Annotated in this window: 105 protein-coding genes and 1 pseudogene (2 of these 106 running past the window's edge); 62 read left to right on the plus strand and 44 right to left on the minus strand. The window is 74.4% G+C overall.

The genetic code is table 11. The annotated features are described in order from the left end of the window. The 3 genes from LDL48_RS03560 to LDL48_RS44390 form a co-directional block, all read right to left on the minus strand. On the minus strand, nucleotides 1-288 hold the start of the coding sequence (locus tag LDL48_RS03560) for a carbohydrate-binding module family 20 domain-containing protein (protein WP_225253517.1). The gene continues 1473 nt to the left of window position 1, outside the view; 288 of the gene's 1761 nt are visible here — the first part of the coding sequence; the start codon lies at nucleotides 286-288; its stop codon lies off the left edge, out of view. Nucleotides 289-512: 224 nt separating this feature from the next. After that, entirely contained in the window at nucleotides 513-920 is a 408-nt protein-coding gene (locus LDL48_RS44385; protein ID WP_225253518.1) for a GNAT family N-acetyltransferase, read from the minus strand. Continuing rightward, nucleotides 917-1366: a hypothetical protein gene (locus LDL48_RS44390; RefSeq protein ID WP_225253519.1), complete on the minus strand. Its 450-nt coding sequence runs from the start codon at nucleotides 1364-1366 to the stop codon at nucleotides 917-919. The genes LDL48_RS44385 and LDL48_RS44390 overlap by 4 nt, the downstream gene beginning before the upstream one ends. A gap of 73 nt (nucleotides 1367-1439) precedes the next feature. Between LDL48_RS44390 and LDL48_RS03575 the strand changes: the two genes are divergently transcribed. Together LDL48_RS03575 and LDL48_RS03580 are read left to right on the plus strand one after the other, a co-directional pair. Next, nucleotides 1440-1853 carry a VOC family protein gene (locus tag LDL48_RS03575; RefSeq protein WP_225253520.1) on the plus strand — a complete coding sequence of 138 codons (414 nt, stop codon included), beginning with the start codon at nucleotides 1440-1442 and terminating at the stop codon, nucleotides 1851-1853. An 8-nt stretch (nucleotides 1854-1861) separates the two neighbouring features. After that, entirely contained in the window at nucleotides 1862-2362 is a 501-nt protein-coding gene (locus LDL48_RS03580) for a class I SAM-dependent methyltransferase (protein WP_225253521.1), read from the plus strand. On the opposite strand, the gene LDL48_RS03585 is transcribed toward LDL48_RS03580, so the two are convergent. Next, nucleotides 2359-3243, minus strand: a complete 885-nt coding sequence (locus LDL48_RS03585; protein WP_225253522.1) for an IS5 family transposase — start codon at nucleotides 3241-3243, stop codon at nucleotides 2359-2361. The two genes, LDL48_RS03580 and LDL48_RS03585, sit on opposite strands and share 4 nt — an antisense overlap. A 690-nt stretch (nucleotides 3244-3933) precedes the next feature. Between LDL48_RS03585 and LDL48_RS03590 the strand changes: the two genes are divergently transcribed. Continuing rightward, nucleotides 3934-4866, plus strand: a complete 933-nt coding sequence (locus tag LDL48_RS03590; RefSeq protein ID WP_225253523.1) for a hypothetical protein — start codon at nucleotides 3934-3936, stop codon at nucleotides 4864-4866. Between the two features lie 119 nt (nucleotides 4867-4985). Here the strand turns inward: LDL48_RS03590 and recQ are convergent, their stop codons facing one another. Both recQ and LDL48_RS03600 read right to left on the minus strand, forming a co-directional pair. After that, nucleotides 4986-6821 (minus strand): DNA helicase RecQ, encoded by a 1836-nt coding sequence (gene recQ / locus LDL48_RS03595; protein WP_225253524.1) that lies wholly within the window; start codon nucleotides 6819-6821, stop codon nucleotides 4986-4988. Further along, nucleotides 6818-7099: a hypothetical protein gene (locus LDL48_RS03600; protein WP_225253525.1), complete on the minus strand. Its 282-nt coding sequence runs from the start codon at nucleotides 7097-7099 to the stop codon at nucleotides 6818-6820. The genes recQ and LDL48_RS03600 overlap by 4 nt, the downstream gene beginning before the upstream one ends. Nucleotides 7100-7114: 15 nt before the next feature. On the opposite strand from LDL48_RS03600, the gene LDL48_RS03605 reads away from it, so the two are divergent. Beyond that, nucleotides 7115-7471 (plus strand): hypothetical protein, encoded by a 357-nt coding sequence (locus LDL48_RS03605; protein ID WP_225253526.1) that lies wholly within the window; start codon nucleotides 7115-7117, stop codon nucleotides 7469-7471. A 62-nt stretch (nucleotides 7472-7533) separates the two neighbouring features. On the opposite strand, the gene LDL48_RS03610 is transcribed toward LDL48_RS03605, so the two are convergent. Further along, nucleotides 7534-8184 (minus strand): GTP cyclohydrolase II, encoded by a 651-nt coding sequence (locus tag LDL48_RS03610; protein ID WP_225253527.1) that lies wholly within the window; start codon nucleotides 8182-8184, stop codon nucleotides 7534-7536. Nucleotides 8185-8323: 139 nt separating this feature from the next. On the opposite strand from LDL48_RS03610, the gene LDL48_RS03615 reads away from it, so the two are divergent. Continuing rightward, a complete protein-coding gene (locus LDL48_RS03615) occupies nucleotides 8324-9016 on the plus strand; it encodes a RibD family protein (RefSeq protein ID WP_225253528.1) in 693 nt (230 codons plus the stop codon). Nucleotides 9017-9020: 4 nt separating this feature from the next. On the opposite strand, the gene LDL48_RS03620 is transcribed toward LDL48_RS03615, so the two are convergent. Genes LDL48_RS03620 through LDL48_RS03640 form a run of 5 tightly spaced genes read right to left on the minus strand, consistent with a single transcriptional unit; the run spans nucleotide 9021 to nucleotide 13382 of the window. Continuing rightward, nucleotides 9021-10163 (minus strand): lysylphosphatidylglycerol synthase transmembrane domain-containing protein, encoded by a 1143-nt coding sequence (locus LDL48_RS03620; RefSeq protein ID WP_372472031.1) that lies wholly within the window; start codon nucleotides 10161-10163, stop codon nucleotides 9021-9023. Continuing rightward, nucleotides 10135-10959: a class I SAM-dependent methyltransferase gene (locus LDL48_RS03625; RefSeq protein ID WP_225253530.1), complete on the minus strand. Its 825-nt coding sequence runs from the start codon at nucleotides 10957-10959 to the stop codon at nucleotides 10135-10137. The genes LDL48_RS03620 and LDL48_RS03625 overlap by 29 nt, the downstream gene beginning before the upstream one ends. Further along, nucleotides 10956-12002, minus strand: coding sequence for a glycosyltransferase family 4 protein (locus tag LDL48_RS03630; RefSeq protein WP_225253531.1), 1047 nt, complete (start codon nucleotides 12000-12002; stop codon nucleotides 10956-10958). Before LDL48_RS03630 ends, LDL48_RS03625 begins: the two co-directional genes overlap by 4 nt. Beyond that, complete coding sequence (locus LDL48_RS03635; RefSeq protein WP_225253532.1) at nucleotides 11999-12397, minus strand: 6-pyruvoyl trahydropterin synthase family protein; 399 nt, start codon at nucleotides 12395-12397, stop codon at nucleotides 11999-12001. Before LDL48_RS03635 ends, LDL48_RS03630 begins: the two co-directional genes overlap by 4 nt. Nucleotides 12398-12401: 4 nt before the next feature. Next, entirely contained in the window at nucleotides 12402-13382 is a 981-nt protein-coding gene (locus LDL48_RS03640) for a zinc-dependent alcohol dehydrogenase (protein ID WP_225253533.1), read from the minus strand. 115 nt (nucleotides 13383-13497) lie between these two features. Between LDL48_RS03640 and LDL48_RS03645 the strand changes: the two genes are divergently transcribed. Then, nucleotides 13498-14292 (plus strand): CDP-alcohol phosphatidyltransferase family protein, encoded by a 795-nt coding sequence (locus LDL48_RS03645; RefSeq protein WP_225253534.1) that lies wholly within the window; start codon nucleotides 13498-13500, stop codon nucleotides 14290-14292. A gap of 17 nt (nucleotides 14293-14309) precedes the next feature. On the opposite strand, the gene LDL48_RS03650 is transcribed toward LDL48_RS03645, so the two are convergent. Then, complete coding sequence (locus LDL48_RS03650) at nucleotides 14310-15194, minus strand: ABC transporter substrate-binding protein (protein WP_225253535.1); 885 nt, start codon at nucleotides 15192-15194, stop codon at nucleotides 14310-14312. Nucleotides 15195-15350: 156 nt separating this feature from the next. On the opposite strand from LDL48_RS03650, the gene LDL48_RS03655 reads away from it, so the two are divergent. Continuing rightward, nucleotides 15351-15983 (plus strand): HAAS signaling domain-containing protein, encoded by a 633-nt coding sequence (locus LDL48_RS03655; protein ID WP_225253536.1) that lies wholly within the window; start codon nucleotides 15351-15353, stop codon nucleotides 15981-15983. A 305-nt stretch (nucleotides 15984-16288) separates the two neighbouring features. Further along, nucleotides 16289-17410: a M48 family metallopeptidase gene (locus LDL48_RS03660; protein WP_225253537.1), complete on the plus strand. Its 1122-nt coding sequence runs from the start codon at nucleotides 16289-16291 to the stop codon at nucleotides 17408-17410. 239 nt (nucleotides 17411-17649) lie between these two features. Here the strand turns inward: LDL48_RS03660 and LDL48_RS03665 are convergent, their stop codons facing one another. After that, nucleotides 17650-18426, minus strand: coding sequence for an alpha/beta hydrolase (locus tag LDL48_RS03665; RefSeq protein WP_225253538.1), 777 nt, complete (start codon nucleotides 18424-18426; stop codon nucleotides 17650-17652). Between the two features lie 111 nt (nucleotides 18427-18537). Here LDL48_RS03665 and LDL48_RS03670 point away from each other — a divergent pair, with 111 nt between their 5' ends. Continuing rightward, nucleotides 18538-18819 (plus strand): hypothetical protein, encoded by a 282-nt coding sequence (locus LDL48_RS03670; protein ID WP_225253539.1) that lies wholly within the window; start codon nucleotides 18538-18540, stop codon nucleotides 18817-18819. A gap of 120 nt (nucleotides 18820-18939) precedes the next feature. Next, nucleotides 18940-20364, plus strand: coding sequence for a hypothetical protein (locus tag LDL48_RS03675; protein ID WP_225253540.1), 1425 nt, complete (start codon nucleotides 18940-18942; stop codon nucleotides 20362-20364). A gap of 108 nt (nucleotides 20365-20472) precedes the next feature. On the opposite strand, the gene LDL48_RS03680 is transcribed toward LDL48_RS03675, so the two are convergent. Further along, on the minus strand, nucleotides 20473-21012 hold the full coding sequence (locus LDL48_RS03680; protein ID WP_225253541.1) for a peptidoglycan-binding domain-containing protein: 540 nt from the start codon (nucleotides 21010-21012) through the stop codon (nucleotides 20473-20475). Nucleotides 21013-21099: 87 nt separating this feature from the next. On the opposite strand from LDL48_RS03680, the gene htpG reads away from it, so the two are divergent. Beyond that, nucleotides 21100-22932 carry a molecular chaperone HtpG gene (htpG, locus tag LDL48_RS03685; RefSeq protein WP_225253542.1) on the plus strand — a complete coding sequence of 611 codons (1833 nt, stop codon included), beginning with the start codon at nucleotides 21100-21102 and terminating at the stop codon, nucleotides 22930-22932. 61 nt (nucleotides 22933-22993) lie between these two features. Here the strand turns inward: htpG and LDL48_RS03690 are convergent, their stop codons facing one another. Next, nucleotides 22994-23860: a PfkB family carbohydrate kinase gene (locus LDL48_RS03690; RefSeq protein WP_308016432.1), complete on the minus strand. Its 867-nt coding sequence runs from the start codon at nucleotides 23858-23860 to the stop codon at nucleotides 22994-22996. Between the two features lie 32 nt (nucleotides 23861-23892). Continuing rightward, nucleotides 23893-24048: a hypothetical protein gene (locus LDL48_RS03695; RefSeq protein WP_225253544.1), complete on the minus strand. Its 156-nt coding sequence runs from the start codon at nucleotides 24046-24048 to the stop codon at nucleotides 23893-23895. A 183-nt stretch (nucleotides 24049-24231) separates the two neighbouring features. On the opposite strand from LDL48_RS03695, the gene LDL48_RS03700 reads away from it, so the two are divergent. Next, entirely contained in the window at nucleotides 24232-25749 is a 1518-nt protein-coding gene (locus LDL48_RS03700; RefSeq protein ID WP_225253545.1) for a DHA2 family efflux MFS transporter permease subunit, read from the plus strand. Continuing rightward, nucleotides 25746-26354: an acyl-CoA-like ligand-binding transcription factor gene (locus LDL48_RS03705; RefSeq protein ID WP_225253546.1), complete on the plus strand. Its 609-nt coding sequence runs from the start codon at nucleotides 25746-25748 to the stop codon at nucleotides 26352-26354. Before LDL48_RS03700 ends, LDL48_RS03705 begins: the two co-directional genes overlap by 4 nt. A 34-nt stretch (nucleotides 26355-26388) precedes the next feature. Here LDL48_RS03705 and LDL48_RS03710 read toward each other — a convergent pair whose 3' ends face one another. After that, the gene (locus LDL48_RS03710) at nucleotides 26389-27018 is read right to left on the minus strand and encodes an FMN-dependent NADH-azoreductase (RefSeq protein ID WP_225253547.1); all 630 of its coding nucleotides are present in this window, start codon (nucleotides 27016-27018) and stop codon (nucleotides 26389-26391) included. A gap of 96 nt (nucleotides 27019-27114) precedes the next feature. Here LDL48_RS03710 and LDL48_RS03715 point away from each other — a divergent pair, with 96 nt between their 5' ends. Both LDL48_RS03715 and LDL48_RS03720 read left to right on the plus strand, forming a co-directional pair. After that, nucleotides 27115-27558 carry a MarR family winged helix-turn-helix transcriptional regulator gene (locus LDL48_RS03715; protein ID WP_225253548.1) on the plus strand — a complete coding sequence of 148 codons (444 nt, stop codon included), beginning with the start codon at nucleotides 27115-27117 and terminating at the stop codon, nucleotides 27556-27558. A gap of 125 nt (nucleotides 27559-27683) precedes the next feature. Next, nucleotides 27684-28682, plus strand: a complete 999-nt coding sequence (locus tag LDL48_RS03720; RefSeq protein ID WP_225253549.1) for an alpha/beta hydrolase family protein — start codon at nucleotides 27684-27686, stop codon at nucleotides 28680-28682. Here LDL48_RS03720 and LDL48_RS03725 read toward each other — a convergent pair. After that, nucleotides 28679-29689 carry a LacI family DNA-binding transcriptional regulator gene (locus LDL48_RS03725; protein WP_372472037.1) on the minus strand — a complete coding sequence of 337 codons (1011 nt, stop codon included), beginning with the start codon at nucleotides 29687-29689 and terminating at the stop codon, nucleotides 28679-28681. The two genes, LDL48_RS03720 and LDL48_RS03725, sit on opposite strands and share 4 nt — an antisense overlap. A 682-nt stretch (nucleotides 29690-30371) precedes the next feature. Between LDL48_RS03725 and LDL48_RS03730 the strand changes: the two genes are divergently transcribed. After that, nucleotides 30372-32153, plus strand: a complete 1782-nt coding sequence (locus LDL48_RS03730; RefSeq protein ID WP_225253551.1) for a LamG-like jellyroll fold domain-containing protein — start codon at nucleotides 30372-30374, stop codon at nucleotides 32151-32153. A 49-nt stretch (nucleotides 32154-32202) separates the two neighbouring features. On the opposite strand, the gene LDL48_RS03735 is transcribed toward LDL48_RS03730, so the two are convergent. Next, a complete protein-coding gene (locus LDL48_RS03735) occupies nucleotides 32203-33654 on the minus strand; it encodes a DHA2 family efflux MFS transporter permease subunit (RefSeq protein ID WP_225253552.1) in 1452 nt (483 codons plus the stop codon). A gap of 73 nt (nucleotides 33655-33727) precedes the next feature. Here LDL48_RS03735 and LDL48_RS03740 point away from each other — a divergent pair, with 73 nt between their 5' ends. Continuing rightward, nucleotides 33728-34294 (plus strand): TetR/AcrR family transcriptional regulator, encoded by a 567-nt coding sequence (locus LDL48_RS03740; protein WP_225253553.1) that lies wholly within the window; start codon nucleotides 33728-33730, stop codon nucleotides 34292-34294. Here LDL48_RS03740 and folP read toward each other — a convergent pair. Next, the gene (gene folP / locus LDL48_RS03745; protein ID WP_225253554.1) at nucleotides 34291-35142 is read right to left on the minus strand and encodes a dihydropteroate synthase; all 852 of its coding nucleotides are present in this window, start codon (nucleotides 35140-35142) and stop codon (nucleotides 34291-34293) included. The genes LDL48_RS03740 and folP overlap by 4 nt on opposite strands. Nucleotides 35143-35243: 101 nt before the next feature. On the opposite strand from folP, the gene LDL48_RS03750 reads away from it, so the two are divergent. Both LDL48_RS03750 and LDL48_RS03755 read left to right on the plus strand, forming a co-directional pair. Then, nucleotides 35244-36863 carry an ABC transporter transmembrane domain-containing protein gene (locus LDL48_RS03750; protein ID WP_225253763.1) on the plus strand — a complete coding sequence of 540 codons (1620 nt, stop codon included), beginning with the start codon at nucleotides 35244-35246 and terminating at the stop codon, nucleotides 36861-36863. Next, nucleotides 36860-38566 carry an ABC transporter ATP-binding protein gene (locus LDL48_RS03755; protein ID WP_225253555.1) on the plus strand — a complete coding sequence of 569 codons (1707 nt, stop codon included), beginning with the start codon at nucleotides 36860-36862 and terminating at the stop codon, nucleotides 38564-38566. The genes LDL48_RS03750 and LDL48_RS03755 overlap by 4 nt, the downstream gene beginning before the upstream one ends. Here LDL48_RS03755 and LDL48_RS03760 read toward each other — a convergent pair whose 3' ends face one another. Then, a complete protein-coding gene (locus LDL48_RS03760) occupies nucleotides 38567-39577 on the minus strand; it encodes an aldo/keto reductase (RefSeq protein ID WP_225253556.1) in 1011 nt (336 codons plus the stop codon). 34 nt (nucleotides 39578-39611) lie between these two features. Beyond that, entirely contained in the window at nucleotides 39612-40844 is a 1233-nt protein-coding gene (locus tag LDL48_RS03765) for a sulfite oxidase (RefSeq protein WP_225253557.1), read from the minus strand. Between the two features lie 177 nt (nucleotides 40845-41021). Between LDL48_RS03765 and LDL48_RS03770 the strand changes: the two genes are divergently transcribed. The 5 genes from LDL48_RS03770 to LDL48_RS03790 all read left to right on the plus strand — a co-directional run bounded on the left by LDL48_RS03770 (nucleotide 41022) and on the right by LDL48_RS03790 (nucleotide 44920). Further along, nucleotides 41022-41930, plus strand: coding sequence for a hypothetical protein (locus LDL48_RS03770; protein ID WP_225253558.1), 909 nt, complete (start codon nucleotides 41022-41024; stop codon nucleotides 41928-41930). Continuing rightward, nucleotides 41927-42346: a phage holin family protein gene (locus tag LDL48_RS03775; protein WP_225253559.1), complete on the plus strand. Its 420-nt coding sequence runs from the start codon at nucleotides 41927-41929 to the stop codon at nucleotides 42344-42346. The genes LDL48_RS03770 and LDL48_RS03775 overlap by 4 nt, the downstream gene beginning before the upstream one ends. After that, on the plus strand, nucleotides 42322-42993 hold the full coding sequence (locus tag LDL48_RS03780) for a DUF3618 domain-containing protein (RefSeq protein WP_225253560.1): 672 nt from the start codon (nucleotides 42322-42324) through the stop codon (nucleotides 42991-42993). Before LDL48_RS03775 ends, LDL48_RS03780 begins: the two co-directional genes overlap by 25 nt. A gap of 73 nt (nucleotides 42994-43066) precedes the next feature. Then, nucleotides 43067-44017 carry a TIGR03557 family F420-dependent LLM class oxidoreductase gene (locus LDL48_RS03785; protein ID WP_225253561.1) on the plus strand — a complete coding sequence of 317 codons (951 nt, stop codon included), beginning with the start codon at nucleotides 43067-43069 and terminating at the stop codon, nucleotides 44015-44017. A 42-nt stretch (nucleotides 44018-44059) separates the two neighbouring features. Further along, nucleotides 44060-44920, plus strand: a complete 861-nt coding sequence (locus LDL48_RS03790; RefSeq protein WP_225253562.1) for a glycosyltransferase family 2 protein — start codon at nucleotides 44060-44062, stop codon at nucleotides 44918-44920. 23 nt (nucleotides 44921-44943) lie between these two features. Here LDL48_RS03790 and LDL48_RS03795 read toward each other — a convergent pair whose 3' ends face one another. Continuing rightward, entirely contained in the window at nucleotides 44944-46350 is a 1407-nt protein-coding gene (locus tag LDL48_RS03795; RefSeq protein WP_225253563.1) for an aldehyde dehydrogenase family protein, read from the minus strand. A 172-nt stretch (nucleotides 46351-46522) separates the two neighbouring features. On the opposite strand from LDL48_RS03795, the gene LDL48_RS03800 reads away from it, so the two are divergent. The 12 genes from LDL48_RS03800 to LDL48_RS03855 all read left to right on the plus strand — a co-directional run bounded on the left by LDL48_RS03800 (nucleotide 46523) and on the right by LDL48_RS03855 (nucleotide 58528). Further along, on the plus strand, nucleotides 46523-48157 hold the full coding sequence (locus LDL48_RS03800) for a carbamoyltransferase family protein (protein WP_225253564.1): 1635 nt from the start codon (nucleotides 46523-46525) through the stop codon (nucleotides 48155-48157). Further along, on the plus strand, nucleotides 48157-49302 hold the full coding sequence (locus tag LDL48_RS03805; RefSeq protein ID WP_225253565.1) for a glycosyltransferase family 2 protein: 1146 nt from the start codon (nucleotides 48157-48159) through the stop codon (nucleotides 49300-49302). The genes LDL48_RS03800 and LDL48_RS03805 overlap by 1 nt, the downstream gene beginning before the upstream one ends. Beyond that, entirely contained in the window at nucleotides 49299-50864 is a 1566-nt protein-coding gene (locus LDL48_RS03810; RefSeq protein WP_225253566.1) for an HAD-IIIA family hydrolase, read from the plus strand. The genes LDL48_RS03805 and LDL48_RS03810 overlap by 4 nt, the downstream gene beginning before the upstream one ends. After that, the gene (locus LDL48_RS03815; protein ID WP_225253567.1) at nucleotides 50861-51799 is read left to right on the plus strand and encodes a glycosyltransferase; all 939 of its coding nucleotides are present in this window, start codon (nucleotides 50861-50863) and stop codon (nucleotides 51797-51799) included. The genes LDL48_RS03810 and LDL48_RS03815 overlap by 4 nt, the downstream gene beginning before the upstream one ends. Next, a complete protein-coding gene (locus LDL48_RS03820; protein ID WP_225253568.1) occupies nucleotides 51784-52998 on the plus strand; it encodes a glycosyltransferase in 1215 nt (404 codons plus the stop codon). Before LDL48_RS03815 ends, LDL48_RS03820 begins: the two co-directional genes overlap by 16 nt. Further along, entirely contained in the window at nucleotides 52998-53663 is a 666-nt protein-coding gene (locus tag LDL48_RS03825) for a D-sedoheptulose-7-phosphate isomerase (RefSeq protein WP_225253569.1), read from the plus strand. The genes LDL48_RS03820 and LDL48_RS03825 overlap by 1 nt, the downstream gene beginning before the upstream one ends. Next, entirely contained in the window at nucleotides 53660-55072 is a 1413-nt protein-coding gene (locus LDL48_RS03830) for a PfkB family carbohydrate kinase (RefSeq protein ID WP_225253570.1), read from the plus strand. The genes LDL48_RS03825 and LDL48_RS03830 overlap by 4 nt, the downstream gene beginning before the upstream one ends. After that, a complete protein-coding gene (locus LDL48_RS03835; protein WP_225253571.1) occupies nucleotides 55069-55761 on the plus strand; it encodes an SDR family oxidoreductase in 693 nt (230 codons plus the stop codon). Before LDL48_RS03830 ends, LDL48_RS03835 begins: the two co-directional genes overlap by 4 nt. Further along, nucleotides 55758-56669: a glycosyltransferase family 9 protein gene (locus LDL48_RS03840; protein ID WP_225253572.1), complete on the plus strand. Its 912-nt coding sequence runs from the start codon at nucleotides 55758-55760 to the stop codon at nucleotides 56667-56669. The genes LDL48_RS03835 and LDL48_RS03840 overlap by 4 nt, the downstream gene beginning before the upstream one ends. Beyond that, nucleotides 56653-57633 (plus strand): DNA topoisomerase IB, encoded by a 981-nt coding sequence (locus LDL48_RS03845; protein ID WP_225253573.1) that lies wholly within the window; start codon nucleotides 56653-56655, stop codon nucleotides 57631-57633. The genes LDL48_RS03840 and LDL48_RS03845 overlap by 17 nt, the downstream gene beginning before the upstream one ends. Nucleotides 57634-57662: 29 nt before the next feature. Further along, nucleotides 57663-58073 (plus strand): ChaB family protein, encoded by a 411-nt coding sequence (locus LDL48_RS03850; protein WP_225253574.1) that lies wholly within the window; start codon nucleotides 57663-57665, stop codon nucleotides 58071-58073. A 62-nt stretch (nucleotides 58074-58135) separates the two neighbouring features. Next, nucleotides 58136-58528 carry a PPOX class F420-dependent oxidoreductase gene (locus LDL48_RS03855; protein WP_225253575.1) on the plus strand — a complete coding sequence of 131 codons (393 nt, stop codon included), beginning with the start codon at nucleotides 58136-58138 and terminating at the stop codon, nucleotides 58526-58528. Here LDL48_RS03855 and cydC read toward each other — a convergent pair. Genes cydC through LDL48_RS03870 form a run of 3 tightly spaced genes read right to left on the minus strand, consistent with a single transcriptional unit; the run spans nucleotide 58435 to nucleotide 64205 of the window. Further along, on the minus strand, nucleotides 58435-61845 hold the full coding sequence (gene cydC, locus LDL48_RS03860) for a thiol reductant ABC exporter subunit CydC (RefSeq protein ID WP_225253576.1): 3411 nt from the start codon (nucleotides 61843-61845) through the stop codon (nucleotides 58435-58437). The two genes, LDL48_RS03855 and cydC, sit on opposite strands and share 94 nt — an antisense overlap. After that, the gene (gene cydB / locus LDL48_RS03865) at nucleotides 61842-62816 is read right to left on the minus strand and encodes a cytochrome d ubiquinol oxidase subunit II (RefSeq protein WP_225253764.1); all 975 of its coding nucleotides are present in this window, start codon (nucleotides 62814-62816) and stop codon (nucleotides 61842-61844) included. Before cydB ends, cydC begins: the two co-directional genes overlap by 4 nt. Nucleotides 62817-62831: 15 nt before the next feature. Next, nucleotides 62832-64205, minus strand: a complete 1374-nt coding sequence (locus LDL48_RS03870) for a cytochrome ubiquinol oxidase subunit I (RefSeq protein ID WP_225253577.1) — start codon at nucleotides 64203-64205, stop codon at nucleotides 62832-62834. A gap of 71 nt (nucleotides 64206-64276) precedes the next feature. On the opposite strand from LDL48_RS03870, the gene LDL48_RS03875 reads away from it, so the two are divergent. The 3 genes from LDL48_RS03875 (at nucleotide 64277) to LDL48_RS03885 (ending at nucleotide 66624) form a co-directional block, all read left to right on the plus strand. Continuing rightward, nucleotides 64277-64648, plus strand: a complete 372-nt coding sequence (locus LDL48_RS03875) for a BlaI/MecI/CopY family transcriptional regulator (protein ID WP_225253578.1) — start codon at nucleotides 64277-64279, stop codon at nucleotides 64646-64648. After that, nucleotides 64645-65523: a M56 family metallopeptidase gene (locus LDL48_RS03880; protein ID WP_225253579.1), complete on the plus strand. Its 879-nt coding sequence runs from the start codon at nucleotides 64645-64647 to the stop codon at nucleotides 65521-65523. Before LDL48_RS03875 ends, LDL48_RS03880 begins: the two co-directional genes overlap by 4 nt. Nucleotides 65524-65649: 126 nt before the next feature. Then, the gene (locus tag LDL48_RS03885; RefSeq protein ID WP_225253580.1) at nucleotides 65650-66624 is read left to right on the plus strand and encodes a C40 family peptidase; all 975 of its coding nucleotides are present in this window, start codon (nucleotides 65650-65652) and stop codon (nucleotides 66622-66624) included. Here LDL48_RS03885 and LDL48_RS03890 read toward each other — a convergent pair. Continuing rightward, on the minus strand, nucleotides 66606-67055 hold the full coding sequence (locus tag LDL48_RS03890) for a MarR family winged helix-turn-helix transcriptional regulator (protein ID WP_225253581.1): 450 nt from the start codon (nucleotides 67053-67055) through the stop codon (nucleotides 66606-66608). The genes LDL48_RS03885 and LDL48_RS03890 overlap by 19 nt on opposite strands. Nucleotides 67056-67117: 62 nt before the next feature. On the opposite strand from LDL48_RS03890, the gene LDL48_RS03895 reads away from it, so the two are divergent. From LDL48_RS03895 to LDL48_RS03905, 3 genes are all read left to right on the plus strand, one after another. Further along, nucleotides 67118-68197, plus strand: a complete 1080-nt coding sequence (locus LDL48_RS03895; protein WP_225253765.1) for an epoxide hydrolase family protein — start codon at nucleotides 67118-67120, stop codon at nucleotides 68195-68197. A gap of 27 nt (nucleotides 68198-68224) precedes the next feature. Beyond that, nucleotides 68225-69007: an SDR family NAD(P)-dependent oxidoreductase gene (locus LDL48_RS03900; RefSeq protein WP_225253582.1), complete on the plus strand. Its 783-nt coding sequence runs from the start codon at nucleotides 68225-68227 to the stop codon at nucleotides 69005-69007. A gap of 124 nt (nucleotides 69008-69131) precedes the next feature. Continuing rightward, nucleotides 69132-70331: a YibE/F family protein gene (locus tag LDL48_RS03905; protein WP_225253583.1), complete on the plus strand. Its 1200-nt coding sequence runs from the start codon at nucleotides 69132-69134 to the stop codon at nucleotides 70329-70331. Nucleotides 70332-70445: 114 nt separating this feature from the next. Here the strand turns inward: LDL48_RS03905 and LDL48_RS03910 are convergent, their stop codons facing one another. Further along, a complete protein-coding gene (locus LDL48_RS03910) occupies nucleotides 70446-71585 on the minus strand; it encodes a LolA family protein (RefSeq protein WP_225253584.1) in 1140 nt (379 codons plus the stop codon). A 103-nt stretch (nucleotides 71586-71688) separates the two neighbouring features. Here LDL48_RS03910 and LDL48_RS03915 point away from each other — a divergent pair, with 103 nt between their 5' ends. The 3 genes from LDL48_RS03915 to LDL48_RS03925 all read left to right on the plus strand — a co-directional run bounded on the left by LDL48_RS03915 (nucleotide 71689) and on the right by LDL48_RS03925 (nucleotide 74552). Continuing rightward, nucleotides 71689-72357: a response regulator transcription factor gene (locus LDL48_RS03915; RefSeq protein WP_225253585.1), complete on the plus strand. Its 669-nt coding sequence runs from the start codon at nucleotides 71689-71691 to the stop codon at nucleotides 72355-72357. Further along, entirely contained in the window at nucleotides 72357-73706 is a 1350-nt protein-coding gene (locus tag LDL48_RS03920; protein WP_225253586.1) for a sensor histidine kinase, read from the plus strand. Before LDL48_RS03915 ends, LDL48_RS03920 begins: the two co-directional genes overlap by 1 nt. 66 nt (nucleotides 73707-73772) lie before the next feature. Then, nucleotides 73773-74552 (plus strand): YcnI family copper-binding membrane protein, encoded by a 780-nt coding sequence (locus LDL48_RS03925; protein ID WP_225253587.1) that lies wholly within the window; start codon nucleotides 73773-73775, stop codon nucleotides 74550-74552. Nucleotides 74553-74576: 24 nt separating this feature from the next. On the opposite strand, the gene LDL48_RS03930 is transcribed toward LDL48_RS03925, so the two are convergent. Then, entirely contained in the window at nucleotides 74577-74846 is a 270-nt protein-coding gene (locus LDL48_RS03930; protein WP_225253588.1) for a DUF2277 domain-containing protein, read from the minus strand. A 36-nt stretch (nucleotides 74847-74882) separates the two neighbouring features. After that, on the minus strand, nucleotides 74883-75623 hold the full coding sequence (locus LDL48_RS03935) for an SDR family oxidoreductase (RefSeq protein ID WP_225253589.1): 741 nt from the start codon (nucleotides 75621-75623) through the stop codon (nucleotides 74883-74885). Nucleotides 75624-75785: 162 nt separating this feature from the next. On the opposite strand from LDL48_RS03935, the gene LDL48_RS03940 reads away from it, so the two are divergent. After that, nucleotides 75786-76199, plus strand: a complete 414-nt coding sequence (locus tag LDL48_RS03940; protein WP_225253590.1) for a hypothetical protein — start codon at nucleotides 75786-75788, stop codon at nucleotides 76197-76199. 10 nt (nucleotides 76200-76209) lie between these two features. Next, entirely contained in the window at nucleotides 76210-76611 is a 402-nt protein-coding gene (locus tag LDL48_RS03945) for a DnaJ family domain-containing protein (protein ID WP_225253591.1), read from the plus strand. 92 nt (nucleotides 76612-76703) lie between these two features. Here the strand turns inward: LDL48_RS03945 and LDL48_RS03950 are convergent, their stop codons facing one another. From LDL48_RS03950 to LDL48_RS03970, 5 genes are all read right to left on the minus strand, one after another. Further along, entirely contained in the window at nucleotides 76704-77396 is a 693-nt protein-coding gene (locus LDL48_RS03950; protein ID WP_225253592.1) for a hypothetical protein, read from the minus strand. A gap of 210 nt (nucleotides 77397-77606) precedes the next feature. Then, nucleotides 77607-78839 (minus strand): polysaccharide biosynthesis protein, encoded by a 1233-nt coding sequence (locus LDL48_RS03955; protein WP_225253593.1) that lies wholly within the window; start codon nucleotides 78837-78839, stop codon nucleotides 77607-77609. Nucleotides 78840-78988: 149 nt separating this feature from the next. Beyond that, nucleotides 78989-80014, minus strand: coding sequence for an NAD-dependent epimerase/dehydratase family protein (locus tag LDL48_RS03960; RefSeq protein WP_225253594.1), 1026 nt, complete (start codon nucleotides 80012-80014; stop codon nucleotides 78989-78991). Next, nucleotides 80011-80796, minus strand: coding sequence for a glycosyltransferase family 2 protein (locus LDL48_RS03965; RefSeq protein ID WP_225253595.1), 786 nt, complete (start codon nucleotides 80794-80796; stop codon nucleotides 80011-80013). The genes LDL48_RS03960 and LDL48_RS03965 overlap by 4 nt, the downstream gene beginning before the upstream one ends. After that, nucleotides 80793-81998 carry a nucleotide sugar dehydrogenase gene (locus LDL48_RS03970; RefSeq protein ID WP_225253596.1) on the minus strand — a complete coding sequence of 402 codons (1206 nt, stop codon included), beginning with the start codon at nucleotides 81996-81998 and terminating at the stop codon, nucleotides 80793-80795. The genes LDL48_RS03965 and LDL48_RS03970 overlap by 4 nt, the downstream gene beginning before the upstream one ends. A gap of 99 nt (nucleotides 81999-82097) precedes the next feature. On the opposite strand from LDL48_RS03970, the gene LDL48_RS03975 reads away from it, so the two are divergent. The 3 genes and pseudogenes from LDL48_RS03975 to LDL48_RS03985 form a co-directional block, all read left to right on the plus strand. After that, on the plus strand, nucleotides 82098-82856 hold the full coding sequence (locus tag LDL48_RS03975) for an FkbM family methyltransferase (protein WP_225253597.1): 759 nt from the start codon (nucleotides 82098-82100) through the stop codon (nucleotides 82854-82856). Next, on the plus strand, nucleotides 82853-84667 hold the full coding sequence (locus LDL48_RS03980) for a hypothetical protein (RefSeq protein ID WP_225253598.1): 1815 nt from the start codon (nucleotides 82853-82855) through the stop codon (nucleotides 84665-84667). Before LDL48_RS03975 ends, LDL48_RS03980 begins: the two co-directional genes overlap by 4 nt. Before the next feature lie 3 nt (nucleotides 84668-84670). Then, nucleotides 84671-86329, plus strand: a pseudogene (locus tag LDL48_RS03985) (MmpA family trehalose lipid delivery protein); the annotation flags it as partial. A 181-nt stretch (nucleotides 86330-86510) separates the two neighbouring features. Here the strand turns inward: LDL48_RS03985 and LDL48_RS03990 are convergent. Beyond that, a complete protein-coding gene (locus LDL48_RS03990; protein WP_225253600.1) occupies nucleotides 86511-87692 on the minus strand; it encodes a glycosyltransferase family 4 protein in 1182 nt (393 codons plus the stop codon). 101 nt (nucleotides 87693-87793) lie between these two features. On the opposite strand from LDL48_RS03990, the gene LDL48_RS03995 reads away from it, so the two are divergent. The 7 genes from LDL48_RS03995 (at nucleotide 87794) to LDL48_RS04025 (ending at nucleotide 99245) form a co-directional block, all read left to right on the plus strand. After that, complete coding sequence (locus LDL48_RS03995; protein ID WP_225253601.1) at nucleotides 87794-89464, plus strand: substrate-binding domain-containing protein; 1671 nt, start codon at nucleotides 87794-87796, stop codon at nucleotides 89462-89464. Continuing rightward, nucleotides 89461-94389, plus strand: a complete 4929-nt coding sequence (locus LDL48_RS04000) for an alpha-(1->3)-arabinofuranosyltransferase domain-containing protein (RefSeq protein ID WP_225253602.1) — start codon at nucleotides 89461-89463, stop codon at nucleotides 94387-94389. Before LDL48_RS03995 ends, LDL48_RS04000 begins: the two co-directional genes overlap by 4 nt. A 59-nt stretch (nucleotides 94390-94448) precedes the next feature. Further along, the gene (gene pgfA / locus LDL48_RS04005; protein ID WP_225253603.1) at nucleotides 94449-95513 is read left to right on the plus strand and encodes a cell envelope lipid trafficking protein PgfA; all 1065 of its coding nucleotides are present in this window, start codon (nucleotides 94449-94451) and stop codon (nucleotides 95511-95513) included. A gap of 25 nt (nucleotides 95514-95538) precedes the next feature. Next, entirely contained in the window at nucleotides 95539-96753 is a 1215-nt protein-coding gene (locus LDL48_RS04010; protein WP_225253766.1) for an acyl-CoA dehydrogenase family protein, read from the plus strand. Nucleotides 96754-97004: 251 nt separating this feature from the next. Further along, nucleotides 97005-97679, plus strand: a complete 675-nt coding sequence (locus LDL48_RS04015; protein WP_225253604.1) for a matrixin family metalloprotease — start codon at nucleotides 97005-97007, stop codon at nucleotides 97677-97679. Between the two features lie 12 nt (nucleotides 97680-97691). Then, a complete protein-coding gene (locus LDL48_RS04020) occupies nucleotides 97692-98252 on the plus strand; it encodes a hypothetical protein (protein ID WP_225253605.1) in 561 nt (186 codons plus the stop codon). A gap of 279 nt (nucleotides 98253-98531) precedes the next feature. After that, the gene (locus LDL48_RS04025) at nucleotides 98532-99245 is read left to right on the plus strand and encodes an SDR family NAD(P)-dependent oxidoreductase (RefSeq protein WP_225253606.1); all 714 of its coding nucleotides are present in this window, start codon (nucleotides 98532-98534) and stop codon (nucleotides 99243-99245) included. A gap of 6 nt (nucleotides 99246-99251) precedes the next feature. Here the strand turns inward: LDL48_RS04025 and LDL48_RS04030 are convergent, their stop codons facing one another. Next, nucleotides 99252-100121 (minus strand): helix-turn-helix domain-containing protein, encoded by an 870-nt coding sequence (locus tag LDL48_RS04030; RefSeq protein WP_225253607.1) that lies wholly within the window; start codon nucleotides 100119-100121, stop codon nucleotides 99252-99254. A gap of 143 nt (nucleotides 100122-100264) precedes the next feature. On the opposite strand from LDL48_RS04030, the gene LDL48_RS04035 reads away from it, so the two are divergent. The 4 genes from LDL48_RS04035 to LDL48_RS04050 are packed head-to-tail and all read left to right on the plus strand — an operon-like array spanning nucleotide 100265 to nucleotide 104721. Next, nucleotides 100265-100528, plus strand: a complete 264-nt coding sequence (locus LDL48_RS04035) for a P-loop NTPase family protein (RefSeq protein WP_225253608.1) — start codon at nucleotides 100265-100267, stop codon at nucleotides 100526-100528. Beyond that, the gene (locus LDL48_RS04040) at nucleotides 100525-102837 is read left to right on the plus strand and encodes an FtsX-like permease family protein (RefSeq protein WP_225253609.1); all 2313 of its coding nucleotides are present in this window, start codon (nucleotides 100525-100527) and stop codon (nucleotides 102835-102837) included. Before LDL48_RS04035 ends, LDL48_RS04040 begins: the two co-directional genes overlap by 4 nt. Continuing rightward, nucleotides 102830-104062 (plus strand): sensor histidine kinase, encoded by a 1233-nt coding sequence (locus LDL48_RS04045; protein WP_225253610.1) that lies wholly within the window; start codon nucleotides 102830-102832, stop codon nucleotides 104060-104062. The genes LDL48_RS04040 and LDL48_RS04045 overlap by 8 nt, the downstream gene beginning before the upstream one ends. Further along, a complete protein-coding gene (locus tag LDL48_RS04050; RefSeq protein ID WP_225253611.1) occupies nucleotides 104059-104721 on the plus strand; it encodes a response regulator in 663 nt (220 codons plus the stop codon). Before LDL48_RS04045 ends, LDL48_RS04050 begins: the two co-directional genes overlap by 4 nt. Before the next feature lie 8 nt (nucleotides 104722-104729). Here LDL48_RS04050 and LDL48_RS04055 read toward each other — a convergent pair whose 3' ends face one another. Further along, complete coding sequence (locus LDL48_RS04055; protein ID WP_225253612.1) at nucleotides 104730-105239, minus strand: NUDIX hydrolase; 510 nt, start codon at nucleotides 105237-105239, stop codon at nucleotides 104730-104732. A 121-nt stretch (nucleotides 105240-105360) separates the two neighbouring features. Here LDL48_RS04055 and LDL48_RS04060 point away from each other — a divergent pair, with 121 nt between their 5' ends. Next, entirely contained in the window at nucleotides 105361-106611 is a 1251-nt protein-coding gene (locus LDL48_RS04060; RefSeq protein WP_225253613.1) for an MFS transporter, read from the plus strand. A 76-nt stretch (nucleotides 106612-106687) separates the two neighbouring features. On the opposite strand, the gene LDL48_RS04065 is transcribed toward LDL48_RS04060, so the two are convergent. The 5 genes in view from LDL48_RS04065 to LDL48_RS04085 are tightly spaced (at most 5 nt apart) and all read right to left on the minus strand, a layout consistent with a single transcriptional unit that may run on beyond the window. Continuing rightward, on the minus strand, nucleotides 106688-108397 hold the full coding sequence (locus LDL48_RS04065; RefSeq protein ID WP_225253767.1) for an ABC transporter permease subunit: 1710 nt from the start codon (nucleotides 108395-108397) through the stop codon (nucleotides 106688-106690). 5 nt (nucleotides 108398-108402) lie between these two features. Then, nucleotides 108403-109896 (minus strand): ABC transporter substrate-binding protein, encoded by a 1494-nt coding sequence (locus LDL48_RS04070; protein ID WP_225253614.1) that lies wholly within the window; start codon nucleotides 109894-109896, stop codon nucleotides 108403-108405. Beyond that, complete coding sequence (locus tag LDL48_RS04075) at nucleotides 109893-111164, minus strand: MFS transporter (RefSeq protein ID WP_225253615.1); 1272 nt, start codon at nucleotides 111162-111164, stop codon at nucleotides 109893-109895. The genes LDL48_RS04070 and LDL48_RS04075 overlap by 4 nt, the downstream gene beginning before the upstream one ends. Further along, nucleotides 111161-111961 (minus strand): ABC transporter ATP-binding protein, encoded by an 801-nt coding sequence (locus LDL48_RS04080; protein WP_225253616.1) that lies wholly within the window; start codon nucleotides 111959-111961, stop codon nucleotides 111161-111163. The genes LDL48_RS04075 and LDL48_RS04080 overlap by 4 nt, the downstream gene beginning before the upstream one ends. Next, nucleotides 111958-112722 carry the 3' portion of an ABC transporter ATP-binding protein gene (locus LDL48_RS04085; RefSeq protein ID WP_225253617.1) on the minus strand. It continues 6 nt past the right edge of the window, so 765 of the gene's 771 nt are visible here — the last part of the coding sequence; its start codon lies off the right edge, out of view; its stop codon occupies nucleotides 111958-111960. Before LDL48_RS04085 ends, LDL48_RS04080 begins: the two co-directional genes overlap by 4 nt.

Consider the following 112722-nt stretch of genomic DNA (forward strand, 5'->3'; position numbering starts at 1 on the left):
GCGGCTGGTCAACTGGTAGCTGACCGGCTGGTAGTCCTGCCACCACGGGTGACCCCGGCCGGGCAGGACGACGTGCTCCTGCGGCGGGGACACCTGCACGCCGCCGAAGCCCTTCGGGCCGAGCACCGTGGTGCACTCGTTCGCGACCGACGCCCACGGCCACTGGAAGAGGTGGACGATGACGTCGCGGCTGCCCGGGCCGGCGGGGGAGGCCTCGGCCGGGACGTTGCCGAGCGAGAGCAGTGCTGCGGTGGTCGTCGCGGCGGCGACAATCCGGCGGATGCGCATGCGAGCCTCCACGGGGGACGGATGAAACTCCTTGCGGAAATTACCATCCGGTTTCAGCCCGGTAAAGCGGTAGGCGTCGATGTGCGGCGGGGTGGAGGGTGCCAACTTTGACGATCGAATCATCGGTCGCAAGAACTTGCGATCGCAGTCTCGCCCCGCGGTAGGGCTTTCTGAATCTGCCGGTTGGGCCGGCCGTCCGTCTGCGGGGGCGTCGGCCTTGCTGATCAGGCCGTTCGGTGCAGCTCGGTCCAGCCGTCGACCACGTCGGCGCCGGCTGCCTTGAACAGCGCGTCGGACGCGGCGTCCGTGGAATCCGCGACGGCCGTCACCGCCGGCACACCTCGGGCCGCCAGCGGTGCCACCGCCGCCGCCAGCAGCGCGCGGCCGATGCCCCGCCGCCGGTGGGCCGGCAGCACCCCGATCGCGCCCAGATGCGGCCGGGGCCGGGGGCCGAGCCACACCCGGGCCATGCCGACCGCCCGCTCCCCGTCGAACGCGACCCGGTAGGTGAGCGGATCGAAGTACGGCGAGTCCACTGTCTCCCGCCGGAACCACTCCAGGTCGACCTCGCGGCCCCGCAGGTCGGCGTCGATGCGGGCCAGCCGATCCAGCCCGACCCGGTCCGCCGTCACGATCCGCAGGTCCCCTCCGCCGATCCGCGGTCCGGGTCGTGCGTTCCGGGGTCGCGTCCGCCGGTCCGCCGGTCCGGTCCGCCGATCCGTCGCGATGGCGCCGGGGCCACCGGGATCGCGTACTCCCGCCACCGCCCGGTCTCCACGAACCCCAGCCCGGCCAGCGCGGGGGCGTCCCGCGTTCCGATGCTGACCGTGCACGCACCGTCCACCGCCCGGGCGAGCGGTCCGTGCGTGCCGGTGCGGCACTTGCGGAACTGCAGCCGTTGCCGTCCGTCCCGGTCGTGCCACCGGTGGGCCACGCCGACGATCCGGTCGCCGTCCCAGGCGACCAGGTGCGAGCCGCCGTGGTAGTGCTCGCCCGCCCGTACCTCGTCCTCGGACTGACCGGTCCAGGCGGCGAGCGCCGCGTACTCCCCGGCGAAGCCGGCGACCCGGACGACCACACCCGGAACTTAGCAACTTCCGGGTGACCCGTCCTCCCGGAAAATGTCCCCGGCCAGGTCTAACGTGCCTGTCATGACGTCACGACTCAACCCGTACCTGGCCTTCAACGGCAACGCCCGCGAGGCCATGGAGTTCTACCGGTCGGCGCTCGGCGGAGAGCTCACGGTCAACACGTTCGGCGACTTCGGCGCGCCCGGGCCAGACCTCGCCGACAAGGTCATGCACTCCCAGCTGGAGACCGAGGCCGGCCTGACCCTGATGGGCGCCGACAGTGCACCCGACACGGACTACCAGCCCGGCAGCGCCATCTCGGTGAGCCTGACCGGCGACGCGGGCGACGGCCTGCACGAGGCGTGGGAAAAGCTGACCGTGGGTGGCAACATCACGGTTCCCCTGGAGAAGCAGATGTGGGGCGACGAGTTCGGCCAGTTCATCGACCGTTTCGGCATCCCCTGGATGATCAACATCGCCCAGCCGCAGGACTGACCTTGCCCGTGCCGGAACGCATCCGGTGGGGCGTGGACCTGCTCGATCCCGGCCCGGCGGAGACGCTCCTGGAGGTCGGATGTGGGCCGGGCGTGGCCGCTGAGCTGGTCTGCGCCCGCCTCACCACCGGCCGTCTGCTCGCCGTGGACCGGTCACCGGCGGCGGTCGCACGCACCTCCCGCCGCAACGCCGGGCACATCACGGCCGGCCGCCTCACCGTGCGGCAGGCGTCGCTCCCAGACCTCGAAGTCCCGGACGAGACGATCGACGCGGCGTACTCGATCAACGTCAACATCTTCTGGACCGACCCGGACGGTCCCGCGGTAGCCGGCCTGTTCCGGGCGCTGCGGCCCGGCGGCCGACTACTCGTGCTGTACGGCGCGGACGCGCCGACCACCGGCAGCCGCGTAACCGGCCCGATCGCGGCGGCGATGTCGGCGGCCGGGCTCGTCGACGTCGCGGTGACCGAGGGCGCGGGCGGGAGCGGTGTGACCGGCCGTCGCCGCTAGCATCTGTCGCGCAGATCATGGCCATCGGGAACGGCGCGTAGCCAGTCCAGCATTTCAACCAGGTCGAGAGTGGCTTGGAAATTCATGTCGGGTTTGTCGAAACTGGTGGCCAGGCCGCGCCAGTGTTTGCGCTGGTTGAAGCCCGCGTTCGATCTGGTTGCGGCGGCGGTAGCCGGCCGGGTCGAGCGCCGGTGGCCGGCCACCGCGTGAACCGGGGCGTTTTCGGTTGGCGATCTGGTCGTGGGGTTCCGGGATCGTCGCGCGGATCCGCTTACCGCGCAGGCCTGGCGGTTCGCTCGAGACGAGTACGCCTTGTCACCGGTCACCGACGTAGGCCGGGTACGGGGCCGCCCGGTTCCGCTGGGCCGGGCGACGCGGAGGTGCTCGAGCAGCGGGATCATTTGTCGGGTGTCGGCGGCTTGGCCAGGCGTGATGAGTGTGGCCAACGATCGGCCGCGGCCGTCGGCGAGGGTGTGATCTTGGTGGTCAGTCCGCGGCGGGACCGGCCGATACTTTCCCGTGCCTGCGTTTCGGCGACGGTCAGCCCCTTTTAGCGGCTCCGGCGGCGTGCTGGTGGGTGCGCACGATGGTGGCGTCGACCTGAGCGTCCAGTCGATGTCGGCGTCGAGTTCCGCCAGCGCGATGACCTGGGCTTTCAGTCGAGCCCAGGTGCCGTCGGCCGCCCACCGGGTGAACCGTTGATGAGCGGGTTTCCATGGCCCGTAGCGTTCGGGCAGGTCACGCCACGGCGAGCCGGTACGTTTTACCCAGCAGATCGCGTTGATGACCTGCCGGTGATCACGCCACTGACCGCCACGCACGGGCTGCGCCGGGCGGCCTTCCCAGCACTCGACGGTCCCGCCAGTGATCCAATTCTGCATCGGAACCGCCCGGCGGCACTCCCGGCCCGAGGAGTGGAACGAGACCTCCAGGTTGCCGCCCAGGCTGTCCCGCCCGCCCTCGCCTCCATCCACCGATATGCCGCGTTTGGGGCACTCCCCTGCCCTCAGTGGAACAGCAATGTAGTTATCAGCCGCTCATAACGACGTTGTTGTACCACTGGAGCGCTCCACTGGAGCAATCCCGTCAGTCCCCGGGCGCAGCGCTGACCCGGCGTTTTCCGACTGCGGGAATTTCGCGGCTTTTCACCTTCGCCGTGGATGCAGATCTCGAATGTTGGCGCCCTTCTGAGGGCCGCCCGGCTCCAGTCCCGACGCGGCCCCCGCAACTGGCCGGTTTCGGCACCCCGTGCGAGCCGAACCGGCCGCCGGGACCGTCGCGCCACTGCCCGCCGCGATGACCCTCAGCGACCTCGTAGCGGCGCCGTGACGACGCTGCGTGCGGCGATGCCGGGCGGACCGGTGAGGCGCTGTTCCGGTGCGCCGTTCAAGATCTGACAGCTCGGCGGGTCAATTCCGAACTCGGCGGGCGGTGACGCGGTGGAGGAGCAGGGAGCCGCCGGTTCGATTGGTCCTGGATGGACACATCCGGTCCACCGTGCACCCGCCGTTGACCTCTCCGAGTGGGTGACGCCCCGCGCGCCGATGGCTGCGGATGGTGACAATGGTCGGATGGCGATGACCAAGCGGGACCTGCCCTACCCGTATGACCAGGACTTCCGGGAGATTGTGACCCGGGTGAAGGGTAAACGGGAGCAGACGCGTGAGCGCCTGGCCAACTCGTTGAAGGTGGCGTCCTACCTCAAGGCGGGTACCACTCTCATCGAGCGGAACCTCGGCAGCCAGGAGCCGGCCGCGGACTCGGCCGCCGGTGAGCGGGCCGGGGTGTCGCGCCCAGGTGACGAACGGGCGTTGGGGGAGCGGAAGCCGTACTGGTCCGGGATCCGTTTCCTGACCGAGCGCGCACTGATCCGGGAGACGGAGATGATCGCGCCGCCGTTCCTGCGGCTGAAGGGGGACGGGCCCTACCGGTCCACCTGGGCCTCCCACGACGACTACATCACCGACCTGCTGGCGTTCGTCTTCCACGCGATGAACTACGACCCGCAGTACGGGGCGGCGCGCGAGACCCGGGGCGACTGGCTGACCGACGACGGCAGCTTCGCGGACGCGGTCGACCGGGCCACCTACCACGAGTTGGAGGCGATCTGCCGGATGCCGCTGTTCCGGCTCCAGCTGATCATGGCGGCGACGGCGCACCGCAACGACGGGATCCATGATGCGATCGCCAACAACTATGCGGGTGCGCTGGAGCCGTGGAAACGGATCTACGAGTCCACGTTCAAGGTGTGGGGGTTCCGGCTGCGGACCGGCGTGACCATGGACCAGCTGGCCGACATGCTCGCCGCGGTCACCGAGGGCTTCGCGGTCCGGCACCTGGGCGATCCACAGGCGGACGTGGTCGCCGGGGGACCTCCGGGCAATCTGGTCGGCATGGCGGTGCTCGGCCTGCTGAACAGCTACCTGGAACCGGTCGACCGGCCGCGCGGACCGTCACTCCGGGAGACCTTCGACGCGATCGCCGAACGGTCCCGCCACCACTGATCAGCCACCCGGCGAGGCGGACCACCCGGCGCAGCCCGCCCGACCCGAGCCGGCCGGCGCAATCCACCCGACCGACCGAGCCTGCCCCGAAAGAAGACTTCGCCGAACGTTCTGGCTGCTCACTCCCCGGCCAGGGCGTCCAGCACCTGCTGCCCGAACTTGGCCAGCTTGTTCTGCCCGACCCCGCTCACCGTGCCCAACTGCTCCAGCGTCGTCGGCTGCAGCGTCGCGATGGCGCGCAGCGTCGCGTCGTGGAAGATGACGTACGCGGGCAGCTTCTGCTCCTTGGCCACCGACGCCCGCCAGGCGCGCAGCCGTTCGAACACCGGCTCGGCGCCGGGGGGCAGTTCGGCGGCCGGCGCGGCGGAGCGGGTGGCGCGGGCCGGGCGTACCCGTTCGGGTTCGCGCCGCATCATCACCGGCCGGTTGCCGCGCAGTACGTCGGCGCTGCCGTCGGTGAGGACCAGCGTGCCGTAGTCGCCCTCGACCGCCAACAGGCCCGCGGCCAGCAACTGCCGCACCACGCCGCGCCACTCCGCCTCGCGCAGCTCGGTGCCGATGCCGAAGACGCTGAGCTGGTCGTGCCGGAACTGGGTGACCTTGTCGGTGGTCTTGCCGAGCAGGATGTCGATGGACTGGCCGGCACCGAACTTCTGCCCGCGTTCCCGCTGCAGCCGCAGCACCGTGGAGAGCAGCTTCTGCGCGGCGACCGTGCCGTCCCAGGACTCCGGCGGGTTGAGGCAGGTGTCGCAGTTGCCGCAGCCGCCGGTCGTGGCGGCGGACTGGCCGAAGTAGGCGAGCAGCTGCTCGCGCCGGCACGCGACGGTCTCGCACAGCGCCAGCATGGCGTCGAGGTGGGCGGAGGCGTTGCGCCGGAACGTGGTGTCGCCGTCGGAACTCTCGATCATCTTGCGTTGCTGCACCACGTCCTGCAGCCCGTAGGCCAGCCAGGCGGTGGACGGCAGGCCGTCGCGGCCGGCGCGCCCGGTCTCCTGGTAGTAGCCCTCGACCGACTTGGGCAGGTCGAGGTGGGCGACGAAGCGGACGTCCGGCTTGTCGATGCCCATCCCGAACGCGATCGTGGCGACCATGACGAGGCCGTCCTCGCGCAGGAACCGGGACTGGTTCGCGGCACGGGTGCCCGCGTCCAGGCCGGCGTGGTAGGGCAGGGCGGCGATCCCCTGGTCGCTGAGGAACTCGGCGGTCTTCTCCACCGAGGCGCGGGACAGGCAGTAGACGATGCCGGCGTCGCCCGCGTGCTCGGAGCGCAGCAGTTCGAGCAGCTGGCGGCGGGGTTCGTTCTTGGCGACGATGCGGTACTGGATGTTGGGCCGGTCGAAGCTCGCGGTGAAGTGGCGGGCCGTGGTGAGCTGCAGCCGGGTGGCGATCTCCTCGCGGGTCGCGCTGGTGGCGGTCGCGGTGAGCGCGATGCGCGGTACGTCCGGCCAGCGTTCGTGCAGCACCGACAGGCCGAGGTAGTCGGGGCGGAAGTCGTGGCCCCACTGCGACACACAGTGCGCCTCGTCGATGGCGAACAGGGCGATCCGCCCCCGCTCCAGCAACCGCTGGGTGCCGGGTGTGCTGAGGCCCTCGGGTGCCACGTACAGCAGGTCGAGGTCGCCGGACACGAAGGCCGCCTCGGTCGCCCGGCGCTGGTCGAAGTCCTGCGTGGAGTTCAGGAAGCCGGCCCGTACGCCGAGCGTGCGCAGCGCGTCCACCTGGTCCTGCATGAGCGCGATGAGCGGGGAGATCACCACGCCGACGCCGTCCCGGACCAGCGACGGAATCTGGTAGCACAGCGACTTGCCGCCGCCGGTGGGCATCAGCACCAGGGCGTCGCCGCCCTCGACGACGTGCTCGATGATGTCCTGCTGCTGCCCGCGGAAGTCGGGGTAGCCGAAGATCTGGTTGAGCACGTCCTTCGCGGTGGCGAAGCGGGAACCGGCGGAAGTCACCCCGCGATACTAGAGACCCGCACCGACATCCTGCCGCGCCCTGTGGACAACCCCCCCACCTCGGGCGTGCGGGCCTCGCACGCCGAGACGTCGGCGGCGGCCATCGCGCGCAGGGCGGCCATCCGGCCCGGCTCGGCCAGCCGCTGCGACAGCCGGGCGAACGCGTACGGAGCCTCGGCGGCGGCCCGGATCGCGGTCGCGCCGGTGTACGAGCTGGTCACCAGCGTGGCCGGGCCGGCGTCCAGGTGGCGCAGCACCCGGCCGATGCGGTCCGGCACGGCTAGATTCGGCTCATGAGGCAGGCGTACGCGCATGAAGCCGTTCTGGTCCTCGCCCCGGACGGCGACGAGCGGGCGCCGGGCGGGGCCGTCACCGCGGCGCTGTGCGGGCCCGGGGAGCATCCGCCGCCGTGCCCGCTGGCCGCGCACCACACCGCGGCCGACCGGCAGGGCGACGAACTGCGTATTCGGATCTTGTTCGCCACCGCGCCGAACCGGGCCGACGAGGTGCGCCGGCGGATCGACGACGCGCTGGCCCGGGGCGCCTTCACCGGCCCGGGCGGACAGGTCACCCAATGGCGCACCGTCCGCTCCGGCTGCGTCCGGCTCGCCGAGGCCGAGCGCCCACACGCCCGCCGCCTGCTGCGCTGAGCGAAGACGACCCGCCACCCAAGACGGCAGGCCACCCAAGGCGGCGACGCGCGCCGCCGGCGCTACTCGGCCAGTGGCAGCTCGATGGTGTGCGCCGTGTGGGTGGCCTTGGTGGCCAGATACCGCACGTTGGCCGCGGACAGGTGCACCCCGGTCGGGATGCGCTCGGCGATGGTCACCCCGGCCCGGTCGAGTTGCTGCGCCTTGTCCGGGTTGTTGCTGAGCAGCCGCACCCGTTCCACGCCCAGGGCCAGCAGCATCTGCGCCGCCGCGGTGTAGTCCCGTTCGTCCTCGCCCCGCCCGAGCGCCACGTTCGCCTCGTAGGTGTCCAGCCCGGCGTCCTGCAGCGCGTACGCGTCCAGCTTGGCGTACAGGCCGATGCCGCGGCCCTCCTGGCGCAGGTACAGCAGCAGGCCACCGGCGTCCGCGATGCGTTCCGCCGCCTCGCGCAACTGCGGGCCGCAGTCACACCGCTGGCTGCCGAACACGTCGCCGGTCAGGCATTCGCTGTGCGGGCGCACCAGGGGAGCCCGGCCGCCCGCCGCGGCCCGGGTCAGGGCCCGCTGCCAGTCGCCCAGTCCGAGCGCCAGGTGCTCCTTGCCGTCGACCAGACCGTCGAACGTGAAGACCCGGGCCGTGGTGGCGTACCCGTCGGCGAAGCGCATCGGCACCGTCACCTGCGTGCGTACCTTTGCCTTCGGTGTGTTGCTCATCCGGCCCTCCTCGCGCTCGTGCCCCTCGGCGTCACCTACCGGTGACCCCGGCAATGTGGCAGTAACGCAACTCCCGATTATCTTTGACAGATCATGTTCGACCAGGGTGACTTCTGTCGCTCGGCGGGAGGCTTCATCGATGGTTGAGCGTCCGTACGTGCTGCTCAGTTGTGGTATGTCCATCGACGGATACGTGGACGATACGGCCGAAGAAAGGCTGCTGCTGTCCACCGCCGCCGACTTCGACCGGGTCGACGCCGTCCGCGCCGGGTGCGACGCGATCCTGGTGGGCGCCGCGACGGTACGCCAGGACAACCCCCGCCTGCTGGTCCGCTCGGACGCCCGCCGGGCCGAGCGGGTGGCCCGCGGTGCCTCACCCACCCCGGTCAAGGTGACCGTGACCGGCCGGTGCGAGCTGGACCCGGACGCCCACTTCTTCACGCTGGGCGACGTCGACAAGCTGGTCTACTGCGCCACCTCGTACCTGGACGCCGCCCGGGACCGGGTCGGCGGCCTGGCCACCGTGGTGGACGGCGGCGAGCCGGTGGACCTGCACCGGGTGACCGCCGACCTGTACCGGCGCGGCGTCTGCCGGCTGATGGTCGAGGGCGGCGGCAGCATGCACACCCAGTTCCTGGCCGAAGGGCTCGCCGACGAACTCCAGCTGGTGGTGGCGCCGTTCTTCGTCGGCGACTCGCGGGCGCCCCGGTTCGTCTCCGACGGCAACTTCCCGTGGAACCGCAAGCACCGGGCCACGCTGGCCGAGGTGCGGCAGATCGACGACGTGGTGCTGCTGCGCTACGCGCTGTCCGACCGGTTCGGCGCCGCCTGAGCCCTCAGGCACCGGACGGGACGAGCACGCGGCCCGGCAGGACGGGCTCGGGCGCCGCCGGCGGGAGGAGGACCACCACGACCTTTCCGGCCGCCGACGCCGGTGCCACCGGCTGCGGCACGGCTCGCTGGGTGGTCCGCTGGGCGGCCCGGGCCAGCAGCACGACGGCACCGGGCAGCGCGGCCACGAACGCCAGCAGGCCGTACACCACCGCGATGGTCAGGCCCTGGGTCGCGCTGAGCCCGGCCGCGGCGAACGCCCACGCCATCGCGCCCTCGCGCGGACCCCAGCCGCCGATGTTGAGCGGCACCGCCATGGCCAGCAGCGCCAGCAGCATCAGCGGGGCGAGGCGCAGCAGGGACGCGTCCGACCCGGCGGCCCGCGCGGCCACCAGGAACGTGGCCAGGTGCCCGGCCAGCACCACCGACGACGCCAGCACCACGCCGGGCCAGCTGCGCTTGGCGAGCAGCCCGGTGCGGATCTCGGTGAGCCCGGTGCGGGCCGCCCGGGCGACCCGCGAGGTGCCGTGCCGGAACCGGCGGCAGGCCAGCAGGACCACCACGCCGGCGCCCGCGACGGTCAGGGCCGCGAGAGCCGCGCCCGGTCCGTGCTCGCGCAGCCGCGACAACACCGGCGAGGGTACGGTGACCAGCACCGCGATCCCCACCGTGACCGCCACGATCTGGCCCGCGGTGCGCTCCAGCACCACGGCGCGGACGCCGCGGCCGACGTCACCGGTGTCCCGGCCGTGCTGCACCGCCCGGTCCACGTCGCCCAGCACCCCGCCGGGCAGGGCCGCGTTCAGGAACAACGCCTTGTAGTAGTCCGCGACCGCGGCCGGCAACGGCAGCCGCAGCCCCATGCCCCGGGCCACCAGGCACCAGCGCCAGGCACTGAACACGGTGGTGGCCACGCCGATCCCGAATGCCGTCGCCAGTGTGGCGCCGTCGATGACGCGCAGCCCCTCCACGAAGGCACCGGTTCCGAGTCGCCACGCCAGGAACGCGATGATCGCCGCGCCCCCGCTCACTCGTACCCATGCCCACACCGATCGCGTCACGTTGCCTATCCCCTCGGTAGCCCTCAGGGTCCTGTACGCCGCATCGGGGCCCAAGGGTTCAATCGAACCGGGCAAGAAGATCCACATGTGCGACCGTGGCGCGCAGCCGGCCGGCGTCCGCGGCCGCGATCCGGTCCCGCGCATAGTCGCCGATGCCCAGGTCAGGGCGCTCCTCGGCGGCCGCGGACAGCCAGCCGCGGAGCCATTCGCCGATCAGCTCGACATTGTCGGATCCCAGACGCCACGGGGTGGGCGCGACGGTCACCGTGGCGCCCCGGGCGGCGAACGCCGCGGCGGCCGCGTCACCGGCGTCCGGGCCGAGCAGGCGCCGCTCGCCGACCCGCCGCCGCTGATGGTCGTTGAACGCGGCGGCCACCTCGCCGTCGCGCGGATCGGCCGGCTCGAACGTCACCTGGCCGGCCACCGACAGCGTGAACAGGGCGGCGCACCGGGCCTTCGCGCACGCGTCGGCCAGCGCGTCGATCTCCTCCGCGGTGAACAGGTCGAGCAGCGCGGAGCAGGTGACCAGCGAGGTGCCGGCCAGATCCGCGGCGGTCAGCGCGGTCACGTCACCCTGCCGCGTCTCCACGGTCACCTCACCGGCCGCCGCGCCCGAGTCGGCCGGATGGTCCGCGCGGCGCGGCAGGTGGGCGGCGGCGTGGGCGAGCAGCGCCGGGTCGTGGTCGTGCAGGATCCAGTGCTGCGGGCCGGGCAGTCGCGGCGCCAGCCACCGGCCCAGCGAGCCGGTGCCGCAGCCCAGGTCACGGATCACCAGCGGCGGCCGCAGGTCGGCGCGCAGCGTGTCCACCAGGGCGGTGGCGCGGGCGGCGGCGTCGGCCGGCTCGCGCAGCGCCAGCCACGTCGAGCTGAACTCTCCGGTCATGTGGTACCTCTCTGCAGCACGTCGCCGATCAGTCGGGCGGTGGCGTCCCAGCCGGACAGGGTGTCGCGGCGGGCCCGGGCCGCGGCGCGCCGGCGCCGGCGCAGCGCCGGGTCGGTCAGCCAGCGGCGCAGCGCCGCGGCCAGCGCGTCCGGGTCGCCGGGCGGGACCAGTTCCCCCGGCACGGTGCCGTCCGGCGCGGCGCCGAGCGCCTCCGGCACGCCGTCCACCCGGGTGCCCAGCACCGGGACACCGCGGGCCAGGGCCTCGGTGACCACCATGCCGTACGTCTCCGCCCGGGACGGCAGCACCAGCAGATCCGCCCCGGCGTAGCTGGCGTCCAGCTCGGCACAGGTGCGCGGACCGGTGAACTCGACGCCGGGCGGCACCGGCGCGGGCAGGAAGCCGGCCCGGTCGGTGGCACCGACACAGACGCAGCTCCAGTCCAGGTCGCCGAGGCCGGACAGCGCGCGGATCAGCACATCGTGACCCTTCCGGGGGGTCACCGCGGCCACGCAGAGCAGCCGGTTGCCCGCCTCGCTCGGCGTGGCCGGCGGGGCCGGATCGACCCCGGGCGGCGCCACGGCGATCCGCTCGACCGGCAGGTCGTGCAGGGCGGCGACGCGGCGGGCGGCGGCCCGGCTGGTCGCCACCACGCCCGCGGCCGCGTGCAGCACCCGCCGTTCCCGCGCGGCCAGCTCGGCCGCCTCGGCCGGCGCCAGGCCGGTCTCGTCGCCCAACGGCAGATGCACGAGGACGATCAGGCGCAGCCGTCCGGCCTCCGGTTCCAGGATCTCCGGTACGCCGCCCGCCACCAGCCCGTCCAGCAGCACGGTGGCGCCGTCGGCGAGCCCGGCCAGGGCGCCGGTGAGGGCGTCCCGCGCCGCCGTGCCGGGCCGCGGCCAGTCGCCGGGCACCGCGATCTCGTGCACGTCGGCGGTGCGCGTCAGCCGGTCACACACCGCCCGGTCGTAGGTGTTACCGCCGCTGGGTGCCGCCGGGTCGTCCACCCCGCCGGGCAGGACGACGTGGACGGCAGCGGTCACAGCGACCGCTCGTAGCCGGCCCAGGCGATGTGCGACTCGTGCAGCGTGACGGACAGGCCGGTGAGGCCGCGGGCGCCGTCGCCGAGCGCGCCGGCCGCGATCCGGTCCGCCAGCCGGTCCGCGATGACCTTGGCGAGGAACTCGGTGGACGTGTTCACCCCGGTGAAGGCCGGTTCGTCGTCGAGGTTGCGGTAGCTCAGCGCGCCGCACACGTCGTGCAGTTCCTCGCCGGCCCGGCCGATGTCCACCACGATGTTGTCCGCGTCCAGCTCCGGCCGGCGGAAGGTGGCGTCCACCACGAACGTGGCACCGTGCAGTTTCTGCGCCGGTCCGAACACGTCCCCGGAGAAACTGTGGGCGATCATGATGTGGTCCCGGACGGTGACGCTGAACAAGAAATCACACTCCTGAGTTGTCGTAGGTGACCAGGTGACACAGGGCCGGCAGGGAGCCGTCGGCCAGGCGCGGAAGCACCTCCGGCAGTTCCGCGAACGCGCACCCGCCGGTGATCAGCGCGTCGAACGCCGGGTCGGCCAGCAGGTCCAGCGCCAGCGCCAGCCGGTCGGCGTAGGTGCGCCGGCGGCCCGGCGGGATGCCGCCCACCTGACTGCTCTTCACGGTCAGCCGCCGGGAGTGGAAGAACTCGCCGAGTGGCACGCTGACCTGGCGGTCGCCGTACCAGCTCAGCTCGACGACCGTACCCTCGCTGGTGAGAAGTTCCAGCGAGCGGGTGAGCCCTTCCGGGGTCGCGCTGGCGTGGATCACCAGGTCGCAGTCCCCGGCCGCGTCGGCGGGCAGCGCGAACCCGACCCCGAGTGCCTCGGCCACCGCGGCCCGCGCCGGATCGGCGTCCACCAGCTGCACCCGGGCACCGGGCAGGCGGGCCAGCACGCCGGCCACCGAGCAGCCCACCATGCCGCCGCCGACCACGGCGATCCGGTCGCCGATCTGCGGGGCCGCGTCCCAGACCGCGTTCACCGCGGTCTCCACCGTGCCGGCCAGCACCGCCCGGGCGGCGGGCACCGAGTCCGGCACCACGGTGACCGCGTCCGCCGGGACCACGTACCGGGTCTGGTGCGGGAACAGGCTGAACACGGTGCGCCCGGTCAGTGCCGGCGGGCCCTGTTCGACCACGCCCACGTTGAGGTAGCCGTACTTCACCGGGGCCGGGAAGTCGCCGTCCTGGAACGGCGCCCGCATGAGTTGGTGCTGGCTCTCCGGCACGCCGCCGCGGAACACCAGCGTCTCGGTGCCGCGGCTCACCCCGGAGTACAGGGTGCGCACCGTCACGTCGCCGTCGCCGGGTTCGGATAGACGAACCGGGCGTATCTCGCCGCGGCCCGGGTACGCAATCCAGAACGCCGATGCGTCTGGGGCCATGGATGAACTCCTCGACCGTCTGAACCGAACGCGCCGACCAAGCGTGTTCATGGGGGACAGCGGCAACCATACGCGGGAACCGATCTTGCCATCTGGAGGCATGGTGACAATCAGCATGGGTACGGTCACAGCGGCGCCGAGCCGTGGACCCGTGATCGGCCTGGCCGTCCAGTTCCTCCTGCTGGCGGCGTTGGCCGGGACCGTGGGCCTGACCGTGGCCGGCTGGCTGGCCGGTGCCGCGTACGGCGTCGTGCTCTGCGGCCTGCTCGCCCGCGGCCTGCATCGTGCCCGAATGGACCGGCTCGGCCCGGCCAATCTGGTCACCTTCGCCCGCGCGCTGATGGTCGGCGGGGTGACCGCGATGGTGGTGTCCGGCTACCAGCGGCCCACCGATCTGGTCGTGCTGGTCACCCTGGTCGGCGTGGCGCTGGCCCTGGACGGGGTGGACGGTCAGGTGGCCCGGCGCACCGGTTCGTCCTCGCCGCTGGGCGCCCGCTTCGACATGGAGGTCGACTCGATCCTCGTCCTGGTGCTGAGCATCTGCGTGGCCGCGCAGTTCGGCTGGTGGACGATCGCGGTCGGCGGTTTCCGGTACGCGTTCGCCGCCGCCGCGTGGGCGCTGCCCTGGCTGACCGCACCGACCGCACCGCGCTTCTCCCGCAAGGTGGTCGCCGCCACCCAGGGCGTGGTGCTGGTCGTGGCCACCGCGCAGATCCTCCCGCACCCGGTGGCGCTGGTCGCGATGGCCGCCGTGGTGGCGTCGCTGACCTGGTCGTTCGGGCTGGACATCGGGTGGCTGTGGCGGGCCGAGCAGACCCGCCGCCGGTCGGTGGACCGGGTGGTGGTGCCGCGCCGGCGGGCCGTCGCACCGGACCGGCCGCTGCACGCCAGCCCGGCACAGGCCGGGTGACCGATTTCGGGGCGGTCTCACGCGACGCGGGCGACGGCTCCGGGCGGTGCGGCCGGTACCGCGTCCGGGTGCAGGATCGCGGCGATCGCCGCCACGCCGTCGACCAGGCGCGGACCGGGCCGCACGATCAGGCCGTCGCCGTCGATCGCCCACACCGCCGCGCCGGGGAACCGGGGCGCTATCCGGGCGGCCTGCTCCGCGGCGCCGTCCAGGTGGAATCCGCACGGGGTGACCAGCACCACGTCGGGCGCCGCGCCGGTCAGCTCCGCCCAGGACGTCTCGACGCTGCGCGCGCCGGGCCGGGCCGCCACCGCGGTCCCGCCGGCCGCCTCCACCAGGTCGGGTACCCAGTGCCCGGCGGTGAACGGCGGGTCCACCCACTCCACCACTGCCACCCGTGGCCGGGGCCGCCCGGCCACTGCCGCGGCGATCCGGTCCAGCCGGTCTCGCAGCGCCGTGACCAGCGCGGCGGCCCGGTCCGGCACGCCCGCGGCCGCGCCCACCGCCCGGGCGGTGTCGAGCACCTCCGCCAAGGTGTACGGGTCCAGCGTCAGGACGTCCGCCCGGCAGCCCAGGTGGTCCAGCGCGTCCGAGACCTGATCCGAGGGCAGCGCGCAGACCCGGCACAGGTCCTGGGTGAGGATCAGGTCCGGGGCCAGCCCGGCGAGCGCGCCCGCGTGCAGCGTGTACAGGTCGGCGCCCGCGGCGAGCTGCGCCTTGACGTACCCGTCGATCTCGCCCGGCGTCAGGTCGCGGGTGTCCCGGCCGCCCACCACGATCGTCTTCTCGGTCCGGGCCGACGGCGGTTCGTCACACTCGAACGTCACGCCGACCAGGTCGTCGCCCAGCCCGAGCGCGTAGACGATCTCGGTGGCGGAGGGCAGCAGGGACACGATGCGCATGTCCCCATCCTGCCGGTGCGGGTAGCGGTTGCGGCGGCGGCGGGGCTCGGCCGAAAGGCGGAGCGCCGGTGGTCGATCCCGGTCCGCGGGCGGATGTGTGCACCCGGCGCGGGCCGCCATCCTGGCCGCACTGCCACGGACCCAGCTGGAGAAACCATGACCGCTGCACCACACCGGGACACCGCGCCGGTGGCCCACGGAGACGTCGTCGTGCTGGACTACCTGGCCGCGCTCTGGGCCGAGAGCGACGAGCTGACGCCGGAACTGCGCGACGAACTGATGACGACGGTGGCGGACTACATCGCGATGCGGCGTACCTCCCGGTCGGACCCGCTCTCCGACCCGGAACAGATCGTCGGGCGCCTGGGCCCGCCCGAGGCGCTCGTCGCCGCGGTACGCCGTGGCCGGATGCCGATGCACCTGCGCCTGCCCCAGCCGCCCCGGCACCTGCCGGCGCCCGCGCCGCCGCCCGCCGCTCCGTCGACCGGCGACGTCACCGCGGTGGTCCTGCTCCTGGCCGGTACGTTCGTGCTGCCGGTGATCAGCCCGCTGGCCGGCCTGGTCATCGTGTCGTCCTCGGCCCGCTGGACCGCCGCGCAGAAGGCGGCTGCGTGGGTGCTCACCGTCGGTGGCGTGGTGGCCGCGTTCTTCACGCTGGTGCTGGTGGCCGCGGCCGTCGGGGCGGACGGCCTGGCGATCTTCGTGGCGTACGTGTCGATGGTGGGCGGCTCCCTGCTGGCCGGACTGTCCCTGTTGCCGGGCCTGACCGGCCGCCGCACCGACCGCTGACCACCGGCGACCGCGCCGGACGGCCGGCTCTTTCACTGGCCGGCTTTCACTGGCCGGCTTTCACTGGCCGGCTTTCACTGGCCCGCTCTCACTGGCCCGCTCTCACTGGCCGGCTCTCACCCGAGCGGCTCTCACCCGGGCGGCGCGGATGAGGCGGCCCGGATGGGGCGGCTCGGCCGAAAGTCGGACCCGGGCGGCCGGAACTCGGGCGGTCAGCCGATGCGCCCGCCCCGTCCGACCGGCGACGCTCGCACTTCGAAAAGATCACCCGAACACCGATCGAGCCCCGGAGGGGAACCAGCACGATGACGATCGACGACGAGAACCGGCCGGCGCGCCAGCGCCTCACGCTGACCGACATCAGCTCGCGTGCCTGGGAGCATCCCGCGGACCGGGGCGCCCTCACCGCGCTGCGCGAGCTGCGCGGTTTCGACGACGTGGTGCGCGGCTTCTTCGGCATGTGGAACGAGCGGGGGTTCCGCCTGTCGTACCTGGCCGGCTCCATCCGGGTGGACCACCGGCAGTACCCGCGGGTCTACCAGCGTTACGCCGAGGCGGCCACCGCCCTGGACGTGGCGGAACTGCCCGAGCTGTACATCAGCCAGGACCCGGTCATCCACGGCCGGGCGATCGGCATGGACAAGCCGTTCATCGTGATCAGCACGGGCGCGGTGGAGAAACTGGAGGACGACGAGCTGCGGACGCTGCTCGGCCACGAACTGGGCCACGTCCGCAGCGGGCACGCCGTGTACAAGACGATGATGATGATCCTGACCCGCTGGGCCACCAACGTCAGCTGGCTGCCGATCGGCGCGATCGCGTTGCGGGCGATCATCGCGGCGATGTACGAGTGGTGGCGCAAGGCGGAGCTGTCCGCGGACCGGGCCGGGCTGCTCGCCGGCCAGGACCCGGCCGCCGCCCTGCGGCTGCTGATGAAGATGGCCGGCGGGGGAGACCTGAGCCAGATCGACACCGCCGCGTTCCTGGAACAGGCCGCCGAGTACGAGGGCGGCGGCGACCTGCGGGACAGCATCCACAAGATCGGCATGACCGCGTGGAGCAGCCACCCGGTGCCGGTCGCGCGGGCCGCGGAGCTGCGGCGGTGGGTCGACTCGGGGGAGTACGCCCGGATCCTCGGCGGCGACTACCCGCGCCGTGACGACGACGGCAGCGCCTCGGTGACCGGCGACGTGAAGGCCGCGGCGGCGCACTACCGGGAGTCGTACCAGAACTCCCCGGACCCGCTGGTCTCGCTGGCCCGCCGGGTCACCGGCGGCGCCGCGGACCTGGGCGACTGGGCCGGCACCCAGGCCGGCCGGGCGGCGGCCTGGGCCGGAACGGCGGCGGGTGCGGCGGCCGACGCGGCCCGCCGGGCCCGGCGCGACCCGAACGGCAACGGCGACGACGGGGGTACGCCGACGAGCTGACCGCGCGCCCACCATCGAGTCCAGCCCCGGCTCGATCGGCACCTCGGCACCTCGGCACGGCGCCGGGACGCCGGTCTGGCCGTGGCCTCGGCGTCGCGTTGCCGGTCTGACCGTGCCTTGGCGTCGCGTTGCCGGTCTGACCGTGCCTCGGTGTCGCGTTGCCGGTCTGACCGCTTTCCTCGGCGCCGTGCCGCCGAACCCGGCCCGCCGGTTCCGTTGACCGCCCGGGCCCTCGGCGGTCAGCGGGCGAGTTCGCGGGCGAGGAAGTCGAACGCCGCCGGGATGCACCGCGACCAGTAACCGAAGTTGTGCCGGCCCGCGCCGAACGAGCCCGCCACCGGCGGCACGGCGCGGGCCAGCGCACGCACGTCGTCGTGCATCCCGTCCTGCTCCCCGCACCACAACCCGATCGGCAGCCGGCGCAACGTCGCCGCCGCGGCGAACACGTCGTCGCCCGGCGAGACCGCGGGGGAGAAGGCCGCCACCGCCCGCAACCAGCCCGGAAACGCGGCGGCCAGCAGCAGCGAACCGTATCCGCCCATGGACCAGCCCCAGGCCACCGTCCGGGACACGTCGAAGCCCCGCTGCCGGCACCACGCCGGAACGTCCTCGCGGACCATGCGTTGCGGGTCGTCGGCGCCGGACGGCCGCCAGGACAGCCGGTCGCCGGTCGCCCCGGCCAGCACGAACGGCGGTGCGCCCCGGCGTACCGCATCGGTCAGGAAGCGGCCCAGCCCGACCCCCGCGAAGTCGCGCGCGGTCTTGGACCCGCCGTGCAGGACGAGGCAGACCGGCAGGCCGCGGCCGTCACCGTGCCCCTCGGGTACGGCGGTGTAGAAGTCGACCACCCGGCCCCGGGCCGCCGACTGTCGCTGCTCGAGCCGTTCGTCGCCCGGCGGTGCGTCCGGCTGCACGGGTTCCGGGCCGCCGTACGCCCGCCGGTAGCCACCCGCCGCCGACGCCGCCACCGCGACCGTCGCCGCCCCACCGATCAGGATCGTCCGTCGTCTCATCATGACGGCCAACGATCGGCGCCCCGGTCCCGACATGCAGCCCGACTAACAATTACGGGACGTCATATCGCCGGAGCCCTAGATACTCTGTGTTACGTGACGTAGGGTCGCGAGGTGAACTTGAGCGAGGTCATGGTGGCGGCGACCGTCACGTTGGGTGTTGTTGGTACTTCTTACGCTGCGTTCAATACCGATGCCCTGACGGACCGGGCGCAGACCGTCGCCGGCGTCGCCACCTGCCGCGCCGTCGACCAGGCCGTCCTCGCGTACGTGGCGGCGCACGACGCGCCGCCGAAGCGGATCGCCGACCTCCGGCCGTACCTTCGCGGTGACATCTCGGGTTACCGCCTCGTCCAGGGTCGGGCGGCCGGACCGGGCTGCCCAGCGGCCGGCTGACCGGCGCGGCGACACGGACACGCGTTCGTTCGCGCGGTTTTTCGGCAAACGGCCACTTCTTGGCACGACGATGCCCGATTATCCCCAGAACGGGACAAATCGTCGAGGTGAGAAGAGTCCATGGGCCGGTTCACGAAACGCGACAAGCAATACCTGGGTGGCATGGGTTCGCTACTGGCCGTCGGGGTCTGGATGATCAGCCTCGGCGGCGGAGACGACCCCGTCGCCGTGATCGGCCCACCGGCGCGGGAGGCCCAGGCCGCCACGTCCCTGGGCGGGCAGCCGGTCGCCACGGCGCCCCCGAATCCGGAGCCGCCCGCCGGTACGCCGCTGCCGCCTCCGCAGGTCACACCGCTGAGCACCACATCAGGCGACCACCCGGCACCGACCCGCACCCCCAGGCCCGGCGCACTGGACGCGAACGGCGTGCCGCTGCCCGCCGCCGGTCCCGGGGTCGTCGTGGTCGTCCCGGCCGGGGCCGGCCCGTCGGGCATGTACACCGTCAGCCCCCGGCCCGCGGTGACCCGGCCGCCGGCGACCAGGCCCGGAGCGCCCCGCCCCGCGCCGCCCGCGCCCGGCGTCACCCGGCCCACGGCGGAACCGGCGGACACCTCGGAGCCGGTGGTCACACCGACCGTCCCGGAGCCGACGCCGACGTTCCCGGAGCCCACGCCGACCGTTCCGGAGCCCACGCCGACTGATCCGGAGCCGTCGCTGCCGGAGCCCACTCAGGCCGTCCCGGAGCCGACGCCGTCGCCGACGTTCCCGGAGCCGACGCCGACGTTCCCGGAGCCCACGCCGACCGTTCCGGAACCGACGCCCACCGCTCCGGATCCGACCCCGGTCGGCGGGGGCGGTTCGGACACCGACCCGGGGCAGGCACCCATCACGCCCGAGGCGCCCCCGGTGCCGACCCCGCCGGTCGCCCTGCCTCCGGCCACGTCCGAGCCGGAGCCGACCATCGGCGGCGGGCTCGGCATCCCGGACATCGATCCGAGTTCCCTCATCGGCGGGCTGGACGGGCTGCCCACCCTCCTCCCGCCTCCGTGGAACGGCGGCCCGCCGTCCGCGGACCCGGAGCCGCCGGCCAGCCCGGCGCCAACGGCCGGTCCGGCGCCAACGGCCGGTCCGGCGCCAACGGCCGGCCCGGCGCCAACGGCCGGCCCGGAGATTCCGGGTACGCCGTCCGGTCCGGCGATGTTCGGCGGCATGTCCCGGCCGAGCGGTGTGAGCGACGCGGCGTCCCGGCCGAGCGGCGCGGGCGGCGCAGCGTCCCGGCCGAGCGTCGTGAGCGGCGCTGCGGACGCCACCGACCAGGGGCCGCATCCCGACCGGGACGGCAGCCGGAGCCACGACCGGGACCGCCCCGATCGTGGCGACTGGGCCAGTGCCGCCCGGACCGACTGGGCCAGTGCTGACCGAGCCGACCGGGACCGCGCCGATCGTGGCGACCGGGGCCACGCCGACCGGGGCCACCCCGACCGGGGCCACCCCGACCGGGGCCGTGGCGATCGAGGCCGTGGCGACTGGGGCCGTGGCGACTGAAATCGGAGTGACCACCTCCGCGGTCGCCCGGGCGGCGGCCGCGGATAGGCGGTTCACCGGCTTCCCGTTCAATGACCTGCGAGGCGACCCCGCCAAAAGGGGCTCCGCTCAGTGCGAGATCATGCCGCTGATCAGCGCCTGCCAGGTCATCGGCCCGACGATGCCGTCGACCGCCATCGACGGCGTACCCGCGCGTACCGCCTCCTGGAAAGCCCGCACCGCGCGCTCGGTGACCGGGCCGAAGATGCCGTCCACCTGCGGCCCCTGGTTCGGATCGCCGGACTGGTTCCGGCTCTGGAACTCCTCCTGGACCGCGCGTACGGCCTCGCCCTCGTCGTTGCGGCGGACCGTGACGATCAGGGCGGCCCAGGTCTGCGGGCCGACGATCCCGTCCACGGCCAGGTTCCGCTGCTGCTGGAACGCCCGGACGGCGGCCTCGGTCAGCGGGCCGAACTCGCCGTCCACGGCGACGCTGTGCCCGCGCTCGCGGAGCAGGTACTGGAGGCTGGGTACCGGGTGTCCCTTGTCGTTGCGCCGTACCAACGGCCATGGCTGCAACATGTCGATCATCTCCCTCGGGAAGTGCGGCGACTGCCGCACCTCCACCGTGACCCCGGTCCGCCGTGCGGCGCCGCAATCGGTCGCCATGACGACAGGGGGTAGGCACGACGTCGGCGGAACATGGGGTCATACCATCGCGGAGGCATTGTCCAGTGGTACGGAAGGCAGGGTGCGATGAGCGCGGAGACGTTGGAGTTTCAGGCCGAGGCGCGGCAGTTGCTGCAGCTGATGGTCCATTCGATCTATTCCAACAAGGACATCTTCCTGCGTGAACTCATCTCGAACTCCTCGGACGCCCTGGACAAGCTGCGCCTGGCGGCGCTCGCCGACGGCCTCGAGGCGGACACCTCGGATCTGCACATCGATCTGGAGGTCGACAAGGAGGCCCGGACGCTGACCGTGCGGGACAACGGCATCGGCATGACCCGGGACGAGGTGGTCGAGCTGATCGGCACGATCGCCAAGTCGGGCACCGCCGAGTTGCTCCGGCAGGTGCGCGAGAGTAACGACGCCAAGGAGCTGATCGGGCAGTTCGGCGTCGGGTTCTACTCGACGTTCATGGTGGCGGACCGGGTGACGTTGGTGAGCCGGAAGGCCGGCACCGACCACGGCACCCGGTGGGAGTCGGCGGGCGAGGGCTCGTACACGATCGACACCGAGGCCGACGCCCCGGTGGGCACCGCGGTGACCGTCCACCTGCGACCGGCGGACGAGGAGGACGCGCTCTACGACTACACCGACGAGTGGAAGATCAAGAGCATCGTCAAGCGGTACTCCGACTTCATCTCGTTCCCGATCCGGATGGGCGAGGAGACGCTCAACTCGATGAAGGCGCTCTGGGCCCGCCCCCGCGCCGAGGTCTCCGACGACGAGTACAAGGAGTTCTACCGCCACATCAGTCACGACTGGACCGACCCGCTGGAGATCATCAATCTCAAGGCCGAGGGTACGTTCGAGTACGAGGCGCTGCTGTTCATTCCGTCCCGCGCCCCGCACGACCTGTTCCAGCGCGACGGCCGCGCGGGCCTGCAGCTGTACGTGAAGCGGGTGTTCATCGCCGACGACAGCCGTGAGCTGATGCCCGACTACCTGCGGTTCGTCAAGGGCGTGGTGGACGCGGCCGACCTGTCGCTGAACATCTCCCGGGAGATCCTGCAGCAGGACCGGCACATCCAGATGATCCGGCGGCGGCTGGTCAAGAAGGTGCTGTCCACGATCAGGGACATGATGACCGCGGCGCCGGAGAAGTACGCCACGTTCTGGCGTGAGTTCGGCCGCGCGGTCAAGGAGGGTCTGCTCGGCGACTCCGACAACCAGAAGGCCATCCTGGACATCGCCACGTTCGCCTCCACTGCCGGCACCGAGCCGACCACGCTGGCCGGCTATGTGGAGCGGATGAAGGAGGGGCAGGAGGAGATCTACTACCTGACCGGCGAGAGCCGGGCGCAGGTGGAGAACTCCCCGCACATGGAGGCCTTCACCGCGCAGGGGTACGAGGTGCTGCTGCTCACCGACCCGGTCGACGAGATCTGGGTGGAGGCGGTCCCGGAGTACGACGGCCGGAAGCTGCAGTCCATCGCCCGGGGCTCGGTGGACCTGCCGAAGAACGACGACGAGGAGAAGCCGACCGAGGGCTTCGACCCGCTGCTCGGGTTCCTCAAGTCGGCGTTGGCGGAGCAGGTCAAGGAGGTCCGGCTGTCGCACCGCCTGACCACGTCACCGGCGTGCCTGGTCGGCGACACCGACGACATGACGCCGACGCTGGAGAAGATGTACCGGGCGATGGGCCAGGAGGTGCCCCGGGTCAAGCGGATCCTGGAGCTGAACCCGACGCATCCTCTGGTCACCGGCCTGCGCACGGCACACGAACAGCACGCCGACGACCCGGCCCTGACCGAGACCGCCGAACTGCTGTACGGCACCGCGCTCCTGGCCGAGGGCGGCGACCTGGACAACCCGGCCCGCTTCGCCAAGCTCCTGGCCGACCGTCTCTCCCGCACCCTCTAACCGGTCCCCGTCGACCGTGGAGTTGTGGTGTGCCGGCGAATCGGGCATCACAACTCCACGATCAGCTCCCCGTGCGGCGCGGGGGTAGGGCGGTCAGCCAGTGGCGGGGGCCGGGGTGGGTCACGCGGACGCCGGCCACGTCGATCGCGAAGCGGAGGGCGGCGGGGAGGTCGGTGAGGTCCGGGTCGCGGGCCACCGCCACGGCGAGTGCGCCGTGGAAGGCGTCCCCGGCGCCGGCCGTGTCGACGGCCCGGACCGGCGGTACCGGTACCGCACCGGTGTGCCGGCCGGACCACCACAGCACCGGCTCGGGTCCGCGGGTGACGGCCACGTGCCGCGCACCGAGGGCCCGGAGCACGGACACGGTGGCCGCCGGGCCCGGTGCGCCGGCGTCGGGATGCCGGAACGCGGCGCTGCACGCCACCACGTCCGCGTGCGGGACGATCCGCTCGAACACCGGACGCCAGCTGCCCGCGTCGACGACCAGCCGGCGGGCGGCGCGCGCCGCGGCCTCGGCGGGCGCCGGGTGGTGGCCGTCCACCAGGACGGCGTCGGCCTCCGCCGCCAGGGCGGCCAGGCCGGCGGGTACGCCGGCGTCCGTGTCCGCGGCGTTGCGGCTGACGATGGTTCGCTGGCCGGTGGCCGCCAGCACGGTGACGGCCGAGACCGGCGGCGGGTCCGGTGCCCCGGGCGTCAGATCCGTCAGCGTGACGCCGCAGGTGGCGAGGTCGGCCCGGATCAGGTCGCCGAGGGGGTGGGCGCCGACCGCCGAGATCAGCGTGACGTCGGCGCCGAGCGCGGCGGCGGTGACCGCGGCGTTGGTGGCCGGCCCGCCCGCCGCGTAGTCCGCGGATCGGGCCTGAGCCTTCTCGTCGACGCCGGGGAGGCGATCCACCCGGTACACCAGGTCGACGGTGGCGAGGCCCACGCACACCACCCGCGGCCCGGTCACGGCGACGGCTAGGACGCGAGTTCGGAGAAGAAGACCCCGATGTTGCGGAACATGTCGGCGATGCCGTCCCCGACGCCCTCCGCGATGTCCGCGGCCGGGCCCGGGTTGGTGCCGATGTAGAAGATGACCAGGGCGAGCACGACCCAGCCGAGAACCTTCTTCATGCCGTGGTGCCCCCTTCGCGCCCCGTCGAGCTCGTTCCGACTGATCGTGACACGGCGCCGCACGGATTCCGTGGATATCGATGCGCGCGCCGCCGGACTCAACCGAACGTCATCGGTCATCGCCCGCTCATGCCGTACCGCACATCTTGAAAGCTTCTTGCTTTTGACAGTTACTCTCATTTCATGGCTGCTTCCACTTCGCGATGGTGGGCGCTCGGCGCGCTCGCCCTCAGCACGCTCACCGTCGGACTCGACGGCACGATCCTCAGCGTCGCGCTGCCCACCCTCGCCGGGGATCTGGACGCCGGCACCAGCGACCTGCAGTGGTTCACCAACGCCTATCTGCTGGTGCTGGCGGCTTTCCTGCTGCCGGGCGGCATGCTGGGCGACCGGTTCGGGCGCAAGCGGATGCTGCTCGGCGCGCTGGTGCTGTTCGGCGTCGCGTCCGCGGCCTGCGCCTACGCCACCTCGACCGGGCAGCTGATCGCGGCCCGTGCCGCCCTCGGGCTGGGCGCCGCCGTCCTCATGCCGCTCGGCGCCGCCGTGCTGACCGTGCTGTTCAGCCCGGCGGAACGCCCGCGGGCGCTCACCATCTGGGTCACCGCGAGTGCGCTCGGCGTTCCGCTGGGGCCGTTGGTGGGCGGCTGGTTGCTGGACAACTTCTGGTGGGGCGCGGTGTTCCTGATCAACGTGCCGCTGGTCGTGGTGGCCGTGGTCGCGGTGGTGCTGTGGCTGCCCGAGTCGCACGGCGACACCACCCGCCGGTTCGACCTGCCCGGCGTGGCGCTGTCCGCGGTCGGTCTGGTCACGTTCACCTACGGCATCGTCGACGCCGGTGACCGGGGCTGGACCGACGTACGCCCGCTGGTGCTCGTGGCCGCCGGCCCGCTCATCCTGGCCGTGTTCGTGGCGTGGCAACGGCGCACCCGGATGCCCCTGGTGGACCTGCACCTGTTCCGGTCCGCGGCATTCACCGGCGGCACGCTCGCCGCCACCGCCGCCAGCTTCGCGATGTTCGGCCTGCTGTTCACGCTGCCGCAGTACTTCCAGGCGGTGCAGGGCGCGGACGCGCTCGGCACCGGGCTGCGGCTGCTGCCGGTCATCGGCGGCCTGATGGTCGGTGCCCGGCTGGCCGGGAGGCTGGTGCCCCGGCTCGGCTCCCGGGCGGTGCTGACCGGCGGCTTCGCGGTCCTGGCCGCCGGCCTGGTCGCGGGCGCGGCCACTGCGGCGGATTCCGGGTACGGCTACGTCGCCGCCTGGATCACGGTGGCCGGTGCCGGCCTGGGCCTGACCCTGCCGCCGTCCATGGACGCGGCACTCGGCGCCCTGTCGGCGGAACGCAGCGGCGTCGGCTCCGGCCTCATCCAGGCGTTGCGCCAGGTCGGCAGCGCGATCGGGGTGGCCGTACTCGGCACCGTGCTGAACGTCGGCTACCGCGACCGGGTCGACGTGCAGGCGCTGCCCGGCGCCGACGCCGACGCCGTGCGGGACAGCGCGGCCGGCGGCATCGCGGTCGCGGACCGGCTCGGCGCGCCCGGCCTGCTCGACTCGGTGCGGACCGCGTTCACCCACGGCATGGACGTGTCCCTGCTGGCCGCGGCGGGGGTGGCGGTCCTGGGCGGACTGCTCACCGTGCTGCTGGTGCCGGCCCGGCCGCCCGCCGTGTCCGGCCCGGCGGCCCTGGCAGAATCGGCGGTATGACCACCCTGCCCACCGGATTGCGCGAGCGAAAGAAGGCCCGGACCCGGGCCGCCATCCGCGAGCACGCCATGCGGTTGTTCGACGAGCAGGGGTACGCGGCCACCACAGTCGACCAGATCGCCGAGGCGGCGGACATCTCGCCGAGTACGTTCTTCCGGTACTTCCCGACCAAGGAAGACGTCGTGCTCGCCGACGACTACGACCCGCTGGTGATCGAGGCGGTGCGGGCGCAACCCGCGGACCTGCCGCCGATCGAGGCCATCCGGTCCGCCCTCCGCGACGTGTTCCGCAAGGTCTCGCCGCAGGAGTGGGAACGGGAACGGGCCCGCCAGCGGGTCTACCTGGCCGTCCCCGAGCTGCGGGCGCGGGCGATGCAGCAGTACGCCGACTCGGTCGACCTGGTGGCCGGCGTGGTCGCCGAACGCGCCGGCCTGCCGCCCGACGACTTCGGCGCGCGGGTGCTGGCCGGCGCGGTGATCGGAGCCGCGCTGGCGGCGTTGCCGGACGGGATCGCCTCGATGCTCGACCCGATGGACCTGAAGCGCCTGGACCGCGCGCTGGAACTGCTCGGCGACGGCCTGCCGCTCGGCCCGGGCCGGGGCTGAGCGGGCCGGTCAGGAAGCGGAGCGCTCCGGCGCGTCACTCGAACCGCTTGCCCAGCTCGCGCGCGCGGTCGTGGGCGTACCGCCGGGCGGTGTCCGCGTCCGCGGTCGCCAGGTTCGGCCGGAGGTGCACCTCGCTGACGTCGGCGACCCCGGCCCATCGCAGCCACTCCCGGAGGTAGGGCGCCTGGAAGTCGGCGCCGAACGCGTGCCCGCGCCCGTCGCCGTACACCGCACTGGTGTAGATGACCGCGGCCTTCTTGCCGCGCAGCAGGCCGGTGTAGCCCGCCACCGGGTCGAAGCCGAACACCAGCCCGGGCTGGCTCACCACATCGATGAACTGCTTCAGGATGTACGGCACGCCGGCGTTCCACATCGGCACGCTGAACAGGTAGCGGTCGGCGGCGTCGAACCGGCGGAACGTGGCGATCGCGTCGGCCCACGCCTCGGCGGCCGCGCCCCGGGGTTCCTGGCCGGCGAAGACCGCCATCTTGGCCGCCGCGGCGTCGGGCCCGAACGGGGGCAGCGTGCCGTCCCACAGGTCGAACGTCCGCACCTCGGCGTGCGGGTGGGCGTCCCGGTAGGCGTCCAGGAACGTCGCCGCGACGGCGCGGGACTCGGACGCCTCGCCCCGGGGTGAGGCGGAGATGTGCAGCAGGGTGCTCATGGCGGTCTCCCGATCTGGATCTCGATGAAAGTGCGTGCGCACGCACATTCCTACGCCGATGCGTGCGCGCGCACAAGAGTTGGCTACCCTGCGGTGATGAGCGACACCGACACCGCGGCCTGGGCCGGGCTGCTCCGGGTGCACGCGGCGTTGGTGCCGGTGCTCGACCGGGAACTGCAGACCGCCTGCGGGTTGCCGCTGACCTGGTACGACGTCCTGCTGGAGCTGAACTCCGCACCGGACCGCCGGCTCAGCATGGGTGAGCTGGGCGCGGCCGCCGTGGTGAGCCGCTCGCGGGTGAGCCGGGTGGTGGACCAGCTCGCCGCCGACGGACTGGTGACCCGCGAAGGCAACCCGGACGACCGGCGCTCGGCGTACGCGGCCATCACCGACGCCGGCCGGGCCCGGCTGCGCGCCGCCGCCCCGGTCTACCTCGCCGGCATCGAACGGCACTTCACCTCGCGGATGAGCGCCGCCGAGACCCGCACCGTGGCGGCCGCGCTGGAGAAGGTGCTGGCGGCGCAGAGGAACCGCGCCTGAGGCCGCGGCGGCGGCCCGATCCGTACCGGTCTGGTGGGCATTTCCCCAGCGTGAGCGGCCGACGTGTGATCTTTCGCTCGGGCGGTTCGCAGGGTGCGCACAGCAAACCCCCGGACAATGGTCGAATGCGAAGACGTACGGTGCTGCTCGGGCTGGTGGCCGCCGCGGCGGGTGGCGGCGGGCTGGTGGCGTGCACGGACGAGGCCACGCCGAGCCCCGGTCCGTCGGCGAGCCCCGGACAGTCCGCGGTGCCGATCCTCGGGTCCACGGCGTCGTCGTCGCTGGCGCCGCGGGACGTGACGCGGTACGCGCCGGCGGCCGGGACCGCGCCCGCGCAGGCGTACGCGGTGGGACGGCGCGACTTCACGTTCGACCGCGGCGCGGACCGGCCGCTGCCCACCCGGGTGTGGTACCCGGCGACCGGCGAGGTGCCGAGCACCCCCAGCCCGGTGGACGGGGCCGCACCGGTCGCCGGCCGCTTCCCGCTGGTGCTGTTCAGCCACGGCCTCACCTCCGCACCGGACGACTTCGCCGCGCTGCTGTCCCGGTGGGCGCAGGCCGGTTTCGTGGTGGCCGCGGTGAAGTACCCCCGCACCTCGTACGGCGCCCAGCCGTTCGACCAGGGCGACATCGTCAACCAGCCGCTGGACGCGCGGCTGGTGCTGGACCGGATGCTGGCGCTCGGCGCCGATCCGCTGGCCGCGATCATCGACCCGGCCCGGGTCGGCGCGGCCGGTCACTCCGGCGGCGGGATCACCACGGCCGGGCTGTTCAGCGCGCACCGCGACGAGCGGCTCAAGGCGGGCGTGCTGATCGCGGCCACGGACTTCCTGGGTACGCCGTTCGCCGGACCGCCGGCCGGGATGCTGTTCGTGCACGGCAGCGACGACAACACGGTGACGTACGAGGCCGGGCACACCGTGTTCGAGGCGGTGCCGTGGTCCCGGGCGATGCTGACCATCGAGGGCGGCGGCCACGTCATCACGGACGCCGACTTCGAGACGATCACCGGCACCACGACCGAGTTCCTGCGGTGGAGCCTGTACGGCGACGCCGGCGCCAAGGGGCGGGTCCCGTCCGCGGCCACCACGGCCGGTATCGGGAAGCTGGAGAACCAGCTCTAGGCGAGGGCGGCGGTGCTGTCCCGCACCACCAGCTCGGTGGCCAGCTCGACGCGCGGCATCTCGATCGCCTCGCCACGGGCCATCCGCAGCGCGGTCCGGGCGGCCAGCGCCCCCATCTCCACCAGCGGCTGCCGGACCGTGGTGAGCGGCGGCGACGACCAGCGCGACTCCGGCAGGTCGTCGAAGCCCACCACGCTCAGATCGTCGGGCACCCGCATGCCGCGCCGGCGGGCCGCCTCGTACGCACCGAGGGCCATGGTGTCGCTGGAGGCGAAGATCGCGGTCGGCGGGTCCGGCAGGTCGAGCAGCGTGCTGCACCCGGCGTACCCGGACTCGTGCAGGAAGTCGCCCTGCACCACCAGGCGCTCGTCCACGGCGACGCCGGCCGCGTCCAGCGCGGCGCGGTAGCCGTCCAGCCGGGCCCGGCTGCAGAGCAGTTCCTTCGGCCCGGAGATGAGCCCGATCCGGCGGTGCCCGAGAGACACCAGGTGCTCGGTGGCGCTGCGGCCGCCGGCCCAGTTGGTCGCGCCGATGGTGGGCACGTCGGCCACCGCGCCGCCGGCCGGGTCGACCACCACCACCGGGATGCTGAGCCGCTGCAGCTCGGTGTGCACCGGCCCGGTCACGTCGGAGGTCACGAAGATGACGCCGTCCGAGGCGCGGGCCCGCAGGTTCTGCAGCCACTGCCGGGTCGAGGTGGTGCGGCGGTGCACGGCCGAGACCACGGTGCCGACCCCGGAGGCGTGCGTGACGTCCTCCACGCCGCGGATCAGCTCGACCGCCCACGGGCTGTCCAGGTCGTTGAAGACGAGGTCGATCAGGGCCGCCCGGCCGGGCCGCTGACGGGATGCCCGGCGCCGGTAACCGTGCTGGCTGAGCAGCTCCTCGACCCGCTCGCGGGTCTGCGGAGACACGTCCGTCCGGCCGTTGAGCACGCGCGACACCGTGGGCACGGACACGCCGGCCTCTCGGGCGATCGCGGCGATGGTCACGCGCCTGCCGTCCACGGTCACGGGTCCTCCCCTCCCGATCCGAGCTTGCGCCACGTAACTTTCGGTGGCAATTCCCGGAAGTATTCCATAGCCGATCAACCCTGAGCGTTGGGCCGTCCGGACGAACTCTCCCGCGCAAACGTGAATAGTTCTAGCATCTTCCGATATCGATCGCCCTCGGTGCCACGCCGAGCCGGATCGTCACAGGCTGGTGTTCCGTTCGGTGGATTCGGATCTCGTCAGCCGAGGTTCCCGTTCGCCGGGTGGGGCCGGTTTCCGGGCGGTGCGCCACCTGCTCGGCGGTGACCGAATGGGCGTACCCGATATGGGCGGTTGGCGGATTTTTCGGTCGTCCCACGGGCGCGGATCGCGCCGGCTTCGTCGTTCTCGGCGAGGGCTTGCCGTCCTGGCGGGCCACGCGCTCGCGTCCGGCCTGTCCCTCGATCCGGGGGTTTCGGCCGGGGCGTACCGGTTCGGCGCTCCCGCCCCGCCCCGCCGCCCCGGTCCGGCGCTCCGCCGCGTGTAGTCGCCTGACCTGTAAGGACGGCCCGCCGCACCCGCCCGGTCGTGGCCCATTCGGGCGGAATCGCCACCCGATCGCCGGACCGGTGCGCGCCAACCCCGCGAATCGGGCAAGTTACCGTGCCTCGTGCTCAAGACTCGAACTGGTACAAAGTCGGTCGTACGCCGTCTTCTGGTGGGTGGTACGGCCGCTGCCGTGGTCGCCGCCGGGGGAGCGGCGCTGGCCGGAGTGGTGTCCGCCGATCCGCTCGTCGCGCCGTCGTTCAACGGCCCGGTGTACGCGGTCGCCTACCGCGGCGACACCGTCTACCTGGGCGGCAACTTCACCGCCGCGGTGGTCAACGGCAAGACCGTGGCACGGCAGCGGCTCGCCGCGGTGAACGCGCGCACCGGCGCCCTGCTGCCCTGGGCCCCGGCCGCGGACGCCAACGTGCGGGCGCTGGCGGTGGACGCCGGCGTGGTCTACGCGGCCGGCGACTTCACCGCGGTGTCCGGGGTCAAGCGTGACTCGCTCGCCGGGCTGGACGCCGGTTCCGGTGCGCTCACCCCGCTCAAGCATGCGATCTCCGGGCAGCCCAACGCGCTGGCGGTCGGCAACGGCCGGCTCTACCTGGGGGGCAGGATCACCGCGGTGGGCGGCGCGGCCCGGGCCAACCTGGCCGCGTTCACGTTGCCCGGCGGCGCGCTGAACGCCTGGGCGCCGACCACCGACGACGCGGTCAACGCGCTGGCGGTGTCCGGGTCCCGGGTGTACCTCGGCGGCAGCTTCCACCGCACCAACAACATCAGCTCCACGCTGCGGCTCACCGCGGTGGACGGCGTGACCGGCGTGCTGGACCGGTCGTTCCTGCCCAAGCCGGTGTCGCAGGTGTTCGCGGTGACCGTGGACGCGAGCGGGGTCTACGCCGCGCTCGGCGGTCAGGGCGGCCGGGCGATCGCGTACACCACGGCCGGGGCGACCCGCTGGACCCGGGTGTTCGACGGCGACGCCCAGGCGATCGTCACGCTGGACGGCATCACCTACGTCGGCGGACACTTCGACAACGCCTGCACCACCACGAACAACGGTGCCCAGGGTGCCTGTACGGACGGCTCGGTGCCGCGGGTCAAGCTGGCCGCGGTGGACGGCCAGGGCAGCCTGCTGAACTGGGCACCGCAGGCCAACGGCGTGGTCGGAGTGCGCGCGCTGGCGGCCAGCCCGGCGCTCAGCACGGTCAGCGCGGTCGGCGACTTCACCACCATCGGCGGGGTCTCCCGCAAGCGGTACGCGGCGTTCGCGGTCAACCAGCCCGAGGCGACGGCGCCCACGCCGGCCTCGGACGATGTGGCGTCCTACAACTTCGACACCACGATCGCCGACGGTACGTTCGACGACGGCTCGGGCAACGGGCACCTGCTGCGCGCGGTCACCCGCAACGGCGGCGAGGTGCGGATGACGGCGCACGGCACCGGTCAGGCCGTGGCGTTCCCGGAGAACTGCGTCGGCGCCGCCTGCCCGCGCCTGGTGCTGCAGGCCGCGGACACCGCCGACCTCAACCCGGGCACCCGGCCGATCCGCTTCGGCGCCGGCATCCGGATGGCGCCGGAGGAGGCCGGGGACGGCGAGAACGTGGTGCAGAAGGGCTATTCCACCACCGGCGGCCAGTACAAGCTGCAGGTGGACGGGCTGTCCGGCAGGCCCAGCTGCGCGATGAGCGACCGGTCCTCGACGACCGTCTACCTGGCCCGCAGCCCGGAATCGCTGACCGACCGGCAGTGGCACGCGGTGGAGTGCCGTCGTTCCGGGACGGTCCTGTCCATCCTGGTCGACGGGCAGCTCAAGCGCAGCGTCGCCGTTCCCGCGACCCTGTCGGTCGTCACCGCCCAGCCGTTGAGCATCGGCGGCAAGGGCGTCGGCGCGGACAACGACCAGTTCCACGGCGCGGTCGACGACGTCTGGATCCGGATCGGCGACTGAGATGCCACCGGGGGCCGGGCCCGCAGGCCCGGCCCCCGGCCCCCGAGGGTCAGCGGGGTGCCACCGGCCGTTGCGGTAGGGCCAGGGCGACCAGCGCGCCGACCGCGATGACGGCGGCGCCGACCATGACCGCCGGCACCAGGCCGTCCACGAAGGACTGGGCTGCCAAGGAGGACTGGGCTGCCAAGGAGGACTGGGCGGTGCGGTAGTCGCCGTACGAGCTGAAGACGGAGGCCAGGACGGCGACGCCGACCGCGACGCCGAGCTCCCGGATGGTGTTGTTGGCGCCGGACGCCACGCCGCGGTCCTCCGGCCGGACGCTGCCCAGGGACATCGTGCTGATCGGCGCGAAGGTCAGGCCCATCCCGATGCCGGCCAGGGCGAACGCCACCACCAGGTCGGAGTAGGCCACGCCGGTGGTGCTGGCCGCCGCGATCCAGAACACGCCGGCCGCCAGAAACACCTGTCCGGCAACGATCAGCGTACGCAGGCCCACCCGGTCGGCGAACAGTCCGGCCAGCGGCGCGATCACCATCGGCGCCATGGTCCACGGCAGCGTGCGGATTCCGGCGTCGAGCGGGCTCAGGCCCTGCACCACCTGGAAGAACTGGGCCAGCAGGAACACCGCGCCGAAGGCGCCCGCGGAGAACGTCAGGGTCACCAGGTTCACCAGGCTGAAGGCGCGGGACCGGAACAGCCGCAGCGGCAGCATCGGGGTGGGGTTGCGGTGCTGCCAGGCCAGGAACGCGCCGAGCAGCAGCGTGCCGGCGGTCAGCATGGACAGCACCCGGCTGGACGTCCAGCCGTGGTCCGGGCCGTCCACCACGCCCCAGACCAGCAGGAGCATGCCGGCCGCGCTCAGTAGCAGGCCGAGCGGGTCGAGCCGGGGCGCGCCGCCGCGGGACTCGCCGAGCACGGTGCCGGCCAGGATCACCGCGAGGACGCCGACCGGCACGTTCAGCCAGAAGATCCAGGACCAGTCCAGGCCCTCCACGACGGCGCCGCCGACCACCGGGCCGACCGCCACGCCGAGGCCGCTGATGCCGCCCCACACCCCGACGGCCGCGTTGCGCAACCGGTCCGGCACGGCGGCGGCCAGCAGGGTGAGCGACAGCGGCGCCACCGCGGCGCCGGCCAGGCCCTGCACGGCGCGCGCGGCGGTGAGCATCCACGCCTCGGCCGCCATGGCCGCGGCGGCCGAGGCGGCCGTGAAGACCACGATGCCGGCGATGAAGACGGCGCGGCGGCCCAGCCGGTCGCCGATCGCCGCGGCGGTCAGCAGGAACGCCGCGAACGGCAGCGTGTAGGCGTTGACGAACCACTGCAGGTCGCTGATCGAGGCGCCGAGGTCGGCCCGGATGGCCGGGAGCGCCGTGGTCACCACCAGGTTGTCCAGCGTGACCATGAACATCGGGATGCCCACCGCGGCCAGCACCGCAGCCAGCGGGCGGGTCTTCGGCCGGTCCGCCGGGGCGGCGCGTTCGGGTGCGAGCGCGGTCATGCGAACTCCTAGTTGTTATTCACTGATAACTAAGCTCAGCCCGACGTTAGTTATCAACTGATAACCTGTCAATGTGACGAGGACCCGGCTGACCGCGGAGGAGCGGCACCAGCAGCTGGTCGCCGCCGCGGTGACGGCCTTCAGCGCCGGTGGGTACGCGGGCACCACGACCGACCGGGTGGCCCGGCTGGCCGGGGTGTCCCAGCCCTACGTGATCCGCCTGTTCGGCACCAAGCAGCAGCTGTTCATCGCCGCGCTGGACCACGCGCGGGACCGGATCGAGCAGCAGTTCCGGGACGCCGCCGCGGTCCAGCCGGACCTGCCCAGCCTGGGCGAGGCGTACGACCGGCTGCTCGCCGAGCGGGAGCTGATCACCGTGCTGCTGCACGGCTTCGCGGCCGGCGCCGACCCGGCCATCGGGCCGGTGGTACGCGACTGCTTCGGCCGGCTGTACCAGGTGATCCGCGAGCTGACCGGGGTGGAACCGGAGCGGGCCCGGGAGTTCCTGGCGACCGGCATGCTGCTCACCGTGCTGGGCGCGATGCGGGTGATCGGCCCGGACGCGGTCCCGCCGGCGCCGTGGACCACGGAGCTACTCGACGGCCTCACCCTGCTCGAGCAGAGCCGCGACGACGGCTAGCGATTGTGCCGGGCGACGACCGGCGGGCGCAGGCCGAGCATCGCCTCGGTCATCCGGACCGCGTCCACCACCGCCCGCACGTCGTGCACCCGGACGATCCGGGCGCCGCGCAGCACGCAGAAGACCACCGCGGCGAGCGTGCCGGCCAGCCGCTCGGGCTGCGGCGCGTCCAGCGTCTCGCCGATGAAGTCCTTGTTGCTGACCGCGGCCAGCATCGGATAGCCGATCCGGGCGATCTCGTCGAGCCGCCGGGTCAGCTCCAGCGAGTGGTACGTGTTCTTGTTCAGGTCGTGTCCCGGATCGACGATGATCTGGTCCGGGCGCACCCCCCGGGACAGCGCCAGCTGCACCCGCTGCTGCAGGAAGTCCGCCACCTCGCTGGTCACGTCCGCGTAGGTGGGCCGGGGGTACGGGGTGCGCGGCGCGGCCAGGCTGTGCGTGATCACCAGCATCGCGTCCGACCCGGCGATCGCGTCCGCCATCGCCGGGTCGCGCAGTCCCGACGTGTCGTTGACCACCCCGGCACCGGCCGCGACCGCCGCGCGGGCCACCGCCGGCCGGTACGTGTCCACCGAGACCACGGCCAGGTCGCGCGCCGCGTGCACCACCGGGAGCACCCGGTCCAGTTCCTCCGCCACGGAGACCTCCGGGCCGGGCGCGAACGGCACCCCGCCGACGTCGATCCAGTCCGCGCCCGCGTCGGCCGCCGCCCGTACCGCCTCGACGGCCCGCTCCAGCGCGAACGTCCGCCCGCGGTCGTGGAACGAGTCGGGCGTCCGGTTCACGATGGCCATCACCGCGACCCGCCGCGCGAAGTCGAAGGTCCGGCCACCGATGACGCGTTGCATGGCGCCGACGCTAACAGCCGGCGCGCGGGTGCTCCGGCACATCGGCCATGATGGAGCCTGTGGACGTACGGGGGCCCGCGCACTTCCTGTGGTGGCTGGTGATGCGCCAGAAACGGCGGTTCGCCCTGGCCGGGCTGTACGGGTCGACCTGGATGGTCAGCCTCGCGCTCACGCCGTACCTGCTCTCCCAGGCGGTCGACCGCGGCCTGCAGCCGCAGCAGGCCGGGCCGCTGATCGCCTGGAGCGCGGCGGTGTTCGCCATGGGCCTGACCAACGCCACGCTCGGCATCCTGCGGCACCGGACCATGACCAAGCTGCGCCTGGACGCCGGCATGCGCACCGCGGACCTGGTCACCACGCACGCCGCCCGGCTGGGTGCGGCGCTGCCCCGCCGGGTCACCGCCGGCGAGGTGGTCACCATCGGCATCGGCGACGTCTGGGTGATCGCCCGGGCGATGACGGCGGCCGGGCCCGGCATCGGCGCCGTGGTGGCGTACATCGTGGTGGCGGTCCTGTTGTTCCGCACCTCCCCGCTGCTCGCCGTGGTGGTGCTGGCCGGGGTCCCGGTGATCGCGCTGCTCGTCGGGCCGATGCTGGGCCGGCTGCAGGCGACCGGCGGCGACTACCGGGAACAGGAGGGCGCGCTCGCCGCCCGGCTCGTCGACATCCTCGGCGGGCTGCGCGTCCTCAACGGACTGGGCGGCAAGGACACGCACGCGGCCCGGTTCCGGCGGGACTCCGCGGAGCTGCGCGAGTCCGGTTACCGGGTGGGCACGGTGACCAGCTGGATCGGGGCGCTCGGCAGCGGTCTGCCGGCGGTGTTCCTGGCCGTGGTGGTGTGGCTGGCGGCCCGGCTCGCGGTCACCGGCGACATCTCGGCCGGCGACCTGGTGGCGGTGTACGGGTACGTCGCGGTCCTGGCCATCCCGGTGCTGATCTTCATCGAGGTGGGCACCGGCCTGGCCCGTGGCATGGTCGCCGCCCGCCGGGTGATCACGTTCCTGCGACTGCCCGAGGACCCGGTCGAGGGCGCCGCGCCGCCGGACCGCCCGGCCGCGCTGCACGACCCGGTGTCCGGGGTGACCGTGGCGCCGGGCCGGTTCACCGCGCTGGCCGGGGCGCGCACCGCCGAGGCCGCCGCGGTCCTCGACCGGCTGGGCCGCTACGGCGACACCCCGGCGACCTGGGGCGGCCGGCGGCTGGACGGCATGGCCCGGCCCGCCGTGCGGGACCGGGTGCTGGTCGCCGACCACGACGCCGACCTGTTCGCCGGCCCGCTGCGGGAGGTGGTCGCGGGCGCCGCCGCGCCGGACGAGGGGGCGGTCCGGCGGGCCGTGCACATCGCGGTCGCCCACGACGTGGCCGGCGGTGACCTGGACCGGCCGGTGGAGTGGGGCGGGCGCAACCTGTCCGGCGGGCAGCGGCAGCGGCTCCGGCTGGCCCGGGCCGTGCTGGCCGACCCGGAGATGCTGCTCGCGGTCGAGCCGACGTCCGCGGTGGACGCGCACACCGAGGCCGCGATCGCGGAACGGCTGGCCGCCGCGCGGGCCGGGCGGGGCACCCTGATCGCCACCACCTCCCCGGTGCTGCTGGACCGCGCCGACGTCGTGCACTACCTGGTGGACGAACGGGTCGCGGCCACCGGTACCCACCGCGAGCTGCTCGTGGCCCATCCCGGTTACCGCGCCCTGGTCACCCGGATGGCCGGAGACGAGGCATGACCGCGCTACCGGTGGCGGACACCCGGCAGGTCCGGCGGGCGGCGCTGCGGCTGATCGCCGCCGACCGCCGGACCGTGGCGGCACTGCTGCTGCTCAACTCGCTGGCCGCGGTGGCCGGCCTGGGCGGGCCGTGGCTGCTCGGCCGGATCATCGACACGGTGACCGGCGGGGGCGGCGTGGACCAGGTCGACCGGCTGGCGCTCGGCGTGCTGCTCTGCGCGCTGGCCCAGACGCTGCTGACCCGGTACGCGCTGGCGGTCGGATACCGCTTCGGCGAGCGGACCGCCGCCCGGATCCGCGAGCAGTTCCTGGACCGGGCGCTGGACCTGCCGGCCGCGGTGGTCGAGCGGGTGCCGTCCGGCGACCTCACGGCGCGCGGGACGACCGACGTGAGCGCGGTCGCGACCACGCTGCGCGATGTGCTGCCGGAGGTCTTCATCGCGGCCGTGCAGGTGGTCTTCCTGGTGGGGGCGGTGGTGGCGATCGACCCGCTGCTCGGCGGCTGCGGGCTGCTCGGGCTCTCCGGCATCGGGTTCGTCACCCGGTGGTACCTGGGGCGGGCCCGGGACGCGTACCTGGCCGAGGGGGCGGCCAGCTCCGCGCTCGCCGAGGAGATCGCCGCGACCACGTCCGGTGCCCGTACCGTCGAGGCCCTGCGGTTGCGCGAGCGCCGCCTCGCCGCCGGGCGCGCCGCGATGGACCGGACCCGGGCCAGCCGGCTCGCCACCCTGCGGTTGCGCAGCTTCTTCTTCCCGCCGGTGGAGGCGTCGTACAACGTGCCGGTCGTGGTGGTGCTGCTGCTCGGCGGCGCGCTCTACTTCCGCGGCGAGCTGACCCTGGGCGCGGTCAGCGCCGCGGTGCTGTACCTGCGGCAACTGGTCGGGTCGCTGGACGCCATCCTGATCTGGATCGAGCAGTTGCAGAGCAGCGGCGCCTCGTTCGCCCGGGTGGAAGGACTGGCGGCGGTGCCGGGGGAGGGCACGGTCGCCGCCCGGCCGCCGGCCGACGACCGGATCGAGGTCCGCGATGTCCGGTACGCGTACGACGAGGGCCGCGACGTGCTGCACGGCGTCGACCTCACCGTGCGGCCGGGGGAGCGGCTCGCCGTCGTGGGCCTGTCCGGGGCCGGCAAGTCGACACTGGGCCGGCTGCTGGCCGGGGTGGACCGGCCGCGCACCGGCAGCGTGACGGTCGGCGGCGTGCCGGTCGCCGACCTGCCGCCCGACCTGCTGCGCCGGCAGGTCGTCCTGGTCACCCAGGAACACCACGTCTTCCGCGAGTCACTGCGGGAGAACCTGATGATCCCGGCCTCGGACGACCGGCTCCGCAAGGCCCTGGCCACGGTCGGCGCGGACTGGGCCGACGACCTGGACGCCGACCTGGCCGGCCGGCAGCTCGACGGCGCGCAGGCCCAGCAGCTCGCGCTCGCCCGCGTGGTGCTGGCCGACCCGCACACCGTGATCCTGGACGAGGCGACCGCGCTGCTCGACCCGACGACGGCCCGGACCGCGGAGCGCGCGCTGGGCGCGGTGCTGCACGACCGGACCGTCATCGCCGTCGCCCATCGGCTGCAGACCGCCCACGACGCGGACCGGGTCGCGGTGATGGACGACGGCCGGATCATCGAACTCGGCACCCACGACGACCTGCTCGCCGCGGACGGCCCGTACGCCGCCCTGTGGCGCCGGTGGCACGGCGGCTGATCAGGCGCCGGCCGCGTTCAGCCGGTCGAGCTGCTCGCCGGTGAGCTTCACGTCCAGCGCCGGCAGCACATTCTCGAACTGCTCCGGGGTACGCGGGCCGATCAGCGGCACCACCACCGGGTCGGCGGCGTGCAGGTGCCAGGCGAGCACCAGCTGGTTCGGGGTGATGCCGAGTTCCGCCGCGGTCGAGGTCACCGCCGCGAGCCGGGCGTCGGCGTCCGGCCCCGCGTACGACTCCATCATCCAGTGCGCGGCGCGCTTCTCCGCGCTGTCGTACACGCCCTTGAGGATCGGCGAGTACGCCACCAGCGTGAGGTCGTCGTGCTCGCGCAGGTAGTCGAGCTGCTCGGCGTCCACGATCGAGGTGTGGTCCAGCCCGGCCTTCGGGCGCAGGTAGGTGTGCTGCTGCTGGACCGCCACCGGTGCCGCCCAGCCGTTTCGGGCGCACAGCTGCCGGATCCGTTCCAGCCGCCAGGTACGCACGTTGGACCAGCCGAGGTACCGGACCTTGCCGGCGCGGACGAACGAGTCCAGTGCCTCCAGCGTCTCCTCCAGCGGCGTGCTCCGGTCGTCGACGTGCACGTAGTACAGGTCGACGTGGTCGGTGCCCAGGCGGCGGAGGCTGCCGTCGAGCGCCGCCCGGAGCGTGCCGGCACCGGCGCCGGCGAACGTGCGCCGGGCCAGGTCCCAGTCGGGGGAGCCGTCGCCCTGCCACAGCCGCGGCGACGGCTGCGGCAGGGCGCTGCCCTTGGTGGCGAGGAAGACGTCGTCGCGCCGGTGGCTCCCCCGCAGCCACCGGCCCAGCAACTCCTCGCTCTCGCCGCCGCGGCTGCCCGGCGACGCCCACCACTCGTAACAGTCGGCGGTGTCGATGAACGAGCCGCCGATCTCGACGTACCGGTCGAGAATCCGGATCGACTCCGCCTCGGGTGTCTCGTTGCCCATCTGCATCGCGCCGAGAGCCAGCCGGCTCACCTGCCGGCCGGTCCGGCCCAGTTCCACTGTCTGCATGCCCGGAACGCTAGGACCCGGAGCGCGCTCCAGGTCAAGCCTCGACGACCACCGGGTGGCGGACCACCGCGTCGAACAGGTAGCCGAGCGTGTTGTGCACGGCGGTGTCCGGCTGGGTGTGCCCGCGGACGTCGGTGGCCCGGGCCAGCAGTTCGTGGCGGCCCGGTGCGGCCGGGCGCCAGTCGATCTCCCAGCGCTGCCATCCCGCGTCCGGGCCGACCGGCCGGGCCCGGCGCCAGTGCCGGCCGCCGTCCGTGCTGACCTCCACCCGGCGGATCGGCCCGTGCGCCGACCAGGACCGGCCGGTGAGCGTCCGGGTCCGGCCGGCCGGCAGGGCGGCGTTCGGGTCCAGCTCGAACGCGCTCTTCACCACCTGCCGGTCGAACGGCGCGCCGTCGGCCGGGAAGCCCTCGCCGAACAGCCGGTAGAACTGGGTGTTCCAGGGTGTGAACAGCGGCGTGTCGGAGACCTCGATCCGGCCCACCCACTTGATCGACGCGATGCCGATCCAGCCCGGGACGATCAGCCGCACCGGGAAGCCGTGGTCGGCCGGCAACGGTTCGCCGTTCATCTCGTACGCCAGCAGCACGTCGTCGAGCGCCTTGCGCACCGGCAACGGGCGGCGCACCGGGCCGAGATCGACCCCGCCGCTGACGAAGGTGTCGTCCAGCCCGACCGGGAGCACGTCGACCGCCCGTGCGGACAGTCCGGCGCGGCGCAGCACGGTGGACAGCCGGACGCCGCGCCACCGGGCGACGCCGATCGCGCCGAGGCCCCACGGCGTACCCGAGACGGTCTGGCCCTGCTGGGTGGTGAAGAAGCCGCGGCCGTTGCCGGCACACTCGACCGCCTCGGTGACCGCCACGGCGGGCAACCGGCGCAGGTCGCCGAGGGAGAATTCGGCCGGGCCGCCGCGCAGGCCGGTGCCGGTCACGGTGAGCCGCCAGGCGTCCGGATCGAGGATCGGCGTCCGGGTGTGGTTGCGGACGAAGAACCGGTCCACCGGCACCAGGTGGCCCTGCTGCCGCATCGCCGACCAGCGCATCTCGGCGTTCGTGCCGTGCACGGTGAACAGGTCGGCCGGCAGCGGCTTGACGATCGGGCCGGCCGGTCCGGCGGCGGCCCGGCCCGGCGCGCCGATCGTCGAGACGGCGCTGCCCGCGCCGAGGGCGGCGGTCAGACGTATCAGGTCGCGGCGGGTGAACCCGGCGGCCCGGCCGGTGAGCCATTGCCGCAGGCGGTGGTGGTCGTATCGTGCCTCATCCATGAAGGCATGTTAAGTCGATCGATCGAATAGGAGAAGAGCGGGGCTGGATACCCCCGGAAAGCCGTTGTATGCAGGGAAGATCTACATAATTGTCCGAGGGCAATCGCGCATGGCCGGGGGCATAGCGGGTAGCTGAGGGGTGAGGGCACACCGACGAACCCCCAATGGAGGAACACCATGAGTGACGTGTCTTCCGGCGCCCGCGCACCGGACGCAACCCCCGGCGTCGACGTGCCGGCCGCCTCGATCGACCCGGCGTACCCGGCCGCGTCGACCTACCCGGCGACGACTTCGACATCGGAGTATGCCACCGGCACCACGTACCCGGCCACCACCGAGACGTACCCGGCCACGACGTCGAGCGGCGAGGACCAGTCGAAGGCCAAGCAGGTCGCCGGACAGGCCAAGGAGGTCGCCGGGCAGACCGGCCAGGCCGCCGGCCAGGCGGCGGGCCAGGTCAAGGACACCGCGGTCGAGCAGGCGCAGCGCGTCGGCTCCGAGGCCAAGACCCAGGTCCGCAACGTGGCCGGCGAGGTCCGCAGCAAGGTCCAGGAGCAGGCCCGTTCGCAGAACGACAAGCTCGTGGGCAGCATCCGGCAGATGGCCGACCACCTCGAGGAGATGCGCGGCGACCGGCAGGACTCGCCCGCCGCGGCGGTCGTGTCGCGGGTCGCCGACGGCGGCCGGCAGATGGCCGACTACCTCGACCAGCACGGCCCGGAAGGCGTACTGCGCGAGGTCCAGGACTTCGCCCGGCGCCGCCCCGGCGCATTCCTCGCCACCGCACTGGCCGCCGGATTCGTGGTCGCCCGGCTGGGCAAGGGCGTGGCCAAGGCAGATGACGCCGGCGCCACCGGCTCCGCCAAGCCGGCCAGTGACTCGTTCGTGTCGAACACGCCGGACAACGGCTACGCCACCGGTTACTCGACCGGCACCGGCTACACCGACCCGGCCACGACCGGCACCGGCTACACCACCACGTCCACCGAGTACGCCTCCACCGGCACCGGCACGCCCGTCGCCGTGGAGGAGGACTACCTGCTGGACCCGCCGACCGGCCGTGAGTACCCGGGCGGCACCCGATGACCACGCCGTACCCGGCTCAGAACCGGACCGACGAGGTCGCCGAGACCTCGGTCGGTGAACTGATCGGCAACATCAGCAACGACCTGTCGCAGCTGTTCCGCCAGGAGGTCGAACTGGCCAAGGTGGAGCTGAAGGACGAGGCCGCCAAGGCCGGCAAGGCCGCCGGCATGCTCGGCGGCGCCGGCTTCGCCGGACACCTCACCGTGGTGCTGCTGAGCTTCGCGCTGGTCTTCGCGCTGGGCAACGTCATGGACCTCGGCTGGGCCGCGCTGATCGTGGCGGTCATCTGGGGTGCCATCGCCGCCGTCCTGTTCGTCAACGGTCGCAAGAAGCTCAAGACCGTCGACCCGACGCCCCACCGCACCGTCGACACGCTCAAGGAGGACGCGAAATGGCTGAAGAACCCGACCGGCTGAGGCAGGACATCGAGCGCACGCGCGCCTCGCTGACGCGCGACGTCGACCTGCTGGCCGAGAAGACGAGCCCGAAGCAGGTAGCCAAGCGCCGCTGGACCGCGGCGAAGGAGAAGGTCATGGGCAGTTCGGAACACGCACGACACGCCACCGCCGACACCGCCTCGTCGGTCCGCGACACCGCCTCGTCGGCCGTCGGCACGGTGCAGGACAAGGCGTCCTCCGCCGCCGGCACCGTGCAGGACAAGGCGTCGGCGCTGGGCGACAAGGCCGGCTCCGCCGCACACAGCGTGGCCGACACGGTCCGCAGCACGCCGCAGACGGTCAGCCAGCAGACCCAGGGCAACCCCCTCGCCGCCGGCATCATCGCGTTCGGCGTCGGCATGCTCGCCGCCACCCTGATCCCGGTGACCGACGCGGAACGCCGCGCCGGGCAGCAGATCAAGGACAACGCCGGCGACCTGACCGACAAGGTCAAGGACGTGGCGAGCGAGATGAAGGACGACATGTCCGGCACCGTCCAGCAGGCCGTCAGCCAGGTCAAGGAGACGGCGCAGGACGCCGCACAGACGACCAAGCAGCAGGCCCAGTCGTCCGCGCAGGACGCCAAGGACCAGACGAAGCAGGCGGCGCAGAGCGCCACCAGCTGACGCAACGCAACCTGACGTGGGGGCCGGCCGGCCCCCACGTTTGCGTTGTGGGCCCGCGGGAACGCCAACCACCATGCGCATCGGATACAAGTTGTCGGCCGAGGGATTCGGCCCCAAGGAACTCATCCGCCAGGCCGTCCGGGCGGAACAGGCCGGATTCGACTTCGTCGAGATCAGCGACCACTACCACCCGTGGCTGGACGTGCAGGGCCACTCGCCGTTCGCCTGGACCGTGCTCGGCGCGATCGCCGCGAAGACCGACCGGATCGGGCTCGCCACCGGCGTCACCTGCCCCAGCGTCCGGTACCACCCGGCGATCATCGCGCAGGCCGCGGCCACCCTGGCGATCATGTCGGACAACCGGTTCACGCTCGGCATCGGCGCCGGCGAACGCCTCAACGAACACGTGGTGGGCCAGGGCTTCCCCAGCGTGCACGGGCGCCACGAACGGCTGCGCGAGGCACTGGAGATCATCAACCTGCTCTGGCAGGGTGGCTACCAGTCGTACCAGGGCAAACACCTGCAGCTCGAGGACGCCCGCGTGTTCGACCTGCCGGACCGGCTCCCGGTGATCGCGGTCGCCGCCGGCGGCCGGCAGGCGGCGGAACTCGCCGCCGAACTCGGCACCGGCCTGTTCGCCACCGAACCCCGCGCCGACCTCGTCGAGACGTTCACCGGAGCGGGCGGCTCCGGCCCCCGGTACGCCGAGGTGCCGATGGCCTGGGCCGCCACCGAGGAGGCCGGCGTCCAGGAGGCGCTGAAGACCACCCGCTGGGCGGTGACCGGCTGGAAGGTGATGAGCGAACTGCCCAACCCGGCCAACTTCGAGGCCGCCTCCGCCACGGTCACCGCGGACGACATCCGTAAGCAGTTCGCCGTCGGACCCGACCCGGAGCCGTACGCCGAGGCCGTCCAGAAGTACGTCGACGCCGGTTTCGACCACATCGTGCTGCAGAACGCCGGACCCGACCCGGACGGCTTCCTCGACTTCTTCGCCAAGGAACTGAAGGACAAGCTCACCTGACGTGAGCTTTTCAACACGGGCCATCGGGGTAAGCGCTGCGCCATGACCACTTCGGACATGGCGCCGCGCGAAACCGACGAAGTCACCGTCGTCGTCGCCACCCGCAACCGCCGGGACCGGCTGCTCGAGACGCTGCCCCGGCACGCGGCCCCGGTGATCCTGGTGGACAACGGTTCCGACGACGGCAGCCCGGACCTGATCGAGGCCACGTTCCCGCAGGTCGACGTGGTGCGGCTAGGACAGAACCGGGGCGCGGCGGCCCGCAATACCGGCGTCGACCGGGCCCGCACCCCGTACGTCGCGTTCGCCGACGACGACTCGTACTGGGCGCCCGGCTCGCTGGCGCACGCCGCCAAGCTGATGCGTACCCATGACCGGGTCGTGCTGCTCACCGCGCAGGTCCTGGTCGGACCGGAGGCGCGGCCCGACCCGATCTCCACGGCGATGGCGGCCGCGCCGCTGGGCGTGCCGGAGGACGCGCCCGGCCCGTCCGTGCTGGGCTTCCTGGCCTGCGCCGCGGTGGTCCGGCGGGACGCCTTCCTCGCCGCCGGGGGTTTCCCGCCCAGACTGCACGTGTACGGCGAGGAGGCGCTGCTCGCCATGGACCTCGCGGCCGCCGGTGGGCTGCTCACCTACGCGCCCGAACTGACCGTGCGGCACCTGCCCCTGCCGTCCGGCCGGGACGACCGGGCCCGGCGCCGGATCGAGGCCCGCAACCGGGTGCTGACCGCGTTGCTGCGCCGGCCCGCGGGGGTGGTGGCCGGGACGGTGGCCGCCGCCTGGCGCGCGGATCGGGGCGGGGTGTGGGATGCGGCCCGGATGCTGCCGTGGGCGCTACGCGAACGGCGCCGCCTGCCGGACGAGGTGGAACGGGCCCTGGTCACGCTGTCGTCGGCCGGTTAGATCCGACATCGCGCTGGTGCGGGTCACCAGCCGGCGGGTGGGGCTTCGATGTGGACCGCCTTGGTGACGGTCAGCTCGTCCAGGAGTTCGGGGCCGTAACCGAAGCCTTGACCGCTCGAGCGGCGGGGATGGGCGGCCCCGCCGGGCGCGCCGCCGAAGACCGCGTTGACCTTCACGGTGCCGACCGGCAGTTCGCGCCAGGCCTGCTGGGCGTGGCTCATCGACCGGGTCAGCACCGTCGCGGCCAGGCCGTACGGGGATTCTGCCGCCCGGGACAGCGCCTCGGCGAACGAGTCCACCACCTGCACCGGCGCCACCGGGCCGAACGTCTCCTCGCGCAGCACCGCCATGTCCGCGGTGCAGTCTGCCAGCACGGTGGGCGGGTAGTACGCGCCCGGGCCGGCCGGTGTCTCGCCGCCGTGCAGCACCCGGGCGCCGGCCGCCACCGCCGCGGTGACCTGGGCGTGCACCGAGTCGCGCAGCCGCCGGTCGACCAGCGGCCCGATCCGCGGCTGCCATGCTTCGGCCTCGGTGACCAGCGCGTCCAGGAACGCGGGGGCGACGTCGCGGTGCACGTACACCCGCTCCACCGCCACGCAGATCTGGCCGGAGTTGACGAACGCGCCGAGCGCCACCTGCCCGGCCGCCCACGCCGGGTCCACCCCGGCGTCGACGATCACCGGGTCGCTGCCGCCGTTCTCCAGCAGCGCCTTCGCGCCGGTCCGGGCGCAGGCCGCCGCGATGGACCGGCCGGTGGCCGTGGAACCGACCTGGGCGACCACGTCCACCTCGGCGGACGCGAGCGCCGCGCCGGTGCTGCCGTCGCCGCTGAGCAGCGAGAAGACCCCGTCCGGGAAGTGTGGCGCGAGCAGCCGGGCGAGTTCGGCACCGGTGGCGGGAGTACGTTCGCTCGGTTTGTGGACGACGGTGTTGCCGGTGACCAGGGCGGCGCCGAGCAGACCCGCGGACACCGCCACCGGGTCGTTCCACGGGGTGATCACCGCGACCACGCCGCGGGGACCGTACGCCATCAGGTCGATCGCCTCGTCGTTGCCGGCCAGCGTGCGGCCGCGGTGGGTGGGACCCAGTTCGGCGTACTGCCGGAGGGTGCCGACGCCGGCCGCGACCGACTCCCGGGCGCCGTCCACCGGCTTGCCCATCTCCGCCGACATCACCTCGGCCAGCCGGTCCACGGCGGACTCGACCGCGTTCGCCGCGGCGTGCAGCGCCGCCGCCCGGGCCGCGGGAGCGGTACGCGCCCAGCCCGGTGCGGCGTCCCGCGCGGCCTTGACCGCGGCGGTCACGTCCGCCTCCGCGGCGATCGCGATCCGGGTGACGGGTTCGCCGGTCACTGGGCTCGACACGGTCAGGTGCCGGGAGGTGGCCCCCGGACCCCAGGTTCCACCGATCAGGTGCTCCGCCTCATGCATGGCGGGAGCATCCCCCGGTGCATCGAATACAAACGTTCTCCGGGGCAACGATCTGATCCCGGACCGGGGGTATCAGTGCAGTTCGCACCGTCCGCCGAGAAGCCGGGGATCTTTTTTCCAGAAGTCGATGATCATGCGAGTAACCGGGAAATCCACGGGTATCCGGCCCGCCATGCGAGTTCTGGGTATCAATGCGATCTTCCACGATCCGTCCGCGGCGCTGGTCGTCGACGGTCGGGTTGTCGCGGCTGCCGAGGAGGAGCGGTTCAGCCGTCGCAAGCATGGCAAGCGACCGGTTCCGTTCTCCGCCTGGGAGCTGCCCGAACTGTCCGCCGCCTGGTGTCTCGAGTACGCCGGCCTGCGCCCGGGTGACCTCGACGCGGTCGCGTACTCCTTCGATCCGGGCCTGACCCGCGACGCCGCCGGCCTCGGTCTCGACGACCCGTGGGACCACCTCCGGGTGGACTACGCCCGGCGGGCGCCGCAGTTCCTCGCCGCGGCTCTGCCCGGCCTGGATCCCGAGCGGGTGCGGTTCGTGCCGCACCACGTCGCGCACGCCGCCTCGGCCGGTCTGTCGGTGCCCGAGGACAGCGCCGTGCTGGTGCTGGACGGGCGCGGCGAGGTCGCCAGCCACCTCGCCGGCGTCTACCGCGACGGCCGGCTGAGCACGCTCGCCGGCCAGGAACTGCCGCACTCGCTCGGGCTGCTGTACGAGGACCTCACCCGGCATCTCGGGTTCCTGCACTCCAGCGACGAGTACAAGGTGATGGCGCTCGCCTCGTACGGCAAGCCGAAGTTCCTGCACCTGCTGCGGGAACTGGTGCACGCCAACGACGACGGCGGCTTCACCGTCGAGCGGGTCGACTGGTCCGCGCTGGCCAAGGCGCGCACCGCGGACGGCGAGATGACCGAGGCGCACGCCGACCTGGCGTCCAGCGTGCAGGTGCGGCTGGAGGAGGTGCTGCTGGACCTGGCCCGGTGGACGTACCAGGCGGCCGGCGGGCCGAAGACGCTCACCATGGCCGGAGGCACCGCGCTCAACTGCGTGGCGAACGCCCGGATCGCCGCCGAGGGGCCCTTCGAACGGGTCTGGGTGCAGCCCGCCGCCGGCGACTCGGGCACCGCGCTCGGCGCCGCCCTGGCGGTCGCCGGCCGGGCCGAACCGTTCACCACGGCCGCGCTCGGCCGCGGGTGGAGCGACGAGGAACTGGAGGCGGAACTGCGGCGGGCGGCGCTGCCGTACACCCGGCCCGACTCGATCGCCCACGAGGCCGCCCGGGTGCTGGCCGGCAACGGCATCGTCGCCTGGTACCAGGGCCGTAGCGAGTACGGCCCGCGCGCGCTCGGGCACCGGTCGCTGCTGGCGCACCCGGGTGACCGGGACACCCAGACCCGGATGAACAACGTCAAGGGACGGGAGCAGTTCCGGCCGATCGCGCCCATGGTGCGTGCCGAACGGTTCGCGGACATCTTCTCCGGCGTCTACCCGAGCCCGTACATGCTCTTCGTGCACGAGGTGCGGCCGGAGTGGAAGGACCGGATCCCGGGGGTGACCCATGTGGACGGTACGGCCCGGGTGCAGACCGTGCACACCGAGACGGAACCGCTGGTGGCGGAGATGCTCGCCGAGTTCGAACGGCTCACCGGACTGCCCGTGGTGGTCAACACGTCGCTGAACACGGCCGGCCGGCCGATGGTGGACACGCCGCGCGAGGCGATGGAACTGTTCGGATCGGCACCGGTGGACCTGCTGGCCATCGGCCCGTTCGCGGTGCACCGGACCGGCACCTTCGGCGGCGGCCGGTGATGGCCGGTGTCACCGTCGTCGTCCCCACGCTCGGTAGGCCCAGCCTGGGCGTCCTGCTGACCGCGCTGGCGACGGCCGAACCGGCGCCACTGACCGTGGAGTATCTGGTCGTCGACGACCGGGCCGACCGAGCGGCCGGGCTGGTGCTGCCGCCCGGGTTCGACGCCAAGGTGCTGACCGGCCGGGCCGCCGGCCCGGCCGCCGCCCGGAACCTGGGCTGGCACGCCGCCCGGCACGAGTGGGTGGCGTTCCTCGACGACGACGTGGTGCCCGATCCGGACTGGCTGGTCCGGCTGGCCGCCGACCTGACCGGTGCGCCGGCGCACGTCGGCGGCGTGCAGGGCAACCTGCGGGTGCCGCTGCCCGCGGACCGGCGGCCGACCGACTGGGAACGGGTCACCGCGGCCCTGACGGACGGGGAGTGGATCACCGCGGACATGGCCTACCGGCGGGCCGCGCTGGACCGTACCGGCGGCTTCGACGAGCGGCTGCCCCGCGCCTTCCGGGAGGACGCCGAGCTGGCGCACCGGGTCCGGCGGGCCGGCTGGGCGCTGACCCGCGGCACCCGCACGGTGACCCACCCGGTGCGGCCGGAGGGCCGCTGGGTGAGCGTACGGACCCAGCGCGGCAACGCCGACGACGCGCTGCTGCGGCACCTGTACGGCCGGCGCTGGCGCGACACGCTGGGCATTCCGCCGGGGCGCCGGCACCGGCACGCGGCACTCACCGCGGCGGCGGTGGCGGCCACCGGATGCGCGGCGCTCGCCGTGGCGACCGGCCGGCACCGCCGGGCTGCCGGGACCGGGGGCCGCGGCTGGTGGACGGCCGCGGCGGCCGGGACGGCGGCGGTGTGGGCGGCGGGCACGGCGGAGTTCGCCGCGGCCCGGATCGCACCCGGGCCGCGGGACCGGCACGAGGTCGTCACCATGCTCGCCACCAGCGCGGTCATTCCACCGGTCGCCACCGCCCACTGGCTGCGCGGCTGGGTCCGCTGGCGCGGCGCCCGGCCGATGTTCGAGCCGCTGGACGCCACCTACCGGGTGCCCGGCCGCCCGGCCCACGCCGACCGCCCGCTCCGCGGTGCCGGGCCGGATCGGGACGACCGCCCGACCGGTGCCGGGCCGGCCCCGGAGGCGCGGCGGTGACGGGTCTCTACGACGCGGTCCTGTTCGACCGCGACGGCACGCTGATCGTGGACGTGCCGTACAACGGTGACCCGGACCGGGTGCGGCCGATGCCGGGTGCGCGGGCCGCGCTGGACCGGCTGCGCGCCGCGGGCCTGCGCCTGGGCGTGGTGACCAACCAGTCCGGCCTGGCCCGGGGCCGGTTCACCGCCGGGCAACTGGCCGCGGTCAACGCCCGGGTGGAGGACCTGCTCGGGCCGTTCGACACCTGGCAGATCTGCCCGCACGACGACACCGCCGGATGCCGCTGCCGCAAGCCGGCGCCGGGTCTGGTGCACGCCGCCGCGGCGGCGCTCGGCACCACGCCGGAGCGGTGCGTGATGGTCGGCGACATCGGCCGGGACGTGGCCGCCGCCGGTGCCGCCGGTGCCGCCGGCATTCTGGTGCCCACCGCGGTCACGCTGCCCGCCGAGGTCGCCGCGGCGCCGGCCGGGGCCGCCGACCTGACCGCCGCGGCCGACCTGATCCTGCACCGGGACGCGCTGGTGACCGCGGCGCCGCGGCCCCGGCCGGCCGGCACGGTGCTGGTGGTGCGCTCCGACTCGGCCGGCGACGTGCTGCTCACCGGGCCGGCGATCCGGGCCGTGGCGGCCGGCGCCGAGCGGGTGGTGCTGCTCTGCGGGCCGCGCGGCCGGGCCGCCGCCGAACTGCTGCCCGGCGTCGACGAGCTGATCGTCTGGCGGCTGCCCTGGATCGACCCGGAACCCGGCCCGGTCGACCCGGCGGACCTCCGCGCGCTCACCGCCCGGCTGGCCGCGGCCGGTGCCGACGAGGCCGTGGTGTTCACCTCGTTCCACCAGTCGGCGCTGCCGCTGGCGTTGCTGCTGCGTACCGCCGGGGTGGGCCGGATCACCGCGATCAGCGACGACTATCCGGGTTCGCTGCTGGACGTGCGGCACCGGGTGCCGACCGGCCTGCCGGAGGCCGAACGGGCCCGCTCGGTCGCCGCCGCCGCCGGGTTTCCGCTGCCGGCCGGCGACGACGGCGCCCTGCGGGTCAACGTGCCCGCGCCGGTCCGCGGTGACCACCTGGTGGTGCACCCGGGTGCCTCGGTGCCGGCCCGGTCCTGCCCGCCGGCGACCATGCGGGACATCGTCGCGGCGCTGGCCGCCGCCGGGCACCGGGTCCGGGTCACCGGCGGCCCGGACGAGCGGGCGCTGGCCGCCTACGTGGCCGGCCCGGACGCCGAGGACGTCGGCCCCACCACGATGGCCGAGCTGGCCGCGATCCTGGCCGGCGCGTCCGCCGCGGTGGTCGCCAACACCGGTCCCGCACACCTGGCCGCGGCCGTCGGCACGCCGGTGGTCAGCCTGTTCGCCCCCACCGTCCCGTTCGGGCAGTGGGGACCGTACCGCGTGCCGCACGTCCGGCTGGGCGACGCCGCGGCCGCCTGCCGCGACACCCGGGCGACCCGCTGCCCGGTGGCCGGTCATCCCTGTCTGTCCCGGATCGGGCCCGCCGACGTGCTGGACGCCGTCGCGCTGCTCGGCGCCGGCTCTCCCGTGATCGAGGTGGCTGCGTGAACATCCTGCTCTGGCACGTACACGGCTCCTGGACGACGTCGTTCGTCCGGGGCAAACACCGCTATCTGATCCCGGTCAACGCCGAGCGCGACGCCTGGGGACGCGGCCGCGCCCGTACCTTCGACTGGCCGCCGTCGGCCGAGGAGGTGGACGTCGCCGCGCTCACCGACGACGACGTGGACGTCGTGGTGCTGCAGCGGCCGGAGGAACGGGACCGGGTCGCGCACCTGTCCGCGCCGCGGATCTACGTCGAGCACAACACCCCCAAGGGCGACGTGCCGAACTCCCGCCACCCGATGGCCGACCGGGACGACCTGGTGATCGCGCACGTCACGCACTTCAACGAGTTGTTCTGGGACACCGGCGGCACCCGGACCACGGTGATCGAGCACGGCATCGTGGAACCGGCCGCGCGGTGGACCGGCGAGCTGGACCGGCTCGCCGTGGTGACCAACGAGCCGGTACGCCGGGGCCGGGTCACCGGAACCGACCTGTTCGGCCGGTTCGCGGCGGTGGCCCCCCTGGACGTCTTCGGGATGGGCGTGGCCGCGCTGGACGCGGAACCCGGGATCACCGCGTACGACGACCCGCCGCAGGCCGAGATGCACGCCGCGGTGGCGCGGCGGCGGGCGTACCTGCATCTGTGCCGCTGGACGTCGCTGGGGCTGAGCCTGATCGAGGCCATGCAGATGGGCATGCCGGTGATCGCGCTGGCGACCACGGAGGCGATCGCCGCCGTACCGACGGACGCGGGGGTGCTCTCCACCCGCGTCGACACGCTCACCGACGCCGCCCGGTGGCTGATCGAGGAGCCCGACCACGCCCGCCGCCTCGGCGACCGGGCCCGCCAGGTCGCCCTGGCCCGCTTCGGTCTGGACCGCTTCCTCGCGGACTGGGACCGCCTGTTGGAGGAGGAGACATGCGCATCGCGATGATTTCCGAGCACGCCAGTCCGCTGGCCGCGCTCGGCGGTGCGGACGCCGGCGGCCAGAACGCCCACGTCGCCGAACTGTCCGCCGCGCTCGCGGCGCAGGGCCACGAGGTGCGCGTCTACACCCGCCGGGACCACGCCGACCTGCCCACCGTGGTGCCGCTCGGCGGCTACCACGTGGTGCACGTGCCGGCCGGTCCGCCGGTGACGCTGCCCAAGGACGAGCTGCTGCCGTACATGGGCGCGTTCGGCGAGTGGATGGCCGCGGACTGGCGCGACGGCTGGCGGCCGGACGTGGCGCACGCCCACTTCTGGATGAGTGGCCTGGCCACGGTCACCGCGTCCCGGGCCTGCCCGGTGCCGGTGCTGCTCACCTACCACGCGCTCGGCTCGGTGAAGCGGCGCCACCAGGGTGCCGCGGATCCCAGCCCGCGGCGGCGGATCCCGTACGAACGGCAGCTCGGCGCCGTCGTGGACCGGGTCGTGGTGCAGTGCCAGGACGAGATCCGGGAGCTGCTCGCGCTGGGCGTGCCGCGTACCTCGATGGCGCTGGTGCCCTCCGGCGTGAACACCGAGCGGTTCCGGCCGGACGGCCCGGCGGTGCCCGGTACCGGGCGGCCGCGCATCCTCTCGGTCGGCCGGCTGGTCGAGCGCAAGGGCTTCGAGGACCTGATCCGGGCCATGCCGGCGGTGCCCGGTGCGGAGTGCGTCATCGTCGGCGGCCAGCCCGACGACGAGCCGTACGCCCGGCGGCTGCACGACCTCGCCGAGCGCTGCGGCGTGGGGGACCGGGTGCACCTGGCCGGTGCGGTGCCGGCGGCGGACATGCCGCGCTGGTACCGCTCCGCCGACGTGCTCGCCGCCGCACCCTGGTACGAGCCGTTCGGCCTCACCCCGCTGGAGGCCATGGCCTGCGGCGTGCCGGTGGTCGGCACGGCGGTCGGCGGGCTGGTCGACACCGTCGTCGACGGCGTCACCGGTGACCTGGTGCCGCCGCGCGACCCCCGGACCCTGGGCAGGACGCTGCGCCGGCTGCTCACCGACGACGTGCGGCGCTACTCCTACGCCGCCGCCGCGGCCGACCGGGCCGGGCATTCGTACTCGTGGCGCCGGGTCGCCACCCAACTGGCCGCGGTGTACGCGGCCGTCGCCGGCCTGACCCGGGCCGCCGAGACCGACGACGCACGAGAGGTGGTGGCCTGATGACCGAACGGGCACTCTCCCCCCTGGACTCGCACCTGGCCGGCCTGGCCGCCGCGCTGATCCCGTTCCGCGCCTCCGCCGGCATCCTGGCCCGCTGGGGCGGTCAACTCGCCTGGCACCTGGGCCAGGGCGGACGCCTGCTGGTCGCGGGCAACGGCGGCAGCGCGGCCGAGGCACAGCACCTCGCCGCGGAACTGGTCGGCCGGCTGCGCGACGAGCGGATGCCGCTGTCCGCGGTCGCGCTCACCGCGGACACCTCGGCGGTGACCGCGATCAGCAACGACTACGGGTACGACGAGGTCTTCGCCCGCCAGGTCCGTGCGCACGGCCGCCCGGACGACATCCTGCTGGTCCTGTCCACCAGCGGCCGCAGCGCCAACCTGCTGCAGGCGGTGCACGCCGCCCGGGAGGCCGGCCTGCGGACCTGGGCCATGGTCGGGCCGGGTGCCAGCCCGGTCGGCGACGCCTGCGACGAGGCGTTGCGCTGCCCGTCCGAGGACAGCCAGGTGGTCCAGGAACTGCACCTGATCTCGGTGCACGTGATGTGCGAGTACGTCGACCGCACCCTGCCGGCCGTCCTGGGAAAAGCACCGGCGGTGCCGGACACACCGCGCGCCCTGATGAACGGCCACTCCCGGCTGAACGGAGCGGGGGTGCCGTCATGAGCCGCCCACTGCTGGTCGTGGTCGGCGACTCGCTGCTGGACCGCGACGTGGAGGGCGCGGTCCGGCGGATCGCCCCGGACGCGCCGGCCCCGGTGCTCGACGAGGAGACCGCGACCGACCGGCCCGGCGGTGCCGGCCTGGCCGCGCTGCTCGCGGCCGGCCGCGGCTACGACGTCGCGCTGGTCACCGCGCTCGCCGACGACGCAGGCGGCGCCCGGCTCAGCGAACTGCTGACCGCGGCCGGCGTCGCGGTGTATCCGTTGCCGCTGCCCGGCGCCACCCCGGAGAAGATCCGGCTGCGCGCCCAGGGGCAGGTGTTGCTGCGCCTGGACCGCGGCGGCACCGAGCCGCAGGCACCGGGCGACGCGCCGGAGGCCGCGCTGGAGGTGCTGCGGGCGGCGTCCGCGATCCTGGTCAGCGACTACGGCCGCGGCGTGGCCCGGCACCCGCGGCTGCGCGCGGCGATCGAGCAGGCCAAGGCGCCGGTGGTGTGGGACCCGCACCCGAACGGGCCGGCCCCGGTGCCCGGCGTGCGACTGGTCACCCCGAACGCCGCCGAGGTCCGCAAGCTCACCGGCGACGCGGGCGGCGGGTCCGCCCTGGCCACCGCCCAGCGCGCCGGTCACCTGCTGCGGCAGCGCTGGCGGGCCGGCGCGGTGGCGGTCACCGTGGGCGCGGACGGCGCGGTGCTCTGCCACTCCGGGCCGACGCCGCTGGTGGTGCCGGCCCCGGCGCGGGCCGGCGGGGACACCTGCGGCGCGGGGGACCGGTTCGCCGCCTCCGCCGCGCTCGCCCTGGCGTCCGGCGCGCTGGTGTCCGAGGCGGTGCAGGAGGCGGTCGCCGAGGCCAGCGCGTACGTCGCGGCCGGTGGCGTCTCCGCCGCTCTGGCGCCGGCCGAGGCGCCGGCCGTGCCCCGGCAGCGGATCGGCGCCGAGGAGGCCGGCCGGCTGCTCGCCGAGGTGCGTGCCCGGGGCGGCACCGTGGTCGCCACCGGCGGCTGCTTCGACCTGCTCCACATCGGACATCTGGCCACCCTGCAGGCCGCCCGCAAGCTGGGCGACTGCCTGATCGTCTGCCTCAACTCCGACGCGTCGGTGTCCGCACTGAAGGGCCCGGACCGTCCGCTCACCGGGCAGCAGGACCGGAGCCGGCTGCTGGCCGCCCTGGACTGTGTGGACGCCGTCGTGGTCTTCGACGAACCGACACCGGAGTCGGTGCTGTCCTGGCTGCGCCCGGACATCTGGGTCAAGGGCGGCGACTACGCCGACGGCGGCCCCGATCTGCCGGAGTCCGACCTGGTCCGGCGCTGGGGCGGTCAGACCGTCATCGTGCCCTACCTGGACGGCCGTTCCACCACCCGCACGATCGCCGCGGCACGCGGTGCCCTGCAGAATGAAGGAGCGCAATGACCGACACGAACCTGATGACCGTGCTTGTCACCGGCGGATCGAGCGGCCTCGGGGCCGCCGTCGTGGACGCGGTGGTGAAGGCGGGCGGGCGGCCGTACGTCATCGACCGGCAGCCGCCCGCGGAGGGCATCCCGTGGGTCGAGTGCGACCTCGCCGACACCCGCGCCGCCGAGGCCGCCACCCGCCGGGTCGTCGAGATGGCCGGCGGGCTCACCGGCGTGGTCACCGCGGCCGGCATGGACGTGCCCGGCGCGCTGGCCGACGTCCCCGGCGAGACCTGGGACCGGATCGTCACGATCGACCTGCTCGCCACGGCCGCAGTGATCCGGGCCGCCCTTCCGGCGCTGACGGAGTCGCACGGCACCGCCGTCACGGTCGCGTCCACGCTGGGCATCAAGGCGGTCGGGGACGCCACCGCGTACTGCGCCGCGAAGTTCGGCGTGGTCGGCTTCACCCGGGCGCTCGCCGCCGAGCTGGCCGGTCAGGTCGGCGTCACGCTGATCATCCCGGGCGGCATGCGGACGAAGTTCTTCGACGACCGCGACGAGCAGTACAAGCCCGGCCCGGACGCGATCCTGAACGACCCGGCCAACGTGGCGAACGCGATCCTGTTCGCGCTCGGCCAGCCGGCCGGCTCGGCGGTGCGGGAGATGGTGATCGCGGCCGAGACGGAGACGTCGTACCCGTGATCCTGGTCCTGCGCGCCCTCGGCGTCGGCGATCTGGCGACCGCCGTCCCGGCCCTGCGGGCGGTCCGGGCCGCCTTCCCGGACCGGACCCTCGCGCTGGCCGCACCCACCTGGCTGACGCCGCTGATCGACCTGATCGGCGGCGTCGACCGGGTGGTACCCACCGACGGGCTCACCGGCGGCCCGCCCGGCGTGGCGCCGCCCGAGGTGGCGGTCAACCTGCACGGCCGCGGCCCGCAGTCGCACCGGCTGCTGCGCGCCACCCAACCGGCGAAGCTGTGGGCGTTTGCCAGCGCCGAGGCGGGGCATCCCGACGGTCCGCCCTGGGCCGAGGAGGAACACGAAGTGCATCGCTGGTGCCGCCTGCTACGCCATTACGGTCTGCCCGCCGACGAGCGCGACCTGGACCTGGCCGTGCCGGACACCGGAGTGCCGCGCGGCGTGACCGTCGTGCATCCGGGCGCCAAGTCACCGTCGCGGCGCTGGCCGCATCATGCCGAGGTGGCCCGCCGCCTCGCCGCCCGCGGGCACCGGGTGGTGGTCACCGGCACCGAGACGGACCCGGCGGCTGAGGTGGCCCGGGACGCCGGCGTGCCGCTGCTGCCCACCACGCTCGCCGAGCTGGCCGGGCTGATCGCGCACGCCCGGCTGGTGGTCAGCGGCGACACCGGGGTCGCGCACCTGGCCACCGCGTACCGGACGCCGTCGGTGGTGCTGTTCGGGCCGATGCCGCCGCGGCGCTGGGGACCGCCGGCGGACCGTCCGTACCATCGCGCGATCTGGCACGGCACCCGCGCCGACCGCGGCGACGCACCCGGCCCGGAGGTGCACCCGGCCCTGCTGAGGATCGGCGTCGGCGAGGTCCTCGCCGAGGCCGGGGAGGCGGATCGCCATGCGGTTACGGCGTAGCGATCTCACCCGGCCGGGGTACGGGCGGCGGCGCGCCGGCAAGGGTTTCCGCTACCTCGACGTCGACTCCTCCCCGCTCACCGACGCCGGTCAGGTCGAACGGATCACGGCGCTGGTCATCCCGCCGGCCTGGACCGACGTGTGGATCTGCCCGGACGAGCGGGGACACATCCAGGCCACCGGGTACGACGCGGCCGGCCGCAAGCAGTACCTGTACCACCGGGTCTGGCGCACCACCCGGGACGAGGCGAAGTTCGACCACGCGCTGGAGGTCGCCGAGAAGCTGCCGGAGATGCGCGAGCGGCTCTGCGGCGACCTGTCCGGCCGGGGGCTGTCCCGCTCGCGGGTGCTGGCCGCGGTGGCCCGGCTGCTCGACATGGGCATGTTCCGGGTCGGCAGCGACCAGTACGCGCAACGTGACTCCGATCCGTCGTACGGGCTGTCCACGCTGCGCCCGGAGCACGTCCGCACCCGTGGCGGCTGCGTGGTGCTGGAGTTCACCGGCAAGTCCGGCGTGGAGCACGCCAACCCGGTCGGCGACGGCGAGGTGTGCCAGGTGCTGCGTGACCTCAAGCGGCGGCGCCGGGGCCGGGACCGGCTGTTCGGCTACTGGGACCCGGCCGCGAAACGCTGGCGGGACGTGCGCGCCGACGACATCAACGAGTACCTGCGGGAGATCAGCGGCGAGCAGATGACCGCGAAGGACTTCCGCACCTGGCACGGCACCGTGAAGGCGGCCGAGGAGCTGGCCGCGGCCGGTCCGCAGCCGACGAGGACCGGGCGCAAGCGGGCCGTGTCGAAGGCGATGAAGGAGGTGGCCGGGCTGCTCGGCAACACCCCCACGGTGGCCCGCGCGTCGTACGTCGATCCGCGCGTCATCGACCGGTACGAGGAGGGCAAGGTCGCCGACGTCGGCGCGGACGACACCGAGGAGGCCGTGCTCCAGCTGCTCACCGAGGATTGACCGGCCCGGCCGGCGGGCACCGGAGGGGCATGCCCGCACGCGAGAACCTGCCGAGCACGATCAAGCGCTCGCCGCAGAAGGCCCAGGACACCTACGCCGAGACGCTCGACTCCGCGGTCGAGCAGTACGGCGACGGCGAACGCGCGCACCGGACCGCGTTCGCGTCGCTGAAGCACTCGTTCGAGAAGGTCGGCGACCACTGGGAGGCCAAGGAGCAACGCGGCCCCAGCGACGCCCAGGCCGAGGGCGGGGTGGACACCGACCGGCCCACCGCCGGCGGGGTGGACGCCAACGCCAGCAAGAAGCACCTGCTCGAGGTGGCGAAACGGCTGGACGTGACCGGCCGGTCCCGGATGACGAAGGACGAGCTGGTGGACGCCATCCAGAAGGCGAACGCCGCGGCCAGCCGGAAGGCGCTGGACGCCGAACGCGGTGACTGACCGGGTGGATTGAAACCGGCGGCGTGGGGCACAGCAGGACACCCGACGGAGAGAAGAACCCCGTGGACCTGCCCGACGAACTGCGCACGCTGCTGGACCGGCCGAGCATCTGCTACGTCGCCACCACCATGCCGGACGGCTCGCCGCAGCTCACCCAGACCTGGGTCGACACGGACGGCCGGAACCTCCTGATCAACACGGTGCAGGGGTACCAGAAGGTCCGCAACGTCGACCGCGACCCGCGGGTGGCGGTGACCGTCGCCGACGCCGCCGACCCGTCGCGCTACTTCACCGTCCGCGGGCGGGTCGTCGGCGTCACCGCGGACGGCGGCGCGGAGCACATCGAGAAGCTGTCCCGGCGCTACACCGGTGGCCCGTACCCGTGGTGGGGCGGGCGGGACCAGGTCCGGGTGATCATGACGATCGAGCCGGACCGGATCGGCAGCATGGGCTGACCGGTTCGGCGCCCGGCCGCCGGCGACGGGCGCGGCCGGAGGCCGGCCAGGTCGTGACGCGCGTCCACCCGGTCCAGGCCCTCGGTGCGATGGGTCAGGACCAGCACGGTACGGCCGCCGGCCGCGTCCAGCAGGTCGGCCATCAGCGCCTCGGCGCCGGCCGCGTCCAGGCCCTCGGTGGGCTCGTCCAGGATCAGCAGCGCCGGGTCGGCGAGCAGCGCCCGGGCGGTGGCCAGCCGCCGCGCCTCGCCGCCGGAGACGGTGGCGCCGCCGGTGCCCAGCCAGGTGTCCAGCCCGGCCGGCCGCCGGTCCAGCCAGTCCGCCAGCCCGACCCGGTGCAGCACGGCGATCAGGTCGGCGTCGGTGGCGGCGGGCGCGGCCAGGCGCAGGTTCTCCCGGACGGTCGACGCGAACAGGTGCCCGGTGTCGTCGCCGACCAGCCCGATCAACCGGCGCACCGCCGACTCGGGCAGCGTCGCCAGGTCGCGCCCGTCGATCCGGACCGTGCCGGCGCGCGCGGCGAGCAGGCGGGCGAGCACGGCGGCCAGGGTGGACTTGCCGCTGCCGGAGCGCCCCTGGATCGCGGTGCGGGAGCCGGCGGGCAGGTCGAGGTCGAGCCCGTCGAGGGCCGGCGTCCGGTCCGGGTCCCATCCCGCGACCAGGCCCCGGACGGTGACGCCGGCGCCCCGACCACCGGCGCGGACCGGCCGTTCCGGCGCAGGCCCGGCGTCCCGGATTCCGGCCGAGCCGAGGTTCCGGTTTCCGGCCGAGCTGGGGGCGACGGCGGCCAGCCGGATGCGGGCGGCGGCGGCGCGCTGCCGGGCCAGGGCCGCGTCCGGCAGCGCGGCGACCGGGTCGGTCAGCGCCACCACACCGAGCAGCAGCACGGCCGCCCACTCCGCGGACAGGCCCGGCGTGCCGCCGAGCGCCAGCGCCGTCCCGGTGACCGCGACACCCCACCCCAGATGACCGAGCGCGCCGGCCAGCCCGGCCGCCCGGGCCGCCCGGGCCTCCAGCCGGGCCAGGGCCCGGCTGCGCCGCTCCGGCACCGCCAGGGCGTCCGGCCCGGTCAGGTCCTCGACGCCGTCCACCGTCTCGACCACGGCGTCCCGCACCTCGGCGCGGGCCGTGCCGGTCGCCGTCTCCCGCCGGGCCGCCAGCCGCGCCGCCACCGCCGGGGCCAGCACCCCGGAGACCGCGAGCCCGGCCAGCAACGGCACCGTCACCGCCGGCGCGGTCAGCATGGCGGCCCCGGCGGCCACGAGCACCGCGAGCACCGCGGCCAGCGCCGGCAGCCGGCCCCGGAGCAGGCCGTCGACCTCGGCGTCCACGTCGTCCACCAGGCGGGTGAGCAGGTCGCCGCGCCGGTGCCGGTGCGGTCCCGGCACCCGGGGGATCAGGCCGGCGTAGACCCGGGACCGCAGCGCCCCGAGCCGGGCGAACGCGACCTCGTGCGCGACCAGACGTTCCAGGTAGCGCAGCAGCGGGCGGGCGACGGCGCTGCCGCGGACCAGGACGACCGCGGTGGACAGGGTCAGCACCGGCGGCAGCGTGGCGGCCCGGACCAGCAGCCAGGTGGCGGCGCCGGTGAGCACGATCCCGGCCAGCCAGGCGGCGGCGCCCAGGGCGACCGCGACGGCCGGGTGCCGCAGCAGCGGCGCCGTGGCCCCGGCGGCGGCCTTCTCGGGCCGGTCCGGGGCGGGGTCGGTCCGGGCCGGTGAGCCGCCCCCGGCCCGCGGCGGGGTGACCGTGACGACCCGGTCGGCGGCGGCGAGCAGCGCCGGGCGGTGTGCCACGACCAGCACCGCGCAGCCCCGGTCCGCGGCCGCGCGCAGTTCCGCCAGCACCCGCCGCTCGGCGGCCACGTCCAGGTGCGCGGTGGGCTCGTCGAGCAGCAGCGTCACGGGTGCGTCCTGGGCCCGGCGCAGCACCGCGGCCAGGGCCAGTCGTTGCCGCTGCCCGGCGGACACGCCGTGGCCGTGCTCGCCGAGCGCCGCGTCCGGATCAAGCTCGCCGTCCAGGCCCACGGCGCGCAGCGCGGCCACCGCCTCGGGGCCGGGCGGCGGTGACCCACCGGGAGCGGCCAGCGCGTCGCGGACCGTACGGGCGTGCGGCAGGGTGGGCCGCTGCGGCAGGTAGACCGGCGGGGGACCGGAGACCCGGAGGCGGCCGGCGTCCAGCGGCTGGAGTCCGGCGAGGGCGCGCAGCGCGGTGGTCTTGCCGGCTCCCGACACCCCCCGCAACGCGACCAGTTCCCCGCCGGACACGGTGAGCGCGTCCAGCGCCAGCGCGTCCGCGACCGCGCCGGGATGGCGTACCCGCAGGCCGGTGGCGGTGACCCCGACCGCGGCCGACGGGTCCGCCGCGGGGCCGGGCTCCGCGCCCGACCACACCTCGTCGATGTCGCCGATCACCGCGGTCGCGTCGGTGGCCGCGTGGTAGCGGGCGGCCATCTCCCGCAACGGCCGGTACGCCTCCGGCGCCAGCAGGATCACCAGCAGGGCCGGCGCCAGCGCCAGGTCACCGGCCGCCACCCGGAGCCCGGCCTCGACCGCGATCAGCCCGACCGACAGCGTGCCCACCAGGTCCAGCGCGGTCGAGGAGAGGAACGCGGTCCGCAGCACCCGCATGGTGGCGGCGCGGTGCCGGTCGGTCATCGCGGCCACCACGCCGATCTGGCGTTCCGCGCGCCCGTACACCCGCAGGGTGGCCAGCCCGCGCACCACGTCCAGGAAGTGACCGGCCAGGCGGGCGTCGGCCGCCCAGCGCTGCCGGGCCCGGGCCTGGGTGGCCCAGCCGATCAGCGCGCCGAGCACCGGGACCAGCGGCAGGGTGAGCAGCGCGACCACGGCCGACGCCGGGTCGACCGCGGCCATCGCGAGCAGCACCAGCGGCGGCAGCGCCACGCCCAGGACCAGCGCGGGCAGGTAGCCGCCGAACCACGGCCGCAGCGCGTCCAGGCCGGTGGTGAGCGTGGCGGTCAGGCGGCCGCTGCCGTACCGCGCCACCCAGGCCGGGCCCCGGCGCAGCACCGCGGTCAGGGCGGTGCGCCGCAGCTCGTCGGTGACCCGGGCCGCGGTGTGGTGCGCGGCCACCTGTTCGGCCCAGGTGAGGACCGCGCGCAGCAGGTACCCGGCGGCCAGCAGCGGCACCGCGTCCCCGGCCGGGCCGGTCACCGCCCGGGTCAGCGCGACCAGCAGCAGCAGGGTGGCGCCGGCCTGCCCGGCGCCGATCACCGCCAGCGCGGCGACGCCGGTCCGGGCGGTCCGGGCGTGCCGCAGCAGCCGCGGGTCGACCGGCGCCCGGCTCGCCGTCACGACGGGATCCGCTCGCTGGCGATCCGGCGCCGGAACACCCAGTACGACCAGGCCTGGTAGACGAGGACGCCGGGCAGCACGACCAGCCCCACGACGGTCAGCAGCCGCAGCGTGGAGTCGGTGGCCACGGCCCCGGACCGGGTCAGCGACCAGGCGTCGGACAGCGTGCTGGCGAGCACCACGTCGCCGCCCGCGGTGAACACGGCGGCGACCGCGGCGGCGACGCCGAGTGCCGCACCGGCGAACGCGGCCACCTCGCGGCGCCACCGCGCGAGAAGCGCCACACCCAGGCAGACCGCGGTGCCCGCCGCCGCGCCGCGTGCCCCGGTCGCGGCCGCCGTGACCAGCAGCGCCCCGCCGGTCACCAGCGCGGTGGCCACCGCCGTCCGCCGGGCCCGGCGCCGGACCGGGCCGGTGGTGCGCAGCGTGAGGAACGTGGCGCCGAGCAGGACCGCGGCGGCCAGGGCGAGCAGCGCGCCCAGTCCGGCCTCCGCGGTGGCCAGCGGCGCCAGGCTGCGGCCGAGGCCGGTGCCGGTCACCTCGCCGTCCGGCCCGAGCGCCAGTCCGCGGGCGAACACCGCGAGCAGCGCGCCCCACAGCAGCACGATGCCGGCCGAACTGGCCGCGAGCGCCGCGTCGCAGCGTCGCCGCCACCGGTGGCCGTCGCCCTTGCCGCGGAACTCCAGCGCGACGCCGCGCACCGCGAGCAGCAGCAACAGCGCCACCAGCGGCAGGTAGAGGCCGGACAGCAGGGCCGCGTACCAGTCCGGGAACGCGGCGAACGTGATGCCGACCGCGGCGACCAGCCACACCTCGTTGCCGTCCCAGAACGGTCCCACGGTGCGGACGATGGCGCCGCGCTCGTGGTCGTCGCGGCCCAGCACCGGGCCGAGCAGGCCGACGCCGAAGTCGAAACCCTCGAGGACGAAGAACAGCACCCAGGCGAGCACCACCAGGGAGAACCAGAACATGACCACGGGGGCTCCTCAGTAGACCGGGGTGGGTTCGGGTGCCGTCCGGTCCGGCTCCGGGACCGGCGTCACGGGCTGCCGGGACAGGTGCCGCACCAGGCGTAACCAGACGACCGCCAGCACGCCGTAGACCACCGTGAAGCCGGTCAGCGAGGTGATCACCTCGGCGCGGGTGAGGCCGGGGGAGATGCCCTCGGCCACGGTGGTGAGTCCGAACGCCAGCCAGGGCTGGCGGGCGGTCTCGGTGAAGATCCAGCCGAACGTGTTGGCGGCGGCCGGCAGCAGCGGTACCAGCGGCAGCCAGCGCAGCAGCCATCGGTGCGGGGTACGGCCGCGGCGGCCGGTCCAGAGGTACGCGGCGGCGACCAGCGCGGCGAGCATGCCGACGCCGATCATCAGCCGGAACGACCAGAACGCCACCGGCACCATCGGGATGTAGTCGCCGGCGCCGTACTGGGCGGTGTACTGCGCCTGCAGGTCGTCGATGCCCTGCACCTCGGCACCGGGGGAGCCCTTGGCCAGCACGGACAGCAGGGCCGGCAGTTCCAGGCTGAACCAGGGCCGGCCGCCGTCCGCGCCGCCGATCGCGAACACCGAGAACGGCGCGCCGGTGGTGGTGACGTACAGCGCCTCGGCGGCGGCCATCTTCATCGGCTGGACCTCGGTGATCACCTTGCCCAGCCGGTCGCCGGTGAGCGCGGTCAGCGCACCGCCGACCAGGGTGAGCCAGGCGCCCAGCCGCGCCAGCGTGCCGAACGCGGCGTCCGCGGCCCGCCGCCACACGCCGATGGCGAGCAGCAGCGCGCCGCCGACCATCACGGCGCCGGCGATGGTGTGCGGGAACGCGGCCAGGTTCACCTCGTTGAGCAGCAGCGCGCCGAAGTCACCGAGCCGGGCCCGGCCGGTGACCGGGTCGAGTTCGTACGCGATCGGGTTCTGCATGAACGAGTTGGCGGCCAGGATGATGAACGCGCTCAGCAGCGTGCCCACCGCGACCACCACGATGGTGGCGGCGTGCAGCCGGCGGGGCAGCCGGTCCCAGCCGAAGTACCACAGCGCCAGGAACGTGGCCTCGAGGAAGAACGCGAGCATGCCCTCGATGGCCAGGGTGGGCCCGAAGACGTCGCCGTAGAAGCGGGCGAAGGCACTCCAGCCCAGGCCGAACTGGAACTCCTGCACCAGCCCGGTGACCACGCCCACCGCGAACGTGACGATCAGCAGCCGGCCGACGAACTGGGTGAGGTCGCGGTACTTCGGCGTGCCGGTGCGCAGCCAGGCCACGTGCAGGCCGGCCGCGGTGCCGGCCAGGCTGATCGACAGCGGCACGAAGAAGTAGTGGTAGATCGTCACCACCGCGAACTGCAGCCGGGTCAGGTCCAGGACGTCCATGTGCCCCCCTACGACGTTTCGTAGTAGATACTACGTCGCGTAGTACGACGGCGTGCAGTAGACTCGGTCACATGGCCCTGGGAGACCTCGAACGCGACGTGATGTCGCAGCTGTGGGACGCGCCGGAGCCGCTCACCGTGCGGCAGGTGCACGAGCGCCTCAGCGAGGGCCGCGACCTGGCGTACACCACCGTGATGACCGTCCTCGACCGCCTCGCCAAGAAGGGCGTGGTGCTGCAGGAGCGCGCCGACCGGGCGTACCGGTACGCGCCCGCGCAGACCCGCGAGGAGATGACCGCCGCGCTCATGCTGGACGCGCTCAGCGACGCGCCGGACGAGGCCACCCGGGACGCCGCGCTGGCGCACTTCGTCGGCCGCCTCGGCCCCGACGCGCTGCGGGCCGCGTTGCGGGCGGCGGACACGGCGGTCCGGAAGCGGCGGTGACCGCGCTCGCGCTCGGTGCGCTCGGGCTGACGCTGTCGCTGGTGGTGCCCGGCCTGCTGGCCCGGGCCCGCTGGCCGGACCGGGCGCCGGCCGCGGCCGTGGTGCTCTGGCAGGCGATCACGCTCACCGCGGTGCTCTGCGCACTCGGCGTGGTGCTCGCCGCGCCGGAGGAGGTGGTCCGCGCGGCCGGCTCGGGCCGCCCGGTGGCCACCACCGCACTGCTCGCCGCGCTCGCCGTCGCGGCGCTGATCGTCGCCCGGCTGCTGGTGTCGCTGGCCCGGGTCAGCTACCGGTCGCGGGCCCGCCGGTCCCGGCACCGGATGCTCGTCGACCTGCTGGACCGCGCCGAGCAGCACCGGGAACTCGACGTCGACGGGCTGCGGGTGCTCGACGGCGCGCTGCCGCTGGCGTACTGCGTGCCCGGCCGGTCCCCGCGGGTGGTGCTCAGCGACGGCGCGCTGCGGGTGCTCGACGACGTCCAGGTCGCCGCGGTGCTCGCGCACGAACAGGCCCACCTGCGCCACCGGCACGACGTGGTGACCGAGTCGTTCACCGCGTTCCACCGGGCGGTACCGGGCCCGCTCCGGTCCCGGGTGCCGCTGGATGCCGTCCACCTGCTGCTGGAGATGGTCGCCGACGACGCCGCCCGCCGCCGCTGCGGGGCCGGCGCGGTGCGCGGTGCGCTGGAACGCCTCGGCGACGACGGCACGTCCGCCGACCGCCGCCGCCGGCTGGACCGGCTCGCCGCCCCGCACGCCCGGCCGGTGGTTCTCTCGGCCGCCGTCGCGGTGGCGTCCGCCGCTCTGCTGGTGTTACCGACCGTGATGCTGGTGGTGCCCTGGCTCGACCGGGCCCTCGACAACTGGCCGCTCTAGGTGACGCTGCGTCAAACCCTGAGTGCGTAAGGTTTCGTCGATGCGACCGGCTTCAAACCTCTGATGATCACCGGTACGGTGGTCCGCGGTTTGACCGTCCGATCGATGGAAGGAACACGCGCCACCGTGAATCGGGTTCTGCGCCGCCTGCTGTGTGTGGTCGCCGCGGCGGGGGTCATGCTGACCGGCACGGCCGGTGCCGCGCTCGCCACGCCCTCCCCGTCGAGCGTGGAGGAGCAGATCGACAAGCAGTGGAACAAGCTCGAACCGGTCATCGAGCAGTACAACGACGTGCACAACAAGCTCAAGGCCAACCGCGCCCAGGTGCGGGCGATCAGCAAGCGCCTGGTGCCGCTCGAACTCGAGGTCAACATGGCGATGGCGAACGTCAAGGGCCTCGCCGCGGACGCGTACAAGCAGGGGCCGCCGGGTGCGCTCGACGCGATGATCCTGTCCGGCTCGCCGACCGGGCTGACCGAGAAGCTGACGTTCCTCGAACAGTACGCCCGGCACCAGCGCGCGCAGATCGCCGACGTGGCGAAGCTGCGCGACCGGCTGGCCACCGACAAGCGGAACCTGGACCTGCTCACCGAGTCGCTGGCCGCCCGCGACACCGAGCTGGCGAAGAGCAGGAAGACCATCGAGAAGAAGATCAAAGACCTGCAGAAGCTGAGGATCCGCGCGTACGGCGAGAGCGGTGCCGCCCCCGGCAAGCTGCGCACCGGCCCGTGTCCGGTGACGTACACCAACGACAAGGGTGGCCGCGCCGCCAAGAAGGCCTGCAGCCTGATCGGCAAGCCGTACGTCTTCGGCGCCGAGGGCCCGAACAGCTTCGACTGCTCCGGCCTCACCAAGGTGGCCTGGGGCAGCGTCGGCGTCCGCCTCACCCACTACACCAAGGTGCAGTGGACCGAGGGCCGGCCGGTCAGCCGGTCCGAGCTGCAGCCCGGCGACCTGGTCTTCTACTTCGGCGACCTGCACCACATGGCGATGTATGTCGGCGGGAACACCGTGGTGCACGCGCCCAGCAGCGGCGACCACGTCCGGATGGCGCCGATGGAACGCATCGGTCCGATCGCCGGCTACCGCAGACCCGGCTGATCCACCGCCGGCCGATGATGGTCGAGGAGCGCGCCGAGCAGCCGTACCAGCTCGGCGCGCTCCTTCGCGTTCAGCGGTGCCAGCAGCTCGTCCTGAATCTCGCCGACCCGGTGCGCCAGGTCCCCGGCCCGGCGCCGGCCGGCCGGCGTGATCGTCACGACGTTGCGCCGCCGGTCCGCCGGATCGGGTGAGCGCCGCACGTAGCCGCCGTCGGTGAGTTCGTTGAGCGCGGCCACCATGTCGCTCAGGTGAATGCCGGTGCGCCGGCCCAGCTCCGCCTGCGACGCCGGACCGGACTCCATCAGCTCGGCCAGCAGCCGGTAGTGGTAGCCGCGCGCACCGACCTCCGCCAGCCCTTCGCTGACCAGCCGGTAGGCCGCCGCCGCGGTCTGGCTCAACAGCCAGCTGGGCAGCGTCGTCACTCGCGTCATGTGCGCAGCATAACATTTGCGGCACTAACGTTAGCTCCACTAACGTTAGTCGCATGAACGATATCGACGTGTTCCGGGTCCGGGTGCCGCAGGACGACCTCGACGACCTCGCCGGGCGCCTCGCCCGCACCCGCTGGCCCGACGAACTGCCCGGCGCCGGCTGGGACTACGGCATCCCGCTGCCCTGGGTGCGGGAGCTGGCGCTCCGCTGGCAGACGTTCGACTGGCGGGCCCACGAGGATCAGATCAACACCTTTGCGCAGTACGTCACCACGATCGACGGCCAGCGCGTGCACTTCCTGCACGTGCGCTCGGCCCACCCGGACGCGCTGCCGCTGCTGCTCACCCACGGCTGGCCCGGTTCCGTGGTGGAGTTCCTCGGCGTGCTCGGGCCGCTGTCCGCGCACTTCCATCTGGTCGTACCGTCAATCCCCGGTTTCGGCTTCTCCGGGCCCACCCGGGACCGGGGCTGGGACCAGCACCGCGTCGCCCGCGCCTGGGCCGAGCTGATGCGCCGGCTGGGCTACCGGCGCTACGGCGCGCAGGGCGGTGACTGGGGCGCTGGCATCTCCCGCGCCCTGGCCGCGCACCGGCCCGCCGAGGTGGTCGGCGTGCACCTCACCTACCTGCCCACGCCCGGCTCCGCGGACGGACTCGGTGCCGCGGACCGGGCCCGGCTGGAACACCTCACCCGGTACGCCGCGAACCGCCCCGGCTACCAGATCCTGCACGCCACCCGGCCGCAGACCCTCGCGTACGCGCTCACCGACTCGCCGGTGGGCCAGCTCGCCTGGATCGCCGAACGGTTCGCCGAATGGACCGATCCGGCCACCCCGGTGCACGACGACGTGATCCTGGCGAACGTGATGCACCACTGGCTCAACCGGACGGCCGGCCCGGCGGCCCGGCTGGCCCGGGAGAGCACCCCCGGGATGCTGCCGTGCCCGGTGCCGGTGGGCGTGGCGGTGCTGCCGCACGACATCGTCCGGTCGGTCCGCCCGCTGGCCGAGCGCACGTACGACATCCGGCGCTGGACCGAGTACCGGCGCGGCGGCCACTTCGCCGCACTGGAGGTGCCGGACGAGTTCGTGGCCGACGTCACCGCGTTCTTCACCGAGATCGGCGCCGCCGCGCCACGGTGAGCCGGGGCGTCCGGCAGAATCGCGGTCATGCGCCTCGATCTCTCCGGCCGGACCGCCCTCGTGACCGGCTCCACCCAGGGCATCGGCCAGGCCATCGCGGCCGGTCTGGCCGCGGCCGGCGCGCGGGTCGGGATCAACGGCCGCAGCCGCGACTCGGTCGACCGGGCGATCGCCGCGCTGCCGGCCGGCGACTACGTCGCGGTCCCCGCCGACGTGGCCACGCCGGAGGGCGCCGACGCGGTCCGCGACGTGCTCCCCGACGTGGACATCCTCATCAACAACCTGGGCATCTTCGGTTCCCGGCCGGCGCTGGAGATCACCGACGACGAGTGGCGGCGCTACTTCGAGGTCAACGTGCTGGCCGCGGTCCGGCTCACCCGGCAGTACCTGCCCGGCATGCGCGAGCGCGGCTGGGGCCGGATCCAGTACATCGCCAGCGACTCCGCGGTGGTCATTCCGGCCGAGATGATCCACTACGGCGTGTCGAAGACCGCGCTGCTGGCGGTCGCCCGCGGCTTCGCCAAGGAGGCGGCCGGCTCCGGCGTCACGGTCAACAGTGTGATCGCCGGCCCGACCCACACCGGCGGTGTCGAGGACTTCGTCTACGAGCTGGTCGACAAGTCCCTGCCGTGGGACGAGGCGCAGCGCGAGTTCATGCGCCGGCACCGCCCGCAGAGCCTGCTGCAGCGCCTCATCGAGCCGGCCGAGATCGCCAACCTGGTGGTCTATCTGAGTTCCCCGCTGGCATCCGCGACCACCGGGGGAGCGGTCCGCGTCGACGGCGGCTACGTCGACGCCATCCTGCCCTGACCCGGCCGCCTCCCGGGGGCCTGGCGTCGTTGGGTGCCTTGGTTCGGCCGCGTCTGCCGGGGGCCCGGCGTGGTTGGCTGCCCTGGTCCGGCCGCCCCAGCGGGGCCCGGCATAATCGCCTGCCATGAGTGACGGGCAACACGGCCACGGGCATGCGCACGGCCCCGGGCCGGCCGCGTCCCGCCGTACCCGCCGGATCGTCGCCGCGGCCCTCGTGCCCGCCGCCCTCGCCACCCTGATCGCGCTGGTCGTGCTCTGGCCCGGGCAGGTCGAGACCCCGCCCGAGCGGCGGGGCGGCGAACGCGCCCTCGGTACCGTCACCGCCGTCGCCGAACAGGCGTGCCCGGCCGGCGCCGCGCAGCAACGGTGCGGCTCGGCCACGGTGCGGATCACCGACGGCCCCGGCGCCGGCGGCACCCAGACCGTCGACCTGCCCCAGGGCCCGGGCGCGCCGCGGCTGGAGGTCGGCGACGACCTGGTGCTGCTGTACGCCCCCGACGCGGTACCCGGCGGGCCGGCCTACACGGTGGTCGACCAGCAACGGTCCACCCCGCTGATCTGGCTGGTGGCGCTCGCCGTCGCGGTGATCCTGGCGTTCGGCCGGTGGCGCGGCCTGCGTTCGCTGGCCGGGCTGGCGGTGAGCTTCGGCATCCTGCTGTACTTCGTGCTGCCCGCCATCCTGGACGGCTCGCCGCCGCTGCTGGTCGCGGTGGTGGGCGCGTCCGCCATCATGTTCGCCGCGCTGTACCTGACCCACGGCGTCACCGTGCACACCTCGGTCGCGGTCGCCGGCACGCTGGCCAGCCTGGTGCTGACCGGGATCCTCGGCGCGGTGTTCACGTCGCTGCTGCACCTGAGCGGCGTGGGCAGCGACGACACGTCGTACCTGTCGGCCACCCAGGGCGACATCGACCCGCGCGGGCTGCTGCTGGCCGGCATCGTGATCGGCGCCCTCGGCGTGCTCGACGACGTGACCGTCACCCAGGCGGTGACGGTGGCCGAGATGGCGGCGGGCGGCGGGCGTACCCGGTGGGGGCTCTACCGTTCCGCGATCCGGGTGGGGCGGGCGCACGTGGGCTCGGCGGTGAACACGATCGTGCTGGCGTACGCGGGGGCGTCCCTGCCGTTGCTGCTGCTGATCGCGGCCGGGAGCGATCCGGTCGGGGAGTTGCTGACCGGGGAGTACCTGGCCCAGGAGATCCTGCGCAGCGCGGTGGGAACGATCGGGCTGGTCGCCTCCGTGCCGATCACCACGGCCCTGGCGGTCCTGGTGGCCGACGCCGGCACCGCCGTGCCGGCCCGCCCTCGGCACGCGCGCCTCTAGCCGACGCCGCCCCCAACTGTTTTCACTATCACGTCAGACGCGCAGCCCGGAGAACAGAGCGGCCCCGCCGGCTCGACCGTGTGGCCGGGCCGGCGGGGCCGGGAGACGCCGGGGCTACTTCTTCGCCGCGGCCTCGTACAGCTTCTCGGGGGCCACCGCGCCGACCAGCATCCGGCCGTCGTCGGTCACCAGGGCGGTGAACAGGGTGCTGGAGAGCAGATGCCCGCTGCCCCAGGTGCCGCTGACCCGCGGCAGGCTCTTCACGATGCCGTCGAGCATGGCCTGCTGACCGTCGGCCTGCTCGTCCTTCTTCGGGGCGCCGGCCGGGTCCGTCTTGGCGACCAGGACGGACGTCCAGCCCTTGCCGACCACCGTCATCTGCTCGTTCTGCTGCGGACGGTCGTTCGGGGCGAGCTTCTGGCCCCGCTCGCGGTCCGGCACCGTCGCGGGCGCCTTCTCGGTGTTCACCTTGGTGCCCGGCGGCGGGTTGAAGGCGAACTGTTCGGCGTCCGGCACGGTGAAACTGATCTGCTGGAACGCCACCCGGACGGCCGGGTCGTTGGCGCCCTTGGCGTACACGTCCACGCGCAGCGGGATGTGCTCCTTGGCGTCCACCGCGAGCCGGACCTGCCCGATCAGCGAGGCGGTGTCGCGCGGCGCGAGGACCAGTTCGTACGCGTCCCGCCCGGCCACCGACGCCGCGCCGGTGGTGGTGACCGCGGTGGTCGGGTCGATCGCCGCCAGGGCCTGGTCCGCCGCCTCCTGCGGGGTCGACGGGAGACCGGTCGGCAGCGCCGCCTCCTTCTTCTTCGCGCCGGTGTCGGCGGGCAGCACCCGGTGCGTCGCCGTGTTGTCGCGGCTGCGCCAGATCCAGACGTCGGAGCCGTTGCGGATCATGTCCGTCTCGCCCAGCGTGCCGACCAGGGCCACCCGCATCTTGTCCTGCCCGGCGTACCAGACCCGGGCGGTGTTGCTGCCCGCCACCAGCCGGGACAGGTCCGCGTCGCCCTGCCCGCCGGTGATGCCGGCCAGCGACGGCAGACCCAGGTCCGCGGTCTGTACGACCGTGCCGGACAGGCCGTCCACCTGTGCGTTCTGCAGATCCACCAGCAGCTGTGCGGCGCTGCGCTCGGGCAGTGCCGGGTCCGCGCTGGCGACGATCGTGCCCGCCGCCGCCCCACCGCCGATCACCACGACCGCGGCGGCCGTCGGAACCAACCAGCGCAACGCCGGCCTTGACCTGAACACGTTCACGTTGTCCACCTCCCGTTATCTGCCACCCATGGTGCGCCGGGCGGGCTGTGACCGAGCTGAGAAGGTCCCCTAGGGGTTGCCGCCGGCGTGACATCGTGGGGGAGTGCGGTTGCTGGTGGTGGAGGACGAGGCGCGGCTCGCCGCCGCGCTGCAGCGCGGGCTGCAGGCCGAGGGCTTCGCGGTGGACGTGGCGGGCGACGGCCAGGAGGGCCTGGAGCTGGCCCGGCACGGCGGGTACGACGCGATGATCCTGGACGTGATGCTGCCCCGGCTCTCCGGCTACCGGGTGGTCCGGCAGCTGCGGGCCGAGCAGGTGTGGCTGCCGGTGCTGATGCTGTCGGCCAAGGACGGCGAGTACGACCAGGCCGACGGACTGGACTGCGGCGCGGACGACTACCTGACCAAACCGTTCTCGTACGTGGTGCTGCTGGCCCGGCTGCGCGCCCTGCTCCGCCGCGGCGGCCGGGAGCGGCCCACCGTGCTGACCCACGGCGACGTCGAGCTGGACCCGGCGGAGCGGCGGGTCACCGTGGCCGGCGCCGAGGTGCCGTTGACCGCGCGGGAGTTCGCGCTGCTGGAATACCTGATGCGCCGCCCCGGCGAGGTGGTCTCCAAGATCGAGCTGCTGGACCACGTGTGGGACGCCGCGCTGGAGACCGCGCCGAACGCCGTGGAGGTGTACGTCGGCTACCTGCGCCGCAAGATCGGCCGGGAGCGGCTGGAGACGGTACGCGGCGCCGGGTACCGGCTCGCCGCCGTGCCGGTCGCCTAGTGGGCTGGGTACGCCGGCTCAGTCTGCGGGCCCGGCTGCTGCTGGTGTCGGTGGCCGCGCTCGCGATCGGGCTCGCCTCCGGCGGCGTGGTGCTGGTGGCCGTCCTGAACTTCGCGCTGCTGCGCACGGTGCACACCGAGACCCTGGACACCGCCCGGGCGGTGGCCAACCTGGTCGAGCAGGACGCGCTCAGCGACCCGATCCCGGCCACGCCGGGCATGCAGGTGCAGGTGGTCGACGAGCAGGGGCGGGTCCGGGCGGTGTCGGCCACCACCGACCGGCTGGTGCCGATCCTGTACCCGGACGAGCTGCGCGACCTCCCGGCGGGCCAGGGCCGGATGATCGACGGCGACCGGATCGGGCTGCCCGGCCCGGTGCGGGTGGTGACCGTCCCGGCCGGCCGGCCGGGCGATCCGGTACGGGTCCTGGTGGCCCGGTCCACCGCCGACGTCGAGCAGGGCGTGTACCTGCTGCGGATCACCCTGCTGGTGGCGTTCCCGATGCTGGTGGTGCTGCTCGCCGCGGTGTCCTGGCGGGTCCTGGGTGCCGCGCTGCGCCCGGTCGAGGCGTTGCGGTCGGGCGCCGAGGACATCACCGGGGGCGCCCGTTCGGACCGGCTGCCGGTGCCGGACTCCCGGGACGAGATCCACAAGCTCGCGGTCACGCTGAACGGGATGCTGCACCGGCTCGACGCCGCGCGGGCCCGGCAGCGGGCGTTCGTCGCGGACGCGGCGCACGAGCTGCGCAGCCCGCTGACCAACATGCGTACCGAACTCGAGGTGGCCCAGCGCATCCCGGACCGGACCGACTGGCCGGCGCTCGCCGACGACCTGCTCACCGACGTGGAGCGGCTCAGCCGGCTGGTCGACGACCTGCTCCTGCTGGCCCGCGCGGACGACGCCACCACCCGGGCGGTGGCGCCGGTCGAGACGGTCGACGTGGGTGGCCTGCTGGCCGACATCGCGGCCCGCTACCCGGCGGTCCGGTACACGCCCCCCACCCTCCCGCTGCCCACCGAGGGCGAACCCGACGCGCTCGGCCGGGTGGTGGCGAACCTGCTGGACAACGCGGTGCGACACGCCGCCAGCACGGTGACACTGACGGCCGACGCGGATGACGCATATCAGCGGATCACGGTGTGCGACGATGGGCCCGGCATCCCGGCCGCGGACCGGGAGCGGGTCTTCGACCGGTTCACCCGGCTGGACGACGGCCGGGCCCGGGACGCCGGCGGTGCCGGCCTCGGCCTGGCGATCGTGCGTGAGCTGGTGCGGCGGCACCACGGCACGGTGACGCTGTCCGACGCCGAGCCCGGTCTGCGGGTCGAGGTCCGGCTGCCGAAATCGTAGGAACTTTTCCGGGGCGGGCGGCGACCAACTGTCCGAACCCGGTTCCCAGCGGAAGGCAAGACCACAATGATCCGTTCCCTGTTGCAGCGCTCGGCCGCGATCGGCGGCACGGTCGCCGTCCTGACCCTGGTGGTGGCGGCGCCCGCGTCGGCGCACGTGACGGTCAGCTCGCCCGGCGCCACCCAGGGCGGCTACGCGACGGTGACGTTCAAGGTGCCGAACGAGAGCGACACGGCCACCACCACGAAGCTCGAGGTGAACCTGCCGGCGGAGACGCCGTTCGCGTCGGTGTCGGTGCGCCCGCTGCCGGGCTGGACCGCGGTCGCGGAGAAGTCCAAGCTCGCCACGCCGGTCGAGGCGCACGGCGCGTCGATCAGCGAGGCGGTCACCAAGATCACCTGGACCGCGTCCGGTGACGGCCCGATCAAGCCCGGCCAGTTCCAGGCGTTCGACGTCTCGCTCGGCCCGCTGCCCAAGGCGAACCAGGTGGTCTTCAAGGCGCTGCAGACGTACTCGGACGGCAACGTGGTGCGCTGGATCGAGGAGCCGAGCGCCGACGGCACCGAGTCGGAGAGCCCGGCCCCGGTGCTGGCGCTCGCCGCGCCGGTCGAGGACACCCCGGCGCGGGCGGGCGGCCGCGGCCTGACCGAGGAGGAGGAGCAGTCCCGCGTCGACAACGCCACCGCGTTCGGCCTCGGCGGCGTGGCCCTCGGCCTGGCCGGGATGATCATGGGCCTGCTCGCCTACCGGCGGGCGGGGCGGTCGCCCGGTGCCGGTGCCGGTCCCGGTGCCGGTGCCGGTGCCGACAAGGTCGCCCCCGCGGCCGGTGCCGACAAGGTCGACTGAGCACGACCGCGGCTCACGGGCGGGTCAGGAGGCGTACCGCTTCCGGGCCCGCTCGCGCGCCTTCGCCGCCTCGATCTCCCGGTCCTTGGGCGGGGCGGCGGTGACCAGCGCGGCGAGCAGTTCCTCGGTGGCCGCGGCGACCAGCTCGACGGCCCGGTCGAAGGCGTCCTGGTTGCGCTGGGAGGGACTGGTCGTCCCGGCCACCTTGCGGACGTACTGCAGGGCGGCGGCCCGCACCTCGTCGGAGGTGGCGGGCGGCTCGAAGTTGTGCAGCTGGCGGATGTTCCGGCACATCACCCCAGCCTAGCCGCGTGCGCCCGCCGGGTGCGGTCAGCTCTGCTGCTCCATGGACCACAGCTGCCACACCGTGGTGCGCACCGACCGCGGCTGCTCCAGCACCGCGTGGATCGCGTGCGCCACGTCCTCCGGCCGCAGATAGGCGTCCAGCTCCGGGGAGCCCTCGGTGCGCCCGGCGCCGATCGCGAACTCGGTGGCGGTACCGGCCGGGCAGACCAGCGTGACCCGGATGCCCTCGGCGCGCAGTTCCCGGTCGAGCGAGCCGCCGAGACCCACCTGGGCGTGCTTGGTGCCGGCGTAGACCGCCTCGTCGGCGCCGCCGCGGAAACCGGCCACCGAACTGACGATGATCAGATCACCGCCGTCACCCTGGGCCCGGAACTGCCGGACCGCCGAGCGGACGCTCCACACCGTGCCGAGGTAGTTGGTCTCCACCATCTCGGTCAAGGCGGCGTCGTCCAGGTCGAGGATGCCGCCGTACGCGCCGATGCCGGCGTTGGCGACCATCGTGTCGAGCCGGCCCCACTTGTCCACCGCGGCCGCCACCAGGGCGTCGTTCAGCTTCGGGTCGCGGACGTCGCCGACCACCGGCACCACCCGGTCGGCACCGAGATCAGCGACGATCGTGGCGAGCCGGTCCTCGCGGCGGGCGCTGACCGCGACCCGGGCACCGGCCCCCACCAGGTCGTAGGCGGCGGCCGCTCCGATGCCGGCGCTGGCGCCGGTGATGGCGACGACGATGCCGTCGAGAGACCGGGTGGCGGAGTGGGGCATGACAAACCTCCAGGGGTACGAACGTCCTCCGGCCACCGTACGGCGGCGCGAGTCGGATCACCGACTGTTCGGCGCCGAGTTCGGAGTTGGCGGCCCGGTGCAACCGCCGATACCTACCGTCGGCGCAGGGGCAACCGGCCCCGCCGACGACAGGAGAATCACATGCGCCGCCTGCTCACCCTCACCGCACTGCTCGGGTTGTCGCTGTCCGGCCTGCTCACCGCGGGTCCGGCCGCCGCGGCGCCGGCGATCACCGCGGACCTCACCTCCGCCACCCTGGTTGCCCGGGGCGCTGCCGTGGACGTCACCGCCACCGTGGTCTGCCCGGTCGGCACGTTCGACTTCCTCTCCCTGACCCTCACCCAGCGGTCCGGCAGCGCCGTGGCGGCGGGCGGCGGTTCCGTGCCCATCGGCTGCACCGGCGAGCCGCAGACGGTGACGCTGCGCGCCCCGGCGCAGGCCGGCGGCCCGCCCTTCCGCAACGGCGTGGCGCTGGCCACCGGCGAGCTGTACGCCTGCAACGACGAGAGCTGCGCGTTCGTGACGATCAACGAGACGATCCGGATCACTCACTAGACTGGACGGCATGTCGACGTGGTACGAATCGTCGATCGACCGGCAGCTCCGCGAGGCACAGGAGCGCGGCGAGTTCGACAACCTGGAGGGTGCGGGCAAACCGCTGCCGGGCTACGGCAGCGAGTACGACGAGGACTGGTGGGTCAAGGACTGGCTGCGGCGTGAGGACGACGCGTCCGGGGCGTTGCCGCCCACGCTGGCACTCCGCCGGGAACGCGAGGACCTGGAACGGATCGTCGACAGCAAGCCGTCCGAGCAGGCCGTCCGGGAGTACGTCGCGGCGTTCAACCGCCAGCTCCGCAAGGCCCGCGCCGGCCTGCTGGACGGTCCGCCCACGGTGTTGCCGCCGGTCGACCCGGACGCCGTGGTGCGGGGGTGGCACCGCCGCCGGGCGCGCCGCCGGCCCGGGTGAGACGCCGGGCGCGCCGCCGGCCCGGGTGAGACGCCGGGCGCCCGCCGGTCCGGGTGAGACGCCGGGCGGCGGTCCGGCCCCGCCGGATGCCGCTACCGCGGAGGTGGGCTGGGTACCGGGCGGATCGGCCCGTCCTCCCACCGTGACGTGCAGTGCCGCACGTCGGTCGCCCTCGGGAAGACGGCCCGCAGGCGTTGTTCGAGTGCCGCCTGCTGGGCCGGGGTCAGGGCTTCGCGATGACCGACCAGGATGCCGGAGCCGGGTCCGGCACGTGGCGAACCCACGCTCACCGATTCGGCGCCGGACCCGATCGACTCGGCCAGACCGGCGGTGAGGGTGACCTGGCGCTCCGGCACGGTCACCTGGAAGCAGTCCGGCCTCCTGGTCAGGTCGGCGTAGGGCAGGTACGCGCCGAGGACGAGCAGCGCGCCGACGGCGGCCAGGACGGCCGCGGGCCACCGGCCCGACATCGGAAGCAGGGCCAGGAGAAGCGGCAGCGCCGCCGGCACGAACAGCAGCCCTCCGGCCGCCAGGGTGAGGAGACCGGCCACCACCAGCAGGGGCACCACGATCGCCTCGGCGGTCCGGAACGCGGCCGGGATGGTGGCCGCGGCCGGTGCCGCGGCCAGGACGACGAAGGCCAGATAGATCGCGACGAAGAGCGGATGCAGCAGGTGGAAGGAGAGGTACGCGGCAGCAAGTAGCGTCCACAGGACTCCCAGGCCGACCATGGCCCGCTGCCAGCCGGACACCCGCGGCGGGGAGACTTGAACGCGTTCAACCATGCCCCGACTGTAGCGTCCCCGCGCTCGCACGAGCGTCGGGGGAGAGGCCGGCCGAACCGGACGGCCCGTGCGGCGGCGGTCCCCGTCAGATCTATGCGGCGGCGGGCCCGCAGATCCGTGCGGCGGCGGTCCCGCAAATCTATGCGGCGGCGGTCCCGTCAGATTTCGTGCGGCGGCGGTCTCGTCAGATTCGTGCGGCGGCGGTCTCCGTCAGATCGTGGTGCCGGAGTCACCTGGCGACCGGCCGCCCCCGGGAGGGCGGGCGTTCCGGGTGCCGCGTGCGGTCAGGGCGGCGGTCAGGGCCAGCGCCAGTGCCGCGGTGCCGGCCGCGCTCCACATGATCGCGGGCAGGGTGTGCGGCACCAGCCACCGGGTGAGCACCACCAGCGCCACGGTCCCCGCCCACAGCGGCACGGACGGCCACCGTGCACCGGCCGCGACCTGGGCGTTGACCAGGACGAACAGCAGGGCGTAGAGGGCTCCGGTGGCGGCGAACACCGGCGCGTACCGGCCCAGTCCGACGTAGTCGCCGCCGCCGGCCAGCCGGAAGGCCAGCCCGCCGGCCAGCCACGAGGCGGCGACCAGCGCCGTCCCGCAACCGGTCACCAGCCCGGCCGCGACGGCGAGGGCCCGGCCGCTGCCCTGGGCGAGCCGCGGCAGCGCCAGCACGGTGACCACCTGCGGTGCCCACAGCGCGCCCTTGGTCAGCACGGTGCCCACCGCGTACGCGCCGGAGGTCGCCGCCGGGAGCAGGTCCCGGGCGAGGATCACGTCGGCGTACGACACGACCAGCATGGCGAGCGTCGCGGAGCAGGCGGTGACCACCTGCCGCGCGGTGACGCCGGGGTGCCCGGACGCGGTGGCCGGGGCCGGGGTCAGCACGGCCAGGACGGGCGGGACCAGCACCGCCACCGCGGTGCCGAGCAGCACCGAACCGGTCAGCCCGGCGCCCAGCAGCAACCCGGCGATCAGTCCGGCGTACCGGCCGGCGGCCAGCACCGCCATGCCGAGGGCGAGGCGCAGGAACCGTTCGTCGCCCTGGAGTTCGCCGAGCCACCGGCCGGAGAGCACGGCGGCGCCGGTGTAGACCGCGAGCAGCAGGACGACGGCCGGCGGCAGGTCCAGGACCGCGCCGGCGACCGGTGCCAGCAGCGCGACCGTGCCGGTGCACGCCGCGGCGGTGAGCCAGCCGGCCGGCCCGGTGCGGGCGCCGGGGCGGCGGGCCCGGTGCACCGCCACCGCGATCTGCAGGCCGGTGCCCGGCACGGCGGCGATGGCGGCGATGGCCAGCACGGTGGCGAGCGCGCCGAGATCGCCGGCCCCGAGCCGGCGGGCGCCGAGCACCGGCACCAGGTAGCCGAACGCGTTGGTGACCGCGCCGGCCGCCGCGACCGCCGCCGCGGACAGGCCGATCCGCCGCCGCGACACCGACGCCGCGGACACCGGTGTCCGCGGCGTCGGCGTGCCGGGCGTCGGTGTCCGGGGCGTCGGCGTGCCGGGCGTCGGTGTCCGGGGTACCGGCGTGCCGGGCGTCGGCGTCTGGGGCGTCGGTGTCCGCGGCGTCGGCGTCTGGGGCAGCGGGACCGGGTTGCCTACAGGCGGCCGTCCGCGACCGCCCGGGTGATCCACGGAATCACCTCGTCGAGCATCGCGTCCAGGGTGGTCTCCGCGCGGAAACCGAGCACCTCGCGGGCCTTGGTCACGTCCGGCACGCGCATCGCCACGTCGTGCGCGAACGGTTCGTCGCTCACGTACCGGAACGGCACGTCCGGGCCGCGGACCTTGCGCCAGATCAGCGCGGCCAGGTCGAGCACCGTGGTGGACTCGGCCGTGGACAGGTTGAAGTCGTCGTTGCGGGCGGCGTCGTGTTCCATCGCGGTGGCGATGCCGCGCGCCAGGTCCCCGCCGTAGGTGTAGTGCCGCACCTGCTCGCCGGTGCCCAGCAGGTGCAGCGGGTCCTGTCCCTTGAGCACCTTCTGCACCAGGTCGGGCACCACGTGCGACATGGCGAGCTTGACGTTGCCGGACAGCACCTCGGCCTCGCCGAGCGCCCGGCCCTCGCCGACGCCGACGCAGTTGAACGGCCGCACGATGGTGTACGGCAGGTGGTACTGGTCCCAGGCCGCCCGCGCGTAGTACTCCACGGCCAGCTTCTGGAAGCCGTACGAGGAGCGCGGCGGCGGGACGCGGCGCTCGTCACCCTCGCGGCTCGGCCACCGGTCGGTCGACTCGTACACCATGGACGAGGACAGGTAGGTGACCTTGCGGAGCCGGCCGTCCCGGTGCGCCGCGATCGCCGCGTCGCAGGAGGCCGCCATGATCCGCTCGTTGCTGGCGAGCAGGTCGTACGCGTAGGTGTGGAAGTAGGAGATGCCGCCGATCATCGCGGCGCCCGCGACGAAGTGGTCGCAGCCGGCGAGCAGCGCGGTGAGCAGGTCCGGGTCGCGGGCGTCCCCCTCGACGAACGTGAAGCGCGGATGGTCGTCGTAGCCGTGCGCCACCGGCCCGTACTTGGACAGGTTGTCCAGGCCGACCACCTCGTGCCCGCGGCCGAGCAGTTCCTCCACCAGGTATCCGCCGATGAAGCCCGCCGAACCGGTGACCAGCACCTTCGTCACGCCGGAGTGCCTTCCCTGTCGCGTCCGGCCGGCGCCGGATCCGGCTTGCGGGCCGCCCAGCGGGCGGCGAGGTCCGCCTCGGTCAGCCGCCGGCCGAACGCGAAGGCGTACCAGCGCAGGTAGCTGGGCAGGAACCGGCCGACGTCGAAGCGCGACTCGCCGAGCTGGCGGTCCAGCCAGATGGTGGGGATCTCGGCCACCGGGCGGCGCAGCCGGGTCGCCTTGGCGGTCAGCTCGATGCCGATCTCGAAGCCGGTGCGGGACTCGATGCCCACCGCGCGGACGAAGTCGGTGTCGTACGCCTTGAAGCTGTTGGTGGCGTCCCGGGTGCCGGCCCGGGCCAGCAGTCTCAGGCTGCGCCCGGCCCAGCGGGACGCCATCCGCTTGAACCGTGGCCCGCCGACCTGCTGGCCGCCGGGCATGTAGCGGGACGCCGCCGCGACCACCACGCCGCGGTCGACCAGCCGGGCCAGGTCGTCGACCTGCCGGGGGTCGTCGCAGCCGTCGGCCATGGTGACCACCGCGACCGGGGCGCGGGCGGCGTCGATGCCGAAACGGATCGCGTTGGCCGGCCCCGGGCCGTACGTGTTGAGCACCGTCCGCACCCGAGGGTCGTGGCGGGCGATCTCGGTGGCGAACGGGACCGTGGTGTCCTCCGGCATGTCGTGCACGACCAGGATCTCCGCGGGCAGCAGCACCTCGCGCAGAATGCGTTCGAGGTGCCGGACCACGCCGGCGCCCTCGTTGTAGACCGGGATGACCACCGAGACCCGGGGCGTCACACCAGCACGCCCTGTCCGGTCAGCCCCCACATGTCGACCAGTGGCCGGTCGGTGTCGAGGTCGGCGTAGTCGGGGTGCGGCGCGGCGATCACCAGCAGGTCGGCGCGCTTGAGCACGTCGTCCAGCGGCAGCAGCCGGTCGTCCGCGACGTACGGGTCGGTGCACAACGTCTCCCGCGCCTTCAGCGTCAGGATCTTCCGCAGCTTGTACGCCAGGCTGTCGCGCGGGTCGTCGCTGCCGCCCTTGAACGCCATGCCGAGGATGCCGACGCTCATCCGGGCCAGGTCGAACCGGTCCTCCAGCCGGGACACCAGGTACAGCGGCAGGCCCTCGTTGATCAGCATCGCGGAGTGGCCGAGGACGAAGTTGTTCCGGTTGAACGCGGCCAGCTGCATGGTGTCCTTGAGCAGGCACGGGCCGGCCGCGAAGCCGGGCATCGGCAGGTCGGCGGCGCGCGGATAGTCGAACGCCACCGCGTGCCGGATCCGGGCGAAGTCGAGGCCGAAGTCGTTGGCCATCATCCAGAACTGGTTGGCGGTGGCGAACTTGATGTACCGCCAGGTGTTGGTGAACAGCTTCGCCAGCTCGGCCTCCTCGGGCCGGAGGCGCACGACGGTGTCGGTCAGCCGGCGGAACAGCGCCTCGGCCCGGTCGAGTGCCCGCGGGGTCCGGGCCGCGACGATCTGCGGCAGCGTGAACAGCTCGGTCATGGCCCGGCCCTCGGCGATCCGTTCCGGGCAGAACGCCACGTCGACCGCGAGTCCCTGGCCGGCGAGCAGCTTCTCGGTCAGCGCCGTCACTCCCGGGTAGACGGTGCTGCGCAGGACCACGAGCTGGCCGTCGCGCAGGTGGCCGGCGCACCGCTCGATCGCCCGGGGAACCGCGCCCAGGTCCGGGTTGAGGTGCTCGTCGACCGGGGTGCCGACGACCACGACGAGGGTGTCGGCGAGCCCGGCGCCGGCCGGGTCGGTGGTGGCCCGCAACCGGCCGGCGGCCAGCGCCTCGGCGAGCGGCGCGGCGGCACCGTCCTCGGCGAACGGCAGGGTGCCGGCGTTGACCCGGTCGACCGCCCCGGCGTCGATGTCGTAGAGCACGACGGACAGTCCGCGGCTGGCCAGCGCGATGCCCAGGGGCAGGCCGACCCGGCCGCAGCCACCGATCACGCAGACGTCCACGCCGTCGCCGTGCACCGCCTCGGTCATCTCGCCTCGCCTTCCCGCCGGGCTCCGGCGAGTGCAGGTTACTAGCGAGGAAACCTCGGGTCTACCCGTAGGTAGCTTCGGGTCTTAAGGTTCGACACCATGGCCGGCACGCTCCCCACCGAACTCAGTTCGCGGTTCGCCGCGGCGCTACCGGCGCGCGCCGTGGCGGCCGCCGTCCGCTCCGCCTACCCCCGGGTGGAGCCGGAGCTGGCGCGGCTGGCCTCGTACGCGCCGCGCGGCGGCACCGCGGTCGACATCGGAGCGTGGTACGGGCCGTGGACCCGGGGGCTGCGCCGGATCGCCGACCGGGTGGTCGCGGTCGAGCCCGCGGCGGAGCTGGCCCGGTGTGTGGCGGCCGCCTACCCGGACGTCCGGGTGGTCGAGGCGGTGGCGTCCGACCACGCCGGCACCGCGGAGCTGTTCCTGCCGGCCGGCGGTCCCGGGGTCGGCACGTCCTCGGTGGAGCACGGCACCGGTGCGCCGGTCACCGTGCGCCGGGTCACCGTCGATCAGCTGGACCTGCGCGACGTCCGGTTCGTGAAGCTGGACGTCGAGGGGCACGAGCTGCCAGCGCTGCGCGGCGCCGAGACGACCGTGCGGCGGGACCGCCCGCTGCTGCTGGTCGAGGTGGAGGAGCGGATCCAGCCGGTCCGGCCGGTGCTCGACCTGCTCGCCGGGTGGGGGTACCGGCCGTACGTGATGCCGGCCGACCGGTGGCGGCCGCTGGACGGCTTCGACCTGATCGGACATCAGCGGGCCGCGGTGGCCCGGGTGGCGCAGAGCTTCGCCCGGCGGGTGGTGCGGCCCACCCCGCGGTACGTGAACATGGTGCTGTTCCGGCCGGAGCCGGCCCGGTGAGCGCCGGCTCCGAGCGGCGCGGCCGGATCGACCCGGTGGACGCGGTCGCCGCCCTGCTGATCACCGTGAGCGTGCTCTGGCGGGCGTCGATCACCGTCCGTGGTTACCTCACCATCGACGACTTCCCGATTCTGGCCCAGGCCGACGCGCTCGGCCCGGGGCACCTGTTCGCCCTCTACAACAACCACTTCATGCCGGCCGGGCGGCTGGTCACCTACGCCGCCGAGCGGTTCACCGGGCTCGAGTACTGGCCGTACGCCACGCTGATGCTGCTCGGGCAGTTCGCCGTCGGGGTGGCGTTCTACCGGTTGCTGCGGCTGATGCTGCCGGCCGGCTGGCCGTTGCTCGTACCCCTGTGCCTGTTCCTCTTCAACCCGCTCACCCTGGAGATCAGCGCGTGGTGGGCGGTCGGGATGAACCTGCTGCCGATACAGCTCGCGATGATCGTCGCGGTCGGCGCCCAGGTGCGCTACCTGCGCTCCGGCGACCGGCGGCATCTGGTGACGCTGGCCGTGGCGTTCGTCGCCGGGCTGCTGTTCTTCGAGAAGGCGCTGTTCGTCGCGCCGCTGGTCTTCCTGGTCACGCTCTGCCTGTACGCGCCGGGCGGCCCGGTGCGCGCGCTGGTCACCACGCTCCGGCGGTGGTGGCCGGCCTGGGCCGTGCTGACCGCCGTCTCGGTGGTCTTCCTCGCGGTCTACCTGTCGCTGTCGCCGGCGTCGTCGCTGCGGGCGCCGGCGTCGGCGGGGGAGGTGGGTACGTTCCTGGGCCAGTTCTTCGGCGAGTCGCTGCTGCCCGGGCTGGTCGGCGGGCCGTGGACCTGGCTGGACGCGGGCGACGGTGCCGCGGTGGTCGCCCCGGCCCGGTCGGCGCGCTGGGTCTCGTGGGGCCTGGTCGCCGCGCTGGTCGCGGTGACGCTCTGGCGGCGCCGTGCGGTGGCGGTCCGCGCCTGGACCCTGCTGGCGCTCTTCTCGGCACTGGCGGCCGGCCTGATCGCCGCCACCCGGCTCGGTTCCGGGCTGAGCGGTGTGGCCGGGCTGGTGCCCCGCTACCTCGGCGACGTGCTGCTGGTGGCGGCCCTGTGTGTCGGGGTCGCGGTGTGCGGGCTGCGCCGCCTGGAGCCCGCCGAACCCGCGCTCGCGCCGGTACCGGCGAGCCCTCGGCCGGTCCGGGCGGCGGTGGCGGCCGGCCTGGTGCTGCTGGTCGCGAGCAGTGTGTACAGCGGCGCCGGCTTCGCCGCCGACTGGCAGGTCAAGGCGGGCCGGGACTACCTGCGGACCGCGCGGGCCGACCTGGCCGCCGCCGGGTCCGGCACGGTGTTCATGGATCAGCCGGTGCCGGAGGCCGTGGTCCCCGGGATGTCGGCGCCGTGGAACCTGCAGTCCCGGTTCTTCGGCCCGCTGGAGGACGGGCCGGTGTTCGTCACCGGGGCCCGGAAGCTGTCCGTGTTCGACGACTCCGGCCACGTCCGGCCGGCCTGGGTGGACGGTGTGCGGGCCCGCCCCGGCCCGGTGGCCGGCTGCGGCTACCGGGTCACCGGCGGACGCGCCGTGACCATCCCGCTCCGGGCCGACCTGGTCGACTACTGGCAGGTGGTGCGGATCGGCTACCTCAGCGACCGCGACACCACCGCCACGGTCCGGATCGGCGACCGGGCCGGCTCGTCGTTCGACGTGCACCGCGGCCTCAACGCGGTGTTCCTGCTGATGCTGGTCGAGGGCGACGACGTGGTGCTGCAGGTGCGGGACCCGGCGGCCAACCTGTGCACCGACGAGATCGAGATCGGCGCGCTGGCGCCGCAGCCGGCCGGGTAGCCGGTGCGCCGCCGGTTCGTCCCGCACGCGGTCGCCGGCGCGGTGACCGCGGTGGTGCTCGCCCCGCTGGCGCTGCCCGGGTACGTGCTGCGCTACGACATGGTGTTCGTGCCGCGGCAGCCGCTGAGCCCGGAGATGGTCGCGCCCGCCGACGCGCTGCCCCGCGCGGTGCCGCTGGACGCGCTGGTGTCGCTGGTCAACGTGGCCGTGCCCGGCTGGCTGGTGCAGCGGGTCGCGTTGGTCGCCGTGGTCTACCTGAGCGCGCTCGGTGCCGCCCGGCTGGTACCGGCCCGGCGCACCGGCACCCGGGTGGTCGCCGCGCTCGCGTTCGGCTGGACGCCCTTTCTGGCCGAGCGGCTGCTGCTCGGCCAGTGGGCGCTGCTGCTGGCGTACGCCGCCCTGCCGTGGCTGGTGGCGGCGGCGCGGGACGTGCGTGCCGGACGGCCCGGTGCGCTGCCGCGGCTGGCGCTCGCCGCCGCGCCCGCCGCGGTCACCCCGACCGGCGGCCTGATCGCGCTGGTCACGGTCGCGGTGCTGCTGCCGCTGCGGTCCCGTGTCACCGCCGCCGCGCTGGCCCTGGCCGCCGGGCTCAACGCGCCGTGGCTGGTGGCCGCGCTGACCGGTGCGGCGGACGGACGGTCCGACCCGGACGGTGTGGCCGCCTTCGCCGCGCGGGCGGAGAACTGGGCCGGTTCCTGGGCGGCGCTGGCCGGCACCGGCGGCATCTGGAACGCGCAGACCGTGCCGGCCAGCCGGGCCTCGCCGCTGGTGCCGGTGGTCACGCTGGTGCTGCTCGGGGTGGCGGCCGCCGGGCTGGGCGAGTTGCGCCGCCGCTGGCCCGGCGGCGCGGACCGGCTGGTCGTCCTGGCGGCCGGCGGGTTCCTGGTGGCCGCGGCCGGCACCGCGCCCGGCGCGCCGGTCCTGGAGTGGCTGGTCGCCCACCTGCCGGGCACCGGGCTGCTGCGCGACGGCCAGAAGTTCCTGATCCCGTACGCGCTGGTCGTCGCGCTGGGCTTCGCGCTCGGCGCGGAGCGGATCGCCGACCGGCTCGCCCGGCGCTTCGAGCCGGCGGCCGGCCGGGTGCTGCTGGCCGCCGCCGTGCTGCTGCCGGTCGCGGTGCTGCCGGACCTCGCCGTCGGTGCCGGGGGCGCGCTGCGGCCGGTGCGCTACCCGGCGGACTGGGACGCGGTGGCCGCCCGGGTCGCGGCCGCGCCGGGCGAGGTGCTGTCGCTGCCGTTCGAGGGCTACCAGCGGTACGCCTGGACGCGCGGCGTGGTGGTCCGCGACCCGGCGCCCCGCTACCTGGACGCCCCGGTGCTGATGAACGACGCCCTGCGGGTGGGTGCGGTGACGGTCGACGGGGAGAGCCCGCGGGCCGTGGCGGCGGGTGCGGTGCTCGCGGCCGGCCGCCCGGCCGCGTCGCTCGGCGTCCGCTGGGTGCTGGTCCGCCGCGGGCCCGGCGAGCCGCCCGCGGGTGTCCTCACCGGACTCCGGCTGGTCCACGACGGACCGCACCTGCGGCTCTGGGAGAACCCGTCGGCCCCGCCCGCCGGGCCGGCCGTCGCGGGTGGCCGGCGGCCCGCGCTGCTCGCCCATCTGCTCGCCGCGGCGATCGTCGTGCTCGCCGCCGCCGCGCTGCTGCGCACCCGGCGGAGGTCGTGGTACGGTCCGCGCAATCAGCAACCCGGGGAGGCAGTGCCATGGCCAAGCTGGCCACGTTCATCGTCGCCGCCGTTGCCGGCGCCGCCCTCGGACTCGTCGGCGTCGTCGCGACGGTCGGTGCGCTGAGCCCGTCCGCCGACCACGTCGCGGAGCAGACCACGATCAACCCGGTGACCCAGGTCTACGGCACCCGCTGATCCGCCGGCGCCGGGCGCGCCGCGGGCAGTTCGGCGGCCACCACCCGGGCGAACGCCGCGCCGGTCATCGCCCAGGTGAACTGCCGTGCGTACGCGGCGGCCGCGGCACCCATCCCGGCACGCCGCTGCGGGTCCAGCACCAGTGACCGGATCGCCTGGAAGAACGCGAACTCGTCCTCCACCAGCACGCCGGTCTCCCCGTCGGCCATGGCGTCGACGACCCCACCGGCGGACCGGAACGCGACCGACGGCGTGCCCCGCGCGCCGGCCTCCACCACGGTCAGCCCCCAGCCCTCCTTGAGCGAGGGCAGGAGCAGCAGCCAGGCGCCACAGAGCAGCTCGTGCTTGCGTTCCTCGGACACGAAGCCGGTGAACCGTACCCGCTGCTCGATGCCCAGGTCGGCGGCGAGCCGGCGCAGCCGCTCCGCCCACCAGCCGTGCCCGGCCACCACCAGCTCCAGGGTGGGCAGTTCGGTGGCCAGCAGCGCGGTCGCCCGCAGCGCCAGCTCCACCCGCTTGTGCGGGACGAGCCGGCCGAGCACGACGACACTCGGATGCGGGGTACGCGGCACCCGCGGCCCGACCACCTCCGGCGTTCCGTTGTGGATCACGGTGATCCGGCCGCGGTCGACGCCCAGGCCGACCAGCTCGCCGCGGGTCGACTCGCTGACCGTGACGTACCGGCAGCGGCGGTACACGCGTACGGCCAGCCGGGACTCGATCCACCAGCCGATCCGGGCCACCCGTGGGCCGAACACCACCGGCCACTGCTCCCGGTGTACGTGGTGGACCAGCGAGATCACCGGGCAGCGGGCGTACAGCCGGCTGAGGAACGGCATGCCGTTGCAGACGTCGACGATCAGGTCCGTCCGCCCGTGCCGGCGGTGCGCCAGCGGTCCGAGCCCGACCCACCCGGCCAGGTAGAGCAGGGCCGCGAACAGGTAGACGGTGTGCCGGCCGCCGCGCCGGACGATCCGGATGCCGTCCGACGTGGTCTCCTCGGCCGGCGCCGTGCCGTGTGCCTGGCACAGCAGCGTGGCGCGGTAGCCGCGGGCGACCATCTCGGCCGCCACCCGCTCCAGGTAGACCTCCGATCCGCCGCCTTCCGGGTGCGTGGTGTCCCGCCAGTTGAGGAACAGAACGCGACCACCACAGGCTTCGGACATGGTCTACTCGGCACCCCTACTTGCGAGTACGATTCGCGGTCGCGTCACAGTAGGGCACCCCCACGAGCATCCGCAACGGTGACGTCACAAGGGAGAATCGCGTGGCCGACGGTGACCTGCGGGCCCGGCCGGAGTTCTGGCCGGTGGTCCTGCTGAGCGTCGCGCTGGTCGCGGTCCTCGGCGGATGGGGGTCCGCGGCCTACCTCGAGCGCACCCGGCGGGAGCCGCCGTGCGCCGAGCGGACCACGCTGCGGGTCGTGACGGCGCCGAGCATCGCCGAGCCGGCCCGCCGGATCGCCGGCCGGCTCGCGGCCCGGGAACGCTGCCTGGACGTGCTGGTCGAGGCGCGCGAGTCGGCGGACGTGCTGCGCGACCTGGCCCGTACCGCCCCCGACGCGTGGCTGCCGGAGTCCACTTTGTGGCTGCGCCGGGCCCGCGCGGCGGGCGCGTTCCAGGTCCCGGCCGAGGGCGTCTCGGTGGCGTCCACCCCGGTGGTGCTCGCCCTGGACGCCCGGACGGCGGCCCGGCTGGCCGGGCAGCGCCGCGCGGTCCGGAGCGGTGCCGACCGCGCCTTCGGCTGGCGGGTGCTGGTCGCCGGCCGGAAGCCGCCGCTGCCGGTGGTGCTGCCCGACCCGGCGACCAGCCCGGTCGGCTTCGGCGCGCTGGTCGGCATCCGGGGCCTGGCCCGGGCGTCCGATCCGGACACCACCGCGGCCGGGGCGGCGGCCATCATGCGCCGTCTCGCCCCGCGGACCGTCTCGCCGCCGGGGGAGTCGCCGCCCCCGCCGGCCGGGCCCGGCACCGGCGAGTCCGCCGTGGTCAGCACGGAGCAGCGGGTGCTGCTCGGTGCCGCCGCCGGCCGTCGTCAGGTGGCGGTCTATCCGCCCGCCACGGTGCCCGGACCGGACTACCCGTACGCGGTGCTGACCACCGGGCCGGGCCGGGCCGGCGCCACCGCCTTCCTGCGTGCGCTGCTCGCCGCGGAGGGCGCCGCCGCGGTCACCGGTCACGGCCTGCGTACCCCGCTCGGCGCACCGCCGGCCGGCGTCCCGGCGGACACCCGGGTCCGGACCGGCGTCTACCCGCCCCGCCGGATGCCCGCCGAGGCGGACGCCGTGGCACTGCTGAACGCGTGGGGCGGTGTGCACCTGAGCGCGCGGATGCTGGCCGTGTTCGACGTCTCCGGCTCGATGGCCGCGCAGGTGCCCGGCTCCACCGAGACCCGGCTGTCCGCGACGGTGAAGGCCGCGCAGGGCGGGGCGCGGCTGCTGCTGGGCACGAGCCAGATCGGGATCTGGGCGTTCGCCACCGACCTCGACGGCGACCGCGACCACCGGGAGGTGGTGCCGGTCGGGCCGGTCGGGCCGCGGCGCGCCGAGATCGTGGCCGAGCTGGGCCGGATGCGGGTCGAACCGGACGGCGCGACCGGCCTCTACGACACCACGCTGGCCGCGTACCGGGACGCGACCCGCAACTGGACCCCGGGCCGGATCAACATGGTGCTGATCCTGACCGACGGCAAGGACGACAACGCCAGCGGGATCACCCGCGCCGAGCTGCTGCGCGAGCTGCGTGGCCTGGTCGACCGGAAACGGCCGGTGCCGATCCTGTTCATCGGCGTCGGCCCGGAGATCGACCCGGCCGAGCTGCGGGAGATCGCGACGGCCACCGGCGGGCGGGTGGCGCTGACCGAACGGCCGTCCGGGATCCGGCAGATCTTCTTCACCGCGCTGGCCGAGTTCAGCTGCCTGCCGCCGAAGTGCCGCCGATGACCGCCGCCGTCCGGGACCGGGCCCCGGCCGCCGCCCCGCCCGCCGCGCCGGCCGGCACCCGCCGCCGCTACCTGGCACCCGCCGGGGCGCTGCTGCTGGTCGTGCTCGCCTTCCTGCAGCGCCCTGGCCGGACCACCTTCGACACCAAACTGGACCTCGCCGAGAACCCGGCCGGCTTCCTGGCCCGTGCCCTGCACCTGTGGAACCCGCAGGCCACCTCCGGCGAACTGCAGCAGCAGGCGTACGGCTACCTGTTCCCGATGGGACCGTTCTTCACCGCCGGGGACCTGCTCGGCGTACCCCCGTGGATCACCCAGCGGGCCTGGTGCGCGCTGCTGCTGTGCGCCGCGTACCTGGGTGTCCTGCTGCTGGCCGGGGCGCTGCGGATCGGCACCGGGCCGGGACGGGTGGTCGCCGCGCTCGGCTACGCCCTGGCGCCGCGGATGCTCACCGAGATCGGCCCGCTGTCCTCGGAGATGCTTCCCGTGGTCGCGCTGCCCTGGGTGCTGCTGCCGCTGGTCGCCGCGCGCCGGATCGGCTCGCCCCGCCGGGCCGCCGCGCTGTCCGCCCTCGCGGTGCTGGGCATGGGCGGGATCAACGCCGCCGCGGTGGTGATGGCGCTGGTGCTGCCCGGGCTGTGGCTGGTCACCCGGCGCTGGGACCGCCACCTGGCCGCGCTCGCCGCCTGGTGGTGCGCCTGCGTGGTCGCGGTCAGTCTGTGGTGGATCGCCCCGCTGCTGCTGTTCGGCCGGTACAGCCTGCCGTTCCTGGACTACATCGAGTCCGCCACCACGACCACCGCGGTCACCTCGCTGTTCCAGGCGGTCCGCGGCACCAACCAGTGGGGCGGGTACGTCGTGCAGGGCCAGCCGTGGTGGCCGGCCGGCTGGGTGCTGGTCGACCACCCGGCGCTGATGGCCGCGACCGCCCTGGTCGCCGCGGCCGGCCTGACCGGGCTGGCGCTGCGCGGACTGCCCGAGCGGCGGTTCCTGGTGATCGGCGCGCTGACCGGGCTGACGCTGCTCACCATGGGTTACGTCGGCGCGCTGGACAGCCCGTTCGCGCCGTACGTCCGGGACCTGCTCGACGGCCCGCTCGCGCCGCTGCGCAACGTGCACAAGTTCGAGCCGGTGCTCCGGCTGCCCCTGGTGCTCGGCCTCGCACACGCCGCGAGCCGGGTCCTGGTCCGCCGGCCGGTGCGGCTGCCGGCCGCCCCGGTGATCGCGCTGCTGCTGGTCGCCGCGACGGCGCCGGCCTGGCTGCTCCTGCTGCGTCCCGGGCCCGGCTGGCCGGCCGTGCCGGCGCACTGGAGTCAGGCGACCGCGTGGCTCGCCGCGCAGGACCCGCAGGCCCGCACGCTGGTCGTGCCCGGCTCCGGATTCGCCCAGCACACCTGGGGCCGCACGGTCGACGAACCGATCCAGCCGCTGGCCGGTGCGCCCTGGGCCACCCGGCACCAGATCCCGCTCGGCTCCGAGGGCAACATCCGCCTGATGGACACGGTGGAGGCGGTGCTCGCCCAGGGCCGCGGGTCACCGGCGCTCGCCGACCTGCTCGCCCGCTCCGGCTACCGTTATTTGCTCCTCCGGCACGACCTGGACCGCCTCGCCTCCGGCGCACCGCCGATCGCGGTGGTACGCCGTGCGGTCGCCGGCTCGCCCGGACTGGTTCCGGCCGCCGCGTTCGGCCCGCGGGTCGGCCCCGGCGGCGCGGCGCCCAGCCCGGTCGACGCGGGCGTGTCCGTACCCTCGATCGAGATCTTCGCGGTGGACCGTCCGGTGCCGGCCGTGTCGGCGACCGCGCTGGCCGACGTGCCGGTGCTCAGCGGCGGCCCGGAGTCGCTGCTCGGGGTGCTGGAACAGCGACTGATCGACGGCCGGCAACCGGTGCTGCTGGCCGGTGACGCCGCCGGCCCGCTCGGCGCGCCGGAGGCGGCCGGTCCGCGGATCGTCACCGACGGGCTGCGCCGGCGCGAGCTGAACATCGGCCGGATGCGCGACAACGTCAGCCACACCCTCTCCGCCGACGAGCGCACCCGCCAGGGCCGGGTCCGCAGCGACCTGCTGCCGTTCCGCGCGGACGGGCACCAGACGGTCGCCGCCTACCAGGGCATCCGGTCGGTGGAGGCGTCCAGCGGGGCGAGCTTCGCCGACTCGGTGGGCGCGACCGAGGTGTCCGCACTGCCGTTCGCGGCCCTGGACGGCGACCCGGCGACCGCCTGGCGTTCCGACCCCTACCTGCCGGGCGCCGGGCAGTGGCTGGAGGTCGTGCTGGACACCCCCCGGCGGATCACCGGGGTGACCGTCGACTTCGCCGACGACCTGCGGCTGGCGGCGCCGGTCGGCGTGGTGCGGGTGACCACCGACCAGGGCGTGGTGGACCGCGCGGTGCCGGCCACCGCCGGCCCGCACCGGCTGGCCACGCTGCCCGGCCTGACCACCACGGTCCGGGTGACCGTGCTGGCCCTGCGCGACGGCTACCAGGGCGGCGTCGCGCTGCGCGAACTCGGCATCGCCGGCCTGGCCGCGCAGCGCGGCCTGCGCGCACCGGCCGACGTCCCGGCCGGGACGTCGCCGGTGTACGCGTTCGGCCGTGCGCCCCAGCAGCGCGGCGCCTGCCTGCCCGATCCCGGGGGCGTCCGCTGCGACCAGTTCCTGGCCCGCGCCGGCGAGGAGCCGCTGGGCCTGGACCGCTTCTTCGTGGCCCCCCGGGACGCCGCCTACGACCTGCGGCTGACCGCCCTGCCCCGGCCCGGCGGCACGCTGCCGCTGGCCCGGCCGGTGCGCGCGTCCGCGTCCACCGTGCTCACCGGCGACGTCACGGCCGGCGCGCACGCGGCGGTGGACGGCGACCCGGCCACCGCGTGGCTGGCCGAACCGACCGACCCCGTCCCGACGCTGCGGCTGTCCTGGGCCGGGACCCGTTCGCTGGACCGGATCCGGCTGGTCGCGCCGGCCCCGCCGGCCGCGGCGCGGCCGTCCCGGGTGCTGCTGCGCACGCCGGCCGGGGAGACGGTCACCGACGTCGGCCCGGACGGATGGGTGCGGTTCCCCCGGGTGCGGACCGACCGGATCGAGATCGCGATCACCACCACCGAACCGGTCGTCGCCGACCTGCGCGGCCGGGGCTGGCCGGCCCCGGCCGGGGCCGCCGAGATCGAGGTGCCCGCGCTCCGCGGCCGGCTCGCGCCGGCCGCCGGCGGCACCCCGCTCGCGGCGCCGTGCGGCACCGGGCCCGGCGTGGTGATCGACGGCGTGGACTACCCGACGTCGGTCTCCGGCACGCTCGCCGACGTCCGGGCCGGCCGTCCGCTGCGGGTCCGCGTGTGCGACGACTTCGCCCGCGAGTCCGTGCAGCTCGCCGCGGGCGAACACCGGCTGCGGACGGTGCCGTCGGCCGGATTCGTGATGGAGTCGGCGGCGCTGGTCCGCGACGGCGCCGCGGCCACCCCGCCGGCCGTACGCCCCCGCCCGGTCGCCGTCGAGCGGTGGGAACCGGCCCGGCGGCAGGTGACCGTCGGCGCCGGACCCGCGGCGCTGCTCGTGGTGCCGGAGAACCTCAACGCGGGCTGGGCCGCCACCCTGGACGGCCGGCGGCTGCGCCCGGCGCGGGTGGACGGCTGGCAGCAGGCGTTCGTCGTACCGGCCGGCGCGGGCGGCACGGTCACGCTGCGGTTCACCCCGGACGGCCCGTACCGCGGCGGGCTCGCGGCCGGTGCGGCGTGCGTGCTGCTGACCGGGCTGGCCGCACTCGTGCCGGCGCGGCGCCGCCACCCGGCGCCCGGGGTGGCGCCGCGCCCGCCGCGGGCCGTACCCGGTGGTGGCTGGTGGATCGTGCTGCCGCTGCTGGGGCTGGCGGTCGCGCTCGGCGGCGCGGCCGGCGCGGCCCTGCTGCTGGCCGCGCTCATCGTGCGGCAGCTGCGGCCCGGCGCGCTGCCCTACCTGGTGCTCGGCTGTGCCCTGGCCGGCGTCGCGGTGGCCGTCGCCGGGCGCCTGCTCGGCCACGGGCAGGAGTGGGCGTACGGCGCGGTGGTGCAGGTGGCCCTGCTGGCGGCGGCCGGTGCCGTGGCGGCCGGTGTCGCGCCCGCGGCCGGCCGGCCACCCGAGACGGCACCGCCGGACGGGCCGGTCGCGGTGCCGCACCGGGCGACGCTGACCCGTTCGGTCCGGCTGTTCCGGGCCTTCCTGGTCGAGCAGACCGACCCGGACCGGTTCTACTCGCTGCTCGCCGTGGACTCGGTGCGCCAGCTCGGGTCGTATGTGGACCTGGCCGGTGCCCGGGTGCTCGACGTGGGCGGCGGTCCCGGCTACTTCGCGACCGAGTTCCGGCGTGCCGGGGCGGCGTACGTCGGCGTCGATCCGGCGGTCGGGGACTTCGCCGCGGCCGGTGCCGCGGTCGCCGGGATGGTGCGCGGCAGCGGCACCGCGCTGCCGGTCCGGTCCGGCGCGGTGGACGTCTGCTACTCGTCCAACGTGCTGGAACACGTCGCGGACCCGGAGGCGATGCTCGACGAGATGGTCCGGGTGACCCGCCCGGGCGGCACGGTCTTCGTGTCGTTCACGCCGTGGCTGTCGCCGTGGGGCGGGCACGAGACCGCGCCCTGGCATCTGCTCGGCGGCGACCGGGCCCGGCGGCGCTACCTGCGGCGTCACGGCCGCGAGCCGAAGAACCGCTTCGGTGAGACGTTGTTCCCGGTCAGCGCGGCGCGGGCGATGCGCTGGGCCCGGGCGGCCCGCCGCGCCGGCACGGTCACGGTGGTCGACGTGCTGCCGCGCTACCACCCGTGGTGGGCCCGGTGGGTGGCCCGGGTGCCGGGGCTGCGGGAGTCGCTGACGTGGAACTTCACGGCGGTGCTCCGCTGCCGTCCGGGACCGTCGACAAAGGCCGAACAAACAGATTCCGAACAGGTCTCGCTTCACAAGTGACTCAGTAGTAACCTTCCGCCAGCCGGCAGGTTACCACCGAGTCATTCCGTGGAGGCACCATGAGGTCCCGCGTCGTCGCCGCCGTACTGATCGGACTCGGCGTACTCGCGCTGGTGTTCGCCGGTGGCCTGGCTTTCGTGGTGGAGCCCCGGGTCGCTCAGCTGCCGTACGACATGAAACTCACCCAGTCGGTGGCCGAGGCGCCCGACGCGCGCTTCCTGCAGATCACCAAGGGCGTCGCGAAGGTGGAGAGCGGAACGCTGCGCTCGACGGTGACCGTGCAGCCGGACCCGAAGGCCACCGCCGACCTGGAGGGGCCGCTCGACGGCAGCGCCATGGTGTGGCTGGCCGGCCAGGAGGTGGTGCGCACCGACACCAACGCGGTGGTGAGCGCGTACAGCACGTCGCTGGCGGTGGACCGGCGCACCGGGGCGGCCCGGCCGTGGAACAAGCACTGGCTGGACACCGGCAGCGACCGGCAGACCGTGCAGTACTCCGGCCACATGTACAAGTTCCCGTTCGGCACCGAGCGTAGGACCTACGACATCTTCGACCGCGACATCCTCGCCACCCGGCCGGCCCGGTTCGTGGGCACCGAGCGGATCGAGGGGCTGGAGACGTACCGGTTCGTCCAGGAGATCCGCGACGGTCGCCAGCGGCTGCCGGAGGACCGGCTCAAGGTGCTGCTCGGCCAACTGCTGCGCGGTGCCACCGCGGGCGAGGTGCACTACGGCAACACCCGCACGGTATGGGTGGAACCGACCACCGGCCAGTTCATCAAGGTGGAGGAACGGCAGAACAAGTCGCTGGTGGCCGGCGACGGCCGGTCGGTGGTGATCCTCGACGCGGTGTTCACGTACACCGACGACACGGTCCGCAAGGCGGCCGAGACGTCCGGCGCCAACCAGGGACGGCTGCTCCTGGTCGGCGTGTACGCGCCGATCGGCCTGGCCGTCCTGGGCCTGCTGCTGGTGGCCGCCGGGATCGTGCTGGCGGTCCGCCGCCTGCGCCGGTCCGGAGCCGAGGTGCCGGCCGGGTCCCGGCGCCGCGCCCGGCACGCGGCGCCGCCGTCCCCGGACGATGCGGAGGCCGCCCGCCCCGGCGAGTCGGTCGGCTCGTCCTGACCCCGCCCGCGCCGGAGGTGTGTCCATCATGGAGTTCTGGCTCGATCTGAACGCCGAACAGCAGGACCTGCGGGAGTGGGTGCACGGTTTCGCCGAGGGGGTGGTCCGCCCCGCCGCCGCCGAGTGGGACGAGCGCGAGGAGACGCCCTGGCCGGTGATCCAGGAGGCGGCGAAGATCGGCCTCTACGGTTTCGAGTTCCTGGCCGGCGCGTGGTCCGATCCGACCGGCCTGTCGCTGCCGCTGGCGAACGAGGAACTGTTCTGGGGCGACGGCGGCATCGGAATGGCGATCAGCGGCACCTCGCTCGCGGTCGCCGCGATCTACGGCTCCGGCACCCCGGAGCAGCTCGTCGAGTGGGTGCCGCAGTGCTTCGGTGACGCGGCCGCCCCGCTGCTCGGGGCGTTCTGCACCACCGAGCCGGAGGCCGGCTCGGACGTCGGCGCGATGCGTACCCGGGCGGTGTACGACCTGGCGAAGGACGAGTGGGTCCTGACCGGACAGAAGGCGTACGCCACCAACGGCGGCATCGCCAACGTGCACGTGGTCACCGCCTCGGTCGACCCGGAGCTCGGCACCCGCGGCCAGGCCGCCTTCGTGGTACCGCCCGGCACCGCCGGCCTGGCCGCCACCCGGAAACTCCGCAAGCTCGGCCTGCGGGCCTCGCACACCGCGGACGTCTTCCTGGACGGCGTCCGGGTGCCCGGAAGCTGCCTGCTCGGCGGCCGGGAGGCCCTGGACGAGCGGCTGGCCCGGGCCCGGTCCGGCCGGCGGGCCAGCCGGCAGGCCGCGATGCGCACGTTCGAGCTGTCCCGCCCGGCGGTCGGCGCGCAGGCGATCGGCATCGCCCGCGCCGCCTACGAATACGCGCTGGAGTACGCGAAGACCCGGGTCCAGTTCGGCCGTCCGATCATCGAGAACCAGGCCGTCGCGTTCGCCCTCGCGGACATGCGCACGGAGATCGACGCCGCCCGGCTGCTGGTGTGGCGGGCCGCGTGGATGGGCCGCAACGACCGCCGGTTCACCGCCGGCGAGGGCTCGATGTCCAAGCTGAAGGCCGGCGAGGTGGCCGTCGCGGTCACCGAGAAGGCGGTGCAGATCCTCGGCGGGGCCGGCTATCTGCGCGACCATCCGGTCGAGCGGATGTTCCGGGACGCCAAGATCTACACCATCTTCGAGGGTACGTCGGAGATCCAGCGCCTGGTCATCGCGCGCGCCATCTCCGGCATGCCGCTCCGCTGACCGAGCTTCACCACGAGGCCGCCGTGGTGCCGGGGGCGGGCGGCGAGCCCTCCTGGACCGGTGCCCGGAACCGGCCGCCGCCGGCCTCGTGCGTTCGTTCGCCGACACGGTGACCGGCCTGCGCATTCCAGCAAAAGCGGCGCCATGCGTTCTGCCTCGAGCAGGTTTGCATTGACACATGGTGGTGCGTTGTTGTTACGATCCATTGACGTTAGTCACGGGGTGCCAATGGAGCTCCAGTATTGTGACCCGTGCGTGTCGCGCATGCGCAATCTTGTCCGGCAAAGGTAACGGACGACCGTGTCATCGACATGAATCGCGTACGTCTGCCGAAGGCGGAAACGTGGGAAGGGTGCACTGTGCGCAAAATTCTGTGGTCCGCCGTTGTCGTGGCTACGACAACCGCATTATCAATCCTCAATCCCGGCGTGGCGAGCGCCGCGGTTCCGCCACCGATCGGGTGCCGGTACGTCGGAAGTGATCCGACGATCAACATCGCCTACGGCGCGCCGCTGGCCGAGGCCTACCGGTACGCGGCCGTGGACGCCGCGAACCGGTGGAACCGCACGCCGGCACCGGGGCAGTTCCGCGTCCAGCAGACCGGGGCGAACATCCGCGTGTTCTCGTTCACCAGCCAGGAGTCCTGGTGGGCGCAGGTCGCGACACCGCTGATCTCCGAATGCACCAACGGCTACTGGCCGCGCACCGTGGAAATTGAATTCAACCATCGCATGATGGATGGCTTCTCCACGTATCAGAAAAGCGTCGTCGCCGTCCATGAACTCGGGCACGCATACGGGCTCGATCACGTCGAAATGAATTGCGCCGGCCGCCCGTCGGTCATGGAGCAGGGGACGGAGAAATTCTCCTGCCCGTTGTCGCCGCCGTGGAACGACGACGTAATCGGTGTCCAGAACATCTACTGACGAGGCGGGGTCATGAGACGCACAACAATTTTGACGACACTCCTCGCGGCTTCCCTTTCCCTGGCCGCGTGTGGGGACGGCAGCCGCGCCGAGGCGCCCCGATCGGCGATATTCGACGGGCCGGTCTATGCCTCCGTCGCCGAGCTGGACGCCGACGCCGACGCCGTCGCGATCGGTAGCGCGACCGCCGTACACGGCCGGCTGACGGAGGGCGAGCTGTACGGCGCGGCCAAGCTGGGCGGGGCCGAGGGCCTGCCGATCGCGCTGTACGAGGTCCAGGTCAAGAACACGATCAAGGGGGCCGCCGCACGGACCATCCTGGTCACGCGGATCGACCAGCGACGGCTCGCCACGGCGGAGCAGACCGTCTTCCCGTTGCACCGGGACCTGATGTTCTTCCTGCGGGACACGGCGACGACGCTGGATGGCATGCCGGTCTATTCGGTGGTCGGCATGGACCAGGGTTGGTTGCGGATCGCCGAGGGCAGGCTGCACGCGGTGTCCAGGACGAACGGCAAGGCAGGGCCCGGCGACGGGCAGACGGTCGTCGCGGTGGCGGCGTCGGTCCGCTGACCCGGACCGTCCACCGGACCTCTCCCGTCGCGCGCCCGCCGCGCGCGACGGCGAGGGGCCGGTGACGGCCGGGTCGGGGTGCGCGCCGCACGTCGGCGGCGCGGCCGGCGTCGGTGCCCACCGTCGACCCGGAGCGGAACGGTTACCGGCGCCAGCGCCTCCTCCAGCGCGGCCACCGCGGGCAGCACCGCCTCGCGGGATCCGGCTGTCGCGGATGTCCCGGGAACCTGTCGTCACGATCCAAGCCCGGGTCCAGTTGATCTTCCTAGTCTTCTCGCCATGAGTACGCTTGCCATTGTCGGCGCGGGTGCCCTGCTGGGCCGCGCCGTCGCGCGAAGGTTCGCCGCCGAGGGCTTCGACATCGCGTTGATCGCCCGGAACCCCGACGCGCTCGAGTCGATCGCCGGGAGCATCTCCGGCGTGCGGGTGGGCGTCTTCCCGGCGGACATCACCGACCGGGCGGCGTTGAGCCGGGCGCTGGCGGACGCGGAGCAGCAGCTCGGCCCGATCGAGGCGCTGGAGTTCTCGCCCACGCCTAGGCCCTCCGATCTGGCGCAGGCACCGTTCGTCGACGCCGCGGACCTGACCGTGGAGTCGCTCGTCCCGCACGTGGAGCTGCACCTGTACGGCTGCGTGGCGGCGGTGGGCCAGGTCCTGCCCGGCATGCTGGCGCGCGGCTCCGGCACGATCCTGCTGACCGCCGGCGCGGTGTCGAGCCGGATGGTCGTGCCGCAGATCGCGAACGTCGCCGTCGCCGTCTCCGCCCTGCGCAGCTATGCCCTGAACCTGAACGCCGGGCTGGCCGACCGCGGGGTCTTCGCCGCGCACGTGTCGATCGCCGCGAACATCGGTCAGGGACGCCCCGGCTCGGAGCCGGACGTCATCGCGGAGGAGTACTGGAAACTGCACGTCTCGCGCGACCAGGCGGACTACTACTACCACGACCTGGCCGACACCCCGCCGGTCCTCTCCGACCGGTACACCGCCGGCTGACCGGGCTCACCGGGGCGTGGCGCTGGGCGGGTGACCGTAGCGTTTCCGGAACGCGCGACTCAGGTGGCTGCCGTCGGCGAAGTGCCACCGGGCCGCGATCTCCGTGATGGTCAGGCCGCCCGCGGCGACATCGCGCCGGGCCCGCTCCAGCCGACGATCCCGCAGGTACGACGCCACGCCGTCGCCGGTGCGGGCGAACGCGCGCTGGAGCGTCCGCACGGAGACGTTGAACTCCCGCGCGAGCGTCCCGGCCGAGAGGTCGGGATCGGCCAGCCGGTCGTCGGCCAGCCGCTTGGCCGCCTCCGCGAGGGCCGGCGCCAGCAGGGGTTCCGCGTCGTCGAACACCCCCCGCGGCACGGCCTCGATCAACTCGATCAGGGTGTCGCGGGCGGCCCGCAACCCGGCGGGACCGAGCGTGGTGCTCGTCTCGCGCACCATCTCGGCGTGCGCCGCCACCAGACGGATCTCCGGGGTCCGCACCGAGCCGCGGGTCACCGGCGCGGCGAGGGAACCGGCCGGCATCGCGAGGTGCAGGGAACTGGAGTGCGGTGCCGAGCCGAACCGCTCCAGTGCGCCACGGTGCAGGAGGAACTCCCCGGCCCGCACGGTGCGGGTGACGCCCCGGCGCTCGCGCAGCGTCCAGGTGCCCCGGCGGACGATCCACAGGCGGGCCTTCCCGGCGCTGGCCTCCGGGGCCGTCGCGGTGCTGAAGGCCGACGCGTCGAGCACGCTGCTGATGGCGACGTCGTGGACCCGGGCGACCGGGATCGCGCCGCGGAAACCGGCGGCGGTGGACGGGGTGAACGCCGGCAACCGGAAGCTCTCGCCCATCACGGCGGCCCAGCGGCGACGAAAGGAGTCGAACGCCGCGGTCATGGCCGGAAGGATACGACCACCGTGCGACGCCCGAGGTACGACTCAGGTCGTACCCGACGATCCATCATCAGGGTGGACGCACGGAGCCGGCGCCGTTCCTAGCGTCGTGGATGTCCCCGTCCACGATCCACCAGGAGCCTCCCGTGCCATCGTCACCCCTGCGCGTCGCGGACGACGTGCGCAAGTCGTTCGGCGTCACCCGGGCCCTGAACGGCGCATCGCTGCAGGTCCTGCCGGGGGCGGTGCTGGCGCTGATGCGGCTGCCCGGCGTCCGGCGGGCGCGGGTGGAGCGGCCGGCGGCCGGGCTGCTCGCCCAGCTGGAGGTGGCCGGGGTGGCCGGCACGCGCCCCGGGCAGACGTCCGGGGGACCGGGGCAGCGGGTCCTCGTCGCGGAGGAGGCCCGATGAGCGCCGCCGCGCCGCTTTCCGGCCGCGGCCGGAGCACCTGGCTGGGTGACCTCGCCCTGGGTGTACGGCTGAGCGTGTCCGGCGGGCGCCCCGGCCGGCTGCGGCTCGCCCTGATCGCGGCCGGGGTCGGCCTCGGCGTGGGAATGCTGCTGGTCCTCGCGGCCGCACCGACCGCCGGTGCGGCCCGCGAGCAACGCCGGGCCGATCGCGCCATGGGCCCGACCGTCGAACGGGCCGGACCGGGCACCATGCTGGCGCTGACCACCGCGACCCGCTTCCGCGACGAGGTCGTACGGGGCCGGATCCTGCGCCCGGACGGGGACCGTGCGCCGGTGCCGCCCGGGCTGGCCCGGGTCCCGGCGGCGGGTGAACTGTTCGTCTCGCCGGCCCTGGCCGGGCTGCTGGCCGGCCCGGGCGGTGCGGTGCTGAGCGAGCGCTGGTCCGCGCGGGTGGCCGGCACGATCGCGCCGCCGGGGCTCTCCGGTCCCGACGAGGCGTACTTCTACCTCGGCTCGGACACGCTCAGCACGGACGACGGGGCGGCCCGGATCGCCTCGTTCGGTGGCGGCGGTTCCGGCGGGACGGACCCGGTGATCGTGGTGCTCGCGATCATCGGGTCGGCCGTCATGCTGCTGCCGGTGCTGGTGTTCGTGACGACGGCCGTCCGCTTCGGCAGCGCGAGCCGGGAACGGCAGCTCGCCGCGATCCGGCTGGTCGGCGCGGACAGCCGGATGACCCGCCGGATCGCGGCCGGGGACGCGCTGATCGGCGCGACGCTCGGGCTCGTCGTCGGCGGCGTGGTCTTCCTCGGCCTGCGCCGGGTGGTCGGCGCCGTGTTGCCGGCCGACTTCCGCCCGTACCTCGCCGATCTGCGCCCGGCACCGGCGTTGCTCGCCATGGTCCTGCTGCTCGTGCCGGCCGGCGCGGTCCTGGTCACGCTGTCCGCGTTGCGCCGCGTCGTGATCGAGCCGCTGGGCGTGGTGCGGCAGAGCGGCGCCCGCCGCCGCCGGCTCTGGTGGCGGCTGATCCCGCCCGGCGCCGGGGTGGCGCTGCTCTACCCCCTGCTCGGCGGGCTGCCCGACGACGTCGGACCGGGCACCCGGGGCCAGCTCGCCGCGGGGGCGATCCTGCTGCTCACCGGCGTCTCCGTGCTGCTGCCCTGGATCGTGCAGGCGGTGGTCCGGCCACTCGGCCGGGGCAGCGTCGCGTGGCAGCTCGGCATCCGCCGTCTGCAACTGGACAGCGACTCCGCCGTACGCTCGGTCTCCGCCATCGCGGTGTCGGTCGCCGGCATCATCGCCGTCCAGGGCCTGCTCGGCGCGTCGGTGGCGGCCACCAGCGGGGCGCAGCCGCCGGCCGACGAGTTCCAGGCGGTCGTCTACCGCAACGGGGCCGACAGCACCGGCTGGGCCGCGGCGCTGGCCGGCACCGCGGGGGTCGAGGAAGTGCGGGTCACCGGCATCGGCGACCTGCGCACGGGCCCGGACGACCAGGCCGGGGTGAGCGTACGGGTGGGCGACTGCGCCGTGCTCCGGCAGTACGCGCCGCTGCCGTCCTGCGCCGACGGGGACAGTTTCCGGGGCTTCTACGCCGGCTGGGACAACCCGGCGCTGCCGCCCGGGACCACCTCGCCCGTGTACGGCGTCGACGACACGCGGCCGCTGGTGCGGTGGACGGTGCCCGCGGACCTCCCCACCGTGCCGTTGTACGCCGGCGAGATCGGTCCGGTGTCGTACCTGGCGACCCCCGCCGCGCTGCGGGTCGACCCGGACCTGGGCGGCGTGGGCATCGACGGCTACCTGGTGCGGCTGGACCGTGCCGACCCGGACGCCGTCGAGCGGGTCCGCAACACCATGGCCCGGCTGGCCCCCACCGCACCCCTGCAGCTGTTCGGCGACCAGCGGATCGGCGACCAGTTCGGCGGTGCACGGCAGGTGGCCCGCGCCTGCGCCGTCCTGCTTCTGCTGTTCATCGGGGCGAGCATGCTGGTCGACGTGACCGAGCAGTTGCGCGAGCGTCGCCGGCCGCTGGCCGTACTCGCCGCCCTGGGCACCCGGCGGCGGACGCTGTCGGCGTCGGTGCTGTACCAGATCGCGGTTCCGGCCGTGGTCGGGCTGCTGCTGGCGGTCCTCATCGGCAGCAGCCTGTCGGCCGTGCTGCTCGCGGCCACCGAGGGCCCGATCACGTTCGACTGGCCGGCGATCGCCGCGATGACCGCCACGGTGGGCGTGATGGTCGGGTGCGTGACCGCCGCCGGCCTGCCGCTGCTGTTCCGGTTGCTGCGGGTCCAGGAGCTGCGCAGTGAATGAGACCCCTACGCTGACCGGCATGTCGCAGCCCGCACCCGCCCGCGGCCGGGGCCTACCGGCCGACCTGGCGGTGTCCTGCTCGGTCGCGGCCCTGTCCACCTGGTGGTGGCACCGGTTCCCGCTGGCCGGCCTGCTGTTCGGCGTGCTGGCCGGGTCGGTGCTGATGTGGCGGCGGCGGCGCCCGTTCACCGTCCTCGCCGTCGTGGCGGTGCTCACCGCGGTGACCGCGACGATCGAGGTCGGCGGCACGAAGCTGCACAGCGGCATGCTGCAGCTCACGGTCGTCCCCGCGATGTACGCGGTCATCGTGTACGCGGCGACGCTGCGGCGCGCGGTGGCGGGCGGGCTGGGCGCCTGGCTGTTCGCGACCCTGCTGTGGCCGCTGCAGGCCAACACCGGCGCCGACCGGTGGGCGATCAGGTACCACGACCTCGAGCGCGGTCTCGGCCAGGTCCTGGTGTTCGGGTCCGTGGTCTGGGCCGTGGCGCTCAGCGTGCGGTACGTCGGCCAGCTCCGGCGGAACGCGTCCGAACGCCGGCTGAGCGCCGAGCGGGAACGCCGGCACGTGGCGCGGATCGCGGTCGCCGAGGAACGGGCACGGATCGCCCGGGAGCTGCACGACATCGTGGCGCACTCGCTCTCCGTCATCATCCTGCAGGCCAACGGGGCCGCGTACGCGCTGGAGCACGACCGGGACCGGGCGCGCGAGGCGTTACGGACGATCGGCGCCACCGGCAGCGACGCCCTGGCCGAGATCAGGCAACTCGTCGAGCTGCTCCGGGGAGAGGACGACGGCGCGGGTACGTCCGACCGCACCCCGGTCGCGCTGGACCAGGTCGCCGCCGTGGTGCAGCGGGCACGCGACGCCGGCGTGACGGCCGGCCTGACCGTGCGCGGCGCACCGCCCGACGTGCCGGCCGGCGTGGCCCTGGCGGTCTGCCGGATCGTGCAGGAGTCGCTGACGAACACGTTGAAGCACGCCGGCCCGGAACCGGTCGCCACGGTGACCGTCGACTACCGGCCGGACCACATCGACATCGAGGTGACCGACTCCGGCACCGGCCGCCCGCCCACCGACTCCGGCGGGCACGGCCTGGTCGGCATGCGCGAGCGCGTGGCCCTGTACGGCGGCACGTTCGAGGCCGGCCGCCACCCGGACGGCGGCTGGCGGGTCCGCGCCGGCATCCCCCTCCACGGCGCCGCCGCCCGCCCGGTGGCGGCGTGATCCGGGTGGTGCTGGTCGACGACCAGCATCTGGTCCGGGCCGGGTTCCGGATGGTCCTGGACTACCAGAACGACATCACCGTGGTCGGCGAGGCGGGCGACGGCGCCGAGGCGCTGCGCCTGCTGCGCACGACCCCCGCCGACGTCGTCGTGATGGACCTGCGGATGCCCGTGCTGGACGGGGTGACCGCCACCCGGCGGATCTGCGCCGCCGGCCCGCTGCCCCGGGTGCTGGTGCTGACCACGTTCGACACGGACGAGGACGCGTTCGCCGCGCTCCAGGCCGGGGCGAGCGGGTTCCTGCTCAAGAGCGTGCCACCGGACGACCTGCTGAGCGCGATCCGGGTGGTGGCCGGCGGCGACGCCGTCGTGGCCCCCCGGGTGACCCGGCGGCTCCTCGACCGCTTCGCCGGCCGGCTCGTCGCGCGGGATCCGGCCGTTCCCGACCGGCCGGAGCTGACCGACCGGGAGCGGGAAGTCCTGCTCCTGGTGGCGCAGGGACTGTCCAACCTGGAGATCAGCGGCCGGCTGCAGGTCGCCGAGGCGACCGTGAAGACCCACATGGGCCGGATCCTGGCCAAGCTCGGACTGCGGGACCGCGTGCAGGCCGTGGTGTACGCGTACGAGTCGGGTCTGGTGCAGCCCGGCAGCAGCGCCTGACCGCCGGCTCAGATGGCGTCGGGCCGGCCGAGCGCGGGGTGCCGTTCGCCCGGCGGCGCATACCACGTCGGATCGTCCGCCCGGCGGGTGGTGTCGATCCGCAGGTGCGACCAGTCGTCGACGGCGGGCAGGTCGGCCGGGTCGAACCAGCCGACCTGCAGGGACTCGTCGTCGTTGACCCGCGGTTCGCCGCCGACCGCGCGGCAGCGGAACCACACGTTGAGGTACTCGCAGGAGTCGCCGTTCGGGTAGACCACCGGGTGGGTGGCGACACCGCCGACGCGTTCGATCTCCGCCCGCACACCGGTTTCCTCGAACACCTCGCGGAGGACCGCGTCCGCCGGTTGTTCGCCGGGATCGATGATGCCGGCCGGCAGGGACCAGCGACCGTTGTCGCTGCGGCGGGCGAGGAGGACCTGGCCGCGGTCGTTCCGGACGACGGCGCTGACGCCCGGCAGCAGGAGCAGGTCCGTCCCGATCTTGGCGCGCATCTTGGCGATGTAGGGGGAGACAGGCATGGGTCGACCCTATGGCCACCGCACCCGCTTCCCGTCCGGTCGGCGGGCTACGGTGGGTCGGTCCGCGGAGCACCGCTTTGGGGGCGAGCCACCTCCCGGACAGCGAGGAACCGGTGCACCGATGACCGTCACCAGCTACGTCGACAGCCCCGAGGCCCGGCTCGCACTGCAGCAGCGGACCCTGGGTGTGGTGATGGCCTCGCAGGTGTTCAGCGGCGCCGGACTGGCCGCGGGCGTCACCGTCGGGGCCCTGCTCGCCGAGCAGATGCTCGGTACGAGTGCGCTGTCCGGCCTTCCGGCGGCGGTCTACACGTCCGGGTCCGCGGCCGCCGCGCTCACTGTCGGGCGGCTGTCGCAGCGCCTGGGACGCCGCGCCGGCCTGACCGCCGGGTACGCCGCCGGCGCGATCGGCGGCGCCGGAGTCGTCGCCGCGGCGGCCCTGGACAGCGTCGTCCTGCTGCTGATCTCCCTGCTCGTCTACGGTGCCGGCACCGCCACGAACCTGCAGGCGCGCTACGCCGGAGCGGATCTGAGCGGCCCGAGCCGCCGGGGTCGGGCGGTCAGCGCGGTGCTCGTCACCACCACCGTGGGTGCGGTGATCGGCCCCAACCTCGTCGCCGCCACCGGCCGCGCCGCCGAAAGCGTCGGGCTACCGGCGTTGGCCGGCCCGTTCGCGCTGGCCACCGTCGCGTACGCCGTCGCCGGCACCATCCTGTTCGTGCTGCTGCGCCCCGACCCGCTGCAGGTCTCCCGCCTGCTGCGGACCGAGCCCGCACCGGCCGCCGCGGGCACCGGGACCCCGGCGCCGCGTCCGGCGTCCGCCGGCATCACCGCCGGTGCCGCCACCATGGTCCTCACCCAGCTGGTCATGGTGGCCGTGATGACCATGACGCCCGTGCACATGCGGGCTCACGGTCACGACCTGTCCGCCACCGGCCTGGTCATCTCCCTGCACATCGCCGCCATGTACCTGCCGTCCCTGATCACCGGCGTCCTCGTCGACCGCATCGGCCGCGTCCCGGTCGCCGTGGCCGCCGGCGTCACGCTGCTCGCCGCCGGGCTCGTCTCCGCCGCCGCGCCGGAGGACTCCGTTCCGCTGCTGTGCCTCGCCCTGATCCTGCTCGGCCTCGGCTGGAACCTCGGCCTCGTCTCCGGCACCGCGATGATCACCGACGCGGCTCCGGTGGACCGCCGCGCCCGGATCCAGGGCAACGTCGACCTGTGCATCGCGCTGGCCGGTGCCGGTGGCGGCATCGCCAGCGGCGTCGTCATGGCCGCCACCAGTTACGCCGCCCTCTCCATCGGCGGCGGGCTGCTCGCCCTGGCCGTGGTGCCGTTCGTCATCCTGCGCAGCCGGCCGGCCGCGCCGTGAACCGCCCGGTCCCGGTCCGGTCCGGCGTCCCTCCCCGGCGCCGGTGGTACGGACTCCGGTTGGCGGGGCCGGGTCGTCACCGGACGTCCTCCGGCGCGTAGGCGGCGAGGACGCCGAGCAGCGTCAGGCCGGCCACCGGTGCCGCCACCGCGGTCGGTGCGCGTTCCAGGTAGTCGACGGCGGCGGCGAGCTGGGTACCCCATTCGGCGGTGTCGTGGCCGGCGCCGAGGCCGAGGAAGCCGAGGGCCGCGATGGCCAGGGCCGTTCCCGGTATCCGGGTGAGCGCGTGGACGACGACCGGTCCGGCGACCGCGGGCACCAGGTGCCGGCGCAGGATCCACCGGGTGCCGGCACCGGCGAGGACGGCCGCCTGATGGTGGCCGCCGGCCCGGGTCTCGTCGGCGAGGTTGCGGGTGTGCACGGCGAGGGGCACCCACGCGACGAGTGCGGCGGCGGTGGCGGCGGGGAGGAGACCGGGTCCAAGGACCGCCGCGATGACCAGGCCGACGAGCACCGGGGGCAGGGCGTTGAGGACGTCGGCGCCGCCGGCCCGGGCGCGGGTGCCGCGTAGTCCGACGGCGAGGCCGACGAGCAGGGCGAGCGCGGTGACGGCCGCCGCCGTGCCGATGGTGAGCAGGGCGCCGTTGCCGAACTGGGCGAGGACGTCGCGACCGACGGGATCGGTGCCGAGCGGGTGTGCCCAGGACGGGTCGCCGAGGCGCCGGTCGAGGCGCACGCGGTCGGGGTCGCGCAGCAGCCCGGTGGTGACCGCGCCGGCGAGCAGGGTGCCGACCGCCAGCGGGATGCGCCACCTCCGGGGGCGGCGGACCGGTGCCGCGGGTACCAGCCCGGCGGCGCCGGCCGGGCCGAGCAGACCGCGGTGCGCCGCGACTCCGGCCGCACCCATCACGGCGCCCGCGAGGATCAGCAGGAGGACGCAACCCTGGACCACCGGAAGGTCCTGGGCGAGGGCCGCGCGCAGAGCGAGGCGGCCGACGCCGGGGACGGCGAACAGTTCCTCGACGGCGACGGCGCCGCCGAGCAGGCCGACGAACAGGATCGCCACCTGCGGCACCACCACGGTTCCGGCCCGGCGGGCGACGGCGACGGCCAGGGTTGCCCGGGGACAGCCGGCGGTGCGCCAGGTGCGTACCCAGGCTTCGGCGGCGGTGGTGTCCACCGCCGTGACCACCAGCCTGGCCAGCATCCCGCCGGTCGGCACGCCGAGCGCCAGGGCCGGCAGCACCACGTAGGAGGGACCGAACCAGCCGGCCGCCGGAGCGAGTCGCCACCGGACGGCGACCAGCGTGAGCAGGACGGCGGCCAGGACGAACTCCGGCAGCGCGGCGGTGCCGGCGGCCATCACCCGGGGACCGGACGACCACCGCCGGCCGGTGCCGGCGGCGTTCCAGGCCACGGGCGCCACCAGGAGCAGGGCGGTGAGGACCGCGACCACGCAGGCCGCCGCGGCCAGGGTCACCGAGGCTCCGGCGGCGGCGGCCACGGTGGCGCGGACGGGGGTGCCGTCCACCCAGGACCGGCCGAGGTCTCCGGTCGCGGCGCCGAGCAACCAGTCGGCCGCCCCGGCCGCCGGATGGGCCGGCAGGTCGAGTTCGGCGCGGACGGCGTCGAGCGCGGCCCGATCCGGCTCGCGTTCGCTCAGCCGGGCGCGCAGCACCGACCGGGCCGGGTCGTCGCCACGCAGCCAGGGCAGCGCGGCGACGACCAGGGCCAGGCCGGCGGCGGTGCCGGCGAGCGCGCCGGCCCGGCCCAGCGTGCCGAGCATGTGCGTCACCGCAGCGCCGTGCGGGCGGTGACGAGAGTGCGTTCGTACGGGTCCCGGGCCACGTCCGTCACGTCGGTGGTGGTGCCGATCCGGGCCCGTTCGTGGGCCAGCGGCACGACGACGGCGCGGCCGATCAGATCCGCCTCCAGCTGCAGCGCGGCGTTCTGCCGGGCCGCCGGTTCGGTGAGTTCGCCGGCCCGGGTCACCCGGGTGTCGAAGGCGCGGTCGCAGAACCGGGCGAGGTTGTAGCTGCCGGCGCAGCCGAAGTCGGAGGCGAGGAAGGCGATCGGGTCACCGGTGTCGAGCAGGTAGGAGCGGGTCAGCAGGACCGCGTCGAAGCGCCCGGCCAGCAGGTCCGGTTCCAGCGCGGTGTATTCCCGCACCACCGTCCGCACCGCGAAACCGCGTCCGGTCAGGGCGGCGGTCAGTGCGGACGCCGCCTCCGGCAGTTCCGGCCGGTCGGTGTACGTGGCCAGGGTGATCCGCGTGCCGGCGGGGACCGCGGCCGCCGTCGCCGGCCGGCCGGTACGACCGGAGGCAGCCCATGCCGACGCGGGTCCGAACAGGCCGGCGCCGACGTCGACGCGACCCTCGTACACGCTCGCCACGATCGCTGCCGGGTCGGCCGCGGCGCGGACCGCGGCTCGTAGCCGAGGGTCGGCGAACGGGCGCCCGGCGGTGCTGTTCAGGTGCAGTCCCACGGTGCGCGGCAGGGGTACCTCGACGAGACGGTGGTCGCCGAGGTGGGGCAGCTGGGCGACCGGGACCGCGTTGATGACGTCCACCTCGCCCGCGCGGAGGGCACCGGCGCGGGCGGCGCCGTCGGGCAGGAAGCGGACGTCGACGCCGGCTACCCGGGCCGCCCCGCCCCAGTAGGCGTCGAAGCGCTGCAGGGTGGCGCCGGACGTGCCCCGCACCGCGGTGAGCCGGAACGGTCCGGTGCCGGCGCCGATCGGGTCGGGGCCGGCCGGGTCGCTCTGGTAGGCCCTCGGCGCCAGAATGGCCAGTTGCGGGGTGGCCAGGCGGTGCAGCAGCACGGGGTCCGGCGCGGCCGTCCGCAGTTCCACGGTGCGGTCGTCGGTCGCGGTGGCGGTGAGCCGGATCTGCGCGAGCGCCTTGGGCACCGGCCTGGCCCGGGTGGCGTGCTGGAGTGCGGCGGCGGCGTGCTGCGCGGTCAGGGCGGTGCCGTCGTGGAACGTGACGCCGCTGCGCAGCGTCAGCCGGACCGTCGACGGGTTCGTCACCGTCCAGCGTTCGGCCAGGGCGGGCGTCACCGTACCGTCGGGGTCGAGGTTGACCAGGGTTTCGGTGACGCCGAGCTGGGTGACCAGCGAGGCGTCGTCGGTGAACGGTGACATCCGCGCGTTCGGCGCGAAGGCCAGGCCGACCCGCAACCGGCGCTGGTCGCCGCCGTCGGCCGGTGCCGGCTCGGCGAAGCACCCGGTCGTGCCGCCCAGGATCAGGGCGGTGAGCGTCGTCGCGGCAAGGAGCTGTTTCACGGGTGGCCTTTCGTACCGGAGGGAAGGGTCTGATCGGTGGGCGTCGTCGCGGTGAGCCGCCACATCGCCGCTGCGGCGGCGGCCGGCACCAGGGCGAGCGCCAGCCAGGGCACGGCGGCGGTCGCGCCGTCGGCCGGCAGCAGGTCGAACAGCCGGCCGGTCGCGGCACTGCCGAGGAGGACGGCGACGCCGCCCGCGGCGGACAGCACACCGAAGTAGGTGCCGAGCCGGCGTTCGCCGGCCAGGCGGGCCGCGACGTCGTTGGCCACCGGGGTGATGAGCATCTGGCCGAAGGTCAGCAGGACGACGAGGGCGACCGCCGGTCCGACCGTGCGGGCGCCGGGCGCCGCCGCCGCGACCACCGCGAACGCCGCCGCGGTCACGGCGAAGCCACCGGCCAGCGACCCCCGCACCCCGAGGACGGTCCCGGCCAGCCGGGTCATCGGGACCTGGCCGAGCACCACCTGCACCGAGGCGAGCGCGAACAGCCAGCCGAGCGCACCGGCCGCACCGACCCGGCTGAGCTCGAGCGGCAGCGCCAGGTACATCTGGTGGTATGCCAGCAGGCAGGCGCTGTTGGCGGCGGTGAACGCCAGGAACCGCCGATTGCCGGCCACCTCGCGCAGTCCGTCGCGGAGACCGTCGGCGGCGTGCGCTCCGGGTGCACGCGGCAGCAGGCGGGCGTGCATCAGCAGGATCAGCGTGAAGACCACGGCCGCGGCCAGGCAGGCGGCCCGGAATCCGACGCCGAGCAGCAGTACGCCCAGCAGCGGGCCGGCCACCGCGCCGACCTCGCCGGCGGCGGCGAACATGGCGAACCACTCGCGGCGCGGAACCCTGCCGTCCGGCTGCGGCCGGCCGCCTTCGCTGGCCAGCGCGGATTCCACCGCGGGGGAGAACAGCGCGGCGGCGATCCCGGTGAGGAAGGCGCCGGCGAGCACGCCGGGCAGGGTGCCGGCGAAGCCGAGGACGAGGAATCCGAGGATGCGTACCGCACAACCGGCGAGCACGACGGGCCGGGCGCCGAACCGGTCGGCCAGGAGCCCGCCGATCAGAAACAGTCCCTGCTGGCTGAAGGCGCGCAGGCCGAGCACCAGCCCGACCACGGCGGCGGTCATGCCGAGGTCGTCGGCCAGATGGTCGGCGAGGAACGGCAGGACGAGATAGAAGCCGACGTTGAAGGCCAGCTGGGTGAGCACCAGCAACCGGGGTACGGGCGGCAGTGCGGCGATCTCGGCGAGGATCAGCCAGCGGCGCAGGGCTCTCACCGGGCGGCCGCCACGGGCAGGCGGGGGACGGCCGCCAGCAGGGCCCGGGTCGCCGCCGTCCGCGGTTCGTCGAAGATCTGCCGCACGCCGCCGGCCTCGGCGACGCGCCCGTCGTGCAACACCATGGCGCGGGCGCAGGCGCGGCGTACCGCCGGCAGGTCGTGCGCCACGAGGACCAGGGCGGCGCCGGTGGCGGTGCTGAGGTCCCGGAGCAGGTCGAGGACCGCGACCCGGACCGGCGGGTCGAGGGCGCTGACCGGTTCGTCGGCGACCAGGACGGCCGGTGCGGGCGCGAGGGCCCGGGCGATGGCCACGCGCTGCCGCTGACCGCCGGACAACTCGCCGGGCCGGCGGGTGCGCAGCGCCGTGTCGAGGCGGACGGCGGTCAGCACCTCGTCCACCCGGGAGTCGTGGTCGCCCGGGACGGCGAGACAGGTCAGCGGTTCCCGGATGATGTCGGCGACGGTCAGGCGCGGGCTCAGCGATCCGTACGGGTCCTGCGGGACGTACTGCACCTGGCGACGGAACCAGCGCAGCCGGCCGGCCGGTCCGGGGTGGACCGGCCGGCCGCGGAAGCGCAGCTCACCGGCGTCGGGCGCCTCCACCGCCAGGAGCAGCCGCAGGAGGGTGGACTTGCCGGCGCCGGATGCGCCGACGACGCCGACGCGGTCACCGGCCGACACGGTCAGGTCGACGTCGTCCAGCACGGTGCGTACCGGTCGCCGGGCCAGGGGACCGGGCCGCGGTTGCGGGTAGCGCCGGGTCAGGCCGGTGGCGGCGAGCAGGATGCCGGTCACGCCACCGCCTCGAGGCTCATGGCGCGTGCGGCGGCGACGAGTTCGGCGGTGTGTGGATGCGCCGGTGCGGACAGGACCTCGGCGGTCCGGCCCTGTTCGACGGTCCGGCCCTGGTGCAGCACCACGAGCCGGTGGCAGATCTGACTCACCACCGCGATGTCGTGGCTGATCAGCAGCAGCGAGGTGCCGTGCTCGGGCAGGCGGCCCAGCAGCGTGAGGATTCCGGCCTGGGTGGTGGGGTCGAGGGCGCTGGTCGGCTCGTCGGCGATCAGCAGGGCCGGCCGGCCGGCGGTGGCCATCGCGATCGCCACCCGTTGCCGTTGTCCGCCGGAGAGCTGTGCCGGGTACGCCCGGCGGGTCTCGGCCGGCAGGCCGACCCGGTCCAGGATCTCGGTGACCGCCGCGGCGAGCGGGCGCCGGGTCAGGCCGAGGTGCCGCCGCAGCGGGATGGCCACCTGGCGGCCGACGGTCACCAGGGGGTTCAGGGCGGCGAGGGCGTCCTGGCCGACCAGGGCCAGCCGCCGGCCCCACAGCCGGGACGGCGCCGGCGCGGCGGCGCCGAGCACCGGGCGGCCGTCCACCGTGACCGTGCCTCCGGTACGGGCGCCGGACGGCAGCAGGCCCAGGACGGCGAGTGAGGTCATGGTCTTGCCGGAACCGGAGGCACCGATCAGGCCGACCGCCTCGGCCGGACCCACACCGAGGCTGACGTCGTCGACCGCGGTGTGCCGGCCGAAGCGCACCTGGAGATGGGAGATCGT

It is taken from the genome of Jidongwangia harbinensis (genome assembly GCF_020216025.1).
Classification (GTDB): domain Bacteria; phylum Actinomycetota; class Actinomycetes; order Mycobacteriales; family Micromonosporaceae; genus Actinoplanes; species Actinoplanes harbinensis.

What these genes read in the sequence shown, in the direction of transcription:
- LDL48_RS03575 (WP_225253520.1), top strand. Translation starts at nt 1,440, where the DNA reads ATGACGTCACGACTCAACCCGTACCTGGCCTTCAACGGCAACGCCCGC.
- LDL48_RS03585 (WP_225253522.1), bottom strand. Translation starts at nt 3,243, where the DNA reads ATGCAGAATTGGATCACTGGCGGGACCGTCGAGTGCTGGGAAGGCCGC.
- LDL48_RS03590 (WP_225253523.1), top strand. Translation starts at nt 3,934, where the DNA reads ATGGCGATGACCAAGCGGGACCTGCCCTACCCGTATGACCAGGACTTC.
- LDL48_RS03605 (WP_225253526.1), top strand. Translation starts at nt 7,115, where the DNA reads ATGAGGCAGGCGTACGCGCATGAAGCCGTTCTGGTCCTCGCCCCGGAC.
- LDL48_RS03610 (WP_225253527.1), bottom strand. Translation starts at nt 8,184, where the DNA reads ATGAGCAACACACCGAAGGCAAAGGTACGCACGCAGGTGACGGTGCCG.
- LDL48_RS03615 (WP_225253528.1), top strand. Translation starts at nt 8,324, where the DNA reads ATGGTTGAGCGTCCGTACGTGCTGCTCAGTTGTGGTATGTCCATCGAC.
- LDL48_RS03620 (WP_372472031.1), bottom strand. Translation starts at nt 10,163, where the DNA reads ATGTGGATCTTCTTGCCCGGTTCGATTGAACCCTTGGGCCCCGATGCG.
- LDL48_RS03625 (WP_225253530.1), bottom strand. Translation starts at nt 10,959, where the DNA reads ATGACCGGAGAGTTCAGCTCGACGTGGCTGGCGCTGCGCGAGCCGGCC.
- LDL48_RS03640 (WP_225253533.1), bottom strand. Translation starts at nt 13,382, where the DNA reads ATGGCCCCAGACGCATCGGCGTTCTGGATTGCGTACCCGGGCCGCGGC.
- LDL48_RS03645 (WP_225253534.1), top strand. Translation starts at nt 13,498, where the DNA reads ATGGGTACGGTCACAGCGGCGCCGAGCCGTGGACCCGTGATCGGCCTG.
- LDL48_RS03650 (WP_225253535.1), bottom strand. Translation starts at nt 15,194, where the DNA reads ATGCGCATCGTGTCCCTGCTGCCCTCCGCCACCGAGATCGTCTACGCG.
- LDL48_RS03655 (WP_225253536.1), top strand. Translation starts at nt 15,351, where the DNA reads ATGACCGCTGCACCACACCGGGACACCGCGCCGGTGGCCCACGGAGAC.
- LDL48_RS03660 (WP_225253537.1), top strand. Translation starts at nt 16,289, where the DNA reads ATGACGATCGACGACGAGAACCGGCCGGCGCGCCAGCGCCTCACGCTG.
- LDL48_RS03665 (WP_225253538.1), bottom strand. Translation starts at nt 18,426, where the DNA reads ATGATGAGACGACGGACGATCCTGATCGGTGGGGCGGCGACGGTCGCG.
- LDL48_RS03675 (WP_225253540.1), top strand. Translation starts at nt 18,940, where the DNA reads ATGGGCCGGTTCACGAAACGCGACAAGCAATACCTGGGTGGCATGGGT.
- LDL48_RS03680 (WP_225253541.1), bottom strand. Translation starts at nt 21,012, where the DNA reads ATGGCGACCGATTGCGGCGCCGCACGGCGGACCGGGGTCACGGTGGAG.
- htpG (WP_225253542.1), top strand. Translation starts at nt 21,100, where the DNA reads ATGAGCGCGGAGACGTTGGAGTTTCAGGCCGAGGCGCGGCAGTTGCTG.
- LDL48_RS03695 (WP_225253544.1), bottom strand. Translation starts at nt 24,048, where the DNA reads ATGAAGAAGGTTCTCGGCTGGGTCGTGCTCGCCCTGGTCATCTTCTAC.
- LDL48_RS03700 (WP_225253545.1), top strand. Translation starts at nt 24,232, where the DNA reads ATGGCTGCTTCCACTTCGCGATGGTGGGCGCTCGGCGCGCTCGCCCTC.
- LDL48_RS03705 (WP_225253546.1), top strand. Translation starts at nt 25,746, where the DNA reads ATGACCACCCTGCCCACCGGATTGCGCGAGCGAAAGAAGGCCCGGACC.
- LDL48_RS03710 (WP_225253547.1), bottom strand. Translation starts at nt 27,018, where the DNA reads ATGAGCACCCTGCTGCACATCTCCGCCTCACCCCGGGGCGAGGCGTCC.
- LDL48_RS03715 (WP_225253548.1), top strand. Translation starts at nt 27,115, where the DNA reads ATGAGCGACACCGACACCGCGGCCTGGGCCGGGCTGCTCCGGGTGCAC.
- LDL48_RS03720 (WP_225253549.1), top strand. Translation starts at nt 27,684, where the DNA reads ATGCGAAGACGTACGGTGCTGCTCGGGCTGGTGGCCGCCGCGGCGGGT.
- LDL48_RS03735 (WP_225253552.1), bottom strand. Translation starts at nt 33,654, where the DNA reads ATGACCGCGCTCGCACCCGAACGCGCCGCCCCGGCGGACCGGCCGAAG.
- folP (WP_225253554.1), bottom strand. Translation starts at nt 35,142, where the DNA reads ATGCAACGCGTCATCGGTGGCCGGACCTTCGACTTCGCGCGGCGGGTC.
- LDL48_RS03750 (WP_225253763.1), top strand. Translation starts at nt 35,244, where the DNA reads ATGCGCCAGAAACGGCGGTTCGCCCTGGCCGGGCTGTACGGGTCGACC.
- LDL48_RS03755 (WP_225253555.1), top strand. Translation starts at nt 36,860, where the DNA reads ATGACCGCGCTACCGGTGGCGGACACCCGGCAGGTCCGGCGGGCGGCG.
- LDL48_RS03760 (WP_225253556.1), bottom strand. Translation starts at nt 39,577, where the DNA reads ATGCAGACAGTGGAACTGGGCCGGACCGGCCGGCAGGTGAGCCGGCTG.
- LDL48_RS03765 (WP_225253557.1), bottom strand. Translation starts at nt 40,844, where the DNA reads ATGGATGAGGCACGATACGACCACCACCGCCTGCGGCAATGGCTCACC.
- LDL48_RS03770 (WP_225253558.1), top strand. Translation starts at nt 41,022, where the DNA reads ATGAGTGACGTGTCTTCCGGCGCCCGCGCACCGGACGCAACCCCCGGC.
- LDL48_RS03775 (WP_225253559.1), top strand. Translation starts at nt 41,927, where the DNA reads ATGACCACGCCGTACCCGGCTCAGAACCGGACCGACGAGGTCGCCGAG.
- LDL48_RS03780 (WP_225253560.1), top strand. Translation starts at nt 42,322, where the DNA reads ATGGCTGAAGAACCCGACCGGCTGAGGCAGGACATCGAGCGCACGCGC.
- LDL48_RS03785 (WP_225253561.1), top strand. Translation starts at nt 43,067, where the DNA reads ATGCGCATCGGATACAAGTTGTCGGCCGAGGGATTCGGCCCCAAGGAA.
- LDL48_RS03790 (WP_225253562.1), top strand. Translation starts at nt 44,060, where the DNA reads ATGACCACTTCGGACATGGCGCCGCGCGAAACCGACGAAGTCACCGTC.
- LDL48_RS03795 (WP_225253563.1), bottom strand. Translation starts at nt 46,350, where the DNA reads ATGCATGAGGCGGAGCACCTGATCGGTGGAACCTGGGGTCCGGGGGCC.
- LDL48_RS03800 (WP_225253564.1), top strand. Translation starts at nt 46,523, where the DNA reads ATGCGAGTTCTGGGTATCAATGCGATCTTCCACGATCCGTCCGCGGCG.
- LDL48_RS03805 (WP_225253565.1), top strand. Translation starts at nt 48,157, where the DNA reads ATGGCCGGTGTCACCGTCGTCGTCCCCACGCTCGGTAGGCCCAGCCTG.
- LDL48_RS03820 (WP_225253568.1), top strand. Translation starts at nt 51,784, where the DNA reads ATGCGCATCGCGATGATTTCCGAGCACGCCAGTCCGCTGGCCGCGCTC.
- LDL48_RS03825 (WP_225253569.1), top strand. Translation starts at nt 52,998, where the DNA reads ATGACCGAACGGGCACTCTCCCCCCTGGACTCGCACCTGGCCGGCCTG.
- LDL48_RS03830 (WP_225253570.1), top strand. Translation starts at nt 53,660, where the DNA reads ATGAGCCGCCCACTGCTGGTCGTGGTCGGCGACTCGCTGCTGGACCGC.
- LDL48_RS03835 (WP_225253571.1), top strand. Translation starts at nt 55,069, where the DNA reads ATGACCGACACGAACCTGATGACCGTGCTTGTCACCGGCGGATCGAGC.
- LDL48_RS03845 (WP_225253573.1), top strand. Translation starts at nt 56,653, where the DNA reads ATGCGGTTACGGCGTAGCGATCTCACCCGGCCGGGGTACGGGCGGCGG.
- LDL48_RS03850 (WP_225253574.1), top strand. Translation starts at nt 57,663, where the DNA reads ATGCCCGCACGCGAGAACCTGCCGAGCACGATCAAGCGCTCGCCGCAG.
- cydB (WP_225253764.1), bottom strand. Translation starts at nt 62,816, where the DNA reads ATGTTCTGGTTCTCCCTGGTGGTGCTCGCCTGGGTGCTGTTCTTCGTC.
- LDL48_RS03870 (WP_225253577.1), bottom strand. Translation starts at nt 64,205, where the DNA reads ATGGACGTCCTGGACCTGACCCGGCTGCAGTTCGCGGTGGTGACGATC.
- LDL48_RS03875 (WP_225253578.1), top strand. Translation starts at nt 64,277, where the DNA reads ATGGCCCTGGGAGACCTCGAACGCGACGTGATGTCGCAGCTGTGGGAC.
- LDL48_RS03890 (WP_225253581.1), bottom strand. Translation starts at nt 67,055, where the DNA reads ATGACGCGAGTGACGACGCTGCCCAGCTGGCTGTTGAGCCAGACCGCG.
- LDL48_RS03900 (WP_225253582.1), top strand. Translation starts at nt 68,225, where the DNA reads ATGCGCCTCGATCTCTCCGGCCGGACCGCCCTCGTGACCGGCTCCACC.
- LDL48_RS03905 (WP_225253583.1), top strand. Translation starts at nt 69,132, where the DNA reads ATGAGTGACGGGCAACACGGCCACGGGCATGCGCACGGCCCCGGGCCG.
- LDL48_RS03925 (WP_225253587.1), top strand. Translation starts at nt 73,773, where the DNA reads ATGATCCGTTCCCTGTTGCAGCGCTCGGCCGCGATCGGCGGCACGGTC.
- LDL48_RS03930 (WP_225253588.1), bottom strand. Translation starts at nt 74,846, where the DNA reads ATGTGCCGGAACATCCGCCAGCTGCACAACTTCGAGCCGCCCGCCACC.
- LDL48_RS03935 (WP_225253589.1), bottom strand. Translation starts at nt 75,623, where the DNA reads ATGCCCCACTCCGCCACCCGGTCTCTCGACGGCATCGTCGTCGCCATC.
- LDL48_RS03940 (WP_225253590.1), top strand. Translation starts at nt 75,786, where the DNA reads ATGCGCCGCCTGCTCACCCTCACCGCACTGCTCGGGTTGTCGCTGTCC.
- LDL48_RS03945 (WP_225253591.1), top strand. Translation starts at nt 76,210, where the DNA reads ATGTCGACGTGGTACGAATCGTCGATCGACCGGCAGCTCCGCGAGGCA.
- LDL48_RS03950 (WP_225253592.1), bottom strand. Translation starts at nt 77,396, where the DNA reads ATGGTTGAACGCGTTCAAGTCTCCCCGCCGCGGGTGTCCGGCTGGCAG.
- LDL48_RS03970 (WP_225253596.1), bottom strand. Translation starts at nt 81,998, where the DNA reads ATGACCGAGGCGGTGCACGGCGACGGCGTGGACGTCTGCGTGATCGGT.
- LDL48_RS03975 (WP_225253597.1), top strand. Translation starts at nt 82,098, where the DNA reads ATGGCCGGCACGCTCCCCACCGAACTCAGTTCGCGGTTCGCCGCGGCG.
- LDL48_RS03990 (WP_225253600.1), bottom strand. Translation starts at nt 87,692, where the DNA reads ATGTCCGAAGCCTGTGGTGGTCGCGTTCTGTTCCTCAACTGGCGGGAC.
- LDL48_RS04000 (WP_225253602.1), top strand. Translation starts at nt 89,461, where the DNA reads ATGACCGCCGCCGTCCGGGACCGGGCCCCGGCCGCCGCCCCGCCCGCC.
- pgfA (WP_225253603.1), top strand. Translation starts at nt 94,449, where the DNA reads ATGAGGTCCCGCGTCGTCGCCGCCGTACTGATCGGACTCGGCGTACTC.
- LDL48_RS04020 (WP_225253605.1), top strand. Translation starts at nt 97,692, where the DNA reads ATGAGACGCACAACAATTTTGACGACACTCCTCGCGGCTTCCCTTTCC.
- LDL48_RS04025 (WP_225253606.1), top strand. Translation starts at nt 98,532, where the DNA reads ATGAGTACGCTTGCCATTGTCGGCGCGGGTGCCCTGCTGGGCCGCGCC.
- LDL48_RS04030 (WP_225253607.1), bottom strand. Translation starts at nt 100,121, where the DNA reads ATGACCGCGGCGTTCGACTCCTTTCGTCGCCGCTGGGCCGCCGTGATG.
- LDL48_RS04040 (WP_225253609.1), top strand. Translation starts at nt 100,525, where the DNA reads ATGAGCGCCGCCGCGCCGCTTTCCGGCCGCGGCCGGAGCACCTGGCTG.
- LDL48_RS04055 (WP_225253612.1), bottom strand. Translation starts at nt 105,239, where the DNA reads ATGCCTGTCTCCCCCTACATCGCCAAGATGCGCGCCAAGATCGGGACG.
- LDL48_RS04060 (WP_225253613.1), top strand. Translation starts at nt 105,361, where the DNA reads ATGACCGTCACCAGCTACGTCGACAGCCCCGAGGCCCGGCTCGCACTG.
- LDL48_RS04065 (WP_225253767.1), bottom strand. Translation starts at nt 108,397, where the DNA reads ATGCTCGGCACGCTGGGCCGGGCCGGCGCGCTCGCCGGCACCGCCGCC.